Annotated in this window: 83 protein-coding genes and 1 tRNA gene (1 of these 84 only partly in view); 51 read left to right on the forward strand and 33 right to left on the reverse strand. The window is 59.4% G+C overall.

Features of this window, described 5'->3' with window-relative positions:
- Window positions 1-418 precede the first annotated feature (418 nt).
- From QEH54_RS12425 to QEH54_RS12445, 5 genes are read left to right on the forward strand one after another with little or no spacing between them, the layout of a single operon-like run.
- Entirely contained in the window at window positions 419-1,867 is a 1,449-nt protein-coding gene (locus QEH54_RS12425) for an efflux RND transporter periplasmic adaptor subunit (protein ID WP_309019004.1), read from the forward strand.
- Between the two features lie 33 nt (window positions 1,868-1,900).
- Complete coding sequence (locus QEH54_RS12430; protein WP_309019005.1) at window positions 1,901-2,614, forward strand: ABC transporter ATP-binding protein; 714 nt, start codon at window positions 1,901-1,903, stop codon at window positions 2,612-2,614.
- Window positions 2,614-3,765, forward strand: a complete 1,152-nt coding sequence (locus QEH54_RS12435) for an ABC transporter permease (RefSeq protein WP_309019006.1) — start codon at window positions 2,614-2,616, stop codon at window positions 3,763-3,765. The genes QEH54_RS12430 and QEH54_RS12435 overlap by 1 nt, the downstream gene beginning before the upstream one ends.
- A 14-nt stretch (window positions 3,766-3,779) precedes the next feature.
- Window positions 3,780-4,931 carry an ABC transporter permease gene (locus QEH54_RS12440; protein WP_309019007.1) on the forward strand — a complete coding sequence of 384 codons (1,152 nt, stop codon included), beginning with the start codon at window positions 3,780-3,782 and terminating at the stop codon, window positions 4,929-4,931.
- Window positions 4,932-4,969: 38 nt separating this feature from the next.
- A complete protein-coding gene (locus QEH54_RS12445; protein ID WP_309019008.1) occupies window positions 4,970-5,512 on the forward strand; it encodes a hypothetical protein in 543 nt (180 codons plus the stop codon).
- Between the two features lie 108 nt (window positions 5,513-5,620).
- Here QEH54_RS12445 and QEH54_RS12450 read toward each other — a convergent pair whose 3' ends face one another.
- The 7 genes from QEH54_RS12450 to QEH54_RS12480 all read right to left on the reverse strand — a co-directional run bounded on the left by QEH54_RS12450 (window position 5,621) and on the right by QEH54_RS12480 (window position 13,115).
- Entirely contained in the window at window positions 5,621-6,988 is a 1,368-nt protein-coding gene (locus tag QEH54_RS12450) for a Gfo/Idh/MocA family oxidoreductase (RefSeq protein WP_309019009.1), read from the reverse strand.
- 160 nt (window positions 6,989-7,148) lie between these two features.
- Window positions 7,149-8,435 carry a DEAD/DEAH box helicase gene (locus QEH54_RS12455; RefSeq protein ID WP_309019010.1) on the reverse strand — a complete coding sequence of 429 codons (1,287 nt, stop codon included), beginning with the start codon at window positions 8,433-8,435 and terminating at the stop codon, window positions 7,149-7,151.
- 168 nt (window positions 8,436-8,603) lie between these two features.
- Window positions 8,604-9,512, reverse strand: coding sequence for a YceI family protein (locus tag QEH54_RS12460; protein WP_309019011.1), 909 nt, complete (start codon window positions 9,510-9,512; stop codon window positions 8,604-8,606).
- A gap of 195 nt (window positions 9,513-9,707) precedes the next feature.
- On the reverse strand, window positions 9,708-10,751 hold the full coding sequence (locus tag QEH54_RS12465; RefSeq protein ID WP_309019012.1) for a hypothetical protein: 1,044 nt from the start codon (window positions 10,749-10,751) through the stop codon (window positions 9,708-9,710).
- 86 nt (window positions 10,752-10,837) lie between these two features.
- Window positions 10,838-11,986 (reverse strand): hypothetical protein, encoded by a 1,149-nt coding sequence (locus QEH54_RS12470; protein ID WP_309019013.1) that lies wholly within the window; start codon window positions 11,984-11,986, stop codon window positions 10,838-10,840.
- 222 nt (window positions 11,987-12,208) lie between these two features.
- Window positions 12,209-12,439: a hypothetical protein gene (locus QEH54_RS12475; RefSeq protein ID WP_309019014.1), complete on the reverse strand. Its 231-nt coding sequence runs from the start codon at window positions 12,437-12,439 to the stop codon at window positions 12,209-12,211.
- Window positions 12,440-12,527: 88 nt separating this feature from the next.
- Window positions 12,528-13,115, reverse strand: a complete 588-nt coding sequence (locus QEH54_RS12480) for a VTT domain-containing protein (RefSeq protein ID WP_309019015.1) — start codon at window positions 13,113-13,115, stop codon at window positions 12,528-12,530.
- A gap of 276 nt (window positions 13,116-13,391) precedes the next feature.
- On the opposite strand from QEH54_RS12480, the gene QEH54_RS12485 reads away from it, so the two are divergent.
- On the forward strand, window positions 13,392-15,308 hold the full coding sequence (locus QEH54_RS12485; protein ID WP_309019016.1) for a tetratricopeptide repeat protein: 1,917 nt from the start codon (window positions 13,392-13,394) through the stop codon (window positions 15,306-15,308).
- A gap of 136 nt (window positions 15,309-15,444) precedes the next feature.
- On the opposite strand, the gene QEH54_RS12490 is transcribed toward QEH54_RS12485, so the two are convergent.
- Window positions 15,445-16,428, reverse strand: coding sequence for a hypothetical protein (locus tag QEH54_RS12490; RefSeq protein WP_309019017.1), 984 nt, complete (start codon window positions 16,426-16,428; stop codon window positions 15,445-15,447).
- 112 nt (window positions 16,429-16,540) lie between these two features.
- Between QEH54_RS12490 and QEH54_RS12495 the strand changes: the two genes are divergently transcribed.
- The 6 genes from QEH54_RS12495 (at window position 16,541) to QEH54_RS12520 (ending at window position 21,570) form a co-directional block, all read left to right on the forward strand.
- The gene (locus QEH54_RS12495) at window positions 16,541-17,731 is read left to right on the forward strand and encodes an RluA family pseudouridine synthase (RefSeq protein ID WP_309019018.1); all 1,191 of its coding nucleotides are present in this window, start codon (window positions 16,541-16,543) and stop codon (window positions 17,729-17,731) included.
- 76 nt (window positions 17,732-17,807) lie between these two features.
- Window positions 17,808-18,587, forward strand: coding sequence for a basic amino acid ABC transporter substrate-binding protein (locus tag QEH54_RS12500; protein ID WP_309019019.1), 780 nt, complete (start codon window positions 17,808-17,810; stop codon window positions 18,585-18,587).
- Window positions 18,584-19,261 (forward strand): amino acid ABC transporter permease, encoded by a 678-nt coding sequence (locus QEH54_RS12505; RefSeq protein WP_309019020.1) that lies wholly within the window; start codon window positions 18,584-18,586, stop codon window positions 19,259-19,261. Before QEH54_RS12500 ends, QEH54_RS12505 begins: the two co-directional genes overlap by 4 nt.
- The gene (locus tag QEH54_RS12510; protein WP_309019021.1) at window positions 19,254-19,985 is read left to right on the forward strand and encodes an amino acid ABC transporter ATP-binding protein; all 732 of its coding nucleotides are present in this window, start codon (window positions 19,254-19,256) and stop codon (window positions 19,983-19,985) included. Before QEH54_RS12505 ends, QEH54_RS12510 begins: the two co-directional genes overlap by 8 nt.
- Window positions 19,986-20,069: 84 nt before the next feature.
- Window positions 20,070-21,188, forward strand: a complete 1,119-nt coding sequence (locus QEH54_RS12515) for a Gfo/Idh/MocA family oxidoreductase (RefSeq protein ID WP_309019022.1) — start codon at window positions 20,070-20,072, stop codon at window positions 21,186-21,188.
- Between the two features lie 91 nt (window positions 21,189-21,279).
- Window positions 21,280-21,570, forward strand: a complete 291-nt coding sequence (locus QEH54_RS12520; protein ID WP_309019023.1) for an ATP-binding protein — start codon at window positions 21,280-21,282, stop codon at window positions 21,568-21,570.
- Here QEH54_RS12520 and QEH54_RS12525 read toward each other — a convergent pair.
- Complete coding sequence (locus QEH54_RS12525) at window positions 21,535-22,227, reverse strand: hypothetical protein (RefSeq protein WP_309019024.1); 693 nt, start codon at window positions 22,225-22,227, stop codon at window positions 21,535-21,537. The two genes, QEH54_RS12520 and QEH54_RS12525, sit on opposite strands and share 36 nt — an antisense overlap.
- A 241-nt stretch (window positions 22,228-22,468) precedes the next feature.
- On the opposite strand from QEH54_RS12525, the gene QEH54_RS12530 reads away from it, so the two are divergent.
- The gene (locus QEH54_RS12530; protein ID WP_309019025.1) at window positions 22,469-22,855 is read left to right on the forward strand and encodes a hypothetical protein; all 387 of its coding nucleotides are present in this window, start codon (window positions 22,469-22,471) and stop codon (window positions 22,853-22,855) included.
- A gap of 72 nt (window positions 22,856-22,927) precedes the next feature.
- Here QEH54_RS12530 and QEH54_RS12535 read toward each other — a convergent pair whose 3' ends face one another.
- Complete coding sequence (locus QEH54_RS12535) at window positions 22,928-23,587, reverse strand: CDP-alcohol phosphatidyltransferase family protein (RefSeq protein ID WP_309019026.1); 660 nt, start codon at window positions 23,585-23,587, stop codon at window positions 22,928-22,930.
- 169 nt (window positions 23,588-23,756) lie between these two features.
- Here QEH54_RS12535 and QEH54_RS12540 point away from each other — a divergent pair, with 169 nt between their 5' ends.
- Window positions 23,757-24,530 (forward strand): hypothetical protein, encoded by a 774-nt coding sequence (locus QEH54_RS12540; protein WP_309019027.1) that lies wholly within the window; start codon window positions 23,757-23,759, stop codon window positions 24,528-24,530.
- 145 nt (window positions 24,531-24,675) lie between these two features.
- Complete coding sequence (locus QEH54_RS12545) at window positions 24,676-25,992, forward strand: hypothetical protein (protein ID WP_309019028.1); 1,317 nt, start codon at window positions 24,676-24,678, stop codon at window positions 25,990-25,992.
- A gap of 85 nt (window positions 25,993-26,077) precedes the next feature.
- Here the strand turns inward: QEH54_RS12545 and QEH54_RS12550 are convergent, their stop codons facing one another.
- The 10 genes from QEH54_RS12550 to QEH54_RS12595 form a co-directional block, all read right to left on the reverse strand.
- On the reverse strand, window positions 26,078-26,503 hold the full coding sequence (locus QEH54_RS12550) for a hypothetical protein (protein WP_309019029.1): 426 nt from the start codon (window positions 26,501-26,503) through the stop codon (window positions 26,078-26,080).
- 136 nt (window positions 26,504-26,639) lie between these two features.
- On the reverse strand, window positions 26,640-27,062 hold the full coding sequence (locus tag QEH54_RS12555) for a helix-hairpin-helix domain-containing protein (protein WP_309019030.1): 423 nt from the start codon (window positions 27,060-27,062) through the stop codon (window positions 26,640-26,642).
- 561 nt (window positions 27,063-27,623) lie between these two features.
- A complete protein-coding gene (locus tag QEH54_RS12560) occupies window positions 27,624-29,297 on the reverse strand; it encodes a GMC oxidoreductase (RefSeq protein ID WP_309019031.1) in 1,674 nt (557 codons plus the stop codon).
- 213 nt (window positions 29,298-29,510) lie between these two features.
- Window positions 29,511-30,614 (reverse strand): transporter substrate-binding domain-containing protein, encoded by a 1,104-nt coding sequence (locus QEH54_RS12565; RefSeq protein WP_309019032.1) that lies wholly within the window; start codon window positions 30,612-30,614, stop codon window positions 29,511-29,513.
- 168 nt (window positions 30,615-30,782) lie between these two features.
- Window positions 30,783-31,706 (reverse strand): cation diffusion facilitator family transporter, encoded by a 924-nt coding sequence (locus tag QEH54_RS12570; protein ID WP_309019033.1) that lies wholly within the window; start codon window positions 31,704-31,706, stop codon window positions 30,783-30,785.
- Between the two features lie 92 nt (window positions 31,707-31,798).
- Window positions 31,799-34,114, reverse strand: a complete 2,316-nt coding sequence (locus tag QEH54_RS12575; RefSeq protein WP_309019034.1) for a PAS domain S-box protein — start codon at window positions 34,112-34,114, stop codon at window positions 31,799-31,801.
- Between the two features lie 229 nt (window positions 34,115-34,343).
- Complete coding sequence (dnaJ, locus tag QEH54_RS12580) at window positions 34,344-35,492, reverse strand: molecular chaperone DnaJ (RefSeq protein ID WP_309019035.1); 1,149 nt, start codon at window positions 35,490-35,492, stop codon at window positions 34,344-34,346.
- A 36-nt stretch (window positions 35,493-35,528) separates the two neighbouring features.
- Window positions 35,529-36,161, reverse strand: coding sequence for a nucleotide exchange factor GrpE (locus tag QEH54_RS12585; RefSeq protein ID WP_309019036.1), 633 nt, complete (start codon window positions 36,159-36,161; stop codon window positions 35,529-35,531).
- Between the two features lie 119 nt (window positions 36,162-36,280).
- The gene (locus QEH54_RS12590) at window positions 36,281-36,916 is read right to left on the reverse strand and encodes a hypothetical protein (protein WP_309019037.1); all 636 of its coding nucleotides are present in this window, start codon (window positions 36,914-36,916) and stop codon (window positions 36,281-36,283) included.
- A 111-nt stretch (window positions 36,917-37,027) separates the two neighbouring features.
- The gene (locus QEH54_RS12595; protein WP_309019038.1) at window positions 37,028-37,972 is read right to left on the reverse strand and encodes a type I phosphomannose isomerase catalytic subunit; all 945 of its coding nucleotides are present in this window, start codon (window positions 37,970-37,972) and stop codon (window positions 37,028-37,030) included.
- A 290-nt stretch (window positions 37,973-38,262) separates the two neighbouring features.
- Here QEH54_RS12595 and QEH54_RS12600 point away from each other — a divergent pair, with 290 nt between their 5' ends.
- Together QEH54_RS12600 and QEH54_RS12605 are read left to right on the forward strand one after the other, a co-directional pair.
- Window positions 38,263-40,746, forward strand: a complete 2,484-nt coding sequence (locus QEH54_RS12600; RefSeq protein ID WP_309019039.1) for a DNA translocase FtsK 4TM domain-containing protein — start codon at window positions 38,263-38,265, stop codon at window positions 40,744-40,746.
- Window positions 40,747-41,135: 389 nt separating this feature from the next.
- Window positions 41,136-41,756 carry a VPDSG-CTERM sorting domain-containing protein gene (locus QEH54_RS12605; protein ID WP_309019040.1) on the forward strand — a complete coding sequence of 207 codons (621 nt, stop codon included), beginning with the start codon at window positions 41,136-41,138 and terminating at the stop codon, window positions 41,754-41,756.
- 236 nt (window positions 41,757-41,992) lie between these two features.
- Here QEH54_RS12605 and QEH54_RS12610 read toward each other — a convergent pair whose 3' ends face one another.
- Window positions 41,993-50,479 carry a BACON domain-containing carbohydrate-binding protein gene (locus QEH54_RS12610; RefSeq protein WP_309019041.1) on the reverse strand — a complete coding sequence of 2,829 codons (8,487 nt, stop codon included), beginning with the start codon at window positions 50,477-50,479 and terminating at the stop codon, window positions 41,993-41,995.
- A gap of 580 nt (window positions 50,480-51,059) precedes the next feature.
- Here QEH54_RS12610 and QEH54_RS12615 point away from each other — a divergent pair.
- Window positions 51,060-51,890, forward strand: a complete 831-nt coding sequence (locus QEH54_RS12615) for a helix-turn-helix domain-containing protein (RefSeq protein WP_309019042.1) — start codon at window positions 51,060-51,062, stop codon at window positions 51,888-51,890.
- A 189-nt stretch (window positions 51,891-52,079) separates the two neighbouring features.
- On the opposite strand, the gene QEH54_RS12620 is transcribed toward QEH54_RS12615, so the two are convergent.
- Window positions 52,080-53,315 (reverse strand): TonB family protein, encoded by a 1,236-nt coding sequence (locus QEH54_RS12620; RefSeq protein ID WP_309019043.1) that lies wholly within the window; start codon window positions 53,313-53,315, stop codon window positions 52,080-52,082.
- A 168-nt stretch (window positions 53,316-53,483) separates the two neighbouring features.
- Between QEH54_RS12620 and rpiB the strand changes: the two genes are divergently transcribed.
- From rpiB to QEH54_RS12640, 4 genes are all read left to right on the forward strand, one after another.
- The gene (rpiB, locus tag QEH54_RS12625) at window positions 53,484-53,933 is read left to right on the forward strand and encodes a ribose 5-phosphate isomerase B (RefSeq protein ID WP_309019044.1); all 450 of its coding nucleotides are present in this window, start codon (window positions 53,484-53,486) and stop codon (window positions 53,931-53,933) included.
- 100 nt (window positions 53,934-54,033) lie between these two features.
- Complete coding sequence (locus tag QEH54_RS12630; protein ID WP_309019045.1) at window positions 54,034-55,017, forward strand: aldo/keto reductase; 984 nt, start codon at window positions 54,034-54,036, stop codon at window positions 55,015-55,017.
- 49 nt (window positions 55,018-55,066) lie between these two features.
- The gene (locus QEH54_RS12635) at window positions 55,067-55,549 is read left to right on the forward strand and encodes a hypothetical protein (protein ID WP_309019046.1); all 483 of its coding nucleotides are present in this window, start codon (window positions 55,067-55,069) and stop codon (window positions 55,547-55,549) included.
- 78 nt (window positions 55,550-55,627) lie between these two features.
- Complete coding sequence (locus QEH54_RS12640) at window positions 55,628-57,691, forward strand: thiamine pyrophosphate-dependent enzyme (protein ID WP_309019047.1); 2,064 nt, start codon at window positions 55,628-55,630, stop codon at window positions 57,689-57,691.
- A gap of 37 nt (window positions 57,692-57,728) precedes the next feature.
- Here QEH54_RS12640 and QEH54_RS12645 read toward each other — a convergent pair whose 3' ends face one another.
- The gene (locus tag QEH54_RS12645) at window positions 57,729-58,454 is read right to left on the reverse strand and encodes a response regulator (protein ID WP_309019048.1); all 726 of its coding nucleotides are present in this window, start codon (window positions 58,452-58,454) and stop codon (window positions 57,729-57,731) included.
- A 347-nt stretch (window positions 58,455-58,801) separates the two neighbouring features.
- Between QEH54_RS12645 and QEH54_RS12650 the strand changes: the two genes are divergently transcribed.
- From QEH54_RS12650 to QEH54_RS12725, 16 genes are all read left to right on the forward strand, one after another.
- The gene (locus tag QEH54_RS12650) at window positions 58,802-60,649 is read left to right on the forward strand and encodes a hypothetical protein (protein WP_309019049.1); all 1,848 of its coding nucleotides are present in this window, start codon (window positions 58,802-58,804) and stop codon (window positions 60,647-60,649) included.
- A 28-nt stretch (window positions 60,650-60,677) separates the two neighbouring features.
- Entirely contained in the window at window positions 60,678-60,995 is a 318-nt protein-coding gene (locus QEH54_RS12655; RefSeq protein ID WP_309019050.1) for an STAS domain-containing protein, read from the forward strand.
- A complete protein-coding gene (locus QEH54_RS12660) occupies window positions 60,988-61,353 on the forward strand; it encodes a response regulator (RefSeq protein ID WP_309019051.1) in 366 nt (121 codons plus the stop codon). Before QEH54_RS12655 ends, QEH54_RS12660 begins: the two co-directional genes overlap by 8 nt.
- A gap of 12 nt (window positions 61,354-61,365) precedes the next feature.
- A complete protein-coding gene (locus QEH54_RS12665) occupies window positions 61,366-63,309 on the forward strand; it encodes a chemotaxis protein CheA (protein WP_309019052.1) in 1,944 nt (647 codons plus the stop codon).
- Window positions 63,310-63,332: 23 nt separating this feature from the next.
- Window positions 63,333-63,836 carry a chemotaxis protein CheW gene (locus QEH54_RS12670; protein WP_309019053.1) on the forward strand — a complete coding sequence of 168 codons (504 nt, stop codon included), beginning with the start codon at window positions 63,333-63,335 and terminating at the stop codon, window positions 63,834-63,836.
- Window positions 63,837-63,874: 38 nt separating this feature from the next.
- The gene (locus QEH54_RS12675) at window positions 63,875-65,977 is read left to right on the forward strand and encodes a methyl-accepting chemotaxis protein (protein WP_309019054.1); all 2,103 of its coding nucleotides are present in this window, start codon (window positions 63,875-63,877) and stop codon (window positions 65,975-65,977) included.
- A gap of 164 nt (window positions 65,978-66,141) precedes the next feature.
- Window positions 66,142-68,385, forward strand: a complete 2,244-nt coding sequence (locus tag QEH54_RS12680; RefSeq protein WP_309019055.1) for a methyl-accepting chemotaxis protein — start codon at window positions 66,142-66,144, stop codon at window positions 68,383-68,385.
- A gap of 103 nt (window positions 68,386-68,488) precedes the next feature.
- The gene (locus tag QEH54_RS12685) at window positions 68,489-69,349 is read left to right on the forward strand and encodes a CheR family methyltransferase (protein ID WP_309019056.1); all 861 of its coding nucleotides are present in this window, start codon (window positions 68,489-68,491) and stop codon (window positions 69,347-69,349) included.
- 8 nt (window positions 69,350-69,357) lie between these two features.
- Window positions 69,358-70,488 carry a chemotaxis response regulator protein-glutamate methylesterase gene (locus QEH54_RS12690; protein WP_309019057.1) on the forward strand — a complete coding sequence of 377 codons (1,131 nt, stop codon included), beginning with the start codon at window positions 69,358-69,360 and terminating at the stop codon, window positions 70,486-70,488.
- Between the two features lie 214 nt (window positions 70,489-70,702).
- The gene (locus QEH54_RS12695; protein WP_309019058.1) at window positions 70,703-71,212 is read left to right on the forward strand and encodes an HAD hydrolase family protein; all 510 of its coding nucleotides are present in this window, start codon (window positions 70,703-70,705) and stop codon (window positions 71,210-71,212) included.
- Window positions 71,213-71,653 (forward strand): hypothetical protein, encoded by a 441-nt coding sequence (locus tag QEH54_RS12700; protein ID WP_309019059.1) that lies wholly within the window; start codon window positions 71,213-71,215, stop codon window positions 71,651-71,653.
- A complete protein-coding gene (locus QEH54_RS12705; RefSeq protein WP_309019060.1) occupies window positions 71,650-72,333 on the forward strand; it encodes an LptA/OstA family protein in 684 nt (227 codons plus the stop codon). The genes QEH54_RS12700 and QEH54_RS12705 overlap by 4 nt, the downstream gene beginning before the upstream one ends.
- Window positions 72,333-73,118, forward strand: coding sequence for an LPS export ABC transporter ATP-binding protein (gene lptB / locus QEH54_RS12710; protein ID WP_309019061.1), 786 nt, complete (start codon window positions 72,333-72,335; stop codon window positions 73,116-73,118). Before QEH54_RS12705 ends, lptB begins: the two co-directional genes overlap by 1 nt.
- A gap of 49 nt (window positions 73,119-73,167) precedes the next feature.
- Window positions 73,168-74,130, forward strand: coding sequence for an HPr(Ser) kinase/phosphatase (gene hprK / locus QEH54_RS12715; RefSeq protein WP_309019062.1), 963 nt, complete (start codon window positions 73,168-73,170; stop codon window positions 74,128-74,130).
- 499 nt (window positions 74,131-74,629) lie between these two features.
- Window positions 74,630-76,021: a chromosomal replication initiator protein DnaA gene (gene dnaA / locus QEH54_RS12720; RefSeq protein WP_309019063.1), complete on the forward strand. Its 1,392-nt coding sequence runs from the start codon at window positions 74,630-74,632 to the stop codon at window positions 76,019-76,021.
- Between the two features lie 223 nt (window positions 76,022-76,244).
- On the forward strand, window positions 76,245-76,721 hold the full coding sequence (locus tag QEH54_RS12725) for a hypothetical protein (RefSeq protein WP_309019064.1): 477 nt from the start codon (window positions 76,245-76,247) through the stop codon (window positions 76,719-76,721).
- A 57-nt stretch (window positions 76,722-76,778) separates the two neighbouring features.
- Here the strand turns inward: QEH54_RS12725 and QEH54_RS12730 are convergent, their stop codons facing one another.
- The 4 genes from QEH54_RS12730 to QEH54_RS12745 form a co-directional block, all read right to left on the reverse strand.
- Window positions 76,779-78,440, reverse strand: coding sequence for a methyl-accepting chemotaxis protein (locus QEH54_RS12730; RefSeq protein ID WP_309019065.1), 1,662 nt, complete (start codon window positions 78,438-78,440; stop codon window positions 76,779-76,781).
- A gap of 349 nt (window positions 78,441-78,789) precedes the next feature.
- The gene (locus tag QEH54_RS12735) at window positions 78,790-80,451 is read right to left on the reverse strand and encodes a methyl-accepting chemotaxis protein (RefSeq protein ID WP_309019066.1); all 1,662 of its coding nucleotides are present in this window, start codon (window positions 80,449-80,451) and stop codon (window positions 78,790-78,792) included.
- 149 nt (window positions 80,452-80,600) lie between these two features.
- Complete coding sequence (ligA, locus tag QEH54_RS12740; protein WP_309019067.1) at window positions 80,601-82,604, reverse strand: NAD-dependent DNA ligase LigA; 2,004 nt, start codon at window positions 82,602-82,604, stop codon at window positions 80,601-80,603.
- Window positions 82,591-83,055: a VanZ family protein gene (locus QEH54_RS12745; RefSeq protein ID WP_309019068.1), complete on the reverse strand. Its 465-nt coding sequence runs from the start codon at window positions 83,053-83,055 to the stop codon at window positions 82,591-82,593. The genes ligA and QEH54_RS12745 overlap by 14 nt, the downstream gene beginning before the upstream one ends.
- 322 nt (window positions 83,056-83,377) lie before the next feature.
- Between QEH54_RS12745 and QEH54_RS12750 the strand changes: the two genes are divergently transcribed.
- A complete protein-coding gene (locus QEH54_RS12750; RefSeq protein ID WP_309019069.1) occupies window positions 83,378-84,472 on the forward strand; it encodes a carbohydrate kinase family protein in 1,095 nt (364 codons plus the stop codon).
- Between the two features lie 62 nt (window positions 84,473-84,534).
- A complete protein-coding gene (locus QEH54_RS12755; protein WP_309019070.1) occupies window positions 84,535-85,719 on the forward strand; it encodes an aldose 1-epimerase family protein in 1,185 nt (394 codons plus the stop codon).
- A 299-nt stretch (window positions 85,720-86,018) separates the two neighbouring features.
- Here QEH54_RS12755 and QEH54_RS12760 read toward each other — a convergent pair.
- The 3 genes from QEH54_RS12760 to QEH54_RS12770 all read right to left on the reverse strand — a co-directional run bounded on the left by QEH54_RS12760 (window position 86,019) and on the right by QEH54_RS12770 (window position 88,329).
- A tRNA-Pro gene (locus tag QEH54_RS12760) sits at window positions 86,019-86,095 on the reverse strand.
- A 68-nt stretch (window positions 86,096-86,163) separates the two neighbouring features.
- Window positions 86,164-87,147 (reverse strand): GTP cyclohydrolase FolE2, encoded by a 984-nt coding sequence (folE2, locus tag QEH54_RS12765; protein ID WP_309019071.1) that lies wholly within the window; start codon window positions 87,145-87,147, stop codon window positions 86,164-86,166.
- 153 nt (window positions 87,148-87,300) lie between these two features.
- Window positions 87,301-88,329 carry a LacI family DNA-binding transcriptional regulator gene (locus QEH54_RS12770; protein ID WP_309019072.1) on the reverse strand — a complete coding sequence of 343 codons (1,029 nt, stop codon included), beginning with the start codon at window positions 88,327-88,329 and terminating at the stop codon, window positions 87,301-87,303.
- Between the two features lie 595 nt (window positions 88,330-88,924).
- Here QEH54_RS12770 and QEH54_RS12775 point away from each other — a divergent pair.
- Both QEH54_RS12775 and QEH54_RS12780 read left to right on the forward strand, forming a co-directional pair.
- Window positions 88,925-92,611 (forward strand): TonB-dependent receptor plug domain-containing protein, encoded by a 3,687-nt coding sequence (locus QEH54_RS12775; RefSeq protein WP_309019073.1) that lies wholly within the window; start codon window positions 88,925-88,927, stop codon window positions 92,609-92,611.
- Window positions 92,612-92,783: 172 nt separating this feature from the next.
- Window positions 92,784-93,209 (forward strand): hypothetical protein, encoded by a 426-nt coding sequence (locus QEH54_RS12780; protein ID WP_309019074.1) that lies wholly within the window; start codon window positions 92,784-92,786, stop codon window positions 93,207-93,209.
- Window positions 93,210-93,252: 43 nt separating this feature from the next.
- On the opposite strand, the gene QEH54_RS12785 is transcribed toward QEH54_RS12780, so the two are convergent.
- On the reverse strand, window positions 93,253-96,867 hold the full coding sequence (locus QEH54_RS12785; RefSeq protein ID WP_309019075.1) for an FG-GAP-like repeat-containing protein: 3,615 nt from the start codon (window positions 96,865-96,867) through the stop codon (window positions 93,253-93,255).
- Between the two features lie 92 nt (window positions 96,868-96,959).
- Between QEH54_RS12785 and QEH54_RS12790 the strand changes: the two genes are divergently transcribed.
- The 6 genes from QEH54_RS12790 (at window position 96,960) to QEH54_RS12815 (ending at window position 106,046) form a co-directional block, all read left to right on the forward strand.
- Complete coding sequence (locus QEH54_RS12790; protein ID WP_309019076.1) at window positions 96,960-99,422, forward strand: hypothetical protein; 2,463 nt, start codon at window positions 96,960-96,962, stop codon at window positions 99,420-99,422.
- Between the two features lie 39 nt (window positions 99,423-99,461).
- Window positions 99,462-100,193, forward strand: a complete 732-nt coding sequence (locus QEH54_RS12795; RefSeq protein WP_309019077.1) for a CPBP family intramembrane glutamic endopeptidase — start codon at window positions 99,462-99,464, stop codon at window positions 100,191-100,193.
- 52 nt (window positions 100,194-100,245) lie between these two features.
- Window positions 100,246-101,682, forward strand: a complete 1,437-nt coding sequence (locus QEH54_RS12800; protein WP_309019078.1) for an ATP-binding cassette domain-containing protein — start codon at window positions 100,246-100,248, stop codon at window positions 101,680-101,682.
- A gap of 139 nt (window positions 101,683-101,821) precedes the next feature.
- Window positions 101,822-102,613 carry an MBL fold metallo-hydrolase gene (locus QEH54_RS12805; RefSeq protein WP_309019079.1) on the forward strand — a complete coding sequence of 264 codons (792 nt, stop codon included), beginning with the start codon at window positions 101,822-101,824 and terminating at the stop codon, window positions 102,611-102,613.
- A gap of 134 nt (window positions 102,614-102,747) precedes the next feature.
- Entirely contained in the window at window positions 102,748-104,208 is a 1,461-nt protein-coding gene (gene pyk / locus QEH54_RS12810; RefSeq protein ID WP_309019080.1) for a pyruvate kinase, read from the forward strand.
- 272 nt (window positions 104,209-104,480) lie between these two features.
- Complete coding sequence (locus tag QEH54_RS12815) at window positions 104,481-106,046, forward strand: methyl-accepting chemotaxis protein (RefSeq protein ID WP_309019081.1); 1,566 nt, start codon at window positions 104,481-104,483, stop codon at window positions 106,044-106,046.
- 91 nt (window positions 106,047-106,137) lie between these two features.
- On the opposite strand, the gene QEH54_RS12820 is transcribed toward QEH54_RS12815, so the two are convergent.
- The gene (locus tag QEH54_RS12820; RefSeq protein WP_309019082.1) at window positions 106,138-107,538 is read right to left on the reverse strand and encodes a hypothetical protein; all 1,401 of its coding nucleotides are present in this window, start codon (window positions 107,536-107,538) and stop codon (window positions 106,138-106,140) included.
- Window positions 107,539-107,748: 210 nt separating this feature from the next.
- On the opposite strand from QEH54_RS12820, the gene gdhA reads away from it, so the two are divergent.
- From gdhA to QEH54_RS12835, 3 genes are all read left to right on the forward strand, one after another.
- On the forward strand, window positions 107,749-109,086 hold the full coding sequence (gene gdhA, locus QEH54_RS12825) for an NADP-specific glutamate dehydrogenase (RefSeq protein WP_309019083.1): 1,338 nt from the start codon (window positions 107,749-107,751) through the stop codon (window positions 109,084-109,086).
- 159 nt (window positions 109,087-109,245) lie between these two features.
- Entirely contained in the window at window positions 109,246-112,818 is a 3,573-nt protein-coding gene (locus tag QEH54_RS12830; protein WP_309019084.1) for an FG-GAP-like repeat-containing protein, read from the forward strand.
- Window positions 112,819-113,003: 185 nt separating this feature from the next.
- Window positions 113,004-115,223, forward strand: a complete 2,220-nt coding sequence (locus QEH54_RS12835) for a thioredoxin domain-containing protein (protein WP_309019085.1) — start codon at window positions 113,004-113,006, stop codon at window positions 115,221-115,223.
- 78 nt (window positions 115,224-115,301) lie between these two features.
- Here QEH54_RS12835 and QEH54_RS12840 read toward each other — a convergent pair whose 3' ends face one another.
- A protein-coding gene (locus tag QEH54_RS12840; RefSeq protein ID WP_309019086.1) for a hypothetical protein crosses the window boundary here: on the reverse strand, window positions 115,302-115,343 show its end. 387 nt of this gene lie beyond the right edge of the window; the window shows 42 of its 429 coding nt (coding positions 388-429); the start codon falls outside the window, past its right edge; it ends in the stop codon at window positions 115,302-115,304.

Here is a 115,343-nt window from a genome sequence, read left to right on the forward strand (position 1 = left end):
GATTGCTCCGACTGCTGCGACTTGGAAACGGCCGCCGAGTGCTCCTGCTGCATCTCCGAGACGGAAACCACTGACCGTCCCTGCGCCCACTCCCCGTGGCGCGTGCAAAATCTCGACTCGAAGGCTCGAGAAATCGCGGCGAAGGTCTTCGCCCAGGCCCTACCCTTTCCTTTCGAAACACGGGGCCAAGCTCCCCCCGAGCTCAAGCGAAGTCCCCACCCTCGACAGCGCCTAGCGCTTCAACAGAGCTTGTTGCTCTGATCCCCCTGATTCGTCGTCGTCCGCCCATAATCGTTTGAGCGGACATTTCCCCGGCTACGGCTAGCCCCATGGCTATTACCAGTAGCCCTACGACCATCGCTGCGCAGCTGCAGCCTCTCCCTCATCGGCGCACGCGCCGAAAACGCACGAATCAATCATGTCGAAACCTTCGCTCGGCTTTCTCAAACGAGAGCCGCAACCAAACAAGCCCTCCAGAACGGGCGTCCGCCACAAACTGATAACCTGGGCCATACCCGCCGGCATCGCCATCGGGATCCTCATTTTGCTGGCCGCCCTCTTTGGCGAACAACTCCTCCCGGCACGCTCCGTTCAACTGGAAACAGTCGCGACTCTCACCGCTTCCGAACACTCGCCTGACTCCGAGCAGCGAACGCCCCAAACGAGCGAGCTCTCCTTCGATGGCCCCGTACTCTTTCAAGCCTCGGGTTGGATCGAAGCCTACCCGCAAGCCGTCAAAGCGACCGCTCTCATCTCGGGCGTGGTCGACAATGTCTTTGTATTGGAAGGCGAGCGCGTCGAAAAAGGAGATCCCATCGCCACGCTTATCGACGAAGACGCCCGTCTCGACCTGCAAACGGCCAAAGCCGCAGTCGATGCCGCCCAAGCCAGACTCGCCGCCAATCAGGATTCCCAACGATCGCTGGCTGCTCGCCAACGAAGCCTTCGCCACGAGCTGAACGCCGCCAAGGCCCAACTCACCTACCTCGAGGAACACGCTCGAAGTCGGAGTGAATTGGGTGACCGTTCTGTATCCGAACTCCAAATACTCGAAGCTCGCCAAATGGCCGAATCTCAAAAAGCGGCCGTCGCGGCGATCCAGGCCAAAATCGAAGAGGCCGAAGCCGAAGCCAGCCGGCTCGAAAAGATTTTCACTCAACACTCCGCCGAGCTCGCCGCCGCAGAAACAGAGTTGGCACGTCGCCAACTCGCCCTCGACCGCACGCGCATCGTAGCCCCCATCTCCGGGCGCGTATCAGAGCTGTTCGTGGTGCCGGGACAGCAAAGAATGCACGGTGCAGACGATCCGCACTCCGCCGACATCGCTCACCTCTATGACCCGGAGCAACTACAAGCCCGCATCGACGTCCCCCTCGCAGAGGCATCCGCCATCGCCATCGGCCAACCCGTGTACCTGCGCTCGAACTTTCTCCCCGACCAGAAATTTCGCGGCCAAGTCATCCGCATAGACGGCCGAGCCGACCTGCAGCGAAACACCCTTCAGGCAAAGGTTCGTCTTCTCGACATCGACGATCGACTGCGGCCCGACATGCTCTGCCGCGCCGAATTCCTCGCCGCGTCCACCACGAGCGACAGCCCCACCGGTAGCGCTGTCGCAGCTCAGACTCGCGCCCGCGTCTTCATCCCGGAGTCCGCCCTTATCGATCGATCCGGCGAGCAAGCCCACACTTGGGTCGTCGACGCCTCGGGAAAACATATCGAAAAACGTCGCTTGGAGCTGGGCGGCGAGCGACGCGAAAACTACCGCCTCGTAAAGGAAGGCCTGCGCCCCGGCGACCGCGTTGTGATCAGCCCCGCCGCCGATCTGCAGGAAGGACAACGGGTTCAACCGAGCTCAGCTGACTAAAACTGAAGAGGCTTCATAAGAAGACACCAAACAATGGATACAACCGCTTTCATACGCTGCCGCCAGCTCAGCAAGAGCTACCAAAAAGGCCCTAACACAGTCACGCCACTACAAGAGCTCGACCTCGACGTTCCCAGCGGTGAATTTCTCGCCCTGATGGGACCTTCCGGTTCCGGCAAGACCACCTTGCTCAACCTCATCGCTGGCATCGACCAACCGACTTCCGGCGAACTCATCGTAGATGGACGCAACCTCGGCTCCCTCTCCCGAGCGGAGCTCACCCGCTGGCGTTCCCAACATTGTGGATACATCTTCCAGCTCTACCATCTCGTGCCCATCCTAACTGCCTTCGAAAACGTCGAGCTCCCCTTGCTGCTAGACAAATCTCTTTCGCGGCGCGAGCGACACAACCGCGTCGCAGGAGCGCTCGATTTGGTAGGCATCGCCGATCGCGCCGACCATCGGCCGTCGGAACTTTCGGGAGGGCAAGAGCAGCGCGTCGCCATCGCCCGAGCCATTGTGGCAGACCCCGGCCTGCTCGTGGCGGACGAACCGACAGGTGACCTCGACAGCGTATCCGGTCGCCAGATACTCGACCTCCTGCAAAGTCTCGCCAGCGACCACGGCAAGACCATCGTCATGGTCACTCACGACGCCAAAGCCGCAGCCGCCGCAAGCCGCACTCTGCACCTCGAAAAAGGCCGACTCGAGGAGAATCTCGAAGCGCCAGAGACCCGATCCGTCTAATGCACACGCTACGAAAACTGAGCGGGCTGGCTCTGAAACAGCTAATGCGCAATCGACTCCGAAGCATCTTGACCGTGCTGGGCGTCGCCATCGGCATGTTCCTCTACGCTGCTGTCGAGACCATGCAAACCTCCCTGAAATCCGTCACTCAATCGAGCCCGGACGACAACACCTTGGTGGTCTACCGAGAAAACCGTTTCTGCCCCTCCACCTCTCGGCTTCCCGAACACTACCAAAGCGAAATCGAACGCATCGACGGCGTCGTCGAAGCCCTGCCTATCCAAATCGCCGTCAACAACTGCGGAGCCAGCCTGGACGTGATCACCTTTCGCGGCGTGCCCACGGATTCACTACAGGCGTACAACCCAGACATCGAAATAACCTCGGGCTCCTTCGAGGATTGGCAAAACCGCAGCGATGCCGCGCTCGTGGGACAACACTTCGCCCAGCGACGCGGCTTGCAGCCGGGCGACCAATTCGAGGCGGTCGGCGTCCGCGTCTGGGTGGCTGGGATCATCGAATCCCCCGAACCCCAAGACAACAACGTCGCCTATGTTCACCTGCCCTTTCTGCAACAAGCCTCCCGTGTCGGCTTGGGCATCGTCACCCAGTTCAATGTTCGCGTCGCGGACGCCGCAAATCTCCAAACGGTCGCCAACCAGATCGACGCTCTCTTCGCCGCCGACCAGGCTCCTACCGACACTCGTCCCGAAAAAGCCTTCTTCGCTCAAACCGCCAGCGAGCTGGTGGAGCTGGTGGGCTTCACACGTTGGCTGGGCCTAGGCGCCGTGCTCGCAGTGCTCGGACTCGTGGCCAACGCCCTGCTGCTGGCCGCCCGCTCTCGCGTCAAAGAGAGCGCCATCTTGCAGACGGTTGGCTTCTCTCGCGCATCGGTGGCCCAGGTGATGATTTGGGAAGGCGTTTTCCTCGGGCTCGCGGGCGGTGCCCTCGGCAGTTTTTCGGCCGCCCTCTTCTTCCGAGTCAAGAGCTTCACCCTTGGCAACGAAGGCCTCACCCTCGCCCTGAGCCCGCAGCTTCCGGTCATCCTGTCCGGACTGGCCGTCGCCGTCTCGCTTGGCTTGCTCGCCTCCCTTTGGCCCGCCTATGTCGCGGCCCGCAGGCCGATCGTCGACTCCCTACGCAGCGCCTAACCGCCAGAATTCCGATGCTTCCTTTCAGCTACGCTATACGAAATCTCCTAAGAGACCCGACGCGACTCCTGCAAAAGGTCCTGGGCGCCGCGTTGGTAGTCTTCCTCGTATTCGCCGCCGGCGCCTTCAACAGCGGCATGGAGCGCGTTCTCCAAGCCACTGGCTCCGCCCAAAACGTCATCCTTCTAGGAGCCGGTTCCGAGGAGAGCGTCGAACGCAGCGAAGTCGCCGTGCAGGCGGAAACGCTCGCCGCCGCGGGTATCCGAGGCATCGATACGCGAGCTGGCGTGCCCGCGGTGTCCGGAGAAGTTCACTACATGGGCAAGGTCATGCTCGCAAACGGAAACGAATCCCAAGCCCTCCTGCGCGGGGTCACCCCAACCGCTTTCGAAGTCCACCGTGAAGTTCGCGTCCTCGAAGGACGTTTTCCGGGACCAGGCGAACTGATCGTCGGACGCTTGGCCTATCGCACCCTCAAGACGGACGCGGAAGATTTGGCCATTGGGAAAAGCATCACGTTCGAAGGGCAGGAATTCGAGATCGTCGGCCACTTCGACGCGCCGGGCACCGTACTGGAGTCCGAGATCTGGCTCAATCGAAGCGACCTCATGACGCTGACCCAACGCGACAACCTCTCCTGCGTGGTCGTGCGCATGGAAGATCCGGAGAGCTTTGCCCGAGCGGATCTCTTCGCCCGCCAACGTCTCGACCTCGAACTCGTAGCCCTTCCCGAAACCGAGTACTACGGCAAGCTCGCCGAATTCTACGCGCCGATCCGGGGCATGACTTGGCTGACCGCCGTTCTCGTTGCCATCGGCGCCGCTCTCGGCGGCATGAACATGCTCTACGCTGCCTTCGCTTCCCGTATCCGAGAAATCGCGACACTACAGGCGATCGGCTACTCGCGCCTATCCATTTTCACCTCACTGCTTCAAGAGAGCCTGCTCGCTTCTCTCATCGGAACCCTGCTCGCCGCCTTCATGGCAGTGACGCTTCTTGAAGGCGTGACCATCAATTTCTCCATCGGAACCTTTCGCCTCCTGCTCACTCCCAATGTGATAGGCCTGGCCCTCGTTTCCGGCTTGCTCCTCGGCTCGCTCGGAGCGATCCCCCCAGCGCTCCGTTGCCTCCGAGCTCCACTCCCCAAGGCCCTGCGCTCCAGCTAATTTTTAGAATCTAGAAAAAACAAAACTCTAAACGTATCATGAAAAATAAACTACTCAGCAAAGCCCTGCTCATCGGCGGCATCACCCTTGCCGGTGTCATTGCAACCTCCTGTTCGTCAGAACCGGAATCATCAGCCTCCACCGAAAACGCCCCGCAGCTCCAGTCAGTCATTCTGGATACCGCTCCGAGCGGCGCCCTCAGCGTGGAGGAAGCGCGCCAAAAGGCCGTGCCCGGCCAGCCCATCGTGGTCACCGGCCAAATCGGGGCGGCGCACGATCCTTTCTCCAAGAGCTACGCCTCCTTCATTCTCGGCGACAAGGGCCTTGACTACTGCAACGAGCGTCCCGGCGACAACTGCGGAAGCCCTTGGGACGCCTGTTGCGAACCCAAGGAAAAGATAGCGGCCATGCGTGCCAGCGTGCAAGTCCTAGCAGATGGCGAACCTGTCGCCCAGTCCCTAAAAGGCGTCGGAGGCCTCACCGAGCTGGACGAGGTAGTGATCGCCGGCGTCGTCGATCCCGCGTCCACTCCGCAAAACCTCATCATCAACGCCTCCGGCATCTACCGTGCCGCCAACTGAGCGTTTCAAAGCCTCTTTTCGCTTCAAGTAACCTGCTATTGCCGTAATCCCGGCAATAGCAAGTCACTCACCTCCCCACCTCAAAAATCTCCAATCCGTAATCTTCAATTAAACACCCAACTCCTTACCCGGGTGTATCCACTCATCTCGATACGAACGCGCTAACCTCCCCGTTGCCTCTACATCTCCCTTCACGCTCCGCGTCTTCGCGTCATAAGCCAAAGGCCGCCCCAGATCCAACGACAGATTCCCTAACACGCAGCACGCCGACGAGATATGCCCCTGCTCGATATCCGCGATCGGAAGTCGCGATCCCCGTTCCTCCCGAGCGCCCAGAAAATCCAGCACGTGCTGATTCTCAACTTCCTGATATGCGGGCATCGTCGCTCCAAAATCCACGTTTTCCAAATCCCCCGTCTGCGACAGCATATGAACCCCTTCCGTCGGGCCGCCATCCGCTGGCTCGAACACGTATTCGAACATCGTCACCGTCAGGGTCCCTCCGCTTCCCATAAACCGAGCGCCCCACTGATCGCTCCAATGCCTTTCAGGGATCGGTGACTTGCCCCACATGCGATGCTCCCAGCTGACGTTGAGATCTGGATACTGAAGGACGCAATTCATGGTATCGGGCACGTTCGAAAACGAATCCTCGTGATACCGCAAGCCGGTCGCGCTCACTGACTCCGGCCAACCGAGTCCCAACAGCCACCGCACCTTGTCGATGGTGTGCACCCCGAGGTTTCCGATGACTCCATTGCCGTACTCCATGAACGCTCGCCAGCCGCGATCCTCCATGATCGCCTTGTACGGCAGCTTCGGCGCTGGCCCCGCCCAAAGCTCGTAGTTCAAATGCTCCGGAACCTCCGCATCCGGGATCGAACCCGGTCGCCAACCTTCCAGCCCTAGATAGCTGAAGCACTCCACCAATCCGACCTTGCCCAAACGACCGCCTTGCAAGAACTCCTCCGCCATCCTGACATAGAACGGATTGCTGCGTCGCTGCGTATTCACCTGAACGATACGGTTGTACTCGCGAGCTGTCGCTAGCAGAGCCTCACCTTCCAGCACATCCACGCCAACCGGCTTTTCCAAATACACATCCGCCCCCGCCTTCATGGCATCGATCGCCGGCAGAGCATGCCAGTGATCCGGAGTGGCCACGATCACCACGTCGAGCGGCTCTGCCTCCAGCATCTTGCGATAGTCGGCAAACGCCAAGGGCGCATCCGACTGGTAGGCGCTGATCAGCTTCTTGGTTCGCTCCAGATGACGCGCATTCGGATCGCAAATCGAAACCACACGCACCTCCGCCACGCGGCAAAACGCCTCGTAGTTCACGCCACCAAACCAGCCGCAACCGATGATGCCAAGGCGCAGCGGCGGCTTGCTGGCCTCAGCGGAACGAAGCGTGGATCCAAACGACAAAGCCGCCCCACCGAGGGCGACGGAAGAAACGAACTGACGACGATTCATATCAGGACACGGGGTGAGGTATTTTTGCGCAGACGAGACTCGGACTAAAGCCTTGGTGAGCGAGACAAGCAAATACAATTCGCCCATCGCGCCGCTCGCCGAGATCCGGGCTCCTTAGGCCAGCGACGGTCGATCCGCAAGCGAGGTGGGACGGCGTGCGTCATGGCCGCTTCCGGTTTCTAGCGAGATTGTTCCAAGGCGAATCAGGCTCTGGCTCCCCTCGAGCCGCCGCTTCGCGCAACTTGTCCTTCTTGCTCTTGCGCTTTCCTTTCGTAGGCGCCTTTCCTTTCTTCGCTGAAACGGGCTCCCACACCTTAGGTTCGAACCCCTCCAGCCGCTCCCGCTGCACGCTCAGTCCATTTCGCTTCTCAATTAGTCGAAAATGAGCGTCCTCCTCCGCTGTCACGAAACTGATCGCCTCCCCCTCAGCGCCTGCCCGGCCAGTCCTTCCGATACGGTGCACATAGTCGGCTGGCGCTCGCGGCAGATCGTAGTTGACCACGCAGGGCAGTCCCACGATATCCAGGCCGCGCGCCGCTACATCCGTCGCCATCAAAATCTGGATACGCCCTTTTCGGAAACTCTCCAAGGCCTGCATGCGCTGCGTTTGATTCAGGTCGCCATGCAGGGCAAGCGAGCGGATTCCTCGCTTCTCCAGCTTGGCCGACACGTTGTCCGCGCGCCGTTTGCTCCCAACGAAAACGAGAACCCGCTCCCAGCCTTCCCGCTTCAACAACTCCCTCAGCAGCGCGGTGCGACTGTCCTTTTCCACCTCGATCGCTCGCTGCCGGATCCGAGCCACAGGTCGCGACTCCATCTCCATCTGAACCTTGGCTGGATCGCGCAACAGAGATTCCGCCAAACCGACCACTCCAGCGGGAAACGTGGCCGAAAACAGCAAGCTCTGCCGCGTCTCCGGCAACCGTTCCAATATCAGCCTGAGCTCATCGGCGAACCCCAACGCCAGCAGACGATCCGCCTCGTCCAAGATCAGCGTTTCCAGCTGGTCAAACGCCAAGTCGCCTCGTTCCGCCAGGTCGAGCACGCGCCCGGGCGTCGCCACCACGATCTCCACCCCACCTCGCGCCGCGGCGATTTGAGGTTCGTAGCCAACCCCTCCATAGATCACCGCCACGCGGGCTCGTGGCTCCTGAAAACGGCCGTAGCGTTGCAGAGCCTTGCCGACCTGCACCGCAAGCTCGCGCGTCGGTACCAGCGCTAGGCCCAGCATGCGACCCGGCAACGCCTCGCGTCCCGCCAAGCGCTGAAGCAAAGGCAGGCCAAAAGCCGCAGTCTTGCCCGAGCCGGTTTCAGCCGCCGCTAGCACGTCTCGACCTTGCAATGCCAAGGGAATCGCCGCCGATTGGATAGGCGTCGCCGCCTCGTAGCCAAGCTCCGCCACCGCGCGCTGCAGCGGCTCGATCAATCCTAGGGAAGAAAATGACATGCCCACACGCTCGCTCCGCCGCGGCATTTGGCCACTCATTTCCACCTCGATCGACCAATTAGCGACTTGAAACGGCCTGCCGACCGCCACGCGACGACGTAACTGCCCCCCCCCGCAGCGCCCTAGACCGAGCGAAAGCCTCCTACCCGTCGCTCAGCCACTGGAGCATCACGCATCGGGGCGTTTGAACACCGCCAGGACATCGATCGACACCAAGTCGTTGACCAGATGCATGCCCAGCCTCTCGAAAAGACTGCCCGAGCCGTAGCGCGCTCCCAGAGCGACGCGATCGAAGTCGAAGTTCGCCTGAAAGACGAAACCGTTATCGATCCGCTCCACCAAGGCTTCCATCACCAGCTCGAGCTCCTTGCCACGAGCTGTCAGCACGCCGCGAACCAGGTAGTTCGGCTGTCCATAAGTCCTGCTCTCCAGGACCTCGGCGCTTTTCAAAGTGAAACTCGCCAGCGGGTGTTCGCTCACATGGAAAAAGTCCGCATTTTGTAGGTGCTTGACCAATACGCTAGCCATATCGGAATCGGAGATATCCCGGCAGCTCAAGGTTCTCAAATCGACCGTGACTTTTCCGCCCACCGGTCTGTCCTTGTCGAGCTCGAGCGTGCCTTGCACCAGATCGACAGCCCCATCGTGCCGATTAGTCAAGTTTCGCCCGACCCAACCGACTTTGCTGTGTTCGTTATCTAGCTCCAGAACACCGCTAACCGGAGTTGGCGGTTTGGTTCCGCTGCCCTCGGTCTCCCTCCCATCCCCCTTCCAGCTGGCCAAACCTCCCTCCAGCAAGGCCAGGTCTTCGTAGCCGAGCGACTGCAAACGGGCGATGGCGGCTTCGTCCGCTCGATAGGATTCGCCTTCGCCGTACACCGCAATCGGGGTGGAGCGGTCCGGAAAGGCTTTTGGAAAGGACTCCAAAAACGAAATCTCGTAGACGCAGTGGTTGACGCTGCCCGGGATGCGACATTCGGCGAAGGCCTCTGCGGTTCGCACATCGACCAGCGGGCCATCTCGGCTTCCGATCGATTCACAGGTCAAACGTTTGAAGGAGTTCGGTTTAGGCAGCATGATGGATTCGCATTGGGTTCGGGTTGCTACGGACGAGACTCTTAGAACTACGATCGAAGCCGCCGTTTGTTGCCATTTTTCTAGATTACGGATCGAGCGATCCCTTTCGAGCTGGCTTTTTTACAATGCGGGTCTTCTGGCCTCGAAAAGAGTAGACCAATTGTAACCGTTTTTCACCTACAACATCGCTTCGACCTACAAGTTGGTCGCGAGCAAAACGTAGGAGCTGACGGCATAGATAGCCAAGACTGCGGCGCTTTCGAATCCAATGTTTCCAATGCCTCGGCGCTGCCGGAAGAGCTGACCCATGATCAACACCCCGCTCATGAGCAGATTCGCGGCGATCCAAAAGCTCAACGTGGGCGTCATTGTATGATAGATGGACCCGGGCCGGTAGGCCACATCCGAAAAGGCCGCGAAGAGCGTGTCATACGCGTTTCCGCCGATGATGCCGCTCACTGCCAAGGTCAAGGCTCCACGACGAACGGCGGCGATCGAAGTGACGAGTTCCGGCAGCGATGTGGCCACGGAGGTGAACAGGGCGCCCATCACTGCCTCGTTCAAAGGCGAATTGTCCACGATGACCGCCGCCGAACGCTGGAGAAGCCAGCCCGCGACGCCCAGCGCGAGGGCATAGGTGGAAAACCGAAACAGCAGCCTGCCGAGACTCATTCGCTGGTTGCGCTCCTCCGGGACGTCGGTTCGCGTCTCGGAGGTTTCCTTCGGCTTCCACATGGGCGTCTTGCGGGACTTCCGCACCAAATACATCCCATAGGCATAAGTCGCGACCATCAGAGGCGTCGCCGGGTGCACCCCGAAAAACGACCATTCCGGCCCAAAGCTGGCCATCAGGACCATCGCCAAGACGCAAACCAGAAGAGCCCCTTGCAGCATGTTCTCTGGAGACGCCGCTGCATGCTCCAAGTTGGCCTTTCGATAACAGATGTCAGCAACCGCCAAAAAGGCCATTTGCGCCGCCATGCCCCCGAACGCATTGCTGAGCGCCAGCTCGGGCATGCCGTTCCACGCCGCGCTGACCGATAGCACGCTTCCGGAGAGAGACGTCACGGCTCCCAACAGAACGCCTCCGACGAGGGCCTCGCCTACTCCGGTCCGATCCGCGAGCTGATCCGCGATGTGGGTCAGGCGCGTGCCGAGCACGCCTATCACCAAGGTGCAAACTGCGAAAATCGCAACGTTTCCCCAAAGGCTGTTCTGAAACGCTGCGATTTCCATCATTTCATTTGCTTATCCGGGCGCGATCTTCAGAAACCGCTCCCCCTATCGATTCACTTCGATCGGGCATTAGCGTATCCACGGAATAGCTACCACCTGAAGACTGCAGCCACGCTCTTGCCGCCGGGGATCTTGTCTTCCGGAAGCACTACGGCGGACCCGTCCTTGAGCATGGTCTCGAGATAGATTCGATCCAGCGCCTCGAAGGCGTTCTCTTCATCCGCCTGCGCCGACCTCGGCTTCTCATCCTTCCCCATGCGGCACCAGATTTCCTCGTCGCACGATACGACAGCGGCGGATACGCGACCTTGCTTCGCAGCCTCGAAGACCTCTCTCACGTTGTTGGAGAACACGCCGTCTCGTTGACGCATCTCCTCGATCTGCCGGAGCACTTCGGACTTTCGCTTCTGCTGATTGTCCCAAGCGACCTTGCGGCAAATGCTCGCCACCGCCTCCGCATCGGGATGCGACTCGGCGTTTCGCACCGTGAAGACCTCACCACCTCTGTGATGATAGGTGTCTAGGAAACTGGATACAACACGAGTGTCGCCAATCACCACCATCGGCAGCTCCTTGGATTCCGGCAGCTCTCCAATGGCATGGGAAACCTCTCGCATGAACACCGGCTCGTTCAATTCACGCTGGTTCTTGTTGGCCTTCATCCCATGACCGACCAGATGAGGCGTATCCACTCCTCGCGCGCGTCGCACATGGGCCCGCTGTCCACTGTCGACCGCTCCATCTTCGGAAAATGCGTAAACGCTTTGCGGCAAATCGACCTCGCCCAGCAATCGAGCTCGCTCACCATCGAACTTATACAGCCGAGGAGACTTGAGGCTGATGTTCAGCGCCAGCCAATCGCCAAGAGCGGCAATGGCGTCCGCGGCCGGGCGCAAGCAAAACGAGTCGTCCAAGTCCGCCTTTTCCACCGGCGGGTAGGGCAGCTTGAGAAAACGCGTTACCCCATCCGAAATGTGAATACATACCCCGCTGTATTCCCCGCTCCACATCTCACGGGTATCGATCAGCGTCTTCAATTCCGCGAACAAGCGACGAATCTCGGCGGATCCATCCGAACGCTTGGCCATGCGATTCATGGCTCGACGCAGTCGATCGCGATGCACCTGCGAGTTCTTTCCTCCACCATCGCATTCAAGCGAGACTGTCAGGCAGGGGCCGATCTGCTGCTTCGCCTGCTCTAGGTAATCCTTCCCCTTCCTTCTAAGCTGCGTATTCATAATTCCAATTCCTTTCTATAAAATTTCCATTCCCGAAGGGATCCCGTGAGGCCTTCAACCATTGTGGGAAACCGGGAAAAAATCGCCCCGCCGCGCCAGCGTCGCTTTGCGCCTAGCTGCGAATCGATATTGCATTGCGCGAAGCCGAAGGCCGTCCGCCATGCAAATTGCATTCGCGTGACTCCCGTTCTTCAGCGCGTGGGTCCTAAAAACGCGGGCGTATCACCCCGACTCGGAGCGTCCGTACTCCTCGTCATACGTCCTGCTCGGCGGGTCTTCCGGACCGCCCTCCGGGTAAAAATGCTCCCGTCCCTCCTCTACCCGCTTCTCGTAATCGAGCGGACTGGTCACATTGTCGGGGTCGAGCTCCTTGTTGAAAGGAGGCGGAGGTGGTTCGTTCTCCCGCGCCGCCGCATCCGATAGCTTCGTGTCACTGTCGTCTTTTCGGGTCATATCGCCTATCAAGTCTGCAAAGCGCGTGCCAACGCCACCTCCTGTCGGTTGGCCTCCTTCATGCGGGCCGCCGTCGGCCTGCAAGCGCTTAGAAAATCCAGAAAACGACTACAACCAGGGCTAAACCCACCGCCACCGGGATCTGGTATCGCCGATATAGCGATTCGGCGCGGTCGCCCAACCAAAACACCAGCAAAGCGAGCCCGAAATAGCGCAAGCCACGCGACAAAGCGGCGGCGGTTATGAAAGTCACAAAGGACAGCTTGGTCGCTCCGGCCGCGAGCATGGCGATCTGAAACGGCAGCGGAGTCACCCCGACGCTAAACACGAAGGCGAAGCCGCTTTCATCCATACGCTGCATCACCGTATCGAACTGCTCTTCGCTGGAGAACCTATCGACGATCCACTGCCCCACCGCATCGAAGAGAAAATATCCGACCGCGTAGCCCGCCGTCGCCCCGAGCAGACAGCCCAGCAAGACCACAAGGCTGATAAGCAGCATGCGATCCCGACGAGCCTGCATCAACGGAAAGAGAATCGTTTCCAGGGGAATCGGCAGCACCGTGGACTCCAGAAACGACGCCAAACCGACTCCCCACAACATGCGGTCCGACTCGATCAATCGCTTCAAGTACCGAAGGGCCCACCCCTGCTTGTCTTTCTCGTTTTCGCTCACTCCGCTTAGGTGACGATAGCCCTTTGCAGTTCCGATGCCGAAGTCCCGTTTCTGGAGCTCTTTTAGGTTTGGCTAAGGCGATCGGCCTTCGAACCCCATTCCGCGACGGACCTTCGACTCTCCTTAGGAAAAAAAAGCTTCGCGCCCAGGCCCAAGGCACGGTCTGCTTGAGGGGAATGGAATTTGGCTGCCGCTGCGATGCAACCTCGCCCGAATCGTCGAGCCCGATCGCTCGGCTTGCCAATCAACCGACGTCTTCCCAATTCCCAATCAGAAATGTCCTTATTCCGACGCATCTTCGGCAAATCCCAGAAGCCAGCGACCAACGCGGCTCCCGGACAGAGTGAAACGAGCGACTCCGAGCTCATCACCGTATTCGACAAGTACGGACGCGAGATGCAGATCGCGAAAAGCCAGTGGCGCGACAAGATCCTCGCCCCCAATCTCGAGCAAGCCTGGGACGAGCCGGACAAGCTCTATGGCTTTCTCCTGAGCGCCTTCAACGATCAGCTCTTCAGCGAAGTCGAGCACGCCGCCCAACGGCTCGCCGAAATCGATCCTCAACCCGATCGCGGGGCCACCACTCTGGCGATCGTCTACCAACAGACCAACCGACCCGAACTCGCGGAAGCCGTCCTGCTGGACCACCTGAAAACCCACCCGGAATCCGGAACGGCGCTCACCAACCTAGCCAAAGCCCAAGAGGCCCTTGGACGCCCCGAAGAGGCCGTTCAGACCCTCTGGCGGGGGCTGGAGCTGGATCCAAACCAGGACGTGGGCCTGCTTTGGTACGAAGCGATCCAGCGCGAAAGGCATGGAGAAGAGGCCGGATTGGAGGCGTTCCGCCGCGTCGCCGCTCTTCCGGGCAGCTGGCGAGCCCAGCTCTGGGTGGCTCGAGCGGAGTTGGCAGCCGGAAATCTCGATCGAGCGATCGAGCTTTACGAGGAGAGCCTCGAGGCAGCTGGCGAGCCGGCGCCGTCCGACGCCTTGCAACAAATCACGGCGGATCTCGGAAAACAGGGGCATATCCTGCAAGCCATCGACTTGGTCAGCCCTCGCTACGACTTTGAAAGGCACGGCCTGCAAGCGGGAAACAACCTCATCAAAGCCTACTACGACCTCGGCCAGCTCGACCACGCCCGCACCCTACTCACCCAGCTGCAAACCCTGCAGCGTCCCGATTATCAGGATACCCTCGCTCACTGGGACAACGTTCTGGCCAAAGCGGATTTCGAAACGCGACCCGAAATCGGCGACAAACCGCTCCAGGTCGAGGTCATTCCCGTGTCTGGTCCGATCTGGCTTAAGCAGGATCACCCCATCTCCGAGCGCTTCCCCCGGAAGTCGCTCGACGCCCCGCTGATCGCCTTCACCGGCTGCTCCGTGGACCAGCCCAATCTGCCCGACAAACCCACCGCTAGCCGAAGCGACAGCACCGGACGCTTCAGTCGCGCCCTGCCGCTCTACCTCTGCGAACGCATCCACCTCGAAAGCGCCCTGCGGTCTCGAGCCCCCATCCCCATGGTGGTCAATCAAGGAGGAGGCTTCGTGGTCACCTCCGAACAAAATCGGGCGGAAGACATCGCCCGACTCGCCCGCATGACCCCCGACCCTTCGGATACCCAGAACATCGCGGACTACGCCCTAGACGCCCACCTGGTGGCCCGAGGCGAAAACTGGACCCTAAAACTTCGCTTCATCCGCAGCATCGACGCGAAGGAGCTATGGGAAACTGAATACAATCTCCCGGAAAACGGCTTTCACCATATCGCAGCGGATATGCTGGCCGATATCTACCGCTGCATCGCCCGCGAGGCGGAGATTGAGGCCCAACCAAGCGTTCCGCCTCTCACTCAGCTCGAGGGGCGAGAGCTCGATCACTATCTGCTCAGACTGGAGCAGAGCCTCGGCGCTCGCTGCGCAGTGAGCATCCCCACAAGCGAGAACTTTCTCCACAACACGAGCGAGATCATTTCGGGTACGCTTTTTCTCTGTATCCAAAATCCCACCCACCTGCCATCGCGCTTCGTGCTTTGGCGAACGCTCGACGCCACCATGCAACTCGAGCCACAGCTCACTCACTCCTTCGCTCCCAAAATCAAGTCGCTGCAAGCCGACCACCCGATCGACCACCCCGCGTATCCAGAACTCTCGGCCGAGCTCGACTCGCTGTTCCAATCCGCCGCCAGCTAGGCAGCTGACGAAAAGCAGCGCGCGGAGGCAGCAAAGCCCTCGAGGCAAAAAAAATCGGCAGCCCACAGGAGCTGCCGAAATCGAAAATCGGAACGGTGTCGGACGCAGTCGCCGCAGCGAGCGCGATGCCGATTGCTTAGAAGCGATACTTCGCGGCGAAAAGCAGACTGTCGCTTTCCACGTTGCCGGGATCGTTGAAGTCGTCCGGGTTGCTGATATCGTAGCTCTGGTCGTTGTACAAGGCGCTCAGCGAAAACGACTCCGTGAAGTACCATTCGCCGAACAAACCAAAACCGTCCTGCACCATCGAGCTGGTGGAAAAGTACGGCGTGCCCATCAGGTCGTCGGCATCCGAATACGAAAAGCCCACCGCGAGTTCACGCACCGGATACACCGTGAAGGTGAAATCGTAGACCTCGCCGCTGCTGTCGAACGGATCGTCATCGAGGTCATCGAAATCGGCCACGTCTACGTCCACAAACGAATAGCTGCCTTCGAAGCTGAACCCGATACTGTCGGTGAGTCTGCCGAAATGCTTGAAGCCAAGTCCGATCAGGTCGGTTTTCGAACCTCCGGCGCCATCGAGAATGAAGAAGTCGCCTTCAACATCCATCTTCGTGTACTCGAGCTCCAAGGTGGTGTTCTCAGCGACGTACTTGCCGACCGCCAGAGAGTATCCATCGTAAGCCGGGTTGTAGCCGACCACAGCGACGCTGGGCGTTTCGCCTCCGCTTATATCCGCGTCAGCGTCCACGTAGGCCGCCTTCCCGTACCATCCATACTTGGGATCAATCCAAGCTCCAGAAATCGAATACACATCGGTATCGACCAGATTATCTATATCGTCATCCAATTCTTCGATATCCATCCCGAACTTCACGTAGGACGATCGGTCGATAAACGGCGCTTCGTGAATGGAGCGCCCCGACGGATCGAAGGATTGGAAGTAGTAGGCGGCCCGCAACGAGAAGTTGTCCTCCTGCACATCGATCTCGTCGATGTCCGCATCCTTGGTGGTGTATCCCACCCCTAATTCCCAGTTCTGTGGCGCAGCGGACAAAAGCGCCGCGGCGCTGACGCCAACGAATCCAATTCCTAAATTTCTTCCTAGTTTGTTCATACGGATTTCCTCCTTGGTTTGTGTTCGATGTAAGTCTCACCCGCCTCGCAACGTTCGCGCCAAACCGTGATTCCCTCCGGATTGAGACCCGGAGCAGGACGCGTTTTTCCTATTGTTCCTCAAGGTTTTACGAAATCAAAAATGCAAGCGCTGTCCCCTTTGCAGCTTCGGCATACCGGGCAGCGCTCCGATTCATTCGGCACCACCTTCGACGCGAAGCGCACCGCATCGTGCGACGTTTTTCTTTGCCGTCGACGACCCGAGCTCGACAAGCCTGCCAGCGTCCGCCATTCAGCCGCTTATAAGCGACACTCCAGACAACAGCTCCGACCGTCCCTCTCCCGGGCGCTTCATCCCTGCCGAACTCGATCAAACCCGGCTCGACAAGGCGGTGAAAGTCCACTTCGACCTGCCGTGGAACAAGGCCCGCTCCTGGATCGGTACAGGAAAGATCTTCCTCAACGGAACTCGAGTCCTGGAGCTGGATCGTCTGGTCGCAGAGGGCGACCGCATCGAGCTACGCATCAGCGCTCCGCGCCCCGCCTCCGAAGCCGCTTTCGACCCCAAAAACGTCCTTCATTTCGACGATCATATCGTGGTGGTCAACAAACCGGCCGGCCTCCTCACCGTGCCCCATCCGGAAGCTCCCGGCGAACCATCTCTCGATCGCCTGACGCAGGCCTTTCTTCGCAAAGCGGATCGCGGGTCGCGGCAGAACCAAGCCAGCTTGGGCGTGGCGCACCGCATCGACAAGGACACCAGCGGGCTGGTGGTTTTCGCCCGCACTTCGCTAGCCCTCAAGGGCCTTACCGAGCAGTTTCGCGCCCACAGCATCCAGCGACGCTACCTGGCGATCGTTCACGGCTCCATCGAGGCCCAGACCCTTCGCAGTCACCTGCTTCGCGACACCGGGCAAGGCCTTCGCGGCTCCGCTCCGCAAGGTCAAACCTCATCGACGGGCGAAACGCTCGGCCGGCTCGCCATCACCCATGTTTCCGTCGAGGAGTCCCTCCCCGCGGCCACGCTCGTTTCCTGCCGCATCGAGACCGGACGGACCCACCAGATCCGTATCCACTTGAGCGAGACAGGGCATCCAATCGTTGGCGAAAAGGTCTACATCCGAAACTACGAGGGACCGCTCATCGCCGCCGATCGGGTCCTGCTGCACGCAGCCGAATTGGGCTTCATTCACCCCGCCAGCGGCCAGACCGTGCAGTGGACGCAGCCCTTGCCCCAGGATTTCCGAAAACGTCTCAAAACCCTGCGCAGTTTCCAGCCCAGAAAGCGCTCCCCGCGAAGCTAGCCGCCCCGCGCGGCGCCAAATAGAGACCACTCGACCGGTTTGGCGCCGATCGAGCTAGGGAAATACCTGACTGCCTATGAACGCTCTCCCTTCGCGCCTCCCGCTCCAATCGCTCTTCGCCATGCTCGCTCTGCTGCTCCTCTCGGGCTGCGGAGGATCCGGCGACAACGCCCTCATCGTGGGCACCGAGCCCACCTATCCGCCCTTCGAGATGACCGATGACACGGGAGCGATCATCGGCTTCGATATCGATCTTCTGACGGCCATCGCCGCGGACCAGGGGCTGGAGATCGAGTTTCGAGACATGGACTTCGACTCCATCATACCCGCCCTGCAAGCGGGAAACATCGACATCGCCGCCTCCGGACTTTCCATCACCCCAGCCCGCCAGCAGCAAGTCCTGTTCACCGATCCCTACATCGAAGCCGGTCTCGTCATCGCCGTCACCATGAAAAACGCCCACGTATCGGGCCCGGACGACCTGCGAGGTCTCACCGTCGTCGTGCAGCAAGGCACCACGGGCGCCGCCAAGGCGGAGGAGCTGAAGGCGGAAGGAAAGATCGGAAAAATAAAGTACTTTCCCAACGTTTCAGTGGCGGTCATGGAACTGGTAAACGGGGGAGCCGACGCCTTGATCAACGACAAGCCAGTGACCCAGGCCTTCGTATCCAAACAGCCTGACAAGTTGAAGATCGTGGGCGAAACGCTGGTCAGCGACGAATACGGATTCGCGGTCGCGAAGGCCAACACCGATCTCGCCGCCAAGCTAAACGCCGGGCTGACCAAGGTCAAAGCAGAGGGCCTCATCGAGGAGCTTTCCGAAAAGTACTTCGAAAAGGCGCCTGGGCATCCATGAGCGATTTTTTGGAACACCTCACGGGTTCCTTGCCCTACCTCGCAAAAGGGGCCGTATTCACTATCCTGATATCGGTCGCCTCCATGTTGGCAGGCTCGGCTTTGGGCTTGCTTGTTTGCCTCGGGAAGCTCTCTCGTCGCAGGCCTCTTCGGCTCTGCTGCGTCGCCTACATCGACCTTTTCCGTGGCACGCCCCTTCTGGTGCAGATCCTGTTCATCTACTTCGGTTTCCCAAACTTGCTGCAACAGGTCTTCGACCGACCGTTTCCCTTCGATCCGCTCGTCGCCGGTTTCATCGCCTTCAGCCTCAACGCGGGCGCGTACATCGCGGAGATCTTTCGCGCCGGCATCGAGTCGCTCTCCAAAGGACAAACGGAGGCATCCTTGTCATTGGGGCTCACCTACAGCCAAACCATGCGCTTCGTCATCCTTCCACAGGCCTTTCGTCGCATGATTCCGGCCCTCGGAAACGAGTTCATCACCCTGCTGAAGGACACCTCGCTTCTCTCCGCCATCGCCGTCTCGGAAATCGTCAAGGAAGGCCGTCTCTACATCGCCCGCACCTATGCCGCCTTCCCCACCTACCTGGCGATCGCCCTGGTCTACTTCGCGCTGACCTTCATCGCTTCTCGCCTCTTCACTCGACTGGAAAGGAGCTTGCGCGTCGATGATTGAGATCCAAAACCTCAGCAAAAGCTTCGGACCGCTCGAAGTGCTGAAAGGCATCGACTGCTCCATCGTCAAAGGCGAGACGCTCTGTCTGATCGGCCCCTCCGGTTCCGGAAAAAGCACCTTCCTTCGCTGTATCAATCATATGGAGACGCCCAGCGGCGGCGTCATTCGCTTTCAAGGTCGAACCATCGATACGCATCCGAAGGCCATCTGTCAGCTGCGTTCCGAGATCGGCATGGTTTTCCAGCACTTCAACCTGTTTCCCCACCTGACGGTTCTGCAAAACATCGTCCTCGCTCCCCAGAAGGCTCGCAAGCAAAGCCGAGAGGAAGCGGAGGAACGCGCCTACGCCTTGCTTGACCAAGTGGGTCTGCGCGAAAAAGCCCACGCCTATCCCGCCAAGCTCTCGGGCGGACAGCAGCAGCGCGTCGCCATCGCTCGGGCCCTCGCCATGCAGCCGCAAGCCATCCTCTTCGACGAGCCCACCTCCGCTCTCGACCCGGAAATGATCGGCGAAGTGCAAACCGTGATTCGCGGCTTGGCCAAGACCGGCATGACGCTTGTCATCGTCACCCACGAGATGGCCTTCGCTCGGGAAGTCGCCAGTCGCGTGCTCTTCATGGATGGCGGAAAAATCGTCGAAGAAGGTCCCCCGAGGCAACTGTTCACCAATCCTCAGCGAGAGCGCACCAAAGCGTTCCTGCGCACGCTTCCCGCCTCCTCCTGATCCTTTTGCCGCGCCCTTCCCGGCGCAGGGCTTTTCCCCAGTCCCAGCACGCAACCTATGACGCGTCTCGGGCGTTATCCAAACATGGAAACGCATGCCAACCCCATCCCCACTCGCCGCAAATTCGTCCAGCTGAGCGCCCTCGGGGCTCTATCCCTCGGCTCCCTCTCCCGAACCCTAGCCCAATCGCCTTCGACGCCTTCCACGAAAAAGCTGGGCGTCGCCCTGTGCGGACTCGGCATGTACTCCACCGGTCAACTCGGCCCCGCCCTGCGCCAAACCCAACACTGCGAGCTGCGCGGCGTGGTGACGGGCGATCCCGAGAAAGGCCGACGGTGGGCCCGCGAATACGGTTTTCCCGAGTCCAGCGTCTACGGCTACGACACCATCGAAGACATGGCCGATAACGGCGACATCGACATCCTCTACTCCGTCACGCCGCCCGCCCTGCACAAGCGCGACACCCTGCGCGGCTTCGAGGCGGGCAAGCACGTCATCTCGGAAAAGCCCATGGCCATGGACGTCGCCGAATGCGACGAGATGATCGCCGCCGCCGAGCGAGCGGGAAAACAGCTCACCATCGGATACCGCACCCACTTTCACCCGTATTACGAAATGCTAAAGGAGGCGGTGGCGGATCATCGATTCGGAAATCTCTCCAAACTCTCCGGCGGCTTCGGATTCAATTCCCGCCCCTTGGGCACCTGGCGCATGAAGCGCGATATGGGCGGCGGTCCCCTCATGGACCTGGGCGTCTACGTGCTGTACGCCTCCGCCATGGCGAAAAACGAACAGGCGCCCGTCGCCGTCACCGCCAAGCGCCCCCCAGCCCGATACCCCGACGTTTTCGACGAGGTGGAGGAAACCATGTATTTCTCTCTTGAATACGCGGACGGATCGAGCTGCGAGGGCGAGACCAGCTGGGTACAGCCTTCGAACCACTTCCGAGTGGAAGGCAGCGACGGCTGGTTCGAAACCGGGCCCGCATTTTCCTACGGTGGCTTGAGCGGCAGCGTTAGCGGCGAGGGGCGGCTGCCCTCCTACGCCGGCTTCAACCAGCAGGCGGCGCAGATGGACCACATCGCCCTTTGCATCAAGGAGGGCCGCGAGACCATCATCCCAGGAAGCTTGGGCCGCCGAGACATCCAGCTCGTGCAGGCCATCCAGGAATCCGCACGCTCCGGCCAGCGCGTGACGCTCTGAGCCGGACGAACAGCGCCCGAGGTTCGCTGGCCGGTTCGACAGCGCCCCTCTCGGCCCTAAGCTGCAAGGTGTCGATGAACTTCCCGGTTCCTTGTTGCGAGCCGCCATCGAAGAACTGGTCGAAAACGCCTCCCAATACTCGCCAGCTGGGACGCGCATACGCATTTCCGGCGAGCAAACCGAAGACGACTACCTGCTCACCATCGCCGATCGGGGTCGGGGTATGAGCGCCGAGCAGATCGACGCCTTCATACCGTTCGAGCGCCAGCCAGTTCGTGTCGGATCGTTCAGTCCTTGCCCCGCGCGGAGGGAAACGCCTTTCGCAATCCCGAAACGCCTCTGGGCGTCACTCGTCCAGCGTCACGCGCAACTCCTCGAATAGCAGCAAGGCCGCTAGACAGGATGAGACCGGCCCCTTGAGCTCGTCATCGAGCGTGGACGACACCCAGACCGCTCCGTCGTTGATCACTTCCGCCGCGGCCAGAGCCTCGCCTCCCAAGGAGATCACATAGCCCGTCGTCTCGTCCAACGGCAACGGGCTTCCTGCCAAGGCGCGCGTGCCGGACACCTCGAGCTGACGGCTGCCCGAGACCAAGGTTCCTTGCAGCGGCTTGTCTCCGCTCTCCTTCAACCGCAGCTCCCACACGTCGGCGCTACCGCCCTGACGGGAAAAGCGAGCTCCGAGCATCGAGCGATTCTGAAGCTCGATGCCCACCTCGAAGGTCAGCTGCCGCCTTCTCAAAAACGCTTCGCAGTCGCCGATCCACTCCTGGCCTTGCTGGTCGAACAGGACAAAGGAGTACAGCTGCTTGCGCCGGCTTTGATCATACTCGAGGATCCGCAAGTCCCCGCCCTTGGTGATTCCTCGCTGCACCTCCAGCACCTCGATGTCCGCGAAACGCAGCTGCTGGTCCAGCTTCCACCCTTGGCGTCCCGTCACTGGCTGGCGTTCCTCTTGGGCCAGCGCGTTCGGCAACTTCATGCCAGCTTGCTCCAGCGTCTCGCAAGCGGCGAGAACCAAGCCGATGGCAACCGCCACCCATGCACGACCGACTCGATCAAAGCAAAAACGCCGCATACCTATTTTCTTTCGCCGCAAGCAGATCCCTTCCCGAGCCGCGATTCAAGCGCCATAATTCCGCTTGTTTCTCTAAGTGTTTCAGTGGAGGGCGAAACCGCTCGTCGCCCGCCGACCGTCGTGCCTAGCGGAGCCTTCGCGTTCGCTAGGTTGCAAAGCGCACGAGAACCCCTCAGCGTCAAGAAATGAAAGGAAACGACGCTTGAACCCGCTTGATGGACTTCCGCTCTGGCGTGCCCTGCGCCGATTCAGCCTGACCTTCGCGGTGATTTTCGCCTCGTCCATGCTAGGTTTCTCCGTGGTGAAACTGCTCCGGAAGGTCCTGGGGGAACTGTCCGTTCCCTGGCTCGCCCTGTGGATCGGCCCCATCGTGCTGGTATCCGTGATCGCGAAAAAGGAGCAGGTTTGGATTCCCGACTTCACCCTGCGGAAACGCATCGCCTGGGGCATCGTGATCGCTTCCTTGGCCATGTACCTGATTTGGGGTAGCTTTCTAAAACCGAAGCGACCCGAGCCGGTGGAGGGCGACGCCCCACAGCAGTACGACGCCCGCGAGCGCGAACGCCACGGGCCGAAGCATCGCAAGTGAGGCCTGCGAGCGGACCGCCGCTGGACGACTCGTTCGGTCGAAGCCGCTCAGAGCCGAAACGTCAGGTCCGTCCTAGATCTTTGGGATCCGCACCGTGCTAACCATCGCCGCTCCGCTGGCAGCGTAGATCAAGCTGAGCGGATGGATAGCCAAGCCGAAAACGGAAGCCGAGCCGAGCCACATCGATTCCCCCGTGAGGCCTAGCCCGTGAAGAATCCAAACCACTACCACGATCCCGACGCTAGTAGGAATGGGCGTGCCCTCGAAGTGACTCACCTTGCCCGACTGGTCCGACATGGCGACCGCGGTGGCATTGAAGCGGGCCAATCTGCTGATGCCGCAGCCCACGAAAAAAAGCAGAAGCAGCACATCGATCTCTCCGCGCAGTCCCGCCGCGAAGCCGATCGCCGCCGGAGCCATGCCAAACGAAATCACGTCGGCGAGCGAATCCAGGTCCGCCCCGAGCGAAGAGGATTTCTGACGCCAGCGAGCCACTCGCCCATCGAGAAAGTCGAATACCAGAGCCAGAGGCAGCAAGGCCATGGACAAGGTGAGCCAGCGATCCTCCTGCGTGATCAGGTGCTGCATGGCGGAGAGCACCGACCCGCTGCCGCACGCTCCGTTTAGCAACGTCAGGACGTCGGCCAGCACAAAGGAGCGGATCATGGTGAAGCGCTCCCGCTTGCCCTCCGGGCTTTTCCGTTTCTGCGTCTGCTGCTCTTTCACCGCCATAGCCAAGTTGCGAAAACGGCTCGGCCTGCCAACTCCGTTTTCTTGATCAGCTTTCGCTGCAAACGACGCGCCAACCGCCCTGCCATCGCGCTGCTGGTCCGATCTGCAACGAAGGGTAAAATTCCTAGCGGCGCATCAAGAAGGCGAAGCGACCGCCGAATGACGAACGGTGACAAGACCACCTTTCGACGCTCGCCTTCCTTTTCGCCAATCTCCCGGAGCTCGGAAGGCTGTCAGCTTGACGGTTCGATTGGCCGCGTCCCTCGCCCTGCTTGTCGTCAGCCTCTTCCCCAATCTCCCGCGGCTCGTCGAGCAGTTTCCCCGCATCCTGCATCCCGAACGCCTGGTCGATCCCCACTTCCCCGGCAGCGACCGAGCCCTCGAGCAGCTGCAAGCCGAACTCGCGGGTCTGCCCCAGGACGCCACGCTCAAAAGCCGCGTGAAAGCGGTGGAAGCGTTCGTGAAAAAACACGTGTCCTACGAGACCGATTGGAATCTGTTTTATGGCAATCTGCACGATTGGCCGACCCCGGCGGAAGTGTGGCAGCGAAAGAGCGACGATTGCGACGGCATCGCCATCCTGAGCGCCAGCTTGCTCCAGCGCCTCGGCGTCGACGCCACGCTGGAATACAACGCGTTTCATTGCTGGACCAAGATCCGCCAATCCCAGCTCAGCGTCGGCGGGGCGGTCAAGGGCCCGACCAGCTCGCGAGAGGATGGTAGCGTGGATTGGTTGAGCCTCGCTCAAGACCTTTTCAAGGCCCGCACCTGGACCGAAGGATTGAGCTTTCCGATCTGGAGACTTGTCCTATCGGCGCTCGCCGTCCCGATCCCCTGGTTGGTCCTTCGTCCGCGACGTCTGGCAAAGCGCCTCGAACCACAGACGCTTAAAAAGCGCGACCCCCTTCCTGGCGTTCCGCGTGCGAGCTCTTCCGCTCGATAAAGCATCCGCATCTCGCCATAGGGCGCGTTTCGCAGCTGATGGGCGGCCGTCGACTCTATGGGCTGGCTTTCGACGATGCGGCCGTGTAGATCCGTGACAATCCTTGGCGACGACCCTCGCCACCCCACCTCTTGTCTTCAGCCCCATGAAATGTCACCTCCTCGGCCTCGTCGCCACGCTCCTGCTCTGCGCTTCGGTTTCCATCGCCGAAACGTCAATCCGCTTCTCCGTCGACTCGAAAACGGAGTCGCCAAACCAAAAGACGACAGCCGAGCAGTACCAACTCACGGTTCTGCTTGGAGAAGCGAAAATCGAAGCCCGAACTCCGACCAGCATCGAAATTCACGACTTCGAACAGGAACTGATCTACACGAAGGAGTCGGACTCGGAGGCATATATCCGTAGCTCGCTGTATTCAGATATCGGATTCCGCGTTTACGAGTTCCGAAATCGGCTGATGCTCGGTGGAGCCCTCAGCGCCGCTGACATCGACGACAATCCTATGCTCGTGCCCTTTTCGGAGCATCTCTTTTCGCTCAAAGCAAATGACGCTCCGGCGCTGAAACGCAGAAAGCGAAGCGAAGCCATCGACTTTTCATTCCAGGGAAAGCCTCTGTTTTCGTACAGCCTGAAGGGGACTCCTGTCGATGCCGCCACCGGCGAGCGTTTCATCCTTTTCCTTCGCTATCGCTACGGCGTCCATCCCGACATCCTGCAGGAGCTGCAAAACAGAAACGCAATCCCTAAGACCCTCGTCATCTATCGCCGCCACGTCGAAGTCGCACAGTTCGCTCTGACCACCGAAAGCATCGAGCTCGTCGATCAAAGCGCCTTTTCGGAGACCAGCTACAGCCTTCCTCCCCAAGGTACGCCGCTCCTGGACTTAAGCGCCGCCATGCAGCGCCAAACCGACCAAGCCTATCGTGCCTACTGCCAAAGCCTGTTCGACGACGCCATCGCAGCGGCCGAATCGGAGAGAGATCTGGAGTCCGCGTGCCTATTCCTTGGATACACCCTAGCGGCTGGCGAGAAGCTTCCGCAGCCATTTTTCGAATACCGAGACCGATTTACCAAAGACCCTGCCATTCAGAGCCTGTTCTCCGCCCTGAACCCTACGAGCGAGGCCGCAGCCAAAGCGGCTCTCCCTACCCTCACCGACCTTCTCAGTGGCGTCGAGCGCGGGCGCAGCGTCATTCTGATCTTTCGCGCCAACGTGCTCGCTTCCTTGAACAAGGCCCCTCAAGCGATTGCGGACTTTCACGAAGCTCTCGACGCAGAACCAATGATCGTCGGAGCCTGGAAGGACCTCGGAGACCTGTACTACCAATCCTACCAGCCACAGGACGCTTGGGCCTGCTGGACCGCGGCACGTTCCCTCAACGCGGATCACCACCTTCTTCAATCGATCGACGACTTCGAAGCTCAGCTCAAAAGCAAAAATCCGGAGTTTTTCCTTCCCTGACCATCACTAGCCGACGCTCGGCAAAGCAAAAACAAGTCGGAACAAACGGGATCTGGCGGCCGCTAAGCTCTTCGAACCCCGTTTTCTAGACCTGTTGTCCCCTCGTCAAAGCCGGCCTCAGTACAATCTCGCAAATGAGAAGGGCGTAAATGGGAGCGCACAAGGCAGCGGCAAACCTAAACGCGGCCACCACCGGCCCTTGATCGATCAGGTTCAGGATAAAAACGGCCCCGCCCAAAAACGTGAGGAAACTCACGACGTAACTGGCCTTAATCCACTTTTCCAATACGAAGCAGTCCTCTTCATTCGCTCGCTTCAAGCCCATGGAGCACTGAGCGGCGCCCCACAGCCTCCTCGGTCCGAAGGAGGAAATCATCAGACCCAGGGGAGCGATGAGCACAGCGATCAATTCCGGAGGATGAAAATAGAGAATGGGCCGCCCTCCGACGCTGAACAATGCAAGCAAGAGGGCCCCGATGGCGATAGGAATTCCGAGAGAGAGGTGTTTCATGAGTTGGCGGCGCAATGGGGAATTCCTCTAAAACGGTCCAAAATCTCTCTGCTTTAGAATCTCCCAAAATCGACTCGGGCTCATCTCGTCCGATTCGCCGCCAAAAATATCAAGCAGCGGCATGAGTCAGCAAACGTCACTCCTTCTTGTTTTTCTTCTTACGCTTAGACCTCTTGGACTTACCACTCTTCTTAGACTTCTTTCCCTTTTTGGGTTTGTCCTTCGTTTTCGATTTCTTCGACTTCTTCTTTTTCGAGTCCTTTTCGCCTAGACCTTTCTTTCCCTTGGACTTCTTGGCCTTCTTCGCTGGTTTCGCTTCCGATGGCGCTGTCTTCTTGGCGGATTTCGTCTTTTCCGCAGGGGCAGTCGGTGTTGCTTGCGTCAACTCTGTAGCAGCAGCATGAATACGTTTCGCCCGGGCTGGACCAAAACCGGGAACGGCTGTTAAAGCCTCAACAGAACTCGATGCGATAGCTTCAATGCTTGCGTATCCATTTTCACCTAAAACGGCTGCCGTAGCTGGACCGACTCCCGGCAATTCAGAAAGAGGGGAACTCATATAGCCGCAGCATGCGCATTGGAACCGACAATACAATCCGGTTATTTACACCATCCTGAAATCATCCTGAAGCTTCAGTTCGATGTCGTGCCGGAATTCCCAATACGCGTTCACTTTCCCCGAGAACGTTTCGCCCGTTCAGGTCGCTGGACGGGAATCTCGAATCGTTCCGATAGCTGATTTCTATCTCGCTGAAACGTTTGACCGCCAACTCCAATTGACGATCGAACAGATCGGCTTGTTTGGCGTCCCGAGGACCATGGAGCGAAAACCAAGTACACACGCTGCTCGCAAGCTTCGACCAGACCTTGGTAGTTGGCGACGCGCTCCGGTTCGGCCAGTAGGCATGCAAAGTTCGAGCTCCCCCGCCCAATCGGAACGTTGGACAATTGAGAATTCTCCTTTCTGGGCCTGCAAGGACTGCGGCTAAACGAAGGTCGGCGAACCGCCTGGAATCGCCTTCTCAAAATCAGATTTCTCGATATCCAGCCCCCTGGCCTAGTTCCGTATGGCTCCAGACTCAGGACAAACGTGGCTCGTCGGCGCGGGCAAATAAGCCGGCTAGGCCAGATGCTGCGAGAGCCGAAGCGCTAGAGCGGCTAGGGACCGGACCGGATTCGCAGCGGTGCTGATGGGCATGACCGACATGTCGCAAACGTAGAGTCCAGGAGCGTTTCGAACCTGCAGGTTTTCGTCGACGACCGAATCGTAGTTGAAATCTGGAGCGTTACGTGAGGGCTTCCACGGCATGCGCAAGGTGCCGCAGGCATGGTGGACCGTGCCCCAGCCAAAGGGCCACTGCTGTCCTGTCCCTCCGCCATAGTCTCCCGTTATCCGGTCCACTCCATTGAACAGGCTGAAGATGCGATCGCGGGTGGCGTTGAGCAAATTGAAGAAATCCTGCGGACTCTTGTTCCAGCCCGCCACGGCGGGAAATCTGGATTGAAGCAAGTGGTTCAAATCCGAAAAGCGCCTGAATCGAATCTCCGGCGTGTATCCATCATCGAAGCGCGAAAGGATTCCATTCTCGTCGTCCAAGCAGTTTGCGAAACTGAACTTAATATCGATGCGAGATTTGGCGAGATTGTCCACCGCGGGCAGCGACGATGGGTCGTTGTTCCGCAAATGCCAGTATTCATGGTTGATGTTCATCTCGACGTTGAACGGTAGATCGATATTTCCCGCGGCATCCAGCAGTCCTCGTGAGTAGAAGACGATCTTCGCATGGTCGTTTCGCGACAGCGGGATGGCCGGGCCGCCTCCCAATCCCGATACGAAAGCCTGCGACTCTCCGCTCACCGGGTGGTCGGTCAAACCGAAGCCGACCTTTCGCCTCACCGTATCCGAAAGATGGTGATACACCGAGGAGCGGTTGATCAGCTTAGGGCTCTCGATCGAACCAGCGGCGACGATGACCCGAGGAGCGTAGAAACGACGCGGCTGCCCGTTCACGGTGTCGGTGGTACGCACCTCGTGCCAACCGAAGGGCACGTCGTGTACGCCTTCCACAAACGCGTTCAGCTTCAAGAACAATCCCCCTCCATTCTGGTCGGCTCCCGGCGTGAGTCCCACCTGGTTGATCAGCAGCTCAGCCGTGTTGAATACGCCGGTTGGTTCATCGAAGAACTTGTCCTTCGGCGTGCCGTCGGGATACAGATACGGCTGGTGAAGGGCTCGCGGCGTCTGCTCGATCACGAAGTCGTCGTTCAGGCTGCTGGCACGAAAGCGAGCCACCAGCTCCTCCGCCCTGGCGCCCAGCGAATGCGACTCGTTCATGCGCTGTCCGGCCAAGGAGAAGTAGGCGCTGGAAAAGTCGTTTCTCACCGGCTCCGGAAAGTAGTCCAGCTCCCAGCCTTGGGCTTGGGGGATCAGACCCGACCAGAAGATGGATCGACCGCCAAACCCCATTTGAGGAGCGCCGCCGATGAAGTAGTCGGTATTTGGATACGGCTTAAAGCAGTCCGCCCCGAAATGGTTGGCTACCGAAAAATTAGGAATGCGGCTGATGTTGTAAACGTGAGTCGGATAAATGAAGGATCCGGACTCGATCACCAGAATGCGCTTGCTTGAACCCACCCGATCCGCGAGGTCGTCCGCCAGGATACCTCCGCCGATGCCCGAGCCGATGACGATGAAATCGAAATCAGGGTTTCCACCGTCGTAGTCGCGAATCAAGCGCGAATGGGACTGAGTTCGCTCAGCCACCATGTTCACATAGTTGTTGCTAAAGGCCATAAGCTGGAGGGTTAGGGTAACAGGCTTTCGACATCCCAGCACAAAATGTACCCTGCTCCAACACTCTGGCTTCAAACTACCGGCACACACGTACGCAGCGTTTCAGGATCGCGCCACAAACCAGACAAGCGCCGCTCTCCAGCTGCGAACACGCTCAAACGAAGGCGCCGGGCTTCCCGCGTACCGACTCAACACGGGCCAAAGGAAAGCCCCCTACTTGATGCCGTAGCGCTGCAGAATCTCCTCGTACCGACCATTGTCGCGAAGGTTCAACAAAGCGATGTTGATCGATTCCTTCACCTCTTCGGACACGTTCAAGGCCATGGCGTAGTTCTGCTTGTCGAGCTCGAGCGGCAGCATCATCAATTGCTCGTAGTTGCCCACTCGATACTGAAGAATGGCCCGGTCGTAGACCACCGCGTCGATTCGTTCGTCTTCGAGCGCCTCCAGCAGTTCGGTCGCCGAGTCGAAACCGCGCACGCGAGCTCGCGTGCCTTGATCGAGAAAGCTTTCGCTAGTCGACCCTTCTATGGTGCCTACCAATTTGCCGTTCAAGTCGTCCACCGTTTCGATGCCTCCATCGATCGATCCGACCGTGAGCGACGACGCGATGGAAGCGGTGAAGCTGGAGACCACGATCACGCTGGTGAACATCCAGATCAGAGCGACGAACCGCCCGCCGGTCGTGATCGGCGCCTTGTCGCCATACCCCACCGTCGTCATGGTGACCGCGGACCACCAGAATCCATTTCCGATCCCCTTGATAGCCTCGTCTCCAAACTGCTCCGGGTTTCGCTTCCGCTCGAAAAACCACAGGGCAAGGCCGGCCGCCAGAAGCACCACCACCAATGCGGTGAGGGCGGAGAAGAACTGCCAGGTGAAAAACGCCTTGAGGACCGCGTACCAGTTCAAACCGCCCTCCGCCTGCTCCGGCACCGCGATTCCGAGCCCAGTGGAGAAGTAGGAGTGGGAAAAATCGAAGAGCTGCTCACGCTCGCCAGTCATGGTGATCGCCGCTGCAGCGGCCTGATAGTTTCCCGATTCCAAGCCTTCCAGGATGCCGGTCAAGTCGTCCTCCACCCACTGGTACTCGAGTCCTGCTTGGTCAGCGACCTCCTGCCAGATCTCTACCGAAACCCCGGTCCATTCTCCTTGATCGTCCTTCATCGCAAAGGGAGCCAACTCTTTGGTAGCCACTTTCAGTTCCTGCGACAGCAGCGGCGTGGAGCCGATGACGAGCAGCAATGCGGCGAGCGCCGCTACTCTTAAAAGGGCGATTTCAAGCATGGTGTCGAGAGCATGTAGTCGTGAAGTCATGACAGATCTGTTTATGGTTCGCGGGTGAAAAAGGTATCGTTCGGCTGCAAAATCCATGCCGCAACAGCAAGTGGAGAGAATCCGAGAAGGCTTTCGAAGGCCTGCCTCCACATGAGAGGACGCGTCGGACCGCCTCTCGAATGCTTGGTCGAGCTGAGAAAACCGGATCTAGTGCGGAGGGATCAACTCCTTCTCCAACCCTTCGCAGCGTTCCGAAACCGTTTCGAACTCGAGCGTGCAGTGGACGATCTCAAACCTGTCCTGTAGAGTCTCGCGCAAGCGCCGCTTCACTGCACCCATTTTCTCGATACAGTCTCCCTCCAGCACGACATGAGCCTCCAGAGCTCGATGAGACTCGTCCAGTTCCCACACATGCAGGTGATGCAACTCGCGCACGCCCTCGTCTCGCTCGCACGCTTCCTTGATCGCGGCCGGATCGAGGTCTTCAGGCACCGCGCCCATCAGGATGCTCGAGGTGCGACGCAGCATGTTGACCGAGGTATACAAAATGTATCCAGCGATCCCCAGCGTCAGCAGCGGATCCACCCAATCCCAGGCCAGCCAATACACCGCCGCGCCGCCGAGCAGCACCGCGATCGAGGCACCGGCATCGGTGAGGTTGTGCAGAAAAGCCGCTCTCACGTTCAAACTTCCCTTGGAGAGGGCCCAGAGCAGGACCACCGTTCCCAGGTCGATGACCAGAGCGACCCCCGCGGCGATCATCATCCAGCCACCGAGAATGGGCTCAGGCTGGAAGAAGCGCTTCACGCCTTCAAAAACGAGATAAAGCCCCACCACGATCAATGCGGTCAGCTGGATCATCGCTCCAATCAGTTCCGCCCGGCGATAGCCAAAGGTGTAGCGCCGATCCGCCCCCCTGCGCGATACCTTGCGGGCAACCAGGGCGATGAGCAACGCGGCCGCATCGTTGGTGTTGTGCAACGCATCGGCCATGAGAGCCGAGCTTCCCGCGAAGAGTCCCGCCAGAAACTCGAAAACCGACAGTCCTAGATTCAGCGTGACAGCCCAGAACAGGGCGGCGTCTGACACATCGTCGGCGCCATGATTGTGGTGCTCGTGGTGATGGCTCATACCTCACCCTAGCTCACCTCGCCGCATCTGCAACGTTTGCGATCACGACGCCCGCTAGCGGCTTGATCCCCAAATGCGATTTTCGCAAGCGCTCATCGGTCGCTCTCGACCTTTTCCATCACCGATTTCAGGAGCGACTTGAGAGCCTCCAGCGAAATCGGCTTGCTCAGGTAGTCATCCATGCCCTGCCGCAAAAACTCCTCGCGCTGCTCCGAGAGAGCGTGGGCGCTTTGAGCGATGACGAAAACCCTCTCCCCGTCGCCCGCGCAGGCTCTGATTCGACTCGTCGCCTCTATGCCGTCGATACCGGGCAATTTGATGTCCATCAACACGACCGCATATCGGTGGGCCATCCACATCTCGACCGCTTCCTCTCCGGTGCTGGCGATATCGTGCGAGTAGCCGAGAAAGCGCAGCAGCGCCGAGTTGACCAATTGGTTGTTCGGCTCGTCCTCGACGAGCAGGATCTTGCGATTTTGGCCTTGGCTTGATGGAACGTCGACCGCTTTCGCGACGCGTTTGCTCGGACCGACGCTGGCGGAGCGAATGGATGGGATCGTCAAGGAAAAGGTGGTGCCATTCTGCGGCACGCTGCTGAAGGAAATGGTACCGCCAAGAAGCTCGATCAGTCGTTTCGTGATAGAAAGCCCCAAGCCGGAGCCGCGCTGCGTCTTGCTCAGCGCCTCCGCTCCCTGACGAAACGGCTCGAATAGCTTCTTCTGCAACTCGCGATCGATGCCAGGTCCCGTATCGACAACATCGATACGCAACTTGCTCTCCAGGGCTTCGATGCGAATCGTCACCGAACCGCTGGAAGTGAACTTCACCGCGTTTCCCACGATATTGAAAAGCGCCTGCAGGAGAAGTCGCCCATCGGTTCGCAAGATGGTGGCGGGCGGCGTGTTGATCTGTAGGTTGAAGGCGAGCCGCTTCTTCATGGCGTTCACCCGCAAGGGCAGCAGCCGCTGCTCGAAGAAGTCGTTGACCGCGTAATCCTCCGGGTTCACCTCGATGCTGCCGCTTTCGATTTTCGAGAGGTCGAGGATGCTGTTGATGAGGTCCAGCAAGTGGGACGAGGAGGTCAACATCACATCGAGAAGCGGTTCAAGCGAGGTGTCGTGGACCTGCTCTTTGATCAATTCGCAGGGGCCGACGATCGAATTCAGAGGCGTGCGCAGCTCGTGGCTCATCATGGAGAGAAACTCCGACTTGGCCTGGTTCGCCTTTTCCGCCGATTCCTTCGCCTGCTCGAGCTCCCGTTTGCGATGCTCCTGGTCCGTGACGTCGAGCACGAGACTGGCTACGCCGATGATCTTGCCGCTTTCGTCGACTAGCGAAGTGTTGTGCCATTCGCACAGCAGCTCGGATCCGTTCTTGTGCAGGTTGGTGTTTATGGATCGCTCGCCGCCGGTATTTGAAATGAGTCGATTCCAAACCTCTTTCACCTGCTCGGAAACGCGCGGCTGCAAAATGAAGGTGCCCTTCTGTCCAAGGGCCTCCTCCTCGCTGTATCCAAAAATCCTTTCAGCGGCGCTGTTCCAGGCGGTCACTCGAAAGTCCAAGCTCCATTCGATAACGCCCAGCGGCGTCTGCTCGACATGAAGTCGCATGTGCTGGTTCTGCTGCCTGAGGCGCTGCTCGAACCACTTCTTCTCCGTGATGTCCTGGGCCACGGCATAGACCAGCTCCTCGTCCGGCAGCTCCTGCGGGCTCCAGTCCAACCAAACGTAGCGACCGCTCTTGCAGCGATATCGGTTTTGAAACGAGGTTTTCAAACCTCTCACCCGTCGCATTTCCTCGATCTTTTTCAGGGTCGGATCCAGGTCCTCGGGATGAATGAAGTCGGTGAAGGGGCGGTCGATCAGCTCCGATTTGCGGTAGCCGAGCAGGCGCTCGAAAGCGGGGTTAACATCGAGAAAGGTCGCAGTCTTGAGGTTGGCCACGCAGATGAGGCTCACCACGTTTTCGAAGACGGCGCGATAGTGCGTTTCCGCTTGCTCGAGTCGCTGCTCCGCCTCCAGCCGATCCGTTATCTCGCGACAGATCGCCACGAAAATCTCCACCCCGTCAAAGTTTCGATAGGTGGTGTGAACCTCCGCCGGGAAACGCTCTCCGGACGCGCTCCGATGCTCGGCGCGATAAACGACCGACCCCTCCTGCTTCAATTTCTCGATCCGGCTTAGCAGCTCCTTCTCATCGTAAGGAGCCTCCACATCCCAGGGACTCAGTTCCTTGATCTCTTCAGCAGTGTATCCGTATCGCCGGACCGCCGCCTCGTTGGCGTTGATCACGCGACGCAGCGAATGGTTGTAGATGAAGACCGGATCCGGGAGACAGGAGAACGCTGCCTCGTAGCCGAGTATTTCATCGAAAGGAACATTCGCAGATTCAGAAGCGTTCGAGGGCATCAGAGGTCGTAATACTCTAATTCTGTATCGTTAACCGGAAAGGTCAAACGGCTCGTAACAATACCTAGTCTTCGTCCGCCCCCTTAGAACCAGTCCGACCTGGATCAAGACAAGCACGCCGAAAACGGACCGAGCGGCCGATTTCGCGCAAAAAAAGACGCGCCCCTCGCTTCGAAGGTCGCGTCTCAAAGGTTTCGCAGCGCCTGTCGCTGCTCGGCGCGCCGAGCGTCTAGTCGCCGAAGAGCTTCTTGGCCTTGTCGAAGAAGCTCTTGGCCACGGGCTCGTCGGCATCGCCGCAGGCCAGAGCGAACTCCTCAAGCTTCTCGCGCTGCTCGGAGGTGAGCGACTTTGGCACCTCGATCTTCACTCGCACCATCTGGTCGCCGTAGTAGCCGCCGCGCAGGCTCGGCATGCCCTTGCCCTTCAAGCGGAAGGTCGTGCCGGACTGAGTGCCTTCGGGGATCTTGAGGCTGGCCTTGCCGGTCAGCGTGGGCACCTCGATGGTGCCGCCCAGCGTGGCTAAGGTAAACTTGATGGGGATTTCGCAATAGAGGTTCTCCTCCTGACGATCGAAGATTTCGTGGTCCGCCACATGGATCACGATGTAGAGGTCGCCCGAAGGCCCGCCATGCGAACCGGCTTCGCCGTTGCCCGCGGAGCGCAGCTTGGAGCCGGAATCCACGCCGGGCGGCACCTTGACCTTGATGTTGGTGGTCTCGTTGACGCGTCCTTCGCCACCGCAATGCCCGCAGGCCTTGTCGACCTTCTGTCCGCTGCCGTTGCACGTCGGACAGGTCTGACGGATGGAGAAGAAGCCCTTGGAAGCGGTGACTTGTCCATGCCCGCCGCAAGTCGGACAGGTGGAAATGCCGCTGCCGGGCTCCGCGCCGGAGCCACTGCACTTGGAGCAGGTGGTGGGCTTGCGGAAGGAAATTTCCTTTTCGATGCCGGTAGCCGCCTCTTCGAGCGAGATCTCCAGGTCGTAGCGCAGGTCCGATCCTCGGGCCGCTCCGCTGCCGCCACGACGGCCACCGCCGCCGCCGAAAAACTCCTCGAAAATGCTGCCGCCGCCTCCGCCGCCGCCAAACACTTCACTGAAGATGTCGAAGGGATCGTGGAAGGGACCGCCGGCAGACGGACCTCCACCCCCTCCACCGCTAAAGGCCGCGTGGCCGTAGCGATCGTAGGCGGCTCGCTTCTGCTCGTCCTTCAGCACCTCGTAGGCCTCGGAAACCTTCTTGAAGTTTTCCTCCGCCTCCTTGTTTCCCGGATTCTTGTCGGGGTGGTACTTCACGGCCATCTTGCGATAGGCCTTCTTCAACTCGTCCTGCGTCGCTTGGCGACTGACGCCGAGCAGTTCGTAATAGTCCTCTTTCACTTGCTTGTGTCTCCTCCCGGATTGTCGGTTCTCGGCCTACTCCGCTTCGGTTTCCTTAGCAGGACCGCCGCTGACCACTACCGAGGCGGGGCGAACCAGCCTTCCGTTCAGCTTGAACCCCTTGCGCATGAGCGAGAGCACCTTGCCCTCCTCCACTTCGTCGCTGGGCTGCGTTTGGAACGCTTCCGCCTCGTTGGGATCGAAATCCGATCCCTTGGCGGGCGCCACTTCGGTGATGCCGTTTTCCTCCAGCAAGGAACGGAATTGGCTCATCACCATCTGGATGCCTTGCACCACCACCTTCGGATCGGCGCTCTGTTCGGCGGACATCAGCCCCAGCCCGAGGTTGTCGTACACCGGAAGGAAGTCCTCCAGCAGTCCGCTGACAGCGTACTGCTTGAGCTCGTCCTTCTCGCGCATGACGCGGCGGCGATAGGTGTCAAGGTCGGCCCGGGCCCGAAGGTAGTTGTTATAGTTCTCCGCAGCTTCGGCCTTGGCCGCTTCCAGCTGCTCCTCGAGCGTCAACTCCTTGGGTTCATCCTCCTTGGATTCGTCCGCTGCAGCTTCGGCAGATTCCTCAACCGGCGCATCCGTCTCTTCCGATTCGGCAACCGGCTCGGACGGAGTTTCTTCGTCTTCAATAGGATCTGTGTCTTTGGCGTTCTTCATGGACAAACGGTGATTGTGTATCTCAAGTCTTTCTCGAATCAAAGAGAATTTCGGCGAGGTCCAGCCCGTTTTTAGCGGAAACTCCGCTCGAAGGCCCGCTGAAAGGACCTGGTCCTGGCTTAGATCTTCAGGCCACCGACGGAGCGTCCCAGCTCGTTCACCGGCTCCAGCAGCTTCTCCGGCCGCTCCAAGTCGCGATATTCCAGGTCCAGACGCGGTCTGAGCTGACGACGAGTCGGCACGATCTGGCTGTTATCGATGAAAGAGAGCTCGTCGATGGTCAAACGCGCCGACTCCGCGAAAAAAGGCGTGGTCCCTCCGCCTTCCTTGGCGAACAATCGTTCGAGGAAGACTTGCAGGTTGTACTGGCCGCTCTCGTCGACCACCAGCGTGGCCCTGCGAATGTGAATCTCCAGGCGATCCAGCCAAATCTCGCCCCGAGCGAGCGCCGGCAGGCTCATGGACACGTCGATGCGCTCGATTTCGAAAGCCGGCGCCTCGCCGCCGAAACGGCCGGGATTTCCCACCGTGATGCCTTCGCCATGAAAGGAAAAGCCGAGGGGATTGCAGGCCAGCGTCTTGTAGTCCACCGGAAAGCCGGTCCGCGCCTCCACTTCCGAACGAAGGGCGCTGGGCATCAGCAGCATCCAGCCTAGCGTGCCGGCGGCGGAGGCGAACACCAGCAAGGCGAGGGCCGACTTGAATACGCCGCCTCGTCTATCGCCTAGGAGTCCTCCTGCTCGCTTCGCTCTCATCACCGATTTCACCAACTATTGGAATGCTGACGCCCCTTGTCCGAAGCGCCACGACAAAAGGGCGAATCCGAAGATCCGCCCCTTTTCAATCAAAACCGTGTTTTTGTTTCCCTAAACGAATCGATCGGTCAGCAGAAACGCCGCTCCCGCCTCGCCAGAGATTTCCCAGTGCGTATCGGCCGGCAGCAGGACATTGTCGCCGCGGGTTACCGCGGTGCCGTTCACCTCCACCTCGCCGTCGACCACGCTGAGCAGGCGCGGCTCGCCCGATTCCATGCGAATGACCGGCGTCTCGGCGTGAAAGGCGTACTTGACTAGGCGAAACTCCTGGCAGTCGGCCAAGACCACGCTCTCGCCAGCGGAACTCATGGCGCTCGGCTCGAAATCGTCCCACTGGATGCTCTTGAGCGATTCCTCGACGTGCAGCTGGCGCGGCTTGCCGTCCAGCCCCACGCGTCCCCAATCGTAGACCCGGTAGGTGGTGTCGCTGTTCTGCTGGATTTCGAGAATGAGATTTCCCGCGTCGATGGCATGCAGGCGCCCGCTCTCCACCAGAATGCTGTCGCCCGGCTTGACCGGAAAACGGTGGATGCACTCCTCCAGCGTATTGTCCTCGAGGCGCTTTTCGAACTCCTCTCGGGTGGCTCCGTTCTTCAAGCCCACGATGAGCGAGGCGTCCTCCTTGCAGTCGGCGATGTACCAGTTTTCCGTCTTCGGCTCGCCCTTAAGCTCCGGGGCCACGCTAGCCGGCGGATGCACCTGCAGGCTGAGGCGGTCGGCGCAGTCCAGCCATTTGATCAAAATGGGAAAAGGACGCTGCGCATCGTAACCTTCGCCCATGATGGCGGTCGCATTCTCAGAAATGAGCTCCCGAATCGTCTTTCCATCGAAGTCGCCTCCCGTCACCACGCTCTGGGCCTCCGGGCGATCCACGACCTCCCAGGCCTCCCCGATCACCTTGCCTTCCGGCAGGTCTCGACCCAAAGCCTCGCTCAAGTTGCGAGCGCCCCAGACGCGTTCCTGATAAATTGCTTTGAAGAAAATGGGTGCGGACATAGCTCTATGCTTTGGTGTTAACAGGGTGGTAGCAAGCGAAACAAAGCCCGCCTCCCCTGGTAAAACAAGCGTAAATCCCCGCGCTTCCGCTCCCACGCCCCGATCGAGCCGCCTCGCGAGGGCGCAACTGGTTTTTGCAACGTTGCAAAAAGGAGTTGCGCCCACTGTTTTCGAAGCGCGTCTTCGCGGCGAAGACTTTAGGTTGCAATGCGGCTCCAATCCCCTCTTCTGAGCCAGAAAAAAAGCTAGCGCCCGCCCTAGGAGGCGAGCACTCTTCCCTTTCCTGACCCATGGCGAAAAAGTCCAAAGCCTCCCAAGACAAACCCGAATCCGATATCAAACAAGCGAGCATGCGCAGCCGTTGGCTGTGGGCTGGCCTGTGCTTTCTGGTGGCGATCCTGCTCGCCTTGGCGTTGGGCGACTACACGCCCTACCAGATCTCCATCGGCCAGTCGGTCGGCACCACCAACCCGATCGAGAAGAACATGGTGGGCATCCTCGGAGCGGAAGCCAGCGAGCTGCTCATCGCCGCCTTCGGACGCATGTCCTGGTTCGTTCCCTTGTTCATCGGCTGGCTGGGTGCCGCTTTCATCGCTCGCGATCGGCGCTCAAAGCTCATCCTGACCCTGGTGATGATTCTCGCCATGATCACCGGAGCAGGCCTCTTCACCGCTACGGGAACCGCTTTCGAAAATCGGGAAGTCTACGTGACCGGCGTAGGTGGCGCGGTGGGCAACGTGCTCTACAACGACGTGCTGGACGTCTACGTGGGAAACGTGGGCTCCGCGGTCATCCTGGGAGCCATCTACCTGGCCTGCCTGATCATCATCATTTCGCCGAGCCTGCCGGAATCGGGCGCCGCCCTCAAAACCGCTTTCGCCAGCTGGCGAGAACGCCGGGCCGCGGCGGCAGCGGAACGCAAGGAAATGAAACGCCTCGCCAAGCAGGCCGCCGCAGAGGAAAAGGCCAAGATCAAGGAGCAGCGCTTGGAGGAAAAACGACAGCGGCGCGAGGAGCTGGAAGCCGCCAAAAACCTGCTGCGCGAAGCCAAAGGCCGCAAAAGGAACAAGCCAGAGGTCGACCCGGAACCGGAGGAAAAGCTTTCCCTGCCGCCTAAGGTCAACACCTTCAAGTCGAAGCCGGCCGAAAAGTCCACCGAGCCGGAGGAGACGGAGGAACCCAAGAAACCGAGCTTGGGCGAGGTGCTGAAGTTCGTGGCCCCGGAGAAAACCAAAAAGGCCCGGGCCCAGCTGCCAGCATCCTCTGGCGACTACACCTTTCCCAAGCTGGATCTGCTCAACGAGCTGGAGGCGCCAGACGGGGCGAACTCGGAAGAGGAGCACGCCGAAAACGCGGAGCGCCTGCAAAAGACGCTCAAGGAGTTCGGCGTGGAGGTCAGCATGGGCGAGATCCACATCGGTCCGGTCATCACGCGCTACGAAGTCTATCCCGCCCCGGGCGTGCGCGTGGAGAAGATTTCCAATCTGGACAAGAACATCGCCCTGGGCATGCGAGCCGTTTCGGTTCGCATCTTGGCCCCGGTTCCCGGAAAGGGCTGCGTGGGCATCGAAGTGCCGAACCAAGTGCCCATGCCGGTCGGCATTCGCGAAATCCTGGAATCCGAAGATTGGGTGAAATCCAAGGCGGAAATCCCCATCGCCCTCGGACGCGACGTCTCCGGCAAGCCCATCATTTCCGATCTCACCAAGATGCCTCACCTGCTCATCGCGGGCGCGACCGGCGCCGGTAAGACAGTCTGCATCAACGCCATCATCACTTCCCTGCTCTTCCACTCCAGCCCGGAAAACCTGCGCTTCATCATGGTCGACCCGAAGATCGTGGAAATGAAGGTGTTCAACTCCTTGCCGCACATGCTCATCCCAGTGGTGACCGACCCCAAGAAGGTGCCCGGAGCCCTCAAGTGGCTAATCAACGAGATGGAGCATCGCTACGAGATGTTCGCCAAGGTGGGCGTGCGCAACATCGCCGGCTTCAACGGACGCAAGAAACCGGAAAAGGAAAAGACCGACGAAGAAAAGCTGGAAGAGGAACTGCAAGGGGAACTGGAAATCAAGGTCCCGCGCGACGAAGGCGTTCTGGACGAGATCCCCGACAAGCTTCCCTACATCGTTTGCATCGTGGACGAGCTGGCCGACCTCATGATGGTGGCCCCCGCCGACATCGAAACCGGCATCGCCCGTCTCGCCCAGTTGGCCCGCGCCGCCGGCATTCACCTGGTCCTGGCCACGCAGCGTCCCTCGGTCAACGTCATCACCGGCGTCATCAAGGCCAACTTGCCCTGCCGTATTTCCTTCCAAGTCTCCTCCAAGATCGACTCCCGCACCATCCTCGACGGCGCCGGGGCCGAGCAGCTCATCGGACGCGGCGACATGCTCTTTTCTCCCCCAGGCAGCTCCCGCCTCATACGCTCGCAGGGCGCCTTCGTCTCCGACGAGGAAATCGCTGGCATCGTGGACTTCCTCAAAGCCAACGGCCCCCCGAAGTTCGCCGAAGAGGTGCAGAAGCAGATCGAAGCGGGCGACGAGTTGGATCTCGGCGGTGGCGACGGGGAAGACGGCGACGAAATGCTGCCCCAAGCCATCGAAGTTCTCCGAGCCACCAAACGAGCCTCCACCTCCATGCTGCAGCGTCGCCTCCGCATCGGCTACAACCGAGCGGCACGCCTGATGGAAGTCCTGGAAGACCGCGGCATTGTCGGCCCCGAAAACGGCTCCAGCCCCCGCGAAATCCTAGTGGATCTGGATTCCATGTAAAACCGGTAGGGCGTGATCGCCGCGCCACGCCTAGCCAACCTACAGAGCGGGGCGCCGACCCGCCACGCCTCCAACGTCGCCTCAACGCGGCGACCTACAGCACGGGCAGACGTCAAATCCTCCCCAAAGCCCTCCATTCTGTTGGGTTAGCTTACGTAGATCCCGAAATCCAAATCCCATTCGTAAGTGCCTGCATTTCTGAGCCTTATGAGTCAGTTCAGGAAAAACTACTCACCGCCCGTCGGAAATCCGTACAAAACCTCAAAAGCCCGAGTTTTTCAAAAAAAAGTTATCCCACACAAATACAACGACTTACAGTACATCTAGAAGCATACCCCAGGCATTGGCATACCAAATGCACCTTACTACCCATCTAACGCCCACGCCATATGAAAAAATTCAAACTTGCTGCTCTCGTACTCTCCGTAGTCTTTTTGGCCGCGAACACAGTTTCCGCTATCGTAATGAACGTAACCGTAGATGGTTCCGGAGACTACCTTCAAGATGGGAACATAAATAGCGACAACAGCTTAGCCTCCGTAGCTTTTTACCAGACGGCATTGGGAATCTCGAGTGGAAACCCAAACGGCCGAGCGGATAACTTCAAATTCCTCGAAACCGTTGTTAAAAACTGGAATGATAACAATAGCCCCCAAATACCCGACGCAGTACTTGGAAGTACTCCGACTGCGGACAATGGTAATTTGGGAGACATCTCGAGCTACACGACGGTCTCTGGATTTGACTATGTAGTTTTTCACTTTGGCAATGGACCAGCTGGAGGTGGCAATGATGACGATGAGAAAGGTTGGTGGGCTGCTTGGTATCTTGGAGGACAGAGTGCAACTTTTGGCCTCCCCCAAGAAGGATCTCCTTTGAAGGATGTTGGTGGTTTTTCTACTGCTCGGTATTTTAATCCAACAACCAACGTTCCCGATTCCGGCACAACGCTCGCTCTTCTCGGACTTAGCCTTCTCGGACTGATCGGCATCCGTCGCTTCCGCCGCTAGCCCTTCGCAAGAGCAGATAGTTACAAATTTATAGAAAAAGCCGACTGGAAAACCAGTCGGCTTTTTTGCGGGGAGTGTTCTTAAAGGTAGGGCGTGACCGCCGTGTCGCGCCTTTCTCGTAGCGAGAAAGACAGGAAAAGCGAGAGGTCCGAGACGGCGCTCGGACCCTACCTTGAATCGCAGCGCGTACATTGTCCTAAGCTCGAAGCGACGACCAACAAGAATCGGACCTTCCCCTACTCGCCTTCATCCGCTTTGGCCCTCACGTAGATGGGGGCTCCGACCTGCTCGATGTCCATCGTCTTTCGTCCATCCTCAGCCTCCATCATCCACTGAGTCAGCGGCTGCCAATTTACGAAATCATGGCTGAACTCGTACTCGATTCGCGGCTGAACGTTATAGCCCTTCAGTTCAAGTTCCATCACCGACCCCGATCCCATGATCTCGATCTGAAACGGCACCGTAGGATCCAAACCTAATGCAAATTCTATCTCGTTGGTAAGGTTATCGAGATCTCTATCAAGGGCTTCCATACCCTCACCCATTTCCAGCAGCTCGCTCTCTGAATAATACACTTGTATCCACTGATCGAATTCAACGCCCTCCAGTGAATCGAGGCGACCCTTCTGACGCAGGACATGCAACTCTCCACCTATCTCAAGCAAGGTTTCGCGCATCTGCGTGGTCTCATTGCTCTGATAAGTCACTCCAATGCTTGAGCGACCAATGCCCGAGGCCCTATCGAGCTGTATCCATGCAGGAACGCCCGTCACTTTCCAACTCAGCAACGAGTCGATCTGCAACGCATACCCGCCTTCGCCCGGGCCTACTCGTAGCGCGGCCTGAGACAACTCCGAGGCCGAAACTGGTGGCTCATTTCCTTGTGAACTCGTACCGATCAGCTGGATACTTCGATCTTCTTCGTCGCTTGCGGAGGACAAGTACAACCGCCCCGTTTCGTCCACGACTCCCTTTCCTTGCAACGTTTCAGCTTCGTCGTGCTCTCCCATCAGGGCGACGATCGCTTCGCCATCGGGTGCCACGATGACGAGCAAAGAGCCGGCATCGCCCAGCGAGATCTCCTGCAACCCTTGAAACGCGGTCGCGGGACCCTCGAGGGCCTTTTCAAATCGGACCGGACCCACACACTCGATTTCACCCGCAATCGTACCCGTTTCTTCCATACTCAAAATCAGTGTCTCTTCTCCGGCGTCTTCCAGAACGATGGCGGTCTCGGAAATCTCGACTACGGAATAGATCAAACTGCTGGGTACTCCATCGACATCACAAATCGCGATCAGCAAGCCTGCTTCAGATTCTTCGTCAAACCAAAGCATGGCATGCGATCCTGGCACGATTTCGTGATCCGAACGAGCAAGCGCTTGAGCCGCGACATTCGGTCCCTCGTGTCGATAAACGCCTGGCATGGAGCGCTCCTGCTTCACCGTTGCTTCCGCAAGAAGAATACCATCCCCCTCTCCCGTCTGAATCCGAATCGCTCCTTGCAAGACAATGGCTCGCGCATTGGGAGCAGCGCGGAAGGTTAAGGAATCTTTGCTCGCCTCTCCACTATCGACAAACGTCAGCCAATCCGGATACGAAAGCAGTTGCCAGTCCGACATCGCATCGATCTGCAGGGAAAACTGCCCGCCGAAACGATCCAGTTCGACCAAATCCGGAGTCACAATCAAATAAGGCAGCGGCTGTTGGAGAATCCTATGCTCGACACCAGAGATGGACAGGACGGCGCTTCTGGGCACGCCTGAATCGTTTTCCCGGACCGTCACGGCGACCTTCCCATCTCCTACGCCCGCGCTCGCATCGACCGTTATCCAATCCTCCTCGAAAACGACATTCCACTCGGAGTTGCTGCGAATCTCGACCGTGTAAACGCCGCCTTCACCTCCCAGCTCCTTCTCTAACGGATCAAGATCGAGGAAGGCGGCGACGCCTTCTTGTATCAGCAGGATTGGCACATCGCCTAACATCAAGGTGCCTGTTCGCTGGTCAACCGATTCATTTGCGAAAACCTCGAAAACGACTACGCCGTCACCTGTTCCATTCGTGGATTCCAGCTGCACCCAACTCGGATGGGTCGTGACTTGCCAGCTCGTGTTCGCATCCACTCGGATCGAGGACAGACCACCGGAACTGGAAAAGGTCGTCTGCGCCGGATTTAAGTCCAAGAAAGCCTCAGCGCCAGCCTGCTTCACCTCTAGCTCCACCTCTTCAAATCTCAAATACGCTACCCTATCCTCAGCCCAATGGGTCTCAGGCACAGAGATGCGTATCGTGCCATCTCCCACCCCCGAGCTCGGCTCGACTGTCAACCAAGGGTGAGAAGCGCTCAGAGACCAGGAAACGTTGGATTCGATCGCCACATCGACCGCGCCGCCTACCGACCGAAAGGAAGTCATGGGGATTCCAAAGGCGAACCGACTTTCGAATCCAGCCTGAAAGATCATCAGCTCTCCCAACTCCATCCTCTGCTCGCCTCTCATATGGTAAAAGCGAATCCCGGATTGTCGCGAAGCGCTGTCAGGATTTTTCGATACGGAAAATGAGATCTCGCTCGATTCCGTTGGCGTCTCCGAATTCAGCGTAATCCAGTCTGCAAGGCTCTCCGCTCTCCATTGCGGGTAGTTCGTTTGGACCTCAATAGCGGAGAGTTCCTCACCGCCCTCGAATCGCTGTTCCGATTCGAGCAGCGTAAAGTACCCAATGCCCGTTTGAACGATTTCTCTAGCGAATCCGTCAACCACAAGCTCACCGGTTCGTTGATAAAGCCCCGTATTCGCGTCGACCGTGACCGTGGCAATTCCATCGCCCAAACCAGACTGCCTATCGACGCGGATCCAGTCAGCGCGCGGCGTCACTGCCCAAGTGCGATTCGAATCGATTGTAAGCTCGAAGCTTTCTCCAGCAGAAGGCGCCTCGCCAACGAATCCTGAAACGTCGAACCAAGGCTCCGCTCCTTTCTGGGCTATGGCAAGGGCATGTTCGCCGATGGATAGAGTCGCCTCTCGATCCACCGCGTATTCGTTTTCGTATACGGAAAGCGAGATCTGCGCATCTCCTAGCCCAGAGGTCTTATCCGCGTCGATCCATTCAGGCAGCCCTGTCAGTTCCCAGTTTGTGTTCGATAAAATGGATACGACAAAGCCTCCACCTTCACTTTCAAACTCCCGCTGTAGCGGCGATATCGATACGAAGGCTTCGGCACCCTCCTGCACGATCAAGTGAGTCGCATCACCGACAAATACGCTCGCTTGGCGAGGCTCCAAAGATGGATTTTCCAACACGGAGACCCTCACGAGCGCGTCCCCTTCTCCAAGGGCTGGAAACACGCTGACCCACGGGCTGGTCGAATCGATTTCCCACGGAATATTGGACCTGATTTCCAGCTCGTATTCGGAAGCCTCGCTGGACAGCGATCGACTGGGCGGCGTAACTGAGAGTACGGGTACGAAGGCGTCTTGGATGATTCTGCAGCGGCGATCTATCGAAAGTTCGTCACCGTAGGAGAACACCAGCTCGACGGACCGACTGGATTCCACCAGGTTTTTTGCAACCGTGAAGGTGATACGAGCATCGCCATCTCCAGCGCCCGGACCGTAGGAGATCCAATTCGTCTCACCATCATTGCTTTCATCTCCATAATCTAGATACGAACTCCAAGCATCCCAATTGGTAGCGACATCGATGGAAAGCGTTCCTCCTTCAGCGCCGATTTGCAGCTCATCGCTTGATACCTCGAAATAACCCACGCCCGATTGGTAGATCTGGTGCTCCGAAAGCGGGGTGACGAGAAAGCCGAATCGCGAGGCGAGCGCTTCCGAGTTCGCCGCTACCGCGACCGATAGAGACGCGTCTCCCTCGCCCTCATTCGGTTCGACTTTCACCCAGTCCGCGGGCGTGGCATCGTCATCGACCGAGTCTAACTGAATCGCTTCGATCCTCCATCGGGTGTTGGACTCGAGCTGCAGTAGATAATCGTCGCCAGAGGTGCCCACGCTCCTCTCCAATGGATTGAAACGTATATATTCATTTTCCGAATACTGCCAGATTTCGAATACCGAGCTCTCCGTCAACGATTCGAGGGCGATGCGGACGATTCGAAGGGCGCCGGATTCGTTTTCGGTCAAAGCGAATTCGATTGCTCCGACTCCATCGGTTTCCGTTGCCGACTCGAAAGTCGCCCAATTCGCATCGGCAACGGGCACGAAGGATCCCTCTTCGTCCAGCTTCCCGTATGCGGTGATTTCGGCCGACCAGAGGTCGTTGGAAACCACCAGCGCTTCGACCGTTTGGGCCTCCGGCCCCGCAAAATACGTTTCCCGCTCCGGCTCGAGGTAGGCGATGCCAGAGACGAACACCTCATGCAGGTCCATCACCTCGGGCGTCTGAACGGAACGAGCCACGACCCTGGCAAGCAGGGGTCGCAAGCTCTGCTTATTTTCATCTGCCTCAACGACAAGCGTGGCGTCGCCCTGCCCACTGAGTTCGCTTATTTGCAGCCAATCGCCCGAGGTCGCTTCACCAGTCATCCAGTCGAAATACTCGATCTCGATTTCCCAGTCCCCTTCGGCTTGCAGATCCAGTTCGTAGCTGCCTCCCGAGCTGGGCAACGACGCGCTCGAGGACGCGAAGGCCACGGCAGGATCGAAGGCGAGCTGGGTCAGCTGCAAATAGGCCTCGAAAGGATAATCGAATCCCAAGTCGTCGGTTGCCCAAATCGATCCCTCTCTGGTCTGGCCCGTGATGTTCGCGCTCACCTCCACCCAGACGCGTCCTTCTCCCGCTCCGTAGAAAGGCTCGATGCTCACCCAATCAGGCCCGTCCATCGACCACGCCCCCCGGTTGGTTCGCACTGTTAGCTCGAAGCCCTCGCCAGAACGCGGAACCACTCGTTCACTCTCCGAGAGGTACATGTATCCCGAAGAATCCTGAAAGATATCGTGACTTGCAACTCCCGCTGAAAGGGCGCCGAGGCGGTGGTAGTAGTCGGTGTAGTTCGGGTCCACCCTCACAGAGATCGTCGCGTTGCCATGACCCGAAGTAGGAGATGCTTGAATCCAAGTCGCAGGTTCGGAGATATAAGTTTCTTCGATATCGAAGCTCAAGAGCTCAATGCGCCATGACGTATTCGATTCGATCGCGATCTGATACGTTTCGCCGTCTGAAGAAACTGACTTTGTGGCGGGATCGAAGCGCACGTAGTCCTGATCTGAATACTGCACTACCTGAAAACTGTCCTCCACCGTCGGCGAACTCACTTTCACCCGAGCGACCCGTGTGGTCCCGCTTTCATTGAGAGCCACCTCGCAGTTTATTCCAATCCGGTTTCTCGGATACCCTTCGCTTCCTTTCTCAAACAAAAGCCAGCCAGTGTCGTCGCCCGAAACAAACGTCCCCTCATCGTTCAGTTTGCCATACTCAATCACCTGAACCTGCCACAATTCGTTGGAACGAACTTCGATGAACTCCGAGCCATCGCTAGCATCCATGTAGATAGCGTTCTCGGGTACGAGCGTATAGACCGCGGCGGCGTTTTCATTCTGATACACGTAGACTTCCTGGCCGAAAACATGAAACGTCATGGATCGGGTCCATGGGTAAGGATTGGGGTCCACCTCGAGTTCGACCGTCACCGCGCCCTCGCCTTCAGATGGCGAAACACGAGCCCAGCCCTGTCCACCGCCTGGTTGTGGATCGACAAATCGGCTCTCGATCGACCAATCGCTGTTCGAATCGATCTCGAACTGTCCGCCTCCTCCTTCGCTCGCGAGAAAGAAGGACCGCCTTTGGGGGTCCAAAAGGTAATACGGCTGACTCGGCGTCTGCTCAAGCACGTGCAGAACGCTGCCTAGCTCGCGATCCCCAATAGCAATGCTCATACTTCTGAGAAATCCTCGATCATCGGGCTTCACGGAAACTCGAACCAAGCCGACCCCATTCTCGTATGAGACTTCGAAATCCGCCCAGTCCAAGAAATCGGTGGCTATCCGGGCTCCTGCTTCATCCCAATACATCCCGCCTGAAACCCAGGCCTCCAGGTTCGGTAGATTCGACTGCAACGAGATCTCGTACGTTCCTCCATTCGCTCCGATCCGCTTTTCGCTGAGATCGATTTCGACTTCCGGTGGCCTCCCGCCTTGGGAGATGAATAAGGTATCGTAGCGACTCCTTACGTAAGCACCACGTGGATACAAGCTGTCGTTTTCGCTTATCTCGAAGAAGATCGTCGCATCTCCGCTCCCCTGCGCTTTCGAAAGCGAGATCCAATCTTCGCCCTCGTACTCCTCACCGTAGTCGACCTCCAGTTTCCAATCCGTGTTGGCATAGAAATCGGCTTCGTTGATGCTTGAGAGGTGCGATAGGCTAAGCGCCCCGTATTCAAAAATCCCATAGGGCTTCGTCGCTTGCGTCACTCGATGCCAGACTTCAGTCCCGCCAGGCTCACCCAAGCCGACGGTCGCTTCCCTCAGATAGCCTTCGTTGGCCTGAAGCGAGATCGTGACCGCGTCTCCCATATCCGACTTCTCGATTTCGATCCAGCTCGCCTCCGAATCGGAAAGCACGTTTCCATTCGGCAATCTCAGTCGAACCTCTTCGATCCATACCTCCCACTCCTTAAGATTGGTCTCAACTTCGATTTCGTAGGAACCGCCTTCGATGCCGACGCTTTTTTCCTGGGGCTCAATTTCCAGATAGGCAGCGGCAGCCTCCTGGCGAGCCCGATGCTCGAAGGTATCCGCGCCCGAACTCGCGCGCACCAAGGCTACCCGAGCCTCGGCGTACGGATTCGCTTCGAACTGCAAGGTGATCGATGCGCTTCCCGTTCCGCTTCCTAGAGCGGGCGTGAGCCAGTCCGAATCGCTGCTCAGGCTCCAGTCGCCATTCGTCACCACATCGATGTCGTAGGTCTGACTATCGCTCGAAACCGTTCTCTCGCTCGGCGAGATTACGACCTCTCTGGTTTCGAGCTCCACTGTTAGCGAGTGCAGAAACGAGAAATCGCCTGATTCAGACAAACGGAACAAGGAGAAAGCCAGCAGTTCGTTTTCGCTCTTAGCCAACATGGGAACGCTGAAGCAGAGCTCGTCCGAGTCCGCTTCGCTAAACACGCTGTAGTCCGGGCCTTCATTGCGCCAGACCCAGCGGTCCTCCGGATCGATGCCCGAGATCCTAGGCTCGATCTCGAGGTAGAAGCTTCCTTCTCCCGGAGTGTGGGCGCAGACCTCTACGAATCCTTCGATGCCTTCTACGAGATCCGCGTTCACCGAAAGGATCTTGTATCTGTCGTCGCTATCTCGATACGCCGAAACCCAAGGCAGCGTCTGCTCGAACACCTTGCGATTGTCAGCCGAAGCCGGCTCGTTTATGGGGACTCCCGCAGGATAGCCTTCCCAAACGAGGTCAGGATTCGAGAAAATCGGAGCCCGCCAGTAGTTTCCGGAATCCGGCGGATTGTATGCCATCACGGTGCGGTAGTATCCCTCGTAGCTTATGTATCCAAAATTATAATCGAACAGTTCGGTATACTCGCAGGAGCCATCTTCGGTGCCGCAGGCCGCCAGACGATCGTGAGTCGCCCCTAGATTATGTCCGATCTCGTGAGCGAGCGTGAGGTCCGCCACGGACCAACGCCTCAGGATCGAATAGCCGTACCTACCTCGTTGATCGTAGGAGTTCATCAAATAGGCGCTGCCAGCGATGTTGTTCTTCAATTCGTCAACCACGAGACAGACCAGATCCGCAGCGTAGAGATCTCTCAGTTCATGGGCCTCAGGCATGTATTCGTCGCCGCTGAAGCGCAGCCGAAAAAGATCGGTACTCGAATCGCCTGTCGCCTGATAATCCGTCCGTACTGCTCCCGCAAATACGAGGCGCCCCGGGATGTCGGAGTTCATAAACGCCGCATTGGCGAGTTCGATTCCCACGATGGCATCGTCCTCCAATCTGCTTTGCTCTTGCTCCGCCTCGTCGGTGTAGAGAAAGAGCACTCGCACCTGATGAGCCGCATCATCCTGATCAAACTCGATTTCCGCATCATAAGGGGGCGGCTCGGCATGGTGGCTGGCCGGATCTGCGGAAGCGTCGATCGCCTCCGCCAAGAGAGGCTCCGCGCACTCGCCCAAGGCGTTTCGATCGATCTCATCCACACGGTGCCTGTCTTCGCCATCTGAATACAGCCTGTATTGTCCGTCTCTTCTATCGACCACCGCGGTGAGACGCCCTTCTCTGCGGATCATGACGATCGTTTCCGCCGGATCGGCCCAGCCCTCTGCGAAAAAGGCTTCGTAGCCAAGGCGATCGAACCTCCGCGTGAGACGGGCATCGATGCGCGCATCCTCGAAGAGATCGAGCTGGAAGGCATCTCCGGGCTCCATCTGGTCGACCGCGTCGAGGTCCACCACTAAAGATCTGGAGCGAATGACGTGGCGGGCGTTCAGCCCTTGAGACGCTTCGGCGACGGTGGGCGGGGCGCTGCGATGGTAGCGGGATACTAGCGATTGCCGCTCCGCTTCTTCGTTTTCCGAAGCGACGTGACCGCCCCTGGTTTCCTCGGCTTCGTAGCGAGCAGGTTCTCTGGAGGGCGAAGGGGGTTCCGGAGCCTCGGCTGGTGCGACTTCGGAACCAGAGGGCGACAGGCGCCAAAGCGTTTGCGTAGCTGCCGCCAAAAGGAGGCAAAGCGATGCGGCTAGCAGAAGCCGTTTCATCGCATCGCCTCCCACTGTCGACTGCGAATTTCGGCAGACATGGAGGGTTGGCCCATCGAATGGGCGCCAGACATTTCAAAGTTGGTCGCGGGGCGGAACCGAGCTTCGCAGCGACGGACCGCTTCCCGCTACAGGCAGACTCTAAAGGGATATACGCAACGCTGGAGCGAGCAAACCCATATGCCATTTCGCAGTTACGGGCCTGTACGAAAGGGCTTCATTCGACTGCCCCTAGGTCTCTTCGGGGCCGACTATCCGCTCCCAGCCTAGGCCCTCGCTTAGATTTCGCTGCGTGCAAATCACTAGTAGAACGAACTCGGGGCAAACAAGGGTCGCAGCGCCCTATCGTCTACGCGCTTTCTCGACCAAAACGCCGCTTCGAGAGCCAGCTAGACCTTTGCGTGCCAGCTGGGGCCGAACTGCCAACGCAACCCGCTCATCTCTACGAAAACGATTGAAAGCCATCGACTTGCCGCAAAGCTTCGCTAACTCCGCCCAAATCGCGTCTTCCCGGGGAAATCTCCGGAACTGCCGCTTTGGAGACTTGTTTTACATCCATTTCCCATCTAACTAACAGGATATGCAGAGTATTGGCGAAAGACTTGAAGAGGCGCGGAAGCGCAAAGGCGTCACCATCCGAGAAGCCGCGGAGGCTACCAAGATTCGTGGCGACTACCTCAACAGCTTCGAGAACAACAATTTCACCATCAACGTGCCCGAGATCTACGTGCGTGGATTTCTGCGTTCCTACTGCAATTTTCTCAAGGTCAACAGCGAGAAGGTCATCACCGACTACAACGCCAGCCTGATCGGCGAGGCCAAAGCGGCCAAGCGCGAGCATCGGGAGTTCTTCGGACGCATGGAGCTGCAGCAGCCGCTGGTCTCCGAGGAGCCGCAAGGCGCAACCCCAGCCGAGGAGCCCAAGGAAGAGCCCCGCGGCGAGAAGGAGAGCAAGCTGACGTCCTTCTTCGACAACATCGAAAAGGAGGTCGCCATCAAGATCGGCATCATCGCCGCTGCCGCCCTGCTCTTGGTCATCGTGCTGGTCTGGCTATTCCGCGCCTTGACCAGTGGCGGAGCCGACGAGGGCGCCGCGACCACGCCGTCCAATCAGATGGTTCCCACTCAGAGCCAAACCGCCACCCCTTCCGCCCAGCCCGCGGAAACCAAATCCATCACCCTGATCGCCACCGGCGACGTGCGGGTGACGGTGACGGAGCGCAGCACCGGTCGCGTGCTTCTCGACAACCACCCCATGTTCGCAGGTCAAGAGGAACCCATCGAAATCCGCGATTCGGTCCGCATCGAGTACAACGAAGGCGCGAATCTCAACGTGGAAATCAACGGAACCGCCTACGGAACCAACAAGACCGGACCGGGCTACTCCACAATCGACAAGAGCAAGATCTAGCTCGGATTTCCCAAACAGGGCCTGCTCCGCCTCCGCCCCCCGCACACTTAGAACCGTCACCACTTTTCGTATACGAAAGCCGCTTGCCACAAGCGGCTTTCTTTTTCTACCCATCCGTCGAACCGGCAAGCTCGGAAGCCGAGCCCCAGCCAACCTGTCGCTTCACGGCCAGGGGTCGCTCGAAATCGCCTACTGCGGGGCGAGCTTGAGCTGGTAGCGAAAACGCTGCTCCACGGGAAAGCCATCCACGATTGCTGGCTCGAAAATCCACTGCTTGATCGCCTGCAGCGCGGCGGCTCCCACCTCCGCTCTGCCGGAGTCGTCAACCACCATGGGGTTCTCCACACGTCCCAAGCGATTGACCGTTATCTCCAGCTCCACGGTGCGAGCCTTGGAAAGAGCGATTTCAGGGAGGGGAGAGTAGATGACGCGAGGCGCCCTGTCGCGCAGATTTGGATACGGAACGGAAACCATCTCCTCCGAAAACGGAGCGAACTCGTTGAAGAAGTAGGTTTGCCTCACCGTCGTCACCAGGGCCTTGCCTTGATAGATGCCCGGGCGGTAGCGGCTTTGCGTCACCGTTTTCCAAACCTCCGGAATGAACTCCGCCCGGTCGCCAGATATGCTGAGGATCTCGATCACCTCGCCCTTCTCGTCGATGGAGAAGGTGGCTACTGCGTATCCGCCCGCCACCACTCCCAGCAGGGATTTGGGGAAATCGAGCAATCGAGCCTTTTCCACCTTTGGCGGAGCTCCTACCGCGGAGGAGCGGTTCTCGCGACTGGAGGCGATCGGCTCGTAGTCCGTCTCCGGCTCGCCGGATTCCCCATCCACGAAGCTGTCCTGCGATTCGTCGCGAATCGACATGATCCCATTTGGATCGCGCACCTCGATTTCCTCTCCGCCGGAAAACAGCTTGTAGCTGAAACGGCCCCCGCCAAAACCGGGATTGACCGGCATGGTGACCAGGATGCGCTCGTTTCCGACCGCGTTGATGTCAGCGATCTCCCGCATCACATATGTCGCCGCCCCCGTTTCGGGAGCGATGACGAAGAGAATGAAGCAGTTTTCGAAATCCCTCTCCGCTCGCACCGTAGCGTCGAAGCGAAAGAAATGACCGCCGTAGCTCGAGCCGTAGTCCTGCCCCATCATGGCATCGATCTTGAGCACATCGACCGCCCCGTCGGTGTAGCGATTGGCCGGCACCACCGAGACCTGCCCCTCGAAGACCGGTATGAGCTTTCCCTGCACCTCCACCATGGGATAGGAGCCGTCCATCGCCACCACCGGCAGCCGCTCCGTCTCGTAGTCGATGGTGACCTTGGCCTGGCCCATGGCGAAAGAACAGCCAAGCGCGGAAAGCAGCCCGCAAAGGACACTGCGTTTCCCTCTCTCTACGACTCGGCTGGCAGCGAATCTTCCCATGGGAACTACAAGGCGTTGGATCACCTGCAAACCATATGCCAGCCGCCCCGCTTCGCAAGTCCCAAGCGAGCATCGCTGCTCGGCCCGCCCCCGCCGCTTCGATCCCCCGCGCGTTGACGCCTTTTTAGATTTGAATCCGAGCCTCCGGCCGCCTAGACACCGCCCACCATGAGTAAACTCACCATTGCGATCGGTTCGGACCACGCGGGCTTCAAGTACAAGCAAGCCATCATCGCCCACCTCGAGGGCCAAGGCTACCAGGTCAAGGACTACGGCACCCACTCCGACGCCTCTTGCGACTATCCCGACTTCATCCGTCCCGTGGCGGAAGCGGTCGCCGCCGGCGAATACGACCGCGGCATCGTGCTGGGCGGATCCGGCAATGGAGAGGCCATCGTGGCCAACCGCGTTCCAGGCATCCGTTGCGGCCTCTGCTGGAACGATCAGATCGCGATCTGGAATCGCTCCCACAACGATGGAAACGTGCTCTCCATCGGCGAGCGCACCGTGACCGAGCAGCAGGCCTTGAGCATCGTGGATACCTGGCTGGCCACCGAATTCGAAGGCGGCCGCCATCAGCCCCGCATCGACAAGATCGACAATCCAGGGTTGAAGTAGAACGGCGAATAGGAAAAAACGAAGTCGCGTCGCTCCATCCGAGCCACCCGCTTCCTCGATTCACCTCTTCCATCATCCTTTTTCCGTCTTCATCTCCCCCATGCAGTATCGTCGCCTAGGCAAATCCGGTCTCCAAGTCAGCGCCCTCTCCTTCGGGTCATGGGTCACCTTCGGCGACCACGTGGCCAACCGCACCGCCGAGACCTGCATGCAGCTCGCCTACGACGCAGGCATCAACTTCTTCGACAACGCGGAAGGCTACGCCGACGGCCAGTCGGAAGAGGTCATGGGGTCGGCATTGGCAAAGTTCGGCTGGAGCCGCGACACCTACCTGGTTTCCTCAAAGGTCTTCTGGGGCGGCGAAAAGCCCAACCAGACCGGCCTCTGCAAGAAGCACGTCATCGAAGCCTGCCACGCCGCCTTGCGTCGCCTGCGCGTCGACTACCTCGACCTGTACTACTGCCATCGCCCCGATCCCAACACGCCCATCGAGGAGACGGTGCGAGCCATGGACATTCTGATCCAGCAGGGCAAAGTCCTCTACTGGGGCACCTCGGAGTGGTCCTCGCAAGAGATCATGGAGGCCTACGCCATCGCTCGCCAGTACAACCTGACGCCGCCCACCATGGAGCAGCCGGAGTACAACATGCTCAAGCGCCAGCGCTTCGAAGTGGAGTACGAACGCCTCTACTCGCAGATCGGCCTCGGAACCACCACCTTTTCCCCGCTCGCTGCCGGCTTGCTCACCGGCAAGTACAACGACGGCATTCCCGAGGGCAGCCGCCTCGCTCACACCCAGTTCGACTGGATGGCGGAGAAGCTGGCCCGCCTGCAAGCCCAAGGCGGCATCGAAATCCTCACGTCGCTCGCCACCATCGCCGACAAGCTCGGGGCCACCCTGCCGCAGTTGGCCATCGCATGGGTTTTGAAGAACCCAAACGTCAGCTCGGTCATTCTAGGGGCGTCGAAGCCAGAACAACTGGAACAAAACCTCAAAGCCTTGGACATCCTCGATACGCTCAATGAAGAGATCATGGATGAAATCGAAATCGCCATCTCCCGCTTCCGCGAAATCGACGCCTAAGGTGGCGCCCGGCCTCCGGACGAGCGCTGTCGCGTCAACCGTTAGCCACATGCGCAGCTTCTCCTTCGGCATTCTTGCTTTTTCCGTCTTTCTTTTCCTCAACGGCTGCTACGTGCCGCCCAGCCCAAAGCCCAACGCCCTCGCCCCATCGGGCGACTCCGCCGAGACCGCTCCCGACTCAGGCGCCGAAGCCGAAACAGACCAGGACGACGCCATCTACCAGACCATCACTCTTTCGCTCACCACTCCCTCCGGCGGCTGGTCCCTGCAGCCCCTCGAAGCCTACCAGCTCGAGCACGAGAACCTGATCCTCTGGCAGCTCACCGCACCAAATGGACCGAGCATCAGCATGATATCGGAAGTGAGCGCCACCTTGCGCCTGCCGGGCCCAGAGCGCGATCTGCAGCATTTCGTGCTGGGCAAGACCTGGAAATGGGAGTCCAACCCGGAGGTCACGTTCATCGAAGACCGAGCCGAACTCAAAGATGCCCTTGCCGACGCCACCGAGCTCCCTTTCACTTCCGTCGATTGAGCGCCGCCGCGCCCCAGTCAGCCGTCACCCGCTTTCCGCCTAGCGCCCAGATCCTAGGTCCAACCCATCCAGATTTCCATGTCCACCCAGACCTACTCCCACGTCGACTATCCCGAAACGCCCGAGATTCTCTCGGAACGCGACATCCGCATGGACGCCGGCGCCGCCCCTACTGACGAGCAGCTTCTGCTGACCTACCGCTGGATGGCCTATTCCCGCTTCGCCGACATGCGCATCCTGGAGCTCTTCCGCCAAGGCCGCATGAAGGGCACCGTCACCTGCTCCGACGGAAACGAAGGCCTCGTCGCCCCCATGGCCCTCATGCTGGACAAGGAAATCGACTGCGTCTCCTGGACCCACCGCGGACTGCCCGGCCACCTGATCTGGTCGGACCACCTCGGCGACCACATTTCCCAGTACCTCGGAAACGCCGGCTCGCCCACCCTCGGACGCGAAGGCAACGCCCACCACGGCGACCCCGCCAATCGCTCCTACCCCATGATCTCCCATCTTGGGAAAATGTCCTCCAACGTGCTCGGCGGCACCGACTCCCAACGCCGCAAGGGCCTCGACGCCATCGGCGTGACCTTCTTTGGCGACGGCGGCTCCTCCACCGGCGAGATCCACGAATCCCTCAACCTCGCCGCGGTGCTCAACATCCCAGTCATTTTCGTGGTGGAAAACAACAAGTACGCCTACTCCACCCCGCTGCACGAGCAGTACGCCGGCGAACTGGTCGACCGGGCCAAGGGCTACGGCATCAAAGGCATCGCTCTCGACGTGGCCAAGGTGGAAGAGAACATGACGATCTTCGCCGACGCCATCCGTGAAACGCGCCAATCCGGTCGCCCCATGCTGATCGAGATGCACAGCCTGCGCCTGCGCGGACACGCTGGCTACGACACCTGCGACTACATCGACCCCGCCCAAACCGAAAAATGGATACACGAGGACGCGCTGCCAAACTTCCGGACTCGCCTGGTGGAAAAAGGCTACGGAGATCGCCTCGACCAGGAAGACGCCACCCTCAAGGCATTCGTCAACGAAACCGTCTCCGCCGCCTTCAAAAACCCTCCCTGCGACCCCAGCGGCCTGATCGACGACGTCTTTTCCCCCACCACTACTCCTGTCGATTGGTCAGAGGCTCCCGATGCCTCGGAAACGAGCTCCCTGACCTTCGCCCAAGCCATCAACGCGGCTCTCGACAAGGTGCTCGCCGACTCTCCCGAGTCGCTGGTCATGGGTCAGGACATCGCCGACTACGGCGGCCCCTTCAAGGTCACCGAGGATCTCTTGGAGAAATACGGCCGTAGCCGCGTTTTGAATACGCCGATCTGCGAATCCGCCATGGTGGGCTACGCTACCGGCATGGCCATCAACGGACACCGTCCCATAGTGGAGTTCCAGTTCGCCGACTTCGCCACCGACGCCACCACCCAGATTTGCCTCAACGCCGGCACCTACCATTTCCGCTCCGGAGCCAAGGTCCCTTTGATCTTCCGTTTCCCCTGCGGCGGCGGCCTCACGTTTGGCTCCTTCCACAGTCAGGACCTGGAAGCGCTCTACACCCACATTCCCGGACTCAAGTTCCTCTACCCAAGCACACCGCAAGACGCCTACAACGCAGTGCTTGCCGCCTACGAGGACGACAATCCAGTCTGCCTTTTCGAACACAAGAAGCTCTACCGCCTGCTTAAGGCGCCGGTGTCCTTCGATCCCAACTACAAGTCCGTCTGGCAGCCTGCCCTGCGCCGCTCCGGCGACTACGCCACCGTGGTGACCTACGGGGAGATGACGCTGCACGCCAACGAAGCCTGCGAGTATTTGGAAAAGGAATACGACGTGTCCTGCGACCTCTTCGACCTGCGTTGCCTCTCGCCGCTCAAGCTCGACACGATCGAGACCTCGCTGGCCCGAACCGGGCGTCTCGTCGTCATCACCGAATCCCGCCGCAACGTGGGCTTCGCAGCCGAACTGGTAGCCCGCCTAACCGAGAAACATTTCTTCAACATGGAAGCCCCGCCGCTTCGCATCGCTTCGAAAGACATGCCCGTCCCCTTCGCCCCCGAACTCGAAGCGGACTACCGCCCTAGCAAGGAATCCATCCTCAACCAATTGATCGACTGGATCGAAGGCGTCTAAGGCTGAAGCGCGTGAATCGACACCAACCGAAGCGACGCTAGGGAGTTTGCACACGTTTCGCGTCCTCCAGCACCGACTCGAGATATCGCCGAAGCCTAGCCAGCTCCTTGGAGCGGAACTGCCTCCGAGTCGCATTCAAAGCCTCCACCGCCGCTAGCAGAGCTTTTTCCAGCTCCCTCCGCTTCGCTAAGGCCAGCACGCGGAGGTCCGCATTTCCCAACGATTCGATCTCGTTCATTTGCTCGGTCAGCGCTTCGACCGATGCTAGAAGCGAGCTCACCTTCGCTTGATGCTCGCTTGGCAGCCGCTTCAACTCCTCCCCGTCATCCTTGATCCGAGAGAGGCTCTCAACCACCGCCTCGCGAATCTCCAACAATCGCCGGAATATCGCCTGACGGTCCAGCTCGCGTTCGATTTCCTTAACCAGCTCCTCCATCCCTAAGGGTTTTTCCAGATAAGCGACCACGGGAAGCTGGATGGCCTTCCTGGCTGTCTGCAGATCCGGATTCGCCGACACTAGAATGATGGGGAGCCCTTCGACGTAGGAACCCACCCAGCGCACCAGATCGAGTCCATGCGCTCCGGCCAGCTGCTCGTCCGCGATCATCAGATCGAACGGAGCCTCCTCCAGCAGCGATTTTGCCGCGGAAGCGTCGTCAACCGCCCGGCAGCTGATCTGCCGACTCCTCAGCTCGCTGGCAACCCGAAGCCGTAGATCCCGCTCGTCGTCCGCTAGTAGTATGCTCGCCCGCGTTTCCGACATTCCTACAAGCACGTGCCAAACCCGATCGCTTTCAACCGAAAAATCGATTTAGCCTTTTGTCGCTAAGCGAGTTGATTGCTCTGAGGAATGCTCCTCTTCGCCTGAACTGATTCAATTTCCCTACCCGTTCCGCCCATGATCCTCAATTCGAGGGGAAGAGCCCGCTATTTGCGGAAAAGCGCTCAAGTTGAACTGATTCAATACCGAAAAATGGCTTCGTCCTCCATAACGGTGAAGGACTGCTTTTTCGAGTAGGACAAACGGGCCTACAAGCTAAGGCGCAGTGATTCTCTAGCATGCTCGCATGCCTATCGAATCTCTGCGCCTTTTTCTGTTTATCCAGCTTCATGAATCCCACACTCAAAACTGTATTCGTAAACTCCCTACATCGCGTACGCCAAAGGCGATGGTCGCCCTTTCGCTCGGCGAACGGTCAAGGCGACGACGCGGGCCTCGCCCACGAATTGTCGATGATCGCGCGTGATCTACGCAAGGCCGCCGACCTCGTCCAAGACCATTTCACCACCATCGGCGAGCACTTCAAGAAACAGGCGTTGCTGACCTCTGAAATGCTGCAGCAAGGAAGACGAATCACCGACTCGGAGAACGACGAGTCCAGCCAGACGGAGCTGTTTCGCGAAGTCGTGGAGCTGGTACGCGGCTCCATCGACTTTCTTTCCGAATGCGTCGAGCAGAGCCGGGACTTGGTCCACCATTTCGAGCGCTACCGGGATCAGTTCGAAAGCGTTCAGCTGAGCGAAAACCAATTGTCTCGCACCCTCACCCCATTGCAAATCATCGAGAGACTGTTCCGTATCGAGGCCGCGGCGCTTCCCCTCGAAATGCAAGCCGCCTTCGAATCGCTGACCAAGGAAATCGCCCACATGTACTCCGAGATGCGGCGTACCCTGGAAGTCGAATTCCAAACCTTGCGCGAAACGCAAAGCAGGATCACTCGCACTCACGACTACCTGGTCGACTACTGCGTACGCTTGGAAGAACGCTCCCAAACCGCAAAGCGAGACCTCGAACAGGCGCTTTCCGAGATCGAGCGCAACCTGAGCCAACAGACCGAATCGAACCGCAAGCTGGCCGAGGCGGCCACAACGATCAGCGGCTGCAACGACGCCATCATGACCGGCATACAGTACCAGGACGCCATGCGTCAGCGCTCCGAACACGTCGAGCACGCGATCGGGGACATGCTGCAAACCTTGCAGAAAACGGGCGGCAGCCCATCGTACAAGAGCCAGATCGGCCAACTTTGCCGACTCGAGACGCAACAGGTTTCCTCCATCCTTTCAGACCTGTCACAGGCCAGCTCCCAAATCGGTGGAGGGCTGCGCCGAGTGGATCAAACCCTGGTCCACATCGATCAGGAGTGTCTGCCCGAGGGGGGCATCGAGCAAAGCCTGCAACGTACGACCTGCATCTACGACACCTTGCTCAAGACCCTCGCCGAAGCGCGTGAGCTCACCGAGATCGCCCGCGATGGAGCCCAGCAAACGCAGGCGGCGTTGGATTCGCTCGATGGCACCGCCTCCAATATCACCACCTCCCTCACCGAGCTGGCGACCGGAATAAAAATGATCGCCCTGAACGCCCAGATCCAAGCTGCTCAGATGGGAGCCGGCACCGGTCTCGAAGTCCTCTCCGGGCGCACGTGCGAACTCTCCGACAACACCAGCAAGTCGACCAAAGCCATCGGCATCGAGCTCGAGCAACTCGTCGCTCGCCTCGAGGAAGCGATCAAAAACTGCTCGGAAACGCAAAATCACGCGATCGAGCGAACCCAAAACTTGAATACGCGTGGACGAGAACTCGAAAGCAAACTCGTCGAACGCCAGACCTCTGCGGAAAACGGATTGAGTCAACTGGGCCGCCTGCTCGAGCAGTGCCGTTTCAACGCGGAAAGACTCTCCATCGACCCAAACCGAGAGAGGGCCCAGAAACAATTGCTCCAGTCCGTTCGAGATCGATTGCAAGGTATCGCCGACCGCCACAGGCAACGGCGGTCCGAACCCCTGAAGGTCTCGGAAGCGACCAGCTCGCGCTACACCACCGATACCGAGCGAGCCATTCACCAGCAGTTTCTTCAAGCCAGCGCCCCGCAGCGATCTACAAAGAAACCAGCGCCAGAGCCACTCGCGACGCGCTGCGAAGTTCCCCAGACCGAAAACGTTACCCTCTTCTAAGGAGTCCATCACCAAACAACCCATTGCCATGCCAATAGCAAACCAATCCAAAGCAGACGACCGCTACACCGCCGAGAGAGCCCTAGACATCGAAGCGTCATCATCCATCGCCCAAGAGATTCTCGAATATATCCGTTCCTCGGATACGCCTGCTATCGACCTATCCAAGGTGGAGTCCATCGATACCTTCGGCGTTCAAATCCTGTTAGCGGCGCGTTCGTTCGCGCGCAATCGCGGGAAGCAGCTGAGCTTTCTCGCGCCAACCGAAGCCGTCCGTCACGCCTTCCATCGCGTCGGATTCGACTCGAGCGAATTTGAAACCGCCCCCCTTTCCCATCATGAGTAGAACTATAATCACAGTCGACGACTCGCCAAGCATTCGACAGATGGTCAGCTTGGCTCTCATGCAAGCCGGGCACAAGGTGCTCGAGGCCGCAGACGGGCAGGAAGCCCTGGACGTGCTTCAACGAAGCCAAGCCCAAATGGTCATCACCGACCTGAACATGCCGCGCATGGATGGCATCTCCCTCATCAAGCGGCTGCGCGCCCTGCCCGCATACAAATACGTACCCATCGTCATGCTCACCACCGAATCCCAGCAGGAAAAGAAGATGGCTGGGAAAAGCGCCGGAGCGACGGGCTGGATCGTCAAACCTTTCACTAGCGACCAGCTTCTTGGCGTAGTCAAAAAAGTACTACGCTAGAAGGTCAAGACCATGAGTTCCTACGATCCCACTCAGACCTTCCTACTGGAAGCCGAGGACCTGCTCACCCTGATCGAGCAGAGCGCCCTAGACTTGAAGAATCAACCGGCCGATCGCGAAGCGCTCGACTTGCTGTTCCGCTCCTTCCACACCCTGAAAGGCTCCGGGTCCATGTTCGGCTTCGAGGAAGTCGCGGCCTTCACTCACCATATCGAGACCTCGCTTGAGAGCGTCCGCGATAGCGGCGAACTCCCCCCTGCTGAGCTCGTCCCGCTCATTCTCTCCTCCATCGACGAAATCAAGCGCCTGCTAGCAGGCGAAAAATCGGAGCAGCAGATCGAAATCGCCACGCAGCTCGCTTCCCTTTCACCTTCTAAACCATCGGGCGCCCCCCAGGATAAATCCGCAAAAGCGAGCCCGCCTGACAAGGATACGGCCAACACGCGATACCGCATCGCTTTCACTCCGCCAATCGATATCGGAAGCGCCGGTCTCGATCCCGCCTCCCTTCTCGACGAGCTCCGAGAACTGGGCGATTGTACCGTTTCCGTGGATACATCGCGCATCCCGCCGATCGATCAGCTGGCGCCAGACTCCTGCCATCTCAGCTGGGAAATCCTGCTGCGCGGCGAGTGCGACGAGCGGGCCATTCGAGACGTGTTCATCTTCGTCGAAGACGACTGCCAGCTCGCGATCGAGACCATCGACTCGACTCCGGTCTCCAGGCCCAAACCGGCGCCAAATACCTGCCAGGACCTGCTGCAACGCAAGAATCCGATCGCCCAAGGCACCGCTCGCGTCGCCTCCGAAAAGCTCGATCAATTGGTCAGCCTCGTAGGCGAGCTGGTGATGAATCAATCCCGACTCACCCAGGTCGCCAGCAAGTTCGACTCCTCGGAATTGAACGCGCCAGTCGAGGAGATCGAACGGCTCGCGTCCGAGCTGCGCGACAGCGTTCTGGGCATCCGCATGACCCCTATTGGCTCCACCTTCAACCGCTTCCGCAGGCTGGTGCACGACCTTTCCATGGAGCTGGGCAAGGAAACCGTTCTCAACACCGAGGGCGAAGACACAGAACTGGACAAAACCGTCATCGACCAGCTCGGCGATCCTCTGGTCCATCTGATCCGCAACAGCATCGACCATGGCATCGAATCGCCTTCCGAACGCGCCGCTCGCGGGAAGCCTAAAGCGGGAGCAATCAAGCTCTCCGCTAGACACGAAGGCACCCACGTCATCGTTTCCATCGAAGACGACGGCCGAGGGCTCAACGAGGAGAAGATTCGCCAAAAGGCCATCGAAAAAAAGCTCGTCGATCCCGACGCGCGCCTCAGCGACAACGAGATCCACCAGCTGATCTTTCGCGCTGGATTCTCTACCGCCGAAAACGTCACCAACGTCTCCGGACGCGGCGTCGGCATGGATGTCGTTAAACGACAGATCGAAGCCCTCGGCGGTTCGCTAAAGGTATTCAGTTCCTGGGGACAGGGCACGCGCATCGATCTCACGCTCCCGCTCACCCTGGCCATCATCGATGGTATGCTAGTAGAGGTCGCCGGCGATCGCTTCATCCTGCCGATGTCGGCAGTCACCGAAAACGTAGAAATCACCCGCGAGGAACGCTGCGCCAAAAACGGCCGCAACCTGGTCAACGTTAGAGGGGAACTGGTTCCCTACATCCGACTTCGCGACCTGTTCGAGGAGCCGAGCCAAGGCCCGGACGCGGAGAAGGTGGTCATCACTCGCTTCGACGGCAACCGCCTCGGCTTCGTGGTGGATCGCGTTCTCGGCAGCCACCAAACCGTGATCCAATCGCTCGGAAAAGTCTACGAAACCATCGAGGTCGTCTCCGGAGCGACCATCATGGGAGACGGCCGAGTCGCCCTCATCCTGGACCTCCCCAGCCTTGTGCAACACGACAGATCCGTATCACAAATATATATACAAAATCATTAGAAACGCTTTCGTTCGCTCAAACCATGACAACAGAACCGCAAAATTCCAATCAGTTCATCACCTTCAAGCTAGGAGATGAATCCTTCGCCATCAACGTATCGCAAGTCCGCGAAGTGCTCGACCTCACTCAGATCACCAAAGTCCCCACTGCGCCAAAGTACATGAAAGGCGTGGTCAACGTGCGCGGCTCCGCCATTCCTGTGGCGGACCTACGCCTGAAGTTCGGACTGCCCGAGGCCAAGGAAACCGTCAACAGCAGAATCCTTGTGCTGGAAATCACCATCGACGGGGAAGCCTGCGTGATCGGAGGCATCGCCGACAGCGTGCACGAAGTCATCGAGCTCGACCAGAGCCAAATCGATCCGCCGCCTACCATAGCCATGCGCTGGAAAAGCGAGTTCATCCACGGCATGGGCAAACGCAACGACCAGTTCGTCATCATGCTCGATATCGACGCCGTCTTCTCCAGCGACGAAGCCATCATCTCCAAAGCGGCCAAGGAAGCGGAAATCGCTACCTCCAACTAAACCCACCTTTCAGCAAACAATCCACTCCCCAAACCCAGATGAACATTAAGAAGATCATCAACGACATGCCGATCGGCAAGAAGATCGGCTACGGATTCGCCAGCGTCATGCTCATATTCATGGCCACTGGCGGCTATTCCATTCTCAACATGCGCTCGAACGCTCGCGAAGCCGGATACATGGCAAACGAATACGTGCCCGAGCTCGAGTATTCCGCCAAGCTTCGTGACGCCACCGGCAACGCGAACCTTTATTCCAGTCTCTATGGCCTATCAGGCGACCCGGAACGTCTCAGGCAAGCGGAGGCCTCGCTTGAGGAAATGCAAACGCTGCTCGTTCAACTCCGAGACCTGGCCAACAACTCGGATCAGCTCGTCGTGCTCAGGGATAAGATCAAGACCGCTCCCGGCTTGCTGGAAGACTTCGAAGAAGCGCTCAATGGCATCAGGACCGCCAGCGACAAGCTCAAAGGCTTCAACCAGCTCACTCTCGACTCAGCCACCATCGCCAACGACGCCATCGAATCGCTGCTTAGCGACCAGTACGAAGCACTGGAGACGGAAATTGCTAGAGACGCCAACAGCAGCGCACTCGCTGATCTCCAAGCAAAGATTGTACTGATAAACCAGATACGCTCCCATTTCCAGACCGCCAGACTGGAGAATTTGCGCGCTCAATCGCAAAACGACGCATCCATCATCGAGCGCAGCATCAACAGCTTCGATGCGATCGAGCAGACCGTCTCGCAGCTGCGGCCGCTCCTTCACGTCGCCGCCCATCAGACGCAACTCGAACTCATACGCGACCAATTCGACGAATACCGGCGAGCCCTCGAGCAACAAGCGGAAAGCATGCGAAACCTCGCTACCGCCATCGCCAAATGCAACGATTCCAGCAACGCTTTTCAGGAGTTCGCTCGCGGTCAATCCATCGCGGCTGAAACCGGCGTCGCCAAAACCTCTCGCGCCGCCAACGATCAATTGGTCGCTACCTCCAATTTTTCCACCATCGGAGTGGTTGTCTCCATTGGCATCGGGATCTTCGTCGCCGTGCTCATCACTCGCATGGTCACACGCCCTCTAAGCAAGGCGATGGACCTAGTAACCAAAGTGGCCGATGGCGACCTTACCCAATCCGTCACCGTCGACTCCAACGACGAAATCGGCAAAATGGTCACCAGTCTCAACAGCATGGTCATCGCCTTACGCAATGTAGTGGGCGAAGTTACCAACGCCGCTGACAACGTCGCTTCGGGCAGCGAGGAGATGAGCTCCTCCGCCCAACAGCTTTCTCAAGGAGCCGCCGAGCAGGCTGCGTCCTGCGAGGAAACCACGTCCTCCATGGAGCAGATGTCCGCCGGCATCCAGCAAAACGCGGACAACGCCAGCCAGACGGATCGGATTGCCTCCAAAGCAGCCGAAGACGCGGAGCGCAGCGGCAGGTCCGTAGCCGACACCGTGCGGGCCATGCGCGAAGTCGCCGAAAAGATCAGCATCATCGAAGAGATTTCGCGCAAGACCGACCTGCTCGCCCTCAACGCGGCGGTGGAAGCCGCCCGCGCCGGCGAACACGGGAAAGGCTTCGCTGTAGTGGCCAGCGAAGTACGCAAGCTCGCGGAACGCAGCCAGACCGCCGCAGCGGAAATCGGCAAGATCACCTCCGACGGTGTGGGCGTGGCCGAGCAAGCGGGCGAAATGCTCAACAAGCTGGTGCCCGACATTCGTCGTACCGCGGAACTGGTACAGGAGATCAACGCCTCCAGCGCCGAACAGAGCGCCGGAGCCGCTCAGGTCAACAAGGCCATCCAGCAGCTCGACCAAGTCACCCAGCAAAACTCCTCCGCCTCCGAGGAAATGGCGTCCACCGCCGAGGAACTCTCGACCCAGGCCGAGCAGCTGCAAAACGCCATCAGCTTCTTCACCGTGGAAGCCGCCGCCGCCAAGGGGCGGTCAAACGCCCCCGCCAGCCGTCGCAAGACCACCACCCATTCCAAGGCGAAACGGGCCACTCCCCCGACTCATCAGGAAAAGGTCTGCTCGTCCGCTGCGAAAGGCTCCAGCTCCAAAAACGGGGCTACCTTGACGCTCTCTGATCGCGGCCTCGACCTGGACGCGCTCGATAGCGACTTCAAGTCGTACTAGAATATCAAATACACAATCACACGCAAGCGAGGCGTCTCAACGGCACGCTGAGACGCCTCGCCTCTCCCCCCTTTCCGCCTCCGCCCTCGAAATCGTATCCCACAGGGCCGGCAGACCGGACGTCTCACCAAGCGTCGCTCGATCGACACAACACCCAACGACGTATGTTCAAGAAACTAAAAATTGGCTCTAAAATCATGGGCGGCTTCGGCGCTGTCCTTCTCCTCACCGCCATCGTAAGTCTGGTCGGTCTCACTGGTATCGACACTATCGGTACGATCGTCGACACCGCCGACGACGGAAACCGCCTTATCCGCTACGCGCTCGACGCCCGTACCGAAGAAAAGAACTTCATGCTTCGCGGCGACAAGGCCTTCCACACCTCCTTCAAGGAAATCGTATCCAAAATCAAACTTCAGATCGACGAGACCAGCGCGCAAGTGGACGAGGCGGATCGTCAAACCCTGGCCCAGGCCAAAAACACCGTCGCCGAATACGAGCGCGAGTTCGAGGAGTTCGTGGAGCTTACCCGGCGTCAAGCCCTGCTGGAGGAAGCCATGCTCAGCGACGCCCGGGCCTTCGAGGAACAGGCTGAAACCCTGCGAGCCGACCAGAAGGGAGAATACGAAACCTTGCGCGACGCGGGCGCCGGCGCGGCCGAGCTCGATGACAAACTATGGAAGGCGGACGCCGCCAACCGCCTGATCAAATACGCTCAAGACATTCGCGTCGACGAGAAGAATTTCATGCTTCGCCAAGACAAAGCCTACCTCGATGCCGTTGAAAGCGCCATTTCCGAGGTCGACGCCTTGTGCGTGGAGCTCTCCGCCAAGTTCGACGATCAGCGCAACAAGCGCCTCGTCGATTCAGTACGTCGATCGGCTGCCAACTACGACAAGGGCTTCGACGACTGGGTCGCCCTCTCCGAGCGCAAAGCGGTGCTGCAGGAAGACATGGTCGCCAGCGCCAGAGAGTTCAACCAGCAGGCGGAACTGTTCCGTGCCGACCAGAAGTCGGAAATGCTGGCCGGCATGGCCAACTCGAGTCGGGTGATGGTCGGCGGCGGCCTTCTCGCCCTCGCCGTTGGAGCCGTTCTCGCGTTCTTTCTTACCCGCGGCATCACCGGTCCTCTTCGCAAGGCGGTAGGACTGGCCGACTCCATCGCCATCGGCGACCTCAGCGCTCAGCTCGACATCGATCAAGCCGACGAAGTGGGGCAATTGGCGGGCTCGCTCAATAAGATGGTGCTCAACCTGCGCTCCACCGCGGACATCGCGGAAACCATCGCCATGGGCGATCTCTCCAAGGACGCGAAGCTCCTATCCGACAAGGACTCCCTGGGCCAGGCCCTGGCCGCCATGCTGAAGAACCTTCGCCGCACCGCCGATATCGCAGACCAGATTTCCAAGGGAGATCTCACCGTCAAAGCGAAGCCGCAATCGGAAAAGGACGTGCTCGGAAACGCCTTGCAGAACATGGTCAAAAACCTTCGCTCCATCGTTTCCGAAGCCACCCTGGCTTCGAGCAACGTCGCCTCCAGCAGCGAGGAAATGAGCGCCTCCGCTCAGCAGCTTTCCCAAGGAGCCGCCGAACAGGCCGCGTCCTGCGAGGAAACGACTTCGTCCATGGAGCAGATGTCGGCCGGCATCCAGCAAAACGCCGACAACGCCAGCCAGACCGACAAGATCGCTTCGAAAGCCGCCGAAGACGCTCAACGTAGCGGCGAGTCCGTTTCCAAGACCGTGGCCGCCATGCGCGAGATCTCCGACAAGATCAGCATCATCGGGGAAATCGCCCGCAAGACGGACTTGCTCGCTCTCAACGCCGCCGTCGAAGCGGCTCGGGCCGGCGAGCACGGAAAAGGTTTCGCCGTCGTTGCCAGCGAAGTACGCAAGCTTGCCGAACGCAGCCAAACCGCCGCCGCGGAAATCGGCAAGATCACTTGCGACGGCGTCGGTACCGCCGAGCAAGCGGGAGAAATGATCAAGCTGCTGGTGCCGGACATTCGCCGCACCGCCGAATTGGTCCAGGAAATCAATGCTGCCAGCTCGGAGCAGAGCGCCGGCGCTGCCCAGGTCAACAAGGCGATTCAACAACTCGATCAAGTCACCCAGCAGAACTCCTCGGCCTCCGAGGAAATGGCCTCCACCGCCGAAGAACTCTCGACTCAAGCTCAGCAACTGCAAGCCGCCATCAGCTTCTTCAAAGTGGACAGCGCCGCCGACTCCCTGCCCTCGCGCTCCGGAAGCAAGGCGGGGCGTTCCGCACGAGCGGCCAGTTCTTCGAAAGGCCCTCGTCCCGAACCCGCTTCCAACCGGACGGTTGATGGCGATCGTAGAGAAGGCGCCACCCTCTCACTCGACGAGAAGGGAAGCGACCTCGACCGCGACTTCCAACCCTACAACTAGTTCGCCTGCCCCGAGCCCTCGCTCGCCTTGAAACGGCCAGCGGGGGCCCGCTTCTCCATACGCCCCATCGACCACCCATTTGCGTTGGCCCGCATGCTGCCCTATGAATGCAATCGACGTCTCACCCAAACAGCCACGTCTCACGGAAGAAAGCTTTCGTAGATTCGCCGCTTTCATCACCGACGAACTCGGCATCAAGATGCCGCCTGCGAAGATCCAGATGCTGCAGGGCCGCCTGCAGCGCCGCATGAAAGCCCTGGGCGTATCATCCGTCGAGGATTATCAAGAACTGCTGTTCGGCCCCAACGGGGAGACCACCGAGCGCGCTCACTTCTTCGACTCCGTCACCACCAACAAGACCGACTTCTTCCGCGAGCCCTGCCACTTCGATTTTCTCACCCAATCCGCCCTGCCGGCATTGGACCGGGCGCCCCAAGAGCTATGGCGCTTCAATCTCTGGTGCGCGGGCTGCTCCACCGGCGAGGAAGCCTATACCCTAGCCATGACTCTCGATCAGTTCGGCCTGCGCCGTGGGCAGTTCGATTTCTCCATCCGAGGAACCGACATTTCCACGAGGGTGCTGCAGGCCGCCCAACGCGCCATCTATAGCGAGGACATCATCGTTCCGATTTCCCAACGCCTTCGCGAACGCTACCTGCTGCGCAGCAAGGATCCGTCGACTAGGCTGGTCCGTGTCGCGCCCACGCTGCGTCATCGCGTCACCTTCAGCCGTCTCAACTTCATGGATACAAAGTATCCAATCGAAGAAACTTACGACGTGATCTTCTTTCGCAACGTCATGATCTATTTCGACAAGCCGACCCAAGAGGCGGTGGTCAACAAGCTCTGTCGCCACCTCGCCCCAGGAGGCTTTCTCTTCGTCGGTCACTCCGAATCCTTAACCGGTCTACAGGTCCCGCTTCGCCTCGTGGATTCCGCCGTCTACCGCAAACCCATGAACTGATCTCTGCCATGCCGCCCTTTCGACGTCCCTCCTTCCCCCCCAAGCATGCCGGAAAGATCCGCGTGCTGGTGGTCGACGATTCCGCTTCCGTCCGCCAGACCATGTCCGCCCTCCTGGAATCCGACGACCGTATCGAAGTTATGGGCACGGCCTCCGATCCCTACGTGGCGGTGGAGCGAATCAAGCGCGAGGTGCCCGACGTCATCACTCTCGACGTGGAAATGCCGCGCATGGACGGCCTGACCTTTCTCGACCGCATCATGGCTCAACACCCCATCCCGGTCGTCATTTGCTCGAGCCTCACCGCCGAGGGGTCCCAGACCGCCTTAGCCGCCCTCGAAAAAGGAGCCGTGGAAATCATCGCCAAACCCAAAGTTGGCACCAAGAAGTTCCTCGAAGAGTCCGCCATCCGCATCTGCGACGCGGTCCGCTCCGCAGCCGGAGCCGCCTACCGGGCTCCGGTCCGAGCCAAAGCGCCCAGCGTTCAGCCCAAGCTCACCGCGGACGCCGTCATTCCGCCTTCCAATTCCCGGCCTATGATCGAGACCACCGACAAGATCGTCGCGATCGGGGCCTCCACCGGCGGCACCGAAGCTCTGCGATCGTTGCTGCAAGCCATGCCGGTTCGTTGCCCAGGCATAGTCATCGTGCAGCACATGCCGGAAAAATTCACCGCCAGCTTCGCCCAACGCCTCGATCAGACCTGCCAAATCACGGTCAAAGAAGCCGCCGATGGGGATTCCGTCATCCCTGGACAAGCTCTCATCGCCCCGGGCAACCGACACCTCCTGCTCAAGCGAAGCGGAGCCCGCTACTACGTCGAAATCAAAGACGGGCCGCTGGTCAGCCGTCACCGGCCCTCCGTCGACGTGCTCTTTCGCTCCACCGCTCGCCATGCCGGATCGAACGCCATCGGCGTCATCCTCACCGGCATGGGCGACGACGGAGCGAACGGCATGCTGGAGATGAAACAGGCCGGCGCCTTCAACATCGCTCAGGACGAAGCAAGCTGCGTCGTTTTCGGCATGCCTAAAGAAGCCATCGAACGGGGAGCGGTTCACAAGATCTGCCCTCTCGAGGACATCGCTCGCGCCCTGCTCGAGAAGAGCGGCATTCGCACGGCGCAGTCCGCCCGCTAGTCTCCCCATCGAGCCAGCGCCCGATTTCGCGGCGATCGAGCCGGCCAGCAGCAGCCGGTGAGCAAAGCGCCGCTTCTCCACCCTTGCTCTTGGCGCTGAGGGGCTTTTGCTATGCTTTAGGTCCACAGTGGCAGCGTTTTGCGTTGCCAAGGCCGCCTTCGCACCCATCTCACATCAACCGAAGCCGTAGCAAAGTCCGAATTCCATCTCCAAAATGCCTAGCAATCCCGCGCACCATGCCCCCCTCGACTGGGCCTCCATCAAAGTCTTCGCCATGGATGTCGACGGGATCCTCACCGACGGAGCCATCTACGTTTCCTCAGACGGCAGCGAAGCCAAGCGCTTTTCCATCGTCGACGGCCTCGGTCTCGCTCGCCTGCGCCAAGCAGGCATTATCCTCGCCTGGATATCCGGACGCATGTCGGACGCCACCACCGTGCGAGCCAAGGAGCTGAAGATCCCTCACCTGGTGCAAGGCAAGCTCGACAAGCTCACCGGCCTCAAAGATTTGCTAGAAGAATTGCAACTTGAGCCCCATCAGGCGGTATACATGGGGGACGACGTCATCGACGTGGACGCCATCCGCTACGCGGGCATCGGCGTCACCGTGCCGGAAGCTCAGCAGGAAGCGCTCGCCGCAGCCGACTACATCACCAGCAGGCCGGGCGGACACGGAGCGGTGCGCGAAGTCTGCAACCATATCTACCACGCCATGAACCGATAAATGTTTCGAATACTGAAAAAACGACTCTTCGCCGCGGCGATCGCTCTGCTGGCAGTCTACGCCTTCGCTCAGATGAAGCCGGGCACCCCGGTCAACAACTTCAAGGTGCCGCTCTTCAACGAGGACGGCTACCGCACCTGGTACCTGCGCGGCGAAACGGGAGTCTACGTGAGCGAGACCCAGATCCGCATCGAGAACATGCGGGTGAGCCAATACTCCGGCGACGAGCAGGACCGCCGCATCGCGGTGCTCACCAGCCCGGAGGCGATTTTCCATTTCGATTCCACCACCGCCTACGGCCCGGGCGAGCTGCGCATCGCTACCGACGCCTTCGAGGTCAGCGGCACCGACTGGATCTGGAAGGGACAGAACCGGGAAATCACCCTCAACCAAAACGTGAAAGTTAGCCTCTACGAAGGCATCGGAGATATTTTGAAATGACCGCACGACCCCTCACCGCCCTTCTCCTGCTGGCCTGCATCGTCTGTCCCTTGCAGGCTCAGACGCTCTCCACGCCGCAAAAGCCGGCCAAGCCCAAGGTGCAGACCGAGATCGAGTCGGTCCGCCTTCGCGTGCAGAACGACGGCGAAAAGGCCTACTTCCACTTCAGCGAGTCGGTGATCCTCACCGCCACCAACATGCTGCTGGAATGCGACAGCCTCGAAGTCTTCGCCATCCGAGAGGCGGAAAAAGCCGAAAACATCGGCAAGTTCGGAGCCATCCAAGAAATCATCGCCTCCGGCAACGTGCGCATCGTGCAGGAGGAGCGCACCGCCACTTGCGACAAGGCAATCGTGCAGCCCAACCAGGAGCGCATCGTGCTCACGGGAGCTCCCGCCACCGTGCAGCAAACTGGCGGCACCATCACCAGCGACGAGATCGTGCTCAACCGCGCCGATGGCCGCATCACCTTCGACGGCACCAAGAACCGCAAGATCCGACTGCTCGGTCCGGCTATCGGCGACTTGGGCTTCGAACAAAAAAATCCCGTTCCCACCCCGCAAACGCAAAACGGTGTTGAGCCGGGCCAGACAGACGGCACAACTGTCGATGAGGAAGAAACGCCAAGCCAGCAAAGCGAAGGCGACGCCTCCGCAGCCGATACCGCCGAAGCCGAATAATGTCCGAAAACGCCTCCTCGACAGCCGAAACTCCCGCCCAAGACGCCGCCAGTCCCGCTCAGGAAAAACGCATCGAAGCCCGCGGTCTGTTCAAGACCTACGGCAGCAAGTCCGTGGTCAAGGGCATCGATCTGGAAGTCCGCACTGGCGAAGTGGTGGGACTGCTCGGCCCGAACGGCGCCGGCAAGACCACGACCTTCTATATGATAGCAGGTCTGGTCGAAGCGACCAAAGGCCACGTGCTTCTCAACGGGCGCGACATCGCATTCCTCAAGATTCACCGTCGGGCCCGCCTGGGCATCGGCTACTTGGCCCAGGAACCGAGCGTTTTCAAAAAACTCACCGTCTGGCAAAACGTGCAGGCGGTGGCGGAAACCATCCCCTTCTCGCGCAAGGAGCGCAAGGAGGTCATCGAGCGACAGCTCAACGATCTCGGTCTGCTTTCGCTGTCCAAGCAAAAAGCCTACACCCTCAGCGGCGGCGAACGCCGTCGCCTGGAAATCGCTCGCTGCCTGGTGACCCGTCCAGACTTCCTCCTCATGGACGAGCCGTTCGCCGGCGTGGATCCCATCAACGTGGCGGAGGTTCAACGCATCGTGCTCGGGCTGAAGGATCGCGGCATCGGCATTCTGATCACCGACCACAACGTGCGGGACACCCTTTCCATCACCGATCGGGCCTACATCGTGAACAAGGGCGAGATCCTAGCCAGCGGCGACCGACATTTCCTCGTCAACGACCCGCAGAGCCGCAAGATCTACCTCGGCGAAAACTTCAACATGTAGCGCCGCCCTTCGCCTCCACCCGATCCTGTTCCCGCTCATCTCCTCTCCCATGCCCCTGCAAAAGCCCATCAAACGCATCGACGGAATCTCGGTTAAGAAGTTCGTCGACAACCACAAGGACCTGCTGAAACTGGAGGTCGTCGCCGGCGAGCGCGGGCTGCGACGCATTATCAAGGAGGGTAGCGTGAACCGCCCTTCCCTCGCACTGACCGGTTTCTACAAGTATTTCGCCAACAAGCGCCTGCAGATCATCGGGGCCGCCGAAATGACCTACCTGCGCAGCCTCGATCCGGAGGTGCAGAAGGAACGCATCAACGGCCTCATCAGCAAGGGCATCCCCTGCCTGATCATCGCTCGCAACTACAATCCGCTGCCCTCCATGCGCGAGCTGGCGGAAAAGCGCAGCCTGCCGATCCTGCGCACCTCGATGATCACCATGAATTTCATCAACGCCGCCACCTTGGCCATCGACGAGGAGTTCGCCCCGTCGACCACCGAGCACGGCACCATGATGGACATCAAAGGCATCGGCACCATGATCCGCGGCTCCAGCGGGGTGGGAAAAAGCGAATGCGCCCTAGCCCTCATCGAGCGCGGCCACTCCATCGTGGCTGACGACATGACCCGCATCAAGCTGGTGGACGAGCGCGAGCTGGTGGCCTCCGCCATGGAATTGAACCGCGGACACATGGAATGTCGCGGCATCGGCATCATCAACGTGGGCGAAATGTTCGGCGTGCGCTCCGTGCGGCTGGATAAGCGGGTGGATCTCGTGGTCTCGCTCATCGAAGCCGGACCCTCTTCCGAAGAGGACCGCACCGGTCTGGAACAAAACTACTACAGCATCCTCGGCATCGACGTGCCGCACATCGAACTCTACGTGCGTCCCGGCCGAGACATCGCTCGGCTGGTGGAAGTGGCCGCCATGGTGCAAGCCCTTAAGAAGCTCGGACACGACCCAGCCAAGGAATTCAACGATCGCCTCATCGCCTTCATGGCAGAGCAACGCTAGGCTCCCAGTTCCGCCAAACGGGGCGCAGCGAAATTAATTTTGCTAACGGAGCCATTACCCACGCCCGATCGCGCTTGATTTCACCCGAATCGGAAGGCCGAAATCGCCTAAATCCCTCTTCCCTCGGGGAGATTTCTGGAGGCGATCTCGATTTTAGAAAGCAACAAAAAGTTATCCTCAACCGGGTGTTAACAACTTGTCGAAAACTAGGGCTTGAGAAAGCTCAGCCACTTTACGTTACTGTGACACGAAAATTTAAACACCGCTTCTCTCAAAACAACCGCTCCCGTCTAAGCTCCTGATCTTAATCCCGCACGAACGCAGAAATCATAAGTCCATAAAAAAGAACGACTTAGGAAACAGATCGTTTTCCACCCCTCTCCTCCTGCCATTTGAACATTCCTCCGATGGTCGAGATCAGCATTTTCAGCGTTAGACACTCCAGCCGTTGCTCACGAAAAGCAAACATGTGAATAACCGGACTCCTCTAACCTAAACCATGCCACAGCTCACCGAGCAATCCCTTCTCTGGAACAGAGTAAAAGACGAACTCTGCCAAGCCTTGCCTAGCGACATCTTCCAAAGCTGGTTTTCCGATCTGGAATGCCTGAGCGCGGAAGGCGAATCAGTGGTGCTGGGGGTGCAGAACGCCTTCACCGCGTATTGGATCAGCGATAACTATTTGGATATCATCGCGAAATCGTTCCAAAGCTTTCTGGGTCATCCCGTTTCCGTTTCCATTCAGAACGTCGACACGCCTGCCAAGGAAGAGCCGGAACCCGCCACGACCGTCGAAGAGACTCCACGGGCTCGCGTCGAGCAGTCTTCCAGCCGCGGGCAGAGCCGCCGTTCCTCCAAGAATTCGGGCGACGCCAATCTCAACCCGCGCAACACCTTCGAGAACTTCGTGGTCGGCTCGAACTCCCAGTTGGCCCACGCCGCCTCCATCGCGGTGGCCCACGCTCCAGCTCGGGCTTACAATCCTCTTTTCCTCTACGGCGAAACCGGACTGGGCAAGACTCACCTGATGCACGCGGTCGGCCACCATATCCTGCAAAACCGTCCGGACGCCCGCGTGGTGTATCTCTCCTCGGAAAAGTTCACCAACGAGTTCATCTCCGCCATCCAGGAGAACACGCTGACCAAGTTCCGCCAGCGCTACCGCAATGTGGACGTGCTGCTGATCGACGACGTGCAGTTCCTCTCCGGCAAGGAGCGCATCCAGGAAGAGTTCTTCCACACCTTCAACGACCTCTTCGAGTCTCAGAAGCAGATTTTCCTCTCCAGCGACCGACCGGCCAACGAGATCGCCAAGCTGGAAAGCCGCCTGGTCTCCCGTTTCCAGTGGGGACTGGTGACCGACATCCAAGCCCCCGACTTCGAGACGCGCGTGGCCATCCTGCGCAAGAAGGCCCTGCAGCACAACTACGACATCAGCGACGAAGTGCTGCACTTCATCGCCAAGCACATCGCCAAGAACATTCGTCGCCTGGAAGGCGCCCTGATCAAGGTGTGCAGCTACTCCTCTCTGACCAACAAGACCCTGGACATCGCCACCTGCGAGCACCTGCTCAGCGACGTGCTGATGGAAGCGGCAAAGCAGCAGCTGAACATCGACACCATCCAGAAGAAGGTGGCGGAATACTTCGAGCTGCGCCACTCCGACATGCTTTCCCGTCGCCGCCCGGCTCACATCGCGGTGCCGCGCCAGATCGCCATGTACCTCAGCCGCGAGCTCACCAAGCACTCCCTGCAGGAAATCGGCGAAGCCTTCGGCGGTCGCGACCACGGCACGGTGATCCACGCTTGCAAGCAGGTCGACAACCTGGTCGATCAGGACGACTCGGTACGCCACAGCGTGGAGTACCTGAAGACCCAGCTTTCCAAGTAGTTTCCCATTCAGATACACTCTCGGCCCCTTCCCCGGGGCCGGACTTCCCTACAAACTTGATCCTCGAAGCGCCTCTGCCTCACCGCAGAGGCGTTTCCTTTGCATCCGCGCCATTTATCCGTTCCTTACGCAGCGAATGGCGCCAAAGCTCAGCCGAAGCGATTTTCCCCTTCCCCTCGCCATTTTTCACTATTCACTAAGCCCAAATCAACTTCCCCCCAGTATGGATCTCAACGACGAACAAAAGAGCCTCATTGCAACTCGACTCGCGGAAGGAGCCGGCATCGCCGACATCCAGCGCCTCGTGAACAACGATTTCGGAATCCACATGACCTACATGGAAGTGCGATTCCTGATCGACGATCTCGACCTGGAGCTCGCCAAGCCCAAAGCTCCCGAGCCCAAGGAAGGGGATGACGAGCATGCGGCATCCTCGGCCGAGCCGATCGACGCGGAGGCGGAACTGCTCGGCCAAGGCGTGCAAGTCGAGATCGACAAGGTGAAGCGCCCCGGCGCGGCACTCAGTGGCACGGTGGTTTTCAGCGATGGCGTGAAGTCTGCCTGGTTCGTCGATCCCTACGGACGTCTCGGGCTCGATCCCGATCAGGAAGGCTACCAGCCCAGCGAGGAGGACATCCAAGCCTTCCAGACAGAGCTGCAAAACCAGATGCAAGGGCCCGCCGGCCCAGGAGGCCTCTAGCCTTCCACCAGAGCGCGAGCTAACCCTCGCCCGACCAACGGGCGTACCGGCTAGAACTCAGTCCCAGCGAACCAACGGTTCGGCGGAGGCGAAACGCCCTTCCTTGCCCTCGGGTTTGCGATCTACTGGCGTTTCGCTGCCCAAGCCACCGCGTCTACCGATCGGAAGACTGCTAGGCCCGCCGTTGGCAGCTCTCCCATAGATCATGGCCTCCAACCGTGTCACCAGCACCCGGGTAGCCTCCGCTTGCTCGTTTAGCAATCCGGACGAGCTCGCCAGATCCTGAGAGCTTGTCGCCGCCCGCTGAGCCACTCCGTCGATCCGCTGCATGGCCTCGCTGATCTGCTGGATGCCTTCGTTCTGCTGAGCGGTGGCGTCGTTGATTTCATCAATGGTGTTTTTGAGATGCTCCATCTCTTCGTCGATCGAGCGCAGTCGCGACACGAAAGCGCTCACCGAGGCGACGCCAGCTTCGCTCTTGGAAATCGAATCGGAGATCTGCTCGGCTGACTCTCGCGCCGCTTTGGCGCTCTTCTGGGCCAGCGAACGCACCTCGTCGGCCACCACTGCGAAACCGGAGCCCGCCGCTCCCGCCCGGGCCGCTTCCACCGCGGCGTTCAAGGCGAGGATGTTCGTTTGAAACGCGATCTCGTCGATCGTCTTGATGATGCCGGAGATGCTCTGGCTGGACGCATGGATCGCCTCGATAGAGGTCTCCATTTCCCCCGCCGCCTGCGCTCCCTCCTTCACCTTCTCGCTGGCCCGCCGCACGTTGCTCAGCGCGTTGGTCGTCTTTTCAGCATTTCCTTCCGTCATCCCGGAAAGCTGCTCCAGCGTGGCGCTCGTTTCCTCGATCGAAGACACCTGCTGGTGCACGCCGTCCGCCAAGGCCCGGCCGCTTTTGGAAAAGTCCCGCGACAAGGCGTCGCTGTCATCGCTCGCTTTGGCGATCGCCCTAAAGTTGGCCACCATCGGACCGACCACCGTGCGCTTGGTGACCAAATAGATCACGAACACCAGCAAGCCCACCACCGGTACGATGAGCAGCAGACTGCCGCCTATTCCCTCTCCCAGCGCCGTGGTGGCCGCGGCTCGAAGCTCCTTTTTGTCGGCCTTCAAGATGAAAGCGCCGTGCATTTCCCCTTCCTTCCAGCCTTCCATGTCAAATCCCAGGATATCCTTGCCGTCGCCGGTAGGGCTGTGGGCCGGATCGCCGTGACACTTCAGGCAGTCGCCGGAGAGCACGATCGGGCGGGCGTAGACCAGCTGGTCGTTCGCTTTGTCGTCGAGAAAATACTCCTTCAGTTCGCCCGACTCGAGCGCCTTTAGAATCTTCTCCTCAGCCGGGGTCGGATTGTTCTCCTCGTTGCGGGCCTCCCTCTTGGCGATGCGAAAGTCGTAGCCGTACTCCTTTGAGATCTTGTCGATCGATTCCCACGCCGCAACCACCGGAATCGTCTTGTAGATCGTAGCGTCTCGGTAGCTCTCAACCTCGTCCAACTCATTGATCAACGCCTCGAAATCGAACGCGTTGGCCTCGAGCAGCTTCGTACCGTTTTCCCGAACGGTCTCCGCCTGGATCAAGGTCGAACGCATCGCTTCCCGGGTGCGGTTGACCTGCACGTCGTTGATGACCCGCTTTTGCACAAAGAGGGATAAAACGGTAGCCAGCGCTGCGCTGACTGAGACAAACAGTACGAGTTTGGTGATAAGCTTCATGGTGTGGATCGCTCAATCGGCACAAGCGAAGCCCGAAGCATCGTCTCCAATTCGTGAAACACACAGCGTAAATCGAAGGATCCCTGCGATTCGCTATCCTTTTACCCACTGGATTGATTCAGCTGGTATGCGCTCTACCGTACTTACATAAGGCGCCTGTGGAGCGGCGCTTACCGAGCTGCCAAATCCACGCAGCTCCGGAAGGCGCAACTGCTAGAAATGAGCGAAACCGAAAAATCCAGACCGCGCCGGGCCGTTCATCGGCGAACCATGCGCCTACGAGGTCTTTCTCCTCGAGCTGGCATGTAAAACCGCCACTGCCGCTCGTTTCGATCGGGCGGCCAAAGTCCTAACCGTTTTTCCAAAGCTCCTCATTGGCTCCGATCCGAGCCAAGCGGGAGTTCGAAAGGGATGGCCGAGCGCCGCCCCTCGGAAGGCGTTCGTATTCGACGCTCGATGCAGCCCCTTCGCTTCGACGGATTTCGCCACCAAAAACCAGCTCTTCCAAAGTGGAGATAAGCAGGCGCGTCTGGCGAGCTTGCTCGGTCAGACTGGAGGCGGAGTCTGCCAACTCCTCGGAACTGGCGGCGCTTTCCTGGGAAACCGTTTCCATGCTGCGCATGGCGGCGTTGATCTGCTCGACGCCCACGCTCTGCTGAGCTGCTGATTCGGTGATCTCGTCGATCGAGGTCTCCACCTCAGCCATCTCGGATTCGATTTGTCTCAAGTAGGCGACCACATCGGTGGTGACCTGCACGCCAGCTTCGCTCTTGGATAGCGAGTCTTGGATCAAACCTTCCGAGGTCTTGGCAGCTTCGGCGCAACGCATGGCCAGTCCTCGGACCTCGTCCGCCACCACCGCGAACCCTGCCCCCGCTTCGCCCGCCCGGGCAGCCTCCACTGCGGCGTTGAGAGCGAGCAAATTGGTCTGAAAGGCGATTTCCTCGATGGTCTTGTTGATCACGCCGATTCGTTGACTGGACTCGTTGATGGCATTGATGGCGCCCTGCATTTCGGAGATCCTCCCTGAGCCAGCTCGAACCGCGTCGCCCGTTTTCGAGACAGCCTTCTGGACCGCGCTCGCCCGATCGGAGCTGGCCCGACTCATCGATGAAATCTCTTCCAAGGTCGCCCCGGTCTCTTCGATCGACGCCACTTGCTGGTTCACCCCATCGGACAGGCTGGCGCTGGTGGCATGAATGCCACGGGCCGACTGGAGGTTTCGTTCCGCGGTGCCCGAAACGCGTTTCAGATAGCGACGCATCGGACCGAAGACGGACTTTCGTAGTATGAAAGCGAATACGGCTACCAAAGCGATCACCGGCGGGATGGTCCACATCGCGGTTCGACCCGCGCCTCCCAAAAAGGCGGCGGTGCCCATGGCCCGCAGATTCTTCTTGTCCGCCTTGAGGATAAACGCCCCATGCATCTCCCCTTCCTGCCAGCCTTCCATAGCGAAGCCCAGCACATCCAGACCATCGCCAGTGGGACTGCGGTCCGGATCGCCATGACAGTAGAGACAATCCCTAGTCAGCCGAATCGGGCGAGCGTAGACCAGCTGGTCCGCTTCCTTGTCATCGAAGAAATACTCGTCCGCATCGTTGCGCTTCAGATAGTCGAGCACCGTCAACTCTCGGGCAGTCGGCTCGTTGTCCGGATTGCGAGCGTCCGTTTTAGAGATGCGAAAGCTGTATCCAAATTCCTCCGCCACCTTCTCGATGGACTGCCAGGACGCTACCACCGGGATTGAACTGTAGAACGCGGTCTCCCGAACGTCCTTCGCCGTCTCGAGCTCTCGCTGCAAGCTCTCGTAGTCGTAAGCGTTTCGAGATACCAGCCGCGAGGCGTTGGCCCTCACCGTCTCCGCTTGAATCAAGGTGGACCGCATCGCGTCGCGGGTGCGATCGACTTCGACGTCGTCGATCACCAGCTTCTGCACGAAAACGCCAATCAGCATGGCGAGGATCGAGGCCGTGGAAAGGTAGAGGATAAGTTTGCGCTGCAACTTCATCGGTCGGTAGGAGGTGTGGAAATCGCTCGAGAGGAACGCCTTAATATCGTCCCACAGGCGATTTTTCTTAAATCCATACCTTTTATTCTTTGTTAGCAACTCACCTGGGCGAAACAGCGCTTTCGGCGAGCAGCTAAGCAAAGTCTGCGCTATTGGCTCATTTCGAGCAAGGTCGCCTCGTCGATCACCTTCACCCCCAGCGACTCCGCTTTGGTCAACTTGGAGCCGGCCGCCTCCCCTGCCACCAGGAAATCGGTCTTCTTGCTGACGCTCCCAGAAACCTTGCCGCCCTTCGATTCGATCAAAGCCTTGGCCTCGTCCCGCTTCATGGTTGGCAAGGTTCCGGTGATGACGAAGGTCTTGCCCGCCAGCACCGCCTCGCCCTCCTTCGGACGCTCGGGCGCCTTCGGGTTCATGCCGGCTTCGAAAAGAGCGTCGATGATCGCGCGGTTTCGCTCGTCCTGGAAATAGGCGACGATGCCACTAGCGGTCTTTTCACCGATGCCATCGAGCTCGACGAGCTTTTCCAGGCTGGCCTCGCCCAGCTCGCGAACTCCGCCAAACGCCTTGGCCAGATCCTTGGCGGCCGCGGCCCCGACTTGAGGAATGCCCAAGCCGTGCAGCAGGCGCCAGAGCTCCACCCGCTTGCTCGCTTCGATCGCCGCCAGCAGATTGCGGGCGGATTTCTCGGCGAATTTGTCCAGCGAGACGACTTGCTCGTAATCCAAGCGATAGATGTCAGAGATATTGGATACCGAACCACGACTGACCAACTGCTCCACCACGGCCACTCCCAAGCCTTCGATATCCATGCATTGGCGCGAGGCGAAATGCTCCAACCGGCCGCGCACCTGATCCGGGCATTCGATATTCACGCAGCGCACCGCGACTTCGCCTTCCAGCTGAGTGACCTCCGTGCCGCAGGAAGGACAGGTTTCAGGAAAAACGAAGGCCTCGCTATCCGCCGGGCGCTTTTCCGTCAGCACCCGCACCACCGCAGGTATGATTTCTCCCGCCTTCTCGATCACCACGAAATCGCCCGCGCGCACGTCCTTGCGAGCCATCTCCTCTCGGTTGTGCAAGGTCGCGCGCGAGACGGTGGTGCCAGCGAGCTGCACCGGCTCCAGCTCTGCCACCGGGGTCAGCACGCCGGTGCGTCCCACTTGGATGGTGATGGCGTTGAGCTTGGTTTCGGCCTGCTCGGCGGCGAATTTGAACGCGATAGCCCAGCGAGGAGCCTTCGAAGTCGCTCCCAGAACATCCTGCTGATCGAAGGAATCGAGTTTGATCACCGCCCCGTCGGTCGGATATTCGAAGCCATTGCGCAGCGTATCCAGTTTTTCGATAGCCTGCCACGCCTCTTCGGGACCAGTGGCTTCCCAAAAGGCTTCCACGACCGGCAGTCCCCAATCTCCGAGTCGGCGATGGTATTCGCTTTGCGACGACACCACGCTCGGCTGGCAATAGCCGAGACCGTAGAGCACGATGTCGAGCTGGCGTTTGCCCACTTCCACTCGATCCAGCATCTTGATGGTGCCGGCGGCAAGATTTCGCGGATTCTTAAACAGCTCCAGCCCGGCTTCGCTGCGCAAGGCGTTGACGCGTTCGAACTCCTCGTTGCGCATGTAGATTTCGCCGCGGATCTCGATGATCTCCGGAATGGAGTCGCCTTTCAGACGCTTGGGTATGGCTTTGATCAGGCGAGCGTTTTCCGTCACATCGTCGCCTTCGATACCGTTGCCGCGCGTCACGGCCCGCACGAAGGCCCCGTTTTCGTAGGTCAAGCTCACCGCTACCCCGTCGATCTTCGGCTCCACGGTGAAGCGAGCGCCATCGACCTCCAAGCCCTTCTCCACCCGGGCCACGAAGGCGAAGAACTCGTCCTGCGAATAGGTGTTGTCCAAGCTCTGCATGGGCAGGTGATGCTGATAGGAGGCAAAGCCTTCCACCCGGTCGTCACCCACGCGAACGGTCGGCGAATCGATCAGCGACAGTTCCGGATGGACCGCTTCCAACTCAGCGAGCTCCGCCTTCAAGCGATCGTATTCGCGGTCCTCGATCTCCGGTTGAGCGTCTCGATAGTAGAGTTCGTCGTGACGCTTCAGTTCGCGCCGCAGTTCGGTGATTCGTTTCAGATCGCTAGCCTTGCTCATTTTGGGTGGAGGGATTTTTGGCGGAAGAGGCGGTTCTAGAGCCCCAGATGGGAAACTCAAGCAGACGCCGATACCAAGCCCAATTTCGGTAGAGGTAGATGGCCAGCAAGGCTCCGCTCAGATCGGCGATCCAGTCAAGCGGGTCGAAGGAACGGGCCGGGTTGAAAAACTGCAGCGACTCGTCGAGCGCTCCGTAGCTCACGGCCCCGATCAACGCCCACAGCACGCGTCGGTTCGACAGGAACGGTTGGCGCAGCCGCCGAAACAGCAGCGTGCCGAGAAGACCGAATACGCAGAAGTGAGCGATCTTGTCGAAACCCACCACATTTGGAGCCGCAGGGGCCACGGGAGAAAGAAAGGAGGCTGCCACCAAGGTGGCAGTCAAAGCGATGGGGGGCCAAGCGAGGCGCCCTTGGCTGGTGTTGGTGTCCGGTCCGCGTGGTTCTGACATAGAAGGTGGTTTTTCAAGCACGAAAAAGCCGCCTCTCGCGGGGTTTCTCCAGCAAATAAAACCGTGCAGAGACCCGCGACGGCCGATCGATTCGATCACCAGCCCAACCGCCTAAAAAAAATCTGATCGTCACATTGAGGCTCCACCGCCTTGCCATCAGAAATCCGGATGGCCACTCTTCCTGCCGAAGCGAACTGGAAAACGCGGCGGATCGAACCCACGCGAAGTCGCTCGTCCCGAGTCAGAAACTCCCCCTCCTTGGCGACGAACGCTTTGCCCGCTCTCCCCTTCCTCATCCACTCAAATCCCCAAGCATTGTATCATGAGTTCCAATACAAAGAAGTACGAAGACTTCCTAAACAACATCAGCGGAAACATCCTGCTCGGCTGCGACGGTTTCGTTGACGAGGTGTACCAAATCGTCGATGTCAGGCAGAGCCTGAGCGAATTCACTCCGATGGACAACCTGCGCGAGTTCGGAGAGCTGATCGTCAAGCGGGCCGACGGTGGCGTCGGGCTTGAGATCGTGCCGAAACGGCGCTGCTCCGGCGGCTTCACGCCCAACACCGGTCGAGTCGCAGCCTTTCTCGGCCTCAAGCCGACCCTGGCCGGCCTCTACGGCAGCCAGTCCATAGACCCGGCTTTCGAAGAGTTCGTGGACAACTGCAACTTGCTCTCCCTTGGCGACCCCGCCTTGACGCTGGTCTTCGAGTTTTCCGACGGAAAGATCCTGATGAGCGCCCTCAAATCGGTCGCCAACCTGACCTGGAACGAGTTCGTGGCCTTCTTCGGCGACGAGGTGATGAAGAAGCTGTTCGCCGAGGTCGACATCCTCGGCCTCGGGTACTGGTCCCTCACTCCGGACTTCGACAATTTCCTCAAGGGCTTCGTCTCCCAATACGAAAACGGCAAGCCGCCACGCCGCATGTTCTTCGACTTCGCCGACATCAAAAAGAAGTCCAACGAGTCGTTCATGGAAAGCCTGGCTCTGATCAAGCAGTTCAACCAGACCATCCCCATGACCATGAGCCTCAACGAGCACGAGGGAGCGGAGCTGTTCTCTCGCTTCGGCATCACGGTCGGAGAGGAGCCCGCGAAAGTCGCTTCCGCCCTCACCACCCTGCGACAGGAAATCGGCATCGACGAGCTGGTGATCCACACCCCAGACTACGCTGCCGCGTCCTGCGCCGCCGATGGCGAAGGCTTCGCCCTGCAGGAGCATCAGAAAAACGTGATCCGCACCGCCGGGGCCGGAGACACCTTCAATGGCGGCTACCTCTGCGCCTCGCTTGGAGAGCTCAGCGTGAAGGAGCGCCTGGTCATCGCCAACGCTGCCACCGCATTCTTCGTCACCCACGCCACCGCTCCCACCAAGGAGGAGATGCTCGCTCAGATCGAACGCGCCTCCGACAAGTAGTTTCCCAAACTCAGGGCCCATCGCGGGCCCTCTCTTCCACCCCAGCCCCTTGCGCAATCACGATGACCTTCACCCAATCCCTCCTCCATCCCGAAAACGTGGACCCAATGCCTCGCTTGCGGTTCGACTCAACCAGCCTCACCGTGGGCCTAAAACACGCCTGGTCCGTGCAAACGCGCACCCTGCGCGGCGGCAAGCAGGAGGGCGTGGACATCGTGGAAATCGACAACGGGCGCCTCTCCTTCACCGTGCTGCTTACCCGCGGCATGGGCATCTGGAAAGGGAAGCTCGGCGACATCGAGCTCGGCTGGGATTCTCCGGTGAAAGACCCCGTGCACCCCGCGTACATCCAATCCATGGAAAACGGAGGCCTCGGCTGGCTCAAGGGCTTCAACGAGTGGATCGTGCGCTGCGGCCTCAGCAGCATGGGCGCCCCAGGGCTCGACTCCATGGTCGACAACAACGGCAACGCCATGCAGACCAACCTACCGCTGCACGGCAATATCGCCAACACCCCCGCCAGAATCGCCTCCCTGGAGATCGGCGAGGACGAGATCATCCTGCGCGGCGAGGCGGACGAAACCATGATGTTCGGCCCAGCTCTCCGCCTACGGACCGAAATCCGCACCCGCTTCGGCTCCTCATCCCTGAGCATCGACGACACCGTGACCAACCTGGGCGACAACCCAACCGAGCACCAGCTGCTCTACCACGTGAACTACGGAGCGCCGCTTCTGGAAAAAGGCTCCCGTTTCATGGCCCCCTTCAAGCAAGCCGCCCCTCGAGATCCCCGGGCCGCGGAAGGCATCGAGCGCTACGACCGCTTCGACGCACCCCAACCGGGCTTCGTGGAGCAGGCCTACTTCTTCGAGCTCGCCGCCAAGCGCGGCAACCGCGATACCCTCGCCATGCTGCGAAACGCCCAGGGCGACAAAGCCTCGCTGCTGCGCTTCTCCCTCAAGGACTTTCCTTGCTTCACCCTCTGGAAGAACACCGCCGGACAGGCGGACGGCTACGTCACCGGTCTGGAGCCTGCCACCAGCTACCCGAATCCTCGAAACTTCGAGCGAAGCAAAGGGCGCGTGCTCACGCTCGCCGGAGGAGAGTCGCGCCAGACAAGCCTCGTGGTGGAGGTCCTAGATAGCAAAAAAGCGGTCAAAGCCGCCGAGGCGGAAATCAACGCCCTGCAGAAAGCCGCCAAAGCGAAGATCCACTCGCAAGCGATCGCCCGCTTTTCGAACATCTAGATCCGACCTCGACGAGCCCAGCCAGCAGCCCTCAAGGCACGCCGCCCAGTCCTCAAGGTAGGGCGTGACCGCCGGGCACGCCGCCCAGTCCCAAGCACGCCGCCCAGTCCCAAGCACGCCGCCCAGTCCCAAGCACGCCACCCACGCCCCCTTGCCGAAGACCCAACGGCGCAGCTGGGCAAAAAACCGCTGGGAGCGGCTGGAGGTTCCCGGTCTGGTCGCATCTGCCATCGTTTGCATCCGCCTGATATCCGGGCACAAAAAAAGCCGCCGAAACGGCAGCGATTTTAGAATCGAAATGGTCGGGCTAGCGGGATTTGAACCCACGACCTCTTGTCCCCCAGACAAGCGCGCTACCAGGCTGCGCCATAGCCCGAAAATCGGAAAGGCGACACTGTGCGCAGTCGCCTCGCGAAGATCAATGAAAAGTTCAGCGAAAAATCGCTAGCAGATCAAGTCGTCGAAATCCGCGAAATCCGCCTTGAATCCTCCTGGCACGCCTTTGCAGATAACCGATACCGCGTCGTGCGAATGCAGCGACTCCAGGTGCGAGCAGGCCACCTGGAAATCCGCGATGCGCGCATCGCTAGCCAGCTGCTCGTAAACCAGACGCGCCGCGTCCTCCACAAACTTGATGTAGGCGCCGTTGAGCTCCGCGAAGGCTTGCTCGTCCTCACGCTTCACCATGACCTGGGTTTCCGTTTTCAAAGCTCGAGCGCAGTGCTCCTGCAAGTCCTCGATGGTCAAGGTTTCACCCTCGGCCAGCTTCACGAACACGCGGGCCTTGCTGCGCTGGCTGTGCGGAATGGAGTACGCCTCCCGTACATCGCGAGCGTGCTCCGCCAGCTCCGCAGAGCACGGGCAGGCCGACGAGTAGACGAAGTCGAAATGGATCAGACGCTCGAAAACGCCGGCCTTGTTGAGACGTCCTTCGAACGCGCACTTGTAGTATTGATAGCCTTCCAATCCGCTGCGCAGGCTGGGCTGCATGATCGGGTAGTTGAAGCGGATGATGATGCGGGCGTCGAAGCTCTCCACCTTCTCGCGAAACAAGTCCAAAACCTGGCGCACGGATTCCACCGTGAAGGTCTGGTCCTTGAGCTCGTAGAAGGAGCGCATGATGCGCGACATGTTGATGCCCTTAAGATTCGCCTCCAAGGAGACGGTGCCTGAAATGCTCGCTTCCAAGGTCAGCGTTTCGCCGCCGCGAGTCAGGATGCGGAGCGGCAGCTTGAAGTTGGAAACCCCGACCTGCTGGATGGGCACCGCGGCTCCCTGCTCCGATTCAACCGCTTCCATGATATCCGGCATGGATTCGCGATAGGCCTCGCTGGGCTTGAATTCGGCGTCGTACGTGCGCGCCACCGGAGCCGCTTCCGCAGGATCGGTCTTGTGCAGGTACATCTTGGATTTGTTTTTGATGGCCATCTGAAAAACAGTCGTGGTTCCCCGTCATAGACGAAGACCCCCTTGCCGCTCCGGCAAAAAATCAAGCTGCCACTAGAGGTCTGAGACCGCAAAACGCAAGAAAACAAGTCCCGACTGCAGGGTTTGCCTCCTCGAAGCTGCAAGCGAAGAGTCTCAGGAGAGCATTCTTAGAGAATTCCCTTCTCTCCATTTGCTTTTAACCATCAGAAGCCGAGGGTCGGTCGGAATGCCGAAATCCTGATTGAGGATCCGAGACACGAGCAGCTCCACCGTCCATGAGCCGATAAGACGCTGATTTTGCTCCATACCCGAGAAGCCTGAATCCCCAAGCAACTGTGTAACCACCGCGGCCCCAACGTCTTCCGGGACCCTTAATCCCCCCGCATCGAGAGCCTCCCGAAGCTTTTCCAGTTCGTGATACAAATGCACGAAGACAATCACATCTGGGCGATGGTTTCGATACCAGGAAAGGAGGCGATCCGTCCTCACCTCGTCGATGCGCAAAATAGGCATGAGCGAGGCGACCCCAAACTTGTGCTCGCACCAGCCGAGATAGGCGCTCGGATAGGCGAAGGCGCTGCGGTCCTCCTCGTAGCGTCCGAGAACCAAGCCCGGCCTGCGATAGCCCATCTCAAACAGTCGATCCAAGGTCTCATAGAGGTCCTTGTAGAAGTTGCTCGTCACACGATGAAGCGGCGTCTTGATGCTTAGTCCTTGAGTGACAATGGCATAATGATCGAGCTCCGAGGGGAATTCCTGATCGACCTCCGGGCTGCCGAAACAAAGCAGCCCTTGGATCCCTCGGGTATCCAATACCGAGCGAAAGCGAGCGGGCGACATGCCCGGAGCCTTCAAGCCCAAGGACTCCAGCCGATAGCCCAGGCTTTCCGCTCGCTCCTTCATCGCCTCGTAAATCAGTGACAAATGCCGCGAGCCCTCCCATGGACGCAGCGTTTCGTAAAACGAGACAACCCCGAAGCAAGCCTCGCTAGGACGGGTGCCGTTGAGCCTGAGGTGACTCATCAGCTCGTTAAGCTTCGCGTTTGGCCGGTAGCCAATACGGTCGGCCTCTTTCATGACCTTTTCCCGCGTGGCCGCGGAAATCTTGGGGCAGCTTCGGAGAGCCAAAGAGACAGTGGATGGAGAGAGATCAAGCCGAGCAGCGATCTTACGTACGCTCATATCGTAAGGGTATATTTGGGGTAGTGCGACAAAAGCCTTCGAATGCAGCCACCCAAGTCAACGTCTAACTGAGCCGGACCAGCAACAGGTCAAATACCCCTACCACTCAACCCGGCTGATACCATTATACATATAAACATTAACACCTATTACTTTGGTTATATTTTCTTTAGACTCGTCCCTAAATCAACGAGTCAACGTGTAGTAAATAGCCCGTTGTAACCGTTCCGTGGGCACTGCTTCAATCCTACCCGCACTATACCCCGAGTCATATTTGAGAAATCAATTAGACACCCTGTACCTCACTCGCTGCCACAACCGCCAACCCTGACTGAAATGGCGTCAATTTCGCGCCCCACCTATGCCCCAACCATGCGCTTGGGCGGATATCGCTATCTGATCTATCGAAATTCATCTAACAGCAACCCCGGTTCGCCTAGCGAAACATCCCTATTTCCCAGCGGCTTGAATCTTCACGTTCGCTGGTCCGCAGCGGAAGCTCGCTTTCGCTTTTTCGCCTCGAACTCCCCGAGAGACAAGAGGCTGCTTCAACCAACCCATACCTACCACACCTATAACTACATCTATGCAAAAAATGAACATAGACCCGAAACGATCGCCCGGCAGGTCGGCCCTCTACACGGCCCTCACGCTCGGCGTTCTGGGCTGGGCGCCCTTAGCCCTATCCCAAGTCGACAGCGACGAGAGCGAAGACGAGATCTTCGAACTCAGTCCTTTCGAAGTCACCGGAGATCAAGACCAAGGCTACCGGGCTACCTCGACCTTGGCCGGAACCCGCATCCGCACCGACCTAAAGGACGTCGGAACCGCCATATCCGTCTACACGGAACAGTTCCTCGATGACATCGGAGCGACGGACAACAACAGTCTCCTGCAGTATACCACCAACGCTGAGGCGGGCGGCACGCAAGGAACCTACTTAGGCTACGACGGTGGAGCCACCGTCAACGAAGGATCGGCCTTGGTCTCCCCGCAGACCAACAACCGTATTCGCGGCCTGGCCAGCGCCGACAATACGCGCGACTACGCGGTGACGGATATCCCGTGGGATTCCTACAACACGCAGCGCATCGACGTGCTTCGCGGGGCCAACTCCTTCCTGTTTGGTCTCGGCAGCCCGGCCGGTATCGTAAACGCCACCATGGCGGGAGCGTCCTTCGACAACGAAGGAGAGATCGGACTGCGTTTCGGATCCTACGGCAGCGCACGAGCAAACTTCTCGCTCAACAAGACCATCATCGAAGACACGCTAGCCGTGCGTTTCGCCGCGCTGATGGACCATCAGCAGTTCCGCCAAGAACAGGCGTTTGAAGACGATGAACGCGGCTACATAGCGATTCGCTACGAACCCAAGCTATTCGGCGACGACGCCAGCACCGCTCTGAACTTCAAATACGAAGACGGAAACATCGACGCTAACCGCCCCCGTAACGTGAGCCCCATGGACGGTCTCACCCCTTGGTGGAATCCGGCGGAAGTCGACCCGGTCAACAACCCCTTTGGAGGTCTCGGCCAGCTAACGGTTGAAAATCCATTTGAAGCCGCGGCGGGCGTTGGCAATTCCAGCTCCGACGAGTACAACGCATGGGTCGGCGGGGCCGCCAACCAGCAGCAGCCGTTCTGGCTCATCGATGGCGCCAGCGGCCAAGTCTATGGCGCTCGAGCCGGCATCATCAACAACGGCGCCCGCAACGACGACGGTTCAGTTCGCGGAGCGGCGGAAGGCATCGTCGGACGACGTCAAACCCAGCCCTTCATCGCTACCCGCATGATCAACGAGCTGGCTAGCGACCTCGGACTGCCACGCGCCGATTCCGGTCTCTACAAGGCCCAGTCCCTCACCGATCCCACCGTCTTCAACTTCTACGACCAGCTGATCGACGGAAACACCAAATGGGAAAAGAACGAGTGGGACGCGGTCAACTTCGACCTACAACAGTCGTTCTTCAACAACAAGTTGGCATTCCAGATCGTCTACGACAAGCAGGACTACATGCGCTCCAACGAGAACCTTCTCGGCTGGCAGCCTACCCTGCGCATCGATGTGCTGGAAAACTGGGACGACTTCAGCGTCAATCCTAATGTCGGACGCGCCTACGTGCAGACAAGCATGGGCGGCAGCGGCAGCAGCGTTCGCACCGAGCGCGAATACAAGCGTGGCTCCGTCTTCGCCGAGCTGGACGCTTCCGACTTCATGGACTCGGACAGCTTCATCACTCGCCTCCTGGGCAAGCACCGGTTCAACGGCGTAGTGAGTGAACAAGGCTACGCCACGGAAGATAAAGGCTGGAACCGCGTCGCCGCTGGCGTGGACTGGTATGACTACTGGACCGGCGCGAACGGTTTGGAGTACCCGATCACGGAACGTCCACCGCAGGGGATCATCTATCTCGGCGACTCCCTCATCGGCGCCAGCTCGGCCTCCGGAATCAACCTGCCAGCGGTAGGCGCTGCCGACGTGCAGATTGCAGGAAACTCAGTGACCGTCTTCGATTCCAGCTGGAACGCTCCCAGCTCAGTCGCGTTCGACGCTCCTTGGACCATTCCAGCCAACATCGCCGGAGCCTACGACTTCGGAGAAGACGATGAAGGAAATCCTGTGCAACCGCTGCAAAATTCCAACCCGGCCAACTACCGTGGCTGGATCGATCGTCCAGTCGACCTGCTTTACTACACCGGAGCTGAGGACGACTACCTGCTCGCTCGCCGCGAGAAGAAAAATAGCGATGTGGAATCAGCTGCGATGAACATCCAGTCCTTCTGGTGGGACGGAGCTCTCATCACCACCCTTGGTTGGCGTGAAGACGAAGTCACTAGCGGTCGCACCGCATACGGCAAGGATACTACTGACCGCTACCGCGTGGTGGTTCCGCAAAAGGATGACGATCTCAGCGAAAAGTCTACATCGCGCAGCCGTGGAGCCGTCCTTCACGTAAACCAACTCTTCGGCCAGAACGACCCGATTCCGTTCAACGTCAGCCTCTCCTACAACGAAGGCAGCAACTTCCAGCCGACCGCTGTTCGGCGCGACCTCTATGGACGTCAGATAGCGAATCCTTCGGGCGAGACCGAGGACATCGGTATCTCGCTCTCCACCAAGGATGGCAAGTACACCTTCCGCGCCCTCAAGTACGAATCCCTGATCTACGGAAATAGCGCATCGCTACCTACCGGAAACATTGGAGGCTTCATCGCGAATGGTCTGAGCTGGCGCAACGTGTTCCTGTACGAACTCGGTGCCTACGCCTGGTCGGATCGCGGTCAGGTCAGCTATCGCAATCAGGCCTCTACCGCCTTCCCAGCTGATGCCACCATCGATCAGCCATGGTACATCGAAGAAGGCTCGGAACTCGAGTCCCAGGTCGAAGACATGATCGTCTCGGAATGGAATGCCATCCAAGGCTGGCTCGACGAGCGCGGTTTCTTCGAAGCGTGGAAGATGAACGTGGTCCCCATGGAAAACCTTCCTCCGGACCGCTCCACCTACGAGGCCTCGCTTGACGACTCGACTCCTCCAAACCCAGCGCCTCAGTGGGTACCGCCAGCCGGTACCGTCTCCGCCTACGGGTTTTCTACTCCGGACAACTTCGCAGTCACCTCCGACGTGCTTTCGGAAGGCTACGAGTTCGAATTCATCGCCAACCCGACCGAAAACTGGCGCATCGCCTTCAATGCCTCCAAAACCGAGGCATCCAACAGCAACGTTGGCGGCGAGCTTATCCAGGAATTCGTGGACTACATGGACACTGCCGTCCTCAACACCGCTGCTGGTAACACTCCTCGCTGGGGTAACTGGGGTGGTGGCCGCATACAGAACATCTATTCGAACTTCCGTTCCGAGTACGTTCTGCTCAAGCTGCAGGAAGGCACTGCCGTTCCGGAACTCCGCAAATGGCGCTACAATGTCGTGACCAACTACTCCTTCAGCGACGGCAAGTTCAAGGGACTCTCCCTCGGCGGTAGCTACCGTTGGCAGGACAAAGTGGCCATCTCCTATCCGCTACAAGGCGATACGCCTGCAGAATACACCTTCGATCTGAACAACCCGATCTTCGCTCCTTCGGAGGACGGCATCGACCTCTGGGCGAGCTACGAACGGGAACTCACCGATCGAATCGATTGGCGTATCCAGCTCAATGTTCGAAACGTCGGTAAGGGTGACGAATTGATTCCCGTTTCCTACAACCCGAACGGCTCGATCGCCGGTCTGCGCGTCGGGCCAACTCAGGAATGGTTTATCACCAACACCTTTAGTTTTTAGGCTGACATGCGGTAGCCTATTCTCCCTAGCTCCTCGCCCCAATGGCGGGGAGCTTTTTTCTGCTTTGGAAAACAAGATCCAAGCAATCAAAGCGTCTCAACGTTCGCCCACAACCCCCTGTCCACCCCATCCCGTTTTTGCTATTCACAGCAAAAACCAACCCCTGCTCGTCATGAGAGCTAAGCTCCTTCCCTTCATTCTACTCGCTAGTATCAGCACCCTGATCCTATCAGGCTGTTCCACCACCCAAAGCTCGGCCCTTTCCGAAGTGCCAACCATCGACCTACACAAAGGAAGTCCCGTCGCGGATCTCATCGAACTCTGGGGCGAGCCCGACAGCATCGAACCCCTCGAACGGGCCCCTGAAGTCTCCGTCTGGACTTACAAAAAGCAGCGCTCCGTCACCGAACTCATCGGAGCGGAGTCCGTGGAGATCCCCTACATCCACCCCATCACCGGGGAAGAAATGACCCTCGAAGAGCCAGTCTTCAAACCACAAACCACCACCAGCACCCAGATCATCAAAGTCTTTGTGGTGGATGAGAAAATTCTGGCCTGGCGTGTGGACAGCGACAGCGAGCAACGCATGATCGAGTAGCGAGCACTCCAGACCTCGCCTTTCCTATAAAGCACTGAAACGATCACTCGTTCACCACGATGTATCCAGAATCCGGATCAACATCGACCCTCGCCCTCTCCCCAGAGCTCCAAAGCACGGTTAGCTCCCCAGCAATTCCTTCGGGCAAAGCAAAGAACGCGGAGGCGGTCGATTGACTGGACATTCCACCACCGCATCGAATCTCACGCATCTGAGTCGGCGCACTTTGCGAAGTTAGAATCAATCGAGCACCGATTCCGCTAGGATTGCCCGCCTTTCCTTCCAAACGCACAGCCACCCGTATCATGTTCTTGGATACCTGATTGGTAAACGCCAGCGTCCGATCCTTGTTTCGAGTGACCACGGTATCCGGAGCGGCGTCCCCATCGAAATCCGCCACCGCAAGGGATTTGGCGTCCCCGCTCACCGACCAGCCGCTCTGGGAGATCGATTGCTCAGCGAAGCCGCCTCGTCCATCGCCGAGCAAGACCAGGCCCAGTCCGCTATCGAACCTGCCCATGGGAGCGATGGCCGAAAAGTCGTTCATGACCATCGCTAGGTCCTCATGCCCATCCCCATCGAAGTCTTCCGCCACCAATCCCTGGATGGGCGAGATTTGAGCCAAGCGAGGCAAAGGAGAAAACGCGTATCCACCAGCTGATTGGCTGAGGAAGACCCCACTGCGCAATTCGCTGGCTTGGTAGAGCTCGGCTGCCTCCAAAGCGTCGCTACCGAAGACGTCCTCCAGACTCGCCGCGGCGAAGGCGTCGTTGGAAGGGAAACGCGTTTTCACCTCTGGGATCTTGGCCGCCAGCTGATCCCGACTGGCCACCAGCGCGTAGCGTCCTTCCTGCTCGAAGGCGAGAATTAGCTGCCGCTCGCTGCCACGAGAAAACTTTCCGTAATACAGCCGCATAGGGAAAGCCTCCGACCCTTGGTAAATCGTATTCAGTCCCTGGTTACCCACCGCATAGTCAATGCGCCCGTCGCCATTGAAGTCCGTTCCAGCGATCGAAGTCCATAAGCCCGTTCCCGCCTGGGCGTATCCCCACTCTTCGGATACATCGACAAATCGCTGCCCTTCCTCGTTTCGATAGCATCGCACCTGGCCCCACTCCAACGCCACCAGCAGGTCGAGCCAGCCATCTCCATCCACGTCGCTGGCCAGGGCCGAGCTCACCAAACCGAGCTCGAAAAAGTCCTCCGACCAATCGCCGGTCGCGTCCTCGAATCCGTTTTCCCCTTGAATCATCAAAGCGCTAAAACAGGGCTCAGGGTAGTAGCCTGGATACAGACGTCCGCCTAGAAAGAGATCGAGCTTCCCATCGCGATCGAAATCCGCCGCTACCGCAGCGCCCGCCGAAAGCGGAGCCGAGGGCAAATAACCTTCTGGAGCCCGAGCGAAACGCAGTCCGCCTTGGTTTAGCCACAAGCGGGGCTCGTACTCGGGTTCCTCCGCTGGCAGAGCAGCGCCGCCGCCGGTGAAAAGCAGATCGTTGAGTCCGTCTGCATTCGCATCGAAGATGAGCGGCGGGCCGTCGTTGATCGGAGGAGCTTCGCCAAGATCCCCTGTATCCAACTCTCGATACACGCCGTCTTCCCGACGCATGATTTTCGCCCCATCGATAGACGTGGCCCCGATGACGATCTCATCCACTCCATCGCCATCCAGATCGCCCATCGCTATCCCTGGGCCGCGGCGATTGAAGCGACGCGGCATCAGAGCTTGGGAAACGGTGCCCTCTCGCTCCTCTTCTCTCTGAACGACATCCAAGCCTAACTCTGCGCTCGCTTCACGAAAGAGCGTCGTCTGCGGTTCGCTAGACGCAGTCTCTTCCTGCTCCGACCAGTCCGGTTCATCGATGCGATAGCGGAAGCCCGTCTCCAGTCCTTCGATACGCTGCTGTCGCCCGTTTGGCCAAGTCACGCGCACCCACTCCAGCTCTTCTCCTTCACCCAAGGCGAATTGAGCCATGGCTTCGTTGGTGGAAAGATAGCCGCGGGTGCCGAGCAAGCGTCTGGTCTGAATGCCGGAGCCGCTTTTCAACTCGACCTTGGCCCCAATCCCGAATTGGTTCGAATCTTTGCCTCGCAGCTCCACCGCCAGTCGTCGCCCCGCCTGGCTGTCGTTTCGCAGCACGGTGGCTCCCTGCTGATAGTTCACGAAAACGATATCCAGATCCCCATCGCCATCCAAGTCGCCCAAGGCCGAGCCGAAGCTCACCCCGAGCTTATCCAGCCCCCACTTCGCTCCGACTTCCTCGAATCTCATGTCTCCAAGGTTCTCATACGCCAGGTTACGCTGGGCCAGAAGCGGCATAAGCTTGGTGATGCGAATGCGCGACATCACATTCACCGCGCTGAGCTTCTTCACGATGAAGTCCAGATTGTTGTGTTCCCGATCCATCCCGTTGGTGACGAAAAGATCCACTCGACCATCGCAGTTCAAATCCTCGAAACGCGGCGACCAGGTCCAATCCGTACCCTCTAAACCTGCCAGATAGGCCACATCGAGACTGCGTTCCGTGCCTGTATTCAAAAACAGAATGTTGTGGTGCACCTGCACCGCGGTGTGGGGATCATCGTTGTACTCGTCCTCCATGCGCCGACGCGAATCGGTCAAACCACGCTGAGAAAATTCCCAATCGCTGCCCGCCATATCCGCCACGAAAAAATCCATATCGCCATCGTTGTCGATATCTCCGATATCCGAGCCCATAGCGGAAAACGGCGTGTGCGGCAGGGCCTCGTCGATCACGTTAGTGAACGTCCCGTCCCCATTGTTTCGATACAGAAAGTCCGCCACCGCGAAATCGTTGGCGGTGTAGATATCCAGCCAGCCATCCTCATTCTGATCCCACCAGGTGGCGGAGTGCCCCTGCGTGGGCTGCAGCGAAATCCCCGCCGCCTCCGTGACATCGGTGAAGGTGCCATCCCCGTTGTTGCGAAAGAGATAGTCGCGCTCCCCTTCGATGCTTTCCACGGCGCTCTTGATGTTGGTTTGCAGATAAACATCCAGCCAGCCATCGCGGTCGTAGTCGGCGAAACAGCCCGCCCCGCTGGCGCTGACCACCGCCAGGCCTCGCTCTCGTGCCTCCTCCCGAAAAGTCCCGTCGCCCTGATTCATGAACAGCTGATTCGGAGCGTCGAAGCGGCAGAGGTAGAGGTCGAGCCAGCCGTCGTTGTCCACATCGACCCAAGACGCCCCTTGCTTCCAGACCCTGCTTTCATCCAGCAAGCCAGCCGCTTCGGTCACGTCCTCGAAGCGCCAATCCCCCAGATTTCGAAACAAGCGGCCCGACTCCAGTTTACTTACCACAAAGACATCTGGCCTACCGTCGCTATCGTAATCGCCGATGGCCACGCCGCTGCCGATTGCCCCCACGTTGTACTCGCTATGCAGGTCGCCCCACATGCGCGGATCGTCGTAGCGATTTGTAGTTTGGATCCCAGTACGCTCCGCATCCAACTCGGTGAAAAGCGTATCGCCCTGCGGGATTGAACGTTGAACAAATGGCTTCCGTTCCCGCTCTTGCCCCCGCAGGCCAAGGCCGCTCAAAATCGGCAGCATCAACAGGCTCAGTATCAGAATTTTAGATATGCGCGGGGTATTCTTTCTCGCCTTGCCGACGACCAGGGACAGTCTTGAATTTCCCATAGAAAACGCCTCGGACTGAAACCTCCCCACTGGGTCAAGTCAAGGAGAACGCATGCCCCTCAGTTACACGTTTTCCTCCCGCTTTCTCGCCTATGTCCGCACCTGAAAACCACCCCGATTTTCCCGCCTCGCCGCCATGGCTTCGTCACCTCTGGTGGGTCGCCCTGCTCGCCGCCTTGGGCCTGCTCTGGCTCTCCACTCAGCGCGGCATCGAGCGCGTGCAAGCCTTCTCGGACCTGCCTAGCTGGTCCACCGATGCCCCCGAGCTCGATCCGAGCAGCCTCACCGGTTTCGAAAACGGCCAGCGCCAGCTCATCATCCCCGGCCATCACAACCCGAGCTTCTGGTGGATCACGGAAACCCAACTGGCCGCTCGCGAGGGAGGCCTGCGCTTCAAGCAGATCGGCTACGACTCCGCCCCGGAGCAGCGTCCCCTCATTCGCACCTCCCCCTATCGCTGGTACCTGCTTTCGGTGGGCCGCTTGCATCACCTGCTCACCGGCCAGTCGCTGGGCTACTCCATCGAGCAAGCCAGCCTCTACGCCGACCCGCTTCTGCTGGCTCTGCTGCTGGTGGGGACCGCCACGCTTTGCGCCCGCTACCTGGGCTCGAGCTCGGCCATCGCGGTTTCCCTGGCGGGCATCTGTCTGTTTCCTTTCAGCGCCGCCTTCCAAGCGGGCTCGCCCGATCAACACAGCCTCGCCTGGGCCCTTTCGCTGGGCTTCGCCCTCTGCCTTTTCATCGCCGTGCTGCGCCCGGAAAAATCGCTCCCACTGGTCCTCTCCGCCCTCTTTGGCGGACTGGCCTTTTGGAACGACGCCACCAGCCAAGGTCCTACACTGATCGCGATCCTGACTGGGGCAGCTCTCTTCGAGCTGACCAGTGGAAACCGCGGCGACTCCGCGGCAACCCCGCCAGTCAACTGGCGGCTCTGGGGGCGCATCGGCAGCGGATTCACCTTGCTGGCCAGCCTTTTCGCGTTCGCCCCGGAGGGCTTTCCTTTCGATTTGGACGCGGTCCACCCCATTCACGCGGCAGCTTGGTGGGGAGCGGCGGAGCTGCTGGCAGCTTGCTCGTCCTTTTTCAAAAACGGAAAACCCGCCCTCACTCGCTCCTTCTGGATCCTCGGGGCCTCAGGACTGGCAGCCCTTCTGGCCTGGCCGCTCTGGGGCGTTATCACGGAAAGCGGCGCCTTGCTGGCCGACGATTTCTACGCCCGCCAGATCGCCAACCACCCTGCGGGCGGCTTGGGGGCCAATCTCAGCGTCTGGCTCTCCAAGGCCGAACCGAGCGCCCGACTCGCCACCTTGCTGCCTTGCCTACTGATGGGCGTGCTATTCCTGCAGTTTTTCCTCTCCTCCTCCACGCGGGAAAAACGAGGCCGTCTGCTGCTGGTTTTCATCCCTTTGCTTTTCACTTTCCTGCTCTCCTTCCTTCAGCTGCGCTGGTGGAACCTCTTCGATGCCTTCGTCATCGCCGCCCTGGCCCTGCTCTGCGCCCCGCAAAGCTCCTCGCGGCGATCCTTCGTCTGGAAACCGCTGCTGCTATGCCTGCTCGTTGCCCCGGGGCTGCTGGTCGCCTTGCCCAAACCGTTTCAAAAATCGGAACTGGAAAACCCGAGCCCGGCCATCGCCCAAGCTCTGATCGCCCGCGACTTCTCTCATTGGCTTGCCAAGCGGGCCCAGAGCGAGACGGTCACCGTTTTCTCCACTCCCATCTTCTCGGGGGCCATGGGGTACTACGGAGGATTTCGCTCCCTGACCTCCGCGGACGAGCGAAACGAAGAGGGTTTCTCCGCCGCGGTCCGCATCGCCGCCGCCGACTCGGAACAGGAGGTCTCCATCTTGCTGGATAGTCGCGAAGTCACTCACGTGGTGGTCCCGCGTTGGGATTTGATGATGCAAAAGCTGATCCGCCTCGGCTCCGGGCTGGCCGACCACCAAGAGCTGCCCCCGGCGACCTTCGCCAACGCCCTGTATGCCTGGGACATTCCGGCATGGCTGGCCCCCATGAGTTATGAGATTCCTCAAACCGATGGCCTGAAGGGCTTTTCGCTGCAGGCCTTCGAGCGCGGTCCGGTCCTCGACGAAGATGAAGCTCTCAGCCGCCTGGCCGATCACTTTGTGGAGCAGCGACAGCTGCCTCTGGCTGAGGAAATTCGAAAAACCCTGGCCGACTACCCACGCAGCGTGCACGCCCTGGCCGCCACCGCCTACATCGACTACGCTCTGGGGAATACTCAGGCGTTTGCGGAGTCCATGGAAACGCTCATCCCCTACCTTTCTCGCAGAGCTGCCCGTGACCTGCCGGCAAACCGACACATCACCATCGCCTCGCTACTCTTAAGAGATAAGGAGACCGAGCTCGCCAAAACCCAGATCGAACGCTGTCTCGAAAACATCGATACAGCTGAAATCAAATCCCTCAGCCCGCTCAACCTCGCCGGCCTCGTCGCCTTGAGCAAGGCCTTCCAGCTCCCGTTTCCCGACGAAGAGACCAAGGCCCTCGCCCTCGAGTTGCTCAGCCCCGAAGCCCGAGCTCGATTCGAAAACTAGCGCGAGCCCTGGACTTCCCCAAAGAACAAAGCTCCTCAAATGTCCCAACTCTACCGAGCCCCCATCGCTCGCTTGGCGATCCCTTTGATGATCGTCTTCTCCATTCTCTTCAGCCTCGCCCGGGGCTTCGGCATGAACGGGCCGGGCTACCTGCGTCCCATCTTGCCGCTCAGTTTTATAATCATGATGGCTCTACCTTGGGTCCTGCTAGGCCCGGAGGGACGGCGGCGTTGCGGCCTGCGTGGCAGCGAAAAGAAGAGCCACTACCTGAGCGCGCTTTTGTTTGGCGGCTTAGCGGCTTTTTTGTGCGGAGTTTTTGGATACGCTCTCTTTGGTATCGGAACGAATAACTGGTACGTCACCATCGCCAACAGCTATCGCGGCATGGTGGATACCAGCGGCTTTTCCCTGCTGCAGCTGCACCTGATGTTCACCTTGCCCGCCATTTTCTTTAGCCCGCTGGGCGAGGAGATCTTCTTTCGCGGCGTGCTGCAGACCACCTTGGAAGAAAAGATGAGCGATTCCCTTAGCACCGCCATCGAGTGCGTATTCTTCGGATTGATACATCTATTTCACCACGGTCTGACATATTCCGGCGGCCAGTTCTCCCTGCTCCCGCTCTCTGGCGCCCTTTGGGTCCTGCTAATGGCTGGGGTGGCGTTTCTCTTCGCGTACCTGCGAAAACGAAGCGGCAGCATCCTGCCTGCAATCGCGGGGCACGCCGCTTTCAATCTATGCATGAACACCTTCATTTTCGCAGTTCTTTGGTAGCGAAGCTTGCTGCGATCTCGACAGGCCACGCCACGCAATCAAACTGCGTGGCGTGACCCTGCGCGACATCAGATACGGACCGCTGCTTGTCGATTCGCTCGATATTGCGCTCGATCAGCCAAGCTGCATCCTCGGGCCGAACGCATCCGGGAAGTCTCTGTTGGCGGAACTGATCGCAGCGGAGCGAGAACCTGAAAGCGGTTCCATCCTCGATCGGCCACCGCGCGTCCGGCTGCTTTCCTTCGAATCCCTGCAAAGAGATTTCGAAGCCGAGCTGGCCAACGACGATACCGACTTCCTCGATCGCATCGACTATGGAACCACCGGTCGCGAATTGCTGCTCGAAAGCGGAGCCGCGGAAGAGACGATAGAGCGAGCCGCCAAGCAGTTCGGCCTGGTCGAGCTGCTCGAGCGCGGCTGCCGACAGTTTTCCAGTGGCGAATTGCGGCGGATCACGCTGCTCAAGGCGATTCTCGCCGAACCGGACCTGCTGATCCTCGACGAGCCTTTCGAGAGCCTTGACGCGGAAAGTCGCCAAACGCTGGATGGGTTTCTCAAGAATCTCAGCCTATCCGGGCAGGCCCTGCTGCTCTTCGTAAACGCCCTATCGGAAGTGCCTTCGTGGATCAGCCGCCTCGCAGTTTTACAGGCTGGTCGCATCGTGGCGACGGGAGACTCCAAGCCCTTGCTGGCAAGCTCGGACATCCGCAAGCTGTTTTCAGAAAACGAAACCGCGACCGCTGCTCCAGAGGATGGGACGCCGAGCCGCGACATCCCACCGATCCTCGTCAGCCTGCGAAACGGTCGCGTCGCCTATTCAGACACCGTTCAATTCGAAGGACTCGACTGGACGCTGCGCCAAGGCGAGCACACGCTGATCACCGGTCCGAACGGCTGCGGAAAGTCCACCTTGCTCTCCCTGGTCACAGGCGATCATCCCCAATGCTACGTCAACGACCTCACCGTTTTCGGGCACCGAAGGGGCAGCGGCGAGAGCATCTGGGACATCAAGCGGCACATCGGCATCGTCTCGCCCGCCCTGCATCGCGACTACCGAGTCAGCGCCAGCGTCAGGACGGTGGTTCTCTCCGGCTACTTCGACAGCATCGGCCTGTACCAGCAACCCAGCTCGAGACAGCTTTCCTTGACGGAACAATGGCTGCGTTTCTTCGATCTGGCCGCATTTGCCGCTAAGCCGTTTCGCAACCTATCGTTCGGGCAGCAACGCCTCGCCCTCATCGCCCGAGCCTTGGCGAAAGCCCCGCCGCTGCTGATTCTGGACGAACCCACGCTAGGCTTGGACGCTCGCAACCGCAGCCACACCCTACGCTGCCTGGAGCGGCTGGCAGAGCTGAAGCAGACCACTTTGCTCTTCGTCAGCCACCGGGAGGACGAGCGGCTCTCGCTCTTCCGCCAACACCTGCGCTTCCATCCCGACGCGAGCGGGAGAAGCCGCTATCTGGTCCGTCAGGCAAAGCCTCCGGCTTGAACGTCACCCTAGCGTCTCCCTTTACTGAAAAACATCTGCCTGCTTAATTCCCGCACACAACTCGCTTAACCGTAAGATTCCTCGATTTTTTTCATTTTCATTTGTCCGCTTCCCTCCATCCTCGCCGCCAACCATGACCATGCAGTTCTCCATCCTAGGCAGCTCAAGTTCCGGCAACGCCGGCTTGCTCGTCACGGAAAACTGCAAGGTGCTGGTCGACGCGGGCTTCAGCTGCCGACGCCTATGCGGCATGCTGGAAGAACGCGACGTTCGCCCCGAGGAGATCGACGCCATCTTCGTCACTCACGAGCATCACGACCACATCGCGGGCATCTCCACTTTCGCCAAGAAATTTGGCCCGAAAGTCTTCGCCAATCCGCTCACTGCCAAAGCCATCCAACCAAAGCTCAAATGCCGTCCCGAATGGATGCTCTTCCAGACGGGATCCCAGTTCGAATACCGCGACCTGACAATTGAGAGCTTTTCCATCCCACACGACGCCCACGATCCAGTAGGACTGAAATTCACTACTGGCCGGGGCGACGATCTGTTTTCGCCCATAAAGCGAATGGCTTGGGTGACGGACCTCGGCTTCGCGCCGCAGACCATCGCCCAGCGCATCCAGGATGTTGATACCCTAGTGGTAGAGTCAAACTACGACCCGCAGATGCTGGAGGACGACCCAAGACGACCTTGGGCCCTCAAGCAACGCATCAGCGGGCGTCACGGACACCTGTCCAACTCCGCCGCAAAGGATCTGCTCGCCTCCATCTCCCAACCGAGGTGGAGCCGCGTTTTCCTGGCGCATCTGAGCAGTGATTGTAACAGCGTTGAAGCGGTCGACAACACATTCGCGGACCTCCGCGGATCGGTCCCTTTCGCTATAGAAACGATCCTCTCGGGTCACGGGTCCGCTTTGGCCGCCGTGTAGCGGCTCGGCGGGCGCAATCCATGCTCACCATGAGCAAGGTTAACCTAAACGCTACGGCCCATCGCTTGCCAAACGGCGCGGCGAGTCGCAGCCTTCCACCTACAGAACCCATCTCCTCCTAAACGAATACGCGCATGTTTCTGGATTCACACCGCATTCCACGTCGCACGAAAATCATCTTCACTATCGGTCCCGCGACCGATAGCGAAGAAATGCTCAAGAAACTCATCGGCGAGCATTGCGTCGACATCTGTCGCATCAACATGGCCCACGCCGACCACGACTACGTCCGCACCGTAGTGCGCCGCATCCGCAAGATCGGCGACAAGATCGATCGACACATCCCGATCATGATGGACGTAAAGGGGCCTGAGATCCGCACCGGCGACGTCGAGACCCCCATCGAGCTCAAGCCAGGCGAGATCTTCGACTTCACGGTCAAGCCCGGCAACGCGCCAGGCGAGAGCGGAGGCGAGGAAATTCGCTCCGTAGACGTGAACTACGCCAACCTGGTCAACGACATCGACGTGGGCTCCATCGTCCTGGTGGACAACGGCCTGATCCGCCTCGAGGTGCTCGAGAAGCAGGAGGCCCGCATTCGTTGCAAGGTCACCATCCCGGGCGAGCTCACCAGCCGCCGCCACATCAACCTGCCGGGCGTGAAGGTCAACCTGCCGGCCCTCACCGACAAGGACCGCGGCGACGTCGACGTGGGCATCGAAGAGGGCGTGGACTTCTACGCGCTTTCCTTCGTTCGCGAAGCCGCGGACTTGGAAATCCTGCGCGACTATCTCGATGAAAACGACGGCCACAAGGCCCGCATCATCGCCAAGATCGAAGACCAGTCCGCCATCACCAACCTCTACTCCATCATCCAGGAGTGCGACGGCCTCATGGTCGCTCGTGGCGACCTCGGCATCGAATGCCCCTTCGAGACCCTGCCCACCATCCAGCGCAAGGCGGTCAAGTCCTGCCTCACCCTCGGCAAGCCGGTCATCATCGCCACTCACATGCTGGAGTCCATGATCAACAGCCCCATGCCGACCCGCGCCGAAGTATCGGACGTGGCGAACGCGGTGCTGGAAGAAGCGGACTGCGTGATGCTTTCCGGCGAAACCACCATCGGCAAGTACCCGGAACAGTGCGTGGAGGCCATCAGCAAGATCGCCCGCGAGGTCGACCACAACGGACAGAAAACCGGTTTCGCCCACCACCTCACCCTCAACTCCGACAAAGCCAAGATCCAGCACTCCGCGGTGGTCATGGCCAACGAGCTGAGCGCCGTGGCCATCATCTGCTTCACCCGCAGCGGCGCCATGGCGCGCGGCGTCTCCGCCCTGCGCCCGCTTCGCTCGCCTATCTTCGCCTTCTCGAACTCGGAAGACACCATCAAGCACCTCCGCCTCCATCACGGCGTCGTGCCCTTCCAGATGGTCTTCTGCACCGAGCCGGAAGCCACCGTCACTCGAGCCATCAAGACCCTGCTCAAGAAGGACTACCTGCGCCCCGGCGACAAGGTGGTCATGGTCTCCGACATCCTGGCCGCGGATCGCGTCATCGACAGCATCCAGCTGCGCACGGTGAGCGACATGTAGGAACGCGACTGCTAGGCCGTTCGAATAACGCCTTTAGCGCGAAGGGGACTCCATATCGGAGTCCCCTTTTTCATGGGCGAACGCCTCAATCCCACGCCGAGTGTCGAGGAAGGCCAATACCTCACGCATCGCTCCACCTACTGATATGCATTACGTTTATTAATAAGACATTGCGAAACCAAGCCAGGTCGGGGACGTTTTTAGAAAAAAGCCCTCGATTTGCAGGTCCGGTCTAAAGGGCGGCACCTCGCATTCCGTAGTGGGGAGGCGGCATGAACCTTCTAAAATCAGTAAAAAGCGCCGCGAAATTCACCATCCCCACGCTGACCATGACCGCCGTTGCCGCGGTCATCGGCATTTTGGGCATCCGATCCCACAGCGAGAGCAACGCTGGGCTGAAGCGCGTGTACAACGACCGCGTGGTCCCGCTCAAGCAGTTGAAAACGATCTCCGACGATTATGCGGTCTTCGTCATCGACGCGGCCAACAAAGCCAACTGCGGGATCTACACCGCCGAACAGGCCCTCGCGGATCTTCAACGAGCCGAAGCCCGCATCGACGAAACCTGGGACGCCTACCTTTCGACCGAAATGACAGAGAAGGAAAAACGGCTGGTCGCCGAAACGAAGCAGCTCTTCGCCCCTGCGGACCGCGCCATGGACCGGTTTCAGGACTTTCTGGCATCGCGCTCCGGATCGGTGAAGGGCCAGCTCGATCAGTTCGACGGTCCGCTCTACGCCATCATCGACCCGGTCACGACCAAGATCACCGAGCTGGTCGATCTCCAGCTCGCGGAAGCGGAACGCGAATACCAGATTTCCTTCGAGCACTACCAGCAAAGCAAACACCTCGCGATCTGGCTGCTCGCCGTCGGCTCGGCCGCCGGCCTTGGGCTTACCTTCTGGGTCACCCGTTCGACCGTGACGCTTATCTCTGGCGTTCAGCGTGTCTCCACCGAATTGATGTCTGCGGCTCAGGGAAGCAGCTCAGCTGCCCAGCAGGTGTCATCGACAAGTCAAGAGGTCGCCAACAACACCAGCGAGCAGGCTGCTTCCTTGGAGGAAACGTCCGCCTCGATCCAGCAGATTTCACAAATGACCGCCCAAAACGGCAAGCGAGCAGCCGACACCAGCGTCTTGGCCAAACAGGTCGGGGACGTCGCTCAGAAAGGGGCCACCGACATGAAAGGCATGATCGACGCCATGAACGAGATCAAGAGCTCCAGCTCCGATATCTCTACCATCATCAAAACCATCGACGAGATCGCCTTCCAAACCAATATTCTCGCCCTCAATGCCGCTGTGGAAGCCGCTCGGGCGGGAGAGCACGGGGCGGGTTTCTCGGTCGTGGCGGAGGAAGTGCGCAACCTCGCCGGCCGCAGCGCCAAAGCGGCCCAGGAAACCGCCCAGCGCATCGAATCGTCGATCCGCAGCACCACCATCGGTGTGGAACGCAGCCAGCAGGTCGCCGAAAGCCTCGACGAAATTCTGGAAAAGGTGCATGGACTCACCGACCTGGCGGCCGAAGTGGCAGAGGCGACCGACTCGCAAACCTCGGGTATCAGCCAGGTCACCCACGCGATCAGCCAGATGGAAAAGGTCACCCAATCCAACGCGGCCAGCGCCGAGCAATGCGCCAGCTCTGCGGAGGAGTTGACCGCCCAGGCCGCCATGGTCCGGGATTCCGTCAGGGAACTGCTCACCATCGTCAATATCGACCGAGCCGCCTCAGAGACAGGCGCCGCCAGGCCGCCAGCCCGCAACGCCTCGCCGCGCCCAGAGCTGGTTCCCGCATTCGCTGAAGAGAGCGAGGGCTTTATGGACTTTTCACGCTCCTAGTCGGCTTAGCATCCCATTGCCGAGCGGGGGGCTGCCTAGCCTGCCCCCCCTCTCCCAATAAGGGCTCGAGTCCGAGCTTCACGGAGCCCGACTAGAAATGGTGCACGTAGAAACCGTCCCGGTGTCGGCTGCCGATGGTGTAGTGGAGCGCGGCCAGCAGCAGAGGAATCCAAACCAGCGCCTGCACCGTCCATGGCACCTCCCACGAACCCGTGTCGCCAAGAACTCGATACACGCTGAAGTAGGCGAAGTACGACAAGCTTCCGATTCGGAAGACGTAGTTGCCATGCCCCACGCCTACGATGGCCAAAAGCAAGATGGTCCAAGGAAAAACCGCCGTCGCCAAAGCGATCATCCAAATCAGATAGAAGGACGAAAACCGCTCGATGCTTTCGCAGCGATGAATCATCAGCAGCGCCCCTAGCCCGAGTAGCGTCAAGTACCAGAGGCCGTGCGACAAGGAGCTCGGAAAGAGAAAGCTGAGGATTCCAGGTATCAGGGAGACGCCGCGATCGGAGAGTTGAAACTCTGGCGGGATCACGCTGCTCAAATCGAGATTGAGCGAGATGGACGCCCACATCAGGGAGAGCACCAGAGGGCTCAGGCCAAAGACCAAGGTCACCAGCCCCGCTCGGATGCCGCTTCGCCGCAATACATGCCACACCACCCAGAGCAGAATGGGCAAAGCGATCAGATTCATGGATACGCCGATTCCCATCAGCAGGGCGGAGACGCACACCATCTGGCCGATGGCGCTGCCGATGCCTCCGGAGGCGCTGATCACCGAGACTCCTCCCTTCTGATCGATCCAGAAATCCCAGATCAAGTAGCCGCCGACCAAAGGCAGCAGGTAGATCGGAGCATCCACTCCCAGCCCGCCGACCAGATAAATCACCAGCGGATTCCAGGCGTAGAGCGTCGCTCGATCCGCCCCGAAGCGCAGGGCGAACAGCAGACACAAAAGCAGATCGGCCACGATGAGCACCGATTTCATCCACTTCGAAGGATCGCCTAGGGTGTCCATGGCGCTGTAGAACCAAAGCATGCCCGGCAGGTAGGAGCTGGTTTTATCCCTGTCGGTGAGCCCTTCCCAATTCGCGTCGCGATAGGCCTCCAGACGCTCGTCGGAGGGCGCCAGCTCATAGGGGTTGTGCTCCGCCGCGAAGATCCGGCTGTCCCACAGCCGGCGATTCAATGTATCCCCCGATTCGATGGGCGAGACCGCGATGCGCGCCACCAGGGAAACCAGCAGCATCAGCCAGATCAGGCGCTTGGCGAAATGCCAGGAGAGCAGGTAGCCCAGAGCGATGAAGCCGAAGCTGATCTGAAATTTGGATACATTGTCCGCGTCGCTGAGATCGGCGAAGGACACCAGACGGAAGCTGCCCACCAGCACCAATGCTGCGGCGAGAAACGGCAAGACGTAATCGCGCCGTTTCGTGCGATAAAACGGATTCTTGCCGGAGGAGCTGATGAGCGGAGGATGACGCATAAGATCAGCGCAGACAGAGCCTTAAGGCTTCGCGTCCCCCCACTCTTCGCATTTCCCCCGTTCGTTCAAGCAATATGCTGCGCATCGCCGCGATAGATGGCGGCTTTCGCCTCGCCTTAGCTGCTCGCATCTGGCGACTTGCGAAACGGCTCCCCATTGGTTAACTCTTGTCTCGAAGCCCCCCGCCCCAAGCAATCACCCCAAGCACCCATGAACGAATACCTCTCACAAGCGCTTCAAACCGTCACCGAACGCAACGCGTCGCAATCCCTCTTCCTACAGGCCGTCACTGAAGTCTTCGAGTCGCTGGAGCCTATCCTAGCGGAAACGCCCGACATCGAAGCGTATTCGATTCTTGAGCGCATCGCCGAACCGGAGCGCCAGATCATGTTTCGCGTCAGCTGGGTGGACGATCGGGGCCGCGTGCAGGTCAATCGCGGCTACCGGGTCGGTTTCAGCAGCGTGCTCGGACCCTACAAGGGCGGCATGCGCTTCCACCCCACCGTGCGGCTGGACGTGATCAAGTTTCTCGCCTTCGAGCAAATCTTCAAGAACAGCCTCACCGGCCTCGGCATCGGAGGCGGCAAAGGCGGCTCGGACTTCAACCCGCGCGGAAAAAGCGACGGCGAGATCATGCGCTTCTGCCAGGCCTTCATGAGCGAGCTCTACCATTTTCTGGGCGAAAGCACCGATGTGCCGGCGGGCGATATCGGCGTGGGAGCTCGCGAGATCGGGTACTTGTTCGGTCAATACAAACGACTCACCAAACGCTTCGCCCAAGGGGTGCTCACCGGGAAGCAGGTGGGCCTAGGCGGCTCTCTGGTGCGCAAGGAGGCCACCGGCTTCGGAGCCGTCTACTTCGCCTCCGAAATGCTGGCCACTCGCAACGAGTCGCTCAAAGGCAAGACCTGCGTGGTTTCGGGCTCCGGAAACGTGGCCATCTACTGCGCTCGTAAAATCCAGGAGCTGGGCGGCACGGTGGTGGCCATGTCCGACTCCGAAGGCTCCATCCACGATCCGAACGGAGTCGATCTCGATATCGTGGCCGCCATCAAGGAAGTGGAGCGCTCGCGCATCAGCCAATACCCGCAACGCCGCCCGGGATCCCAGTTTTTCCACGGCGACAAGGTCTGGAAATTCCGCTGCGACGTGGCCTTCCCCTGCGCCACCCAGAACGAGCTGGAGCTGGAAGACGCTCAGCAGCTGGTCGACAATGATTGCATGGCGGTGATCGAAGGAGCCAACATGCCTTCCACTCCAAAGGCCATCGCCCTCTTCAGGGAAAAAGACCTGCTCTTCGCCCCGGGCAAGGCAGCCAACGCAGGCGGCGTAGCCGTTTCTGCATTGGAAATGCAGCAGAACGCCTCCCTGCAGCACTGGACTTTCAAAAAGGTGGATCAGCGCCTGCAGACCATCATGGCTGACATCCATCGCGAATGCGTTTTCTACTCCAAGAAATACCACCGACCGGACGACTACGTCTTCGGCGCCAACGTCGGCGGATTCATAAAGGTGGCCGGCGGCATGCAAGCCTACGGCGTCATATAGCCCTCCCAACCACCCGCGGCAGTCGCGGCCAACGGAGCCGCCTTCCCAATTCCCTCCTCCTCTGCGCTCCGCCCCTCAAATGCAGCGCTCCGCCCCCAGCGCGTTGCGACTCGCTCCCCACCCCCCTGTACTCACCGGTCAAACTACCCACCCCAAGCTATGAAAAAGATTGTCTTCCTGTCACTCGGGCTCGCCGCCTCCTCGAGCCTCTTCGCCCAAATTGAGACTCTCCCGTTCGCCCCTCGCAGCCAGGCGGAAGGCGACACCCTCTTCACCCGAATCTCCGCTGAGAAATCAGGGCTGCAGATCGAAAACCGCTACGACGATCCCCAGATGTGGGGAGACCTCTACAACGAGTTCCAAGGCGGGGCCGTCGGAGTGGGCATCGCGGCGGGAGACGTGGACGGCGACGGCCTGGTCGACCTCTACGTGGCCAGCAAGACCGCTCCCAACAAGCTCTTCAAGCAAGTCGCCCCCTTCCAGTTCATCGACGCCAGCGAGAGCGCCAACGCGCCCGGCGGCGAGACCTGGAGCACCGGCGTCACCTTCGCCGACGTCGACAACGATGGCGACCTCGACATCTACGCCTGCCAGTTCGGAGCCGCCAACAAGCTCTACCTCAACGACGGATCCGGCTCCTTCACCGAAGCTGCTGCCGCCGCAGGCATCGATATCGCCTCAGGCAGCGTGGTCGGCGCCTTCGAGGACTACGACCGCGATGGCGATCTCGATCTCTTCCTGCTCACCAACGTGCTCGACGCCACCGGCGCCCCGGAGGGCGAACCCGACTATCTGTATCGAAACAACGGCGACGGAACGTTTACCAACGTCACCGCCGAAGCCGGGATCGCCGACGATCGCGGCAAGGGCCACTCCGCGACATGGTGGGACGCGGATGGCGACGGATGGGCCGATCTGTTCATATCCAACGATTTCGAAGGCTCCGATCATCTGTATCGAAACAATGGAGACGGCACCTTCACCGACGTCATCGACACCATGTTCCCCCATACCGCCTGGTACTCCATGGGCTCGGACTTCGGAGACATCAACAACGACGGGCGCCTCGACCTTTTCAGCGCCGACATGGCCAATACCACCCACTACAAGTCAAAGGTCACCATGGGCGACATGGGCGGCTGGGTCGACTACTTCGACACCCTCAACACGCCCCAATACATGAAGAACGCGGTGTTCGTGAACAGCGGCACCCACCGTTTTCTCGAAGTGGCTAAGATGACCGGCCTATCCAGCACCGACTGGACCTGGTCGCCTCGCCTAGAGGATTTCGACAACGACGGCTGGCTCGACCTGCATGTCACCAATGGCATGGTGCGCAGCTTCACGGACTCGGATATGGTCAACAAGATCAAGACCCTGAAATCCAAGCGTCAAATCGTGGCGCTGGTTAAAAACAGTCCCGTGCTCAAGGAACAGAACCTCGCCTTCCGTAACGACGGATCGGATACGCTGCACTTCTCGAAAGTCACCAAGGAGTGGGGACTGGCGCATGACGGGGTTTCCTTCGGCTCCGTAGCAGCCGACTTCGACAACGATGGCGACCTCGACCTAGCCTATACGAACTTTGAAGAAACCGTTTCCCTCTACCGAAACGACAGCCAAAACAACAGCCTCCAGATCGAACTCGACGGCAGGCAAAGCAATCGCTTCGGCATCGGAGCTCAAGTCTTCGTCGAATCCAGCCAGGGCAAGCAAGCCCGCAAGCTCACCGTCGCCCGCGGAGCGCTGTCCTCCTCCCAACCCATCGCCCATTTCGGCCTTGGTCAGGACGAAACCGTGGCAGCAGTCACCGTTCGTTGGCCAAGCGGCGCCGAGCAGCGCTTCGAGAACGTTTCAGCCAACCAGAAACTCCGTATCCAGGAACCGGACACTCTCGCCAGTCCAGATCCGGTGAAACCGTTGATCAAGGAGGTCAAAGGGCTCTTTGCCGATAGAGCGTCGGACCTCGGCATCGATTTCACCAGAACGGAGCAAACCTTCAACGACATGGACCGCCAGCCGCTGCTGCCTCACCGCATGAACACGCTAGGCGGTGGCATAGCGATCGCGGACGTCGATGGAGACGATGACTCCGACATCTATTTCTCCGGCGCCGCCGGACAAGCCGGAGCGCTGTTCCTCAATGATGGAAATGGAAAGTACAAGATGGATACACGCGCGCAGCCATGGAGCGGAAAGATCCAGTCGGAAGAAATGAACCCGCTCTTCGTCGATGTGAATCAGGATGGCTCGCTCGACCTGTACATCACCAGCGGCAGCGTGGAAGCTCTGGAGCCGGACGAGGCGCTCAAGGACAGTCTCTACCTCAACCAAGGCGACGGCCGCTTCACTGAAGTGGACGCGACCGCCTTCAACCCTGCCCCGCGAAGCGCTTCGGTCGCCACCGCAGCGGACTTCGATCGAGATGGCGATCTCGACCTTTTCGTTGGCGGAAGAGTGATCCCCGGCGAGTACCCTCGCGCTCCGCAGAGCCAACTGCTAGTCAACGACGCAGGGACGCTAACCGAAAAGTCGTTCGAGCTCGCCCCAACGCTTGCCGACTCCGGCATGGTCACTTCCGCCATTTGGAGTGACGTGAACGGAGACGACTGGGTAGACCTGCTAGTGGTGTCCGAGCTCGACGCACCTCGCCTCTTCAGCAATCAAGGGGGCAAGCTCTCCGACGTATCCGAAAAAGCAGGACTGAGCGAGCTCAAGGGCTGGTGGAACTCCATCGCCAGCGCCGACGTCGACAACGACGGCGACCTCGACTACGTGCTGGGCAACCTCGGCAAGAACACCAAGTACAAGGCGTCAAAAGCGCACCCTTTCAAAATCTTCTTCAACGACTTCGAAGGCGAAGGGAAGTGCAACATCGTGGAAGCCAAGTTCGAAGGAGACACCTTGCTGCCGGTTCGCGGACGCAGCTGCAGCTCGCGAGCCATGCCGTCCATCGCCAAGAAGTTCCCCACCTACCACGATTTCGGTTCGGCCCGTCTGGACGCCGTCTACGCGCCGGAAAAGCTCCAGAGCTCCTTGCTCAAGGAAGCTACCGAACTGCATAGCGGCATCCTGATCAACGATGGCTCGGGCAAATTCGAGTTCCGTTTCCTTCCCGCAATCGCCCAAATCTCGCCCGTCTATGGAATCGGCGCCAGCGACTTCGATGGCGACGGAAACATCGACCTCGTGCTCGCCCAAAACTTCAATGGCCCGCAGGTCGAGACGGGCCGCTACAATGGCGGCATCGGGCTGCTCCTGCTGGGCGACGGCACGGGCGCCTTCAAGCCAGTCGAAGCCAACGACAGCGGTATCCTGATCGAGGACGAGGCGCGCGGCATCGCCATCGCGGATCTGAATCTCGATGGCTGGGCCGACTTCCTGGCCACCCGCCCTAACCACGAAGCCAGAGCCTACCTCAACCAAGGCTCCTCCGGGAAAAACTCCCTGTCGCTCCGCCTCAAAGGCTCTCAGCAAGCCAATCCTTGCTCCGTAGGAACCAAGCTGGTGGTCGAATTCGCGGATGGTCGCAAACAAGCCCACGAGATCGCTTCCACCTCCGGCTACCTCAGTCAGTCCGAGGCCGGCATTTTCGTCGGCTACTCCGAAGGCAACAGCCCTGTCGCCGTGCATATCACCTGGCCCGACGGCTCCAAGTCTCGTCAAACGCTGCCCCTCGACCAAAGCCGCCTCACAATCAGCCAAAGCGAGAGCCTGGCCGCCTCGCGCTAGACCAGGGTCCAGCCGAACTCACTCCTGCGAAAAGCCCGCTCCCTTGGCGGGCTTTTCTTTTTGTCCCATCCAGAAAGCGGGGCGCCGCCCCGCCTTCGCCCTGCCCCCAAAAAATCTTCGCCCTTCCATCTCCAGCTGGATTCTCTATCTTCCCCATTTTCACGCTTCCAAAACACCACCTCTCCATGCCCCGCATCGTTCTCCAGATCCTTTCCCTCAGCGCCCTGCTTCCGTTCGGCCTCCAAGCCGCCAACCATCTCGCTGACTCGCAGTCGCCCTACCTGCTGCAGCACGCGGACAACCCCGTCGATTGGTATCCATGGGGCGACGAAGCAATAGAGAAAGCTCAGAGGGAGAACAAGCTGGTCTTCATCTCCATTGGCTATTCCACCTGCCATTGGTGCCACGTCATGAATCGCGAGTCCTTCTCCAACGAAGAGATCGCAGCGTATCTAAACGAACACTACGTTTGCATAAAGATAGACCGCGAAGAACGTCCCGACCTCGACAGCGTTTACATGAATTTCGTATTCAATCTGCGCGGTTCCGCGGGCTGGCCACTCAACGTGTGGCTGACGCCCGACCTCAAACCCTTCTTTGGCGGCACCTATTTTCCTCCCTACCCGGATCCGGATCGCGGACCAGGCTTCCTCGACCTCTCGCGGGAGATTCAAGAGAGCTGGGCCGCAAACCCTCAGGAGATCACGCAACGCAGCGAGTCCTTTGTTGCATCAATCAACCAAACGACCCAGGAGCGAGCGGCGTCTTCCGGGCAGATCGACGCAGAGCTCGTCTCCACCGCCATCACGTCCTATCTTTTTCAATACGACGACTCCAACGGAGGATTCGGAAAAGGCGAAAAGTTTCCCACTCCCTCGAGCCTTAGCTTCCTCCTTAGAGCCGCGAACAACTCGGACCTGCATCCGGAAGACCGCGAACTGGCTCAGCGCATGGCCACCGAGACCTTGGACGCCATGCTGCGCGGCGGCATTCGCGATCACATCGGCGGCGGCTTCCATCGCTACACCGTTGATCCGGAATGGAAACTCCCTCATTTCGAAAAGATGCTCTACGATCAGGCCTTGGTGTCCAACGCCCTGATCGACGCGTGGCAGCTTACCGGTGAAGAACGCTACCGCGCAGCGGCCACCGAAACCCTGAGCTACCTTCTGCGCGAGATGCGCCACCCGTCCGGAGCTTTCTACAGCGCGGAAGACGCGGAAAGTCTCGATCCCGACAATCCGGATACGAAACGCGAGGGAGCGTTCTATCTCTGGTCCATCGCCGACATCGAAGCGGTATTCCCCGACGAGCAAACCCGGAATCTCGCCCGAGCCGCCTTCGCCCTGCGCCCAGCGGGCAACGCTCCCTTCGGCGACTTCCCCACCGAAATCTTCCAAGGCTACAATTGCCTGAGGCGAGCCCGCTCCCTCGATTCGCTCGCCCAAGAGTTCGCCCTCAGCGTCGAAGAAGTGGAAGAACAGATCGATGTCATCAAAGACAGCCTTTTCGAGCTTCGGTCCCAGCGGCAACGGCCGCACCTCGACGACAAGCTGATCTGCTCCTGGAACGGTCTGGCCATCTCCGCTTTCGCCCGTGCCGCTCTGGCGTTTCAGCGGCCCGATTTCGCTGACGCAGCCAGCGAGGCAGCCACCTTTATTCAGAAACAGCTCTACCGCCCCGAAACAGGAGAACTGATCCGCTTGTACCGAGAGGACGCTTCGGAAGTGAAAGGATTCTCCGAGGACTACGCCTTCCTCATCGAAGGACTTCTCGATCTCTACGAAGCCACCGCGAATCACAAGTGGCTCGTCTGGGCCCGCGAGCTGCAGGAAGCTCAGAATAAGCGCTTTTTGGATACGGATCATGGCGGGTTCTACCTTTTCGAAGCGACGGATAAAATCGTGTTTGACCCCAGCAAGCGACAAAGCGACGGAGCCCTCCCTTCGCCCAATTCGATCAGCGTCGCCAACCTGGCCAGGCTTTCCCAGATCTTCGACGACGCTACCTACCAAAAGGAGGCGAAACGAGCCGCTGCCGCTCTGCTCCCAGAGCTAGAGCAGACTCCTACCGCTCTCCCTGCTCTGCTCAGCGCCTCCGCATACGTCACCAAAAAACCCCTACAGATCGTGATAGCTGGCGATCCCAATGCGGATGACGTGCAATCGCTACGCGCCATCGCCAATCGCCGCCTGCTTCCAAATCGATTGCTGCTCCACGCGGACGGCGCCAAGGGTCAGGCCTTCTTGGGCGAGCGCCTCGAATTCATAGAGAGCGTGCGGGCCATCGGAGGCAAAGCGACCGCATACGTATGCGAGAACTTCGTCTGCCAGCTCCCCACCAGCGACCCAGAAGCCTTTGCCGCTCAGCTAGACGAAAAGATCCGACTCGTCCCGCAGGAGTAGCCCGCCCCCGCACGCCAGTCGTTCCCACTGGCTGTCCGAACTCGGATCGATCAATCGCCGCGTAACGCGAAACAAGCCCTAGTTTTCCATCTGATCGCGCAGGCGGTTTCCGCGATTCAC

Source organism: Pelagicoccus sp. SDUM812003 (genome assembly GCF_031127815.1).
Taxonomy (GTDB): Bacteria; Verrucomicrobiota; Verrucomicrobiia; order Opitutales; family Opitutaceae; genus Pelagicoccus.

Coding starts and splice junctions, on each gene's coding strand:
- QEH54_RS12425 (WP_309019004.1), top strand. CDS start 419: ATGTCGAAACCTTCGCTCGGCTTTCTCAAACGAGAGCCGCAACCAAAC.
- QEH54_RS12430 (WP_309019005.1), top strand. CDS start 1,901: ATGGATACAACCGCTTTCATACGCTGCCGCCAGCTCAGCAAGAGCTAC.
- QEH54_RS12435 (WP_309019006.1), top strand. CDS start 2,614: ATGCACACGCTACGAAAACTGAGCGGGCTGGCTCTGAAACAGCTAATG.
- QEH54_RS12440 (WP_309019007.1), top strand. CDS start 3,780: ATGCTTCCTTTCAGCTACGCTATACGAAATCTCCTAAGAGACCCGACG.
- QEH54_RS12445 (WP_309019008.1), top strand. CDS start 4,970: ATGAAAAATAAACTACTCAGCAAAGCCCTGCTCATCGGCGGCATCACC.
- QEH54_RS12450 (WP_309019009.1), bottom strand. CDS start 6,988: ATGAATCGTCGTCAGTTCGTTTCTTCCGTCGCCCTCGGTGGGGCGGCT.
- QEH54_RS12455 (WP_309019010.1), bottom strand. CDS start 8,435: ATGTCATTTTCTTCCCTAGGATTGATCGAGCCGCTGCAGCGCGCGGTG.
- QEH54_RS12460 (WP_309019011.1), bottom strand. CDS start 9,512: ATGCTGCCTAAACCGAACTCCTTCAAACGTTTGACCTGTGAATCGATC.
- QEH54_RS12465 (WP_309019012.1), bottom strand. CDS start 10,751: ATGATGGAAATCGCAGCGTTTCAGAACAGCCTTTGGGGAAACGTTGCG.
- QEH54_RS12470 (WP_309019013.1), bottom strand. CDS start 11,986: ATGAATACGCAGCTTAGAAGGAAGGGGAAGGATTACCTAGAGCAGGCG.
- QEH54_RS12475 (WP_309019014.1), bottom strand. CDS start 12,439: ATGACCCGAAAAGACGACAGTGACACGAAGCTATCGGATGCGGCGGCG.
- QEH54_RS12485 (WP_309019016.1), top strand. CDS start 13,392: ATGTCCTTATTCCGACGCATCTTCGGCAAATCCCAGAAGCCAGCGACC.
- QEH54_RS12490 (WP_309019017.1), bottom strand. CDS start 16,428: ATGAACAAACTAGGAAGAAATTTAGGAATTGGATTCGTTGGCGTCAGC.
- QEH54_RS12500 (WP_309019019.1), top strand. CDS start 17,808: ATGAACGCTCTCCCTTCGCGCCTCCCGCTCCAATCGCTCTTCGCCATG.
- QEH54_RS12505 (WP_309019020.1), top strand. CDS start 18,584: ATGAGCGATTTTTTGGAACACCTCACGGGTTCCTTGCCCTACCTCGCA.
- QEH54_RS12510 (WP_309019021.1), top strand. CDS start 19,254: ATGATTGAGATCCAAAACCTCAGCAAAAGCTTCGGACCGCTCGAAGTG.
- QEH54_RS12515 (WP_309019022.1), top strand. CDS start 20,070: ATGGAAACGCATGCCAACCCCATCCCCACTCGCCGCAAATTCGTCCAG.
- QEH54_RS12535 (WP_309019026.1), bottom strand. CDS start 23,587: ATGGCGGTGAAAGAGCAGCAGACGCAGAAACGGAAAAGCCCGGAGGGC.
- QEH54_RS12545 (WP_309019028.1), top strand. CDS start 24,676: ATGAAATGTCACCTCCTCGGCCTCGTCGCCACGCTCCTGCTCTGCGCT.
- QEH54_RS12550 (WP_309019029.1), bottom strand. CDS start 26,503: ATGAAACACCTCTCTCTCGGAATTCCTATCGCCATCGGGGCCCTCTTG.
- QEH54_RS12555 (WP_309019030.1), bottom strand. CDS start 27,062: ATGAGTTCCCCTCTTTCTGAATTGCCGGGAGTCGGTCCAGCTACGGCA.
- QEH54_RS12560 (WP_309019031.1), bottom strand. CDS start 29,297: ATGGCCTTTAGCAACAACTATGTGAACATGGTGGCTGAGCGAACTCAG.
- QEH54_RS12565 (WP_309019032.1), bottom strand. CDS start 30,614: ATGACTTCACGACTACATGCTCTCGACACCATGCTTGAAATCGCCCTT.
- QEH54_RS12570 (WP_309019033.1), bottom strand. CDS start 31,706: ATGAGCCATCACCACGAGCACCACAATCATGGCGCCGACGATGTGTCA.
- QEH54_RS12575 (WP_309019034.1), bottom strand. CDS start 34,114: ATGCCCTCGAACGCTTCTGAATCTGCGAATGTTCCTTTCGATGAAATA.
- QEH54_RS12585 (WP_309019036.1), bottom strand. CDS start 36,161: ATGAAGAACGCCAAAGACACAGATCCTATTGAAGACGAAGAAACTCCG.
- QEH54_RS12590 (WP_309019037.1), bottom strand. CDS start 36,916: ATGAGAGCGAAGCGAGCAGGAGGACTCCTAGGCGATAGACGAGGCGGC.
- QEH54_RS12595 (WP_309019038.1), bottom strand. CDS start 37,972: ATGTCCGCACCCATTTTCTTCAAAGCAATTTATCAGGAACGCGTCTGG.
- QEH54_RS12600 (WP_309019039.1), top strand. CDS start 38,263: ATGGCGAAAAAGTCCAAAGCCTCCCAAGACAAACCCGAATCCGATATC.
- QEH54_RS12605 (WP_309019040.1), top strand. CDS start 41,136: ATGAAAAAATTCAAACTTGCTGCTCTCGTACTCTCCGTAGTCTTTTTG.
- QEH54_RS12610 (WP_309019041.1), bottom strand. CDS start 50,479: ATGAAACGGCTTCTGCTAGCCGCATCGCTTTGCCTCCTTTTGGCGGCA.
- QEH54_RS12615 (WP_309019042.1), top strand. CDS start 51,060: ATGCAGAGTATTGGCGAAAGACTTGAAGAGGCGCGGAAGCGCAAAGGC.
- QEH54_RS12620 (WP_309019043.1), bottom strand. CDS start 53,315: ATGGGAAGATTCGCTGCCAGCCGAGTCGTAGAGAGAGGGAAACGCAGT.
- rpiB (WP_309019044.1), top strand. CDS start 53,484: ATGAGTAAACTCACCATTGCGATCGGTTCGGACCACGCGGGCTTCAAG.
- QEH54_RS12630 (WP_309019045.1), top strand. CDS start 54,034: ATGCAGTATCGTCGCCTAGGCAAATCCGGTCTCCAAGTCAGCGCCCTC.
- QEH54_RS12635 (WP_309019046.1), top strand. CDS start 55,067: ATGCGCAGCTTCTCCTTCGGCATTCTTGCTTTTTCCGTCTTTCTTTTC.
- QEH54_RS12640 (WP_309019047.1), top strand. CDS start 55,628: ATGTCCACCCAGACCTACTCCCACGTCGACTATCCCGAAACGCCCGAG.
- QEH54_RS12645 (WP_309019048.1), bottom strand. CDS start 58,454: ATGTCGGAAACGCGGGCGAGCATACTACTAGCGGACGACGAGCGGGAT.
- QEH54_RS12650 (WP_309019049.1), top strand. CDS start 58,802: ATGAATCCCACACTCAAAACTGTATTCGTAAACTCCCTACATCGCGTA.
- QEH54_RS12655 (WP_309019050.1), top strand. CDS start 60,678: ATGCCAATAGCAAACCAATCCAAAGCAGACGACCGCTACACCGCCGAG.
- QEH54_RS12660 (WP_309019051.1), top strand. CDS start 60,988: ATGAGTAGAACTATAATCACAGTCGACGACTCGCCAAGCATTCGACAG.
- QEH54_RS12665 (WP_309019052.1), top strand. CDS start 61,366: ATGAGTTCCTACGATCCCACTCAGACCTTCCTACTGGAAGCCGAGGAC.
- QEH54_RS12670 (WP_309019053.1), top strand. CDS start 63,333: ATGACAACAGAACCGCAAAATTCCAATCAGTTCATCACCTTCAAGCTA.
- QEH54_RS12675 (WP_309019054.1), top strand. CDS start 63,875: ATGAACATTAAGAAGATCATCAACGACATGCCGATCGGCAAGAAGATC.
- QEH54_RS12680 (WP_309019055.1), top strand. CDS start 66,142: ATGTTCAAGAAACTAAAAATTGGCTCTAAAATCATGGGCGGCTTCGGC.
- QEH54_RS12685 (WP_309019056.1), top strand. CDS start 68,489: ATGAATGCAATCGACGTCTCACCCAAACAGCCACGTCTCACGGAAGAA.
- QEH54_RS12690 (WP_309019057.1), top strand. CDS start 69,358: ATGCCGCCCTTTCGACGTCCCTCCTTCCCCCCCAAGCATGCCGGAAAG.
- QEH54_RS12695 (WP_309019058.1), top strand. CDS start 70,703: ATGCCTAGCAATCCCGCGCACCATGCCCCCCTCGACTGGGCCTCCATC.
- QEH54_RS12700 (WP_309019059.1), top strand. CDS start 71,213: ATGTTTCGAATACTGAAAAAACGACTCTTCGCCGCGGCGATCGCTCTG.
- QEH54_RS12705 (WP_309019060.1), top strand. CDS start 71,650: ATGACCGCACGACCCCTCACCGCCCTTCTCCTGCTGGCCTGCATCGTC.
- lptB (WP_309019061.1), top strand. CDS start 72,333: ATGTCCGAAAACGCCTCCTCGACAGCCGAAACTCCCGCCCAAGACGCC.
- hprK (WP_309019062.1), top strand. CDS start 73,168: ATGCCCCTGCAAAAGCCCATCAAACGCATCGACGGAATCTCGGTTAAG.
- dnaA (WP_309019063.1), top strand. CDS start 74,630: ATGCCACAGCTCACCGAGCAATCCCTTCTCTGGAACAGAGTAAAAGAC.
- QEH54_RS12725 (WP_309019064.1), top strand. CDS start 76,245: ATGGATCTCAACGACGAACAAAAGAGCCTCATTGCAACTCGACTCGCG.
- QEH54_RS12730 (WP_309019065.1), bottom strand. CDS start 78,440: ATGAAGCTTATCACCAAACTCGTACTGTTTGTCTCAGTCAGCGCAGCG.
- QEH54_RS12735 (WP_309019066.1), bottom strand. CDS start 80,451: ATGAAGTTGCAGCGCAAACTTATCCTCTACCTTTCCACGGCCTCGATC.
- ligA (WP_309019067.1), bottom strand. CDS start 82,604: ATGAGCAAGGCTAGCGATCTGAAACGAATCACCGAACTGCGGCGCGAA.
- QEH54_RS12745 (WP_309019068.1), bottom strand. CDS start 83,055: ATGTCAGAACCACGCGGACCGGACACCAACACCAGCCAAGGGCGCCTC.
- QEH54_RS12750 (WP_309019069.1), top strand. CDS start 83,378: ATGAGTTCCAATACAAAGAAGTACGAAGACTTCCTAAACAACATCAGC.
- QEH54_RS12755 (WP_309019070.1), top strand. CDS start 84,535: ATGACCTTCACCCAATCCCTCCTCCATCCCGAAAACGTGGACCCAATG.
- folE2 (WP_309019071.1), bottom strand. CDS start 87,147: ATGGCCATCAAAAACAAATCCAAGATGTACCTGCACAAGACCGATCCT.
- QEH54_RS12770 (WP_309019072.1), bottom strand. CDS start 88,329: ATGAGCGTACGTAAGATCGCTGCTCGGCTTGATCTCTCTCCATCCACT.
- QEH54_RS12775 (WP_309019073.1), top strand. CDS start 88,925: ATGAACATAGACCCGAAACGATCGCCCGGCAGGTCGGCCCTCTACACG.
- QEH54_RS12780 (WP_309019074.1), top strand. CDS start 92,784: ATGAGAGCTAAGCTCCTTCCCTTCATTCTACTCGCTAGTATCAGCACC.
- QEH54_RS12785 (WP_309019075.1), bottom strand. CDS start 96,867: ATGGGAAATTCAAGACTGTCCCTGGTCGTCGGCAAGGCGAGAAAGAAT.
- QEH54_RS12790 (WP_309019076.1), top strand. CDS start 96,960: ATGTCCGCACCTGAAAACCACCCCGATTTTCCCGCCTCGCCGCCATGG.
- QEH54_RS12795 (WP_309019077.1), top strand. CDS start 99,462: ATGTCCCAACTCTACCGAGCCCCCATCGCTCGCTTGGCGATCCCTTTG.
- QEH54_RS12805 (WP_309019079.1), top strand. CDS start 101,822: ATGCAGTTCTCCATCCTAGGCAGCTCAAGTTCCGGCAACGCCGGCTTG.
- pyk (WP_309019080.1), top strand. CDS start 102,748: ATGTTTCTGGATTCACACCGCATTCCACGTCGCACGAAAATCATCTTC.
- QEH54_RS12815 (WP_309019081.1), top strand. CDS start 104,481: ATGAACCTTCTAAAATCAGTAAAAAGCGCCGCGAAATTCACCATCCCC.
- QEH54_RS12820 (WP_309019082.1), bottom strand. CDS start 107,538: ATGCGTCATCCTCCGCTCATCAGCTCCTCCGGCAAGAATCCGTTTTAT.
- gdhA (WP_309019083.1), top strand. CDS start 107,749: ATGAACGAATACCTCTCACAAGCGCTTCAAACCGTCACCGAACGCAAC.
- QEH54_RS12830 (WP_309019084.1), top strand. CDS start 109,246: ATGAAAAAGATTGTCTTCCTGTCACTCGGGCTCGCCGCCTCCTCGAGC.
- QEH54_RS12835 (WP_309019085.1), top strand. CDS start 113,004: ATGCCCCGCATCGTTCTCCAGATCCTTTCCCTCAGCGCCCTGCTTCCG.